We start from the raw sequence: 115343 nt of genomic DNA, 5'->3' as shown, positions 1-115343 counted from the left end.
GACTAAGGCAATCGTCTGAGGCATATAACTTAGCTCGCCGGATAGAATCTGATTGTAGGAAAGCGTAACCTCGTCAACAAGTGCTGTGAACCATTCAAGGCTAAAAGAATGTCCTAGAGGAAAATAGTTGTACAGCAAAATAATATAGCTGATCAGATAAAGTGGAAATGTGATCAGAAAATCTTTGAACAATAGTGTGATCAAGCAGATAACAGCCAGCATTCCAATAAACAGAGGACTGTTTCCAAGTTGATAAACCTCGAGAAATGGCGGACTGGCGATAGTCAGGATAAAGAAGGCCAAGATAGCGAAGAGCCAGTTTTTTTTCACTCGATCCCTCATTGTCCCACCTCCATTGTGTCGATGTAGATAACTTGGTCCTTGTAATGAAGGCAAAGACGACCAGCATTGGTTGTAACAAGCAGAATCTCATTGGTTCGTGCCAGCAGCTGCAATTGCTCTTGGAGCTTTTCGGTTTGCTCCGGTGCAAAAATGAGTAGTTTTTTATTGGTAGAGAACGGGATTTCCGGCTCTTCAGAGAACGGCTGGAGTGCAGCAAGTACGTATTCTTCCGGCGTGTCTGAAGAATAGTCAGCCAGCAGTTTTGTTCTGTAGGTCATCCGTCCATTCAAGTGCCGTGTTACAGAATAATAAATGGACAACAGCTCTTCAAAATACGTATGAGCCTGTCCGTAGAATAGAATACAGGTTTCCTGTTCTTGTTCCTGCTCATATTCCTTTACGATCAGTTCGCTTCTTTTGCTGGATTGCTTCCAGTCGATCATTCGTAATGGATCGCCTACCTGGTGCTCTCGAAAATCACGGATCATAAAGGTCCGATTGCCAAATGGGACATAAAAATTTGGCTGGACAGTCAAAACAGCTTGCAGTAATTTTTCTGCTAAGTCATTATTTACTTTCGGCAGGACTGGAAATGGACCTGTCAATAGTTGAACGGATTGCTTAGATATCAGTTTCAAGAAATCAGTGCTGTGAATGGACACAGGCAGCTCTGAAAAAAAACCTCTTTTTGTCGGTACCCAATGAAAGGTCAACACTTTTCTATTTCCTGTATACGCTAAGAAAAAATAGTTTTCTTTTTCTACGGAGGTCGACTGCGTGACTGTCACTCCATATAATGGTAATAACAGTGGGCGGTCCGTATATATTTCCACAGCCAGCTGACTGCTCTGATTGACAAGATAAGTACTACTTTCAATCATTGCCAATCGGAGCTTTTTATGTGAAGGAATCAGACTGATGAAGTTTGCAGCCAATAAAAAGGTAAGGAAAAAAAATAGCGCCCAACCACTTGAATTATTGAAAACGACAGCATAAAAGAAGAGAGCAAGATAAAAAAGCAGAACTGGAATCATTCGCAAGATGTTTCTCAGTAAATTATTTTTCATACTCATCTCCTAACTGGGACCGGTACTCGTTTGATGATCTGTTCCAGTATTCCCTGAACGGATTCAGCAGAAGAATTTCTATTTTTCAATAATAGGCGATGCCCGAATGTTGCAGGAAGGATTTGTTGTAGATCGTCAGGTGTAACAAAGGTTCGTCCGTTAACAAAGGCATAGGCTTTCGCAGCCTGTAAAAAGGAAACAGCTCCACGAGGGCTGACGCCTAAAGCAACACCGGCATGATTTCGAGTAGCGTGAACTAGCTGTAAGGCATAACGAGCAATCTGAGGATCAACATAAATCTCATTTACCAAGCGCTTCATTTCTGTAAGCTCCTGTGAAGTCAATAACTGGCGGACAGACGCCAGCTTGTTTTGCTGGTTGTTCAAAAGTAAATCCAGTTCGTCTGAAAATTCAGGATAACCAATGTGTAAACGGAAAAGAAAGCGATCCAGCTGTGCTTCCGGCAATGGATAGGTTCCTTCATATTCTATTGGATTCTGGGTCGCCAGAACAAAAAAGTGTTCGTCCAATGGATAGGTGTGATTGTCGATCGTTACATGATTTTCAGACATCGCTTCCAGTAAAGCAGCCTGTGTCCGTGGTGTTGTTCGATTGATCTCATCTGCAAGCAGTATGGTTGTAAAAACCGGTCCTGAATGGAATTCAAAAGTTTGTGATGCAGTATTATAAACAGAAATCCCTAGAATATCACTGGGTAATAAATCTGGTGTGAATTGTACACGACTGAAGGTGCCGTGAACGGCTTTTGCCAATGTTTTGACCATCATTGTTTTACCAACTCCGGGAATATCTTCAAAAAGTACATGTCCTCCTGCTAAAAAAGCAGTAACAGTTAGTTGAAGCACATCGCGTTTTCCGAGGATGACTTTTTCCATTTCATCGATCAGCTGATTTAATTTTTCTTGGGCTGATGTTAGCATATGATCTCCTCCTAGTTTCTAATAGATACTACCTACCATACCAAACTATTTTGGCAGACAGTTTATTTCTAGAGTTGCTATCCAATATCTTTATACGCTGAGGCGTTAAGAATACTACTGACCTCTATTGAAGAGTGTCTCTTTCATTCTATAGATATCGCTGAATGACTTCAAGTGTTTTTAGAGGTACTCTTATCATTGAATCAAATTTTAAATAAAACATCTTATAAAGGATAAACATTGTTGAAGCGTTTCAATTCTATCCTGTGCACAGGGTGGTTGAGTTATACTTATGAATCAACATAGATAATCTCAAGAGATTGACGAAAAGGATATTCTTAGCTATTATTTTAGAAACTACTGTTTTTTTAGACTATGCGTTTATAAGTGAGAAGAGGTGAAAAAGATGAAGAATGTACAAAACACAAGATTAGCTGATTGGTTGGCTATATCTCAATTGATAGCTGTTGTTGATAATGAACTGGAAGTACAGCTGAAGGAGGAAGCAAGTCTGGCATTAAATGAGTTTTATGTTCTATATTTTCTTTCCATTGAGGAATCAAAAAAAATGAGGCTGCAGCACCTTCAGGAAAAAGTGGGCTTGAGTCAAAGTGCCTTGTCTCGCTTGATCAGTCGGATGGAGGACAAACGCTGTGGAGTAATCAATCGTCATATCTGTACAGATGATAAGCGTGGAATCTACGTTAGTATTACTGATAAAGGTCTGGAAAAGGTTGAAAAAGCAGAAGATGTGGTGGATACGGTGTTGAAGCAGGCATTTAAAGAGCATATGTTGTTAGCAGGTTTTTATAAATCAAGCTGATAGAAGTCAAATGATTTGTAAAAGTCTAATTTATACGATAATATATGCATGTGCATACATATTAAGGGGGTCAAGGAATGAAGATATTTGTTGCAGGAGCAACTGGCAGAGTTGGACAAAAACTTGTTGCTGTTTTACAGGAGCAAGGTCATTTTGTTTATGCGGGAGCGAGAAAAGTAGATCAAATCAATGAGTCAGAAAATGTAAAAGCTGTATTTACAGACCTTCATGCTTCAGTAGAAACACTGGCTGAGAGCTTAGCAGATGCCGATGTGGTGATATTTGTTGCTGGTTCCAGAGGAAAAGATTTACTGCAAACAGATTTAAATGGTGCAGTCAAGCTGATACAGGCTGCTGAACAAAAAGGGATCAAGCGTTATATTCAATTGAGTTCGGTATTTTCTTTAGAGCCGGAACGTTGGCAGGATCGTTCGATGGCTAGTCTTCTCGATTATACGATTGCTAAGCATTATGCGGATTCTTGGTTGATCAATAATACAAAGCTTGATTATACAATTCTACAGCCTGGTATATTGAAGGAGTCAGAAGGAACAGGGAAAATCACGATTGGTTCAGGCGAAGCGGGTGAAAATTCAATTGCCAATGTAGCAGAAACGCTGGCACAAATTGTAACAGCACCAAAAACAATCAAAAAGGTTATTCCTATGCATGATGGGGAAACGCCAATCAAAAAAGCCTTAAATACAATTGACTAATACAGGGGGACAGCGACATATGAATAAACTGAATGAAACAATTACATTTAAAAGAGGATTGAAGCTGAAAAATCCAATTGTTATGGCACCGATGACAACGAAGATGAGTTTTTACGACGGTATCGTGACGCAAGATGAGCTAAATTATTACAGCTTAAGAACCGGCGAAGTTGGCGCAGTGATTACAGCTGCTGCGAATGTTCAAGAGGTAGGAAAAGGCTGGGAAGGGGAGCTAAGTGTTGCTTCAGACGAAATGATTCCCAGCCTAAGCCGGTTAGCTTCGACTATCAAACGAGATGGAACAAAAGCAATCCTGCAGATTTTTCATGGCGGTAGAATGACAAATTCTAAAATTCTTCGTGGGGAGCAGCCAGTAGCACCAAGTGCAGTTGCGGCTGAGCGAGAAGGAGCAGAGACACCAAGAGAATTGATGGAGGCAGAGATCCCGTTATTGATCGAAGATTATCGTCAAGCAGCAATTCGGGCTATCAAAGCCGGTTTTGATGGAGTAGAGCTGCACGGAGCCAATACGTACCTGATTCAGCAATTCTTTTCACCACATTCTAATAGACGTTCCGATCAATGGGGCGGTTCTGTGGAAAAGCGGGCACATTTTATTGATTTGCTTGTCGATCGTGTGACTTCAGCAGTAGATGAATTTGCTGAAAAAGAGTTTATTGTGGGTTATCGCTTTTCTCCGGAGGAATATGAAGAGCCAGGAATTAAAATGGCAGATACGATGTATCTAGTAGATCTGCTTGCAAATAAGCCTCTGGATTATCTGCATATTTCATTGAATGACTACCAAAGAATTTCAGTATCTAAGGAATTTCAAGAAAAATCAATGCTTGCCTATGTCCACGAGAAAATAGCTGGTCGCCTTCCGTTGATTGGTGTTGGGGATGTTCGGACTGGGAAACAGGCAGGAGAAGTATTGGAAAATGCTGAGCTTGTTGCAGTTGGTCGGGCATTGCTGATCGATCCTCACTGGACGAAAAAGGTTCTTGAAGGAAAAGAAGCAACGATTCGAACTACGCTTCCTTTTGAAAATCGAGATGAGCTGATCATTCAAAACGGCGTTTGGGGATTTCTACAGGGAATGATGCCTGACCGCTTGGTTTAAAAGAAAAAGAAACAGCAAAGGTGCTTTTGAAGAGATAAGATGTCTTTAGTCCATCTATCTTCCTCCATGTAAGCTGCCTTTGCTGCTTTTTCATTATTCTATTACGCTATAGAAGCGTTGTACCAAACCCTCAAGCGCTTCATTCAACTCATCGGTATGTTCCTCTTGGGTAAGACGCAGTGTTGGAGATGTTGCCATATCAAGGAGTTTGATAGGGACGATAACATTCTCTGCAGCATCAATCGTAATTTGTGGATGAACGGTTGTATCTCCACACGGCCCAGCTTCCAGAAAGGCCAGTTCATAGTGCATACTGCCGATATCTCTTAAACGATAATAACCATCTTTAAAAAACTTTTTATCATCGCTGAAATGCTTTTGAAGTGTTTCCAGATCTTTTCTGTTCAACGGTCAAACCTCCTGAATCATTTGCTTCTCTTCATTCGTGAGAATAGTTATAGTATTATAGCATATTTATAGGATTGCGTCAGAGCTGCTTTAGTCTGTCCTATTTGAATTTCTTCAACATGTAGACGAAGTTAAAATTGAAGACTGCTGCAAATTTTTGCTATACTGATAAATGAACAGGGCTAAGTGGATGTGCTTTCTTATAAGTTTTAGATGTAACAGACTTTTTGTGTCATTGGGTTGGTAAGAGATTCATATCACATGGAATGATGGAGGGAGGCTGGTGTATGATACCGGTTGTAGAAGTGTATGAACAATTAAAGAGGAATATGCCGGAAAGAATCTGGTGGCCGGCAGAATCAGAATGGGAGATTATTATTGGCTCCATACTTGTTCAAAATACGAATTGGGCGAATGTGGAATATTCCCTGCATAATTTGAGAGAAAAAACGCAGTTTCATCCGGAAAAGGTTGCAGCGCTTCCGTTGGAGGAGCTTCAGGACTTGATACGTCCTAGTGGTTTTTATATAAATAAAGGAAAAGCGATTCAAGAAATATTTTTCTGGCTGCAGGATTTTACATTTGATTTGGCTGTAATTGAAGATCATTATGGTACGAATCTTCGAAAACAGCTATTGAGCTTGCGAGGCATCGGTGAAGAGACAGCAGATGTCCTGCTTGTCTATATATTTGATGGTGTTGAATTTATTGCAGACCGCTACGCACAGCGATTATTCACACGCTTAGGTGTCGAAGGCATTGAAGGGTATAAGAAATTGAAGCATCGTGTGTATTTGCCGGAAGATTTTAGTACCGCAGAGGCAAAAGAATTTCATGGCTTGATTGTTGATTTTGGTAAAGAGTATCTGAAAAATGATACGACTTGGGCAGCCAGCTTTCTGGCAGATTTTTCTTTTGATCCATTGAATAGCTGAAATAAAAAAGTCGAAGCAAGAGCGTAAGCTCTACTTCGACTTTTTTCGTATCTCTTATTTATTCAATGCTTTTGAAACAACTTTTCTCAGCATATCAATTGGAATTGCAGCGACAGACAAGCCAAGAACGATTGCCCACTCGGTAACGTTCAATGGTGTGGTCCGTAGGATTGCTCCACCAACAAAGGTCATCAGGATTTGAACGACGATGATCAGACCCATGATGCGAATGAACATTTTGTTTCTATTCAGGTTGTCAAAGATGTTCAGTTTCTCTGTTCTCACGTTGAAACCATTGAATACAGCATACAGGATAAAGAATGAGAAGAATCCTGTGTAAAGAGCGATGTCGCCGGTTCCGCTAGTGAAGTATTGAGAAAGGAATGTTCCTTTCAGCATCCACAAACCGATTGCTGTGATCACGATCCCTTCAAAGAGAAACGCAGAGAACATTGGACGTGTCACGATACTTTCGTCACGACGTTTAGGTTTTTCTTTCATATAACGTTTCAAGGTTGGCTCAGCACCAAAGGCTAACGCAGCCAGTGTATCCATTACCAAGTTTACCCAAAGCATTTGAGTGATTGTCAATGGATGATCGATACCAACAAATGGTGCGATGAAGCTGATCAGTAACGCACCAACATTCAATGTCAGCTGGAAGACGATAAACTTCTGAATTGAGCGGTAGATCGTACGACCAAACAGAATAGATTGTGCAATAGATTTGAAGTTATCATCCAGAATAACGATATCCCCAGCTTCTTTTGCAACTTCGGTTCCGCTACCCATGGCAAACCCAACATCGGCACGTTTCAGGGCTGGACTATCATTAACACCATCACCAGTCATACCAACAACTAAGCCGATTTCCTGTGACAGACGAACCAAACGTGATTTATCTGTCGGTAAAGCACGAGCAATAACACGGATGTTTGGAAGGATCGATTTCACTTCTTCATCCGGCATTTCATTCAGTTCCTGAGAAGTAAGGACAACATCGTCGGAAGCTGTCAAAATCTTCGCGTCTTTTGCAATGGCAATCGCAGTTTCTTTACGGTCACCAGTGATCATTACAACCTGTACACCCGCTTGATGTACTTCTTCTATTGCTTCGATCGCTTCAGGACGAACATCATCGCGAATTGCTAGGATACCAATCAATGTATAGTCAGAAGGAAGTGTTTCTTCTGTTACTGTTTCATCCGTTGTAGCGAGGATCAATACACGGATCGATCTTGTTGCCAGTTCGTTGATTTCATTATCAAGCTCAGTAAGCTTTGTGAATGGTTGTTTGTTACCATCTGCATCATAATAAGTTGAACAGTTCGGTAAAATCTTTTCCGGTGCGCCCTTGATAAGAGTCGTGTTCCACTCACCGGCAACCTGGGTTGCTGAAAATTTTCTAGCAGAAGAGAAAGGAATTACAGAAACGTGTTCCAGTGTTCCATGCAAGTTTTCATTTTTCTCTGCAAAAGCAAGGACTGCTTTTTCTGTTGGGTTCCCCCCGATGATTAGAACGTTTCCGTTACTATCTTCAGAAATCACAGCATTTGTATTGTTTACGATAGCAGTACCAATGAGTTTCTGAAGTTTTCCAGGAACATCGCCAAGTGTATCAAAGCTATCATTTGCACCATTGATATAAGAAACAACATCTAATTTACCTTTTGTGATTGTTCCTGTTTTATCAGAGAACAGCATGTTCAAGCTTCCGCTTGTTTCGATCCCTTCCAGTTTACGAACAAGGATATTGCTGCGCAGCATCTTTTTCATGTTCTGAGAAAGAACCATAGCAATCATCATTGGCAGACCTTCCGGTACCGCAACAACGATAATAATAACTGCAAGGATAAAGGCTTCTACAACGTCATTTCCGACTACCCCAAGATTTGAGAAATATTCAGAAATCAGTGCGCCGTCAAAGTTGTTTTGTACTAAGATACGATTGACCATAAATGCAACGAAAATCAAAACACCGCCAGTATAACCGGCTTTTGAAATCATGTCAGCCAGACCAGCCAGCTTCAGCTTCAATGGAGATTCACGATCTTCGATAGAAAGCTCAGAAGCCATTTGTCCGAAGAATGAAGCATCTCCGACTTTCGTTACCTTCATCACTGCTTCGCCGGAGGTGATTACTGCGCCTCTGAACAATGCGTGCTCATCGAATGTATCGCCGTCTTCATAGGTACCACCCTTAGGAAGAGGTGTTTTTGTTGCCTCATCAGATTCTCCATTCAGAGAAGCTTGATCGACTTTTAAAATACCATCTAATAGAATACCGTCTGCAGGAATTTTATCCCCTGTTTGCAGAATGATTTCATCTCCTTGAACGATATCATCGATTTTGATTTCGACAACGTGTCCGTCTCGATAGACTTTGACAACGATTTTTGAAGCATCTTCCTGTAGCTTCTGGAAGGCATTTTCATTAGAGTATTCACTCCATGTACCAATCAGCGTCGCTAATAATACTGCGATGGCGATTCCCAATGCTTCATACCATTCAGCATAGCCAAGAAATGCAAAAATTAAATTAAGAACAAGTGCGACGATCAAGATTTTGATGATTGGATCATCAAAGTTTCCTTTTAATTTGTCAAAAAATGATTCCGATTGTTTTTCAGTTAGAGCATTGGTCCCATGTTCTCTTTTGGACTGCTCAACCTGTTCGGCTGTTAAACCGGTAAATGATTTATTCACTGATTCGTGTCTCCTTCTTATTGTGGATGAAACTGCACAGATAACTGCTCAGTTTCTTCATCTTGTAGGTCCGATAGCCAATTCCCTAGAATACTTGGAAAAAGGGAAATGGTTCTCCTTGTTATTGTGGATGAAACTGTGCAGGTAACTGTCCAGTTTCTTCATTTTGGTGGTCCGATAGCCAATTCCCTAGAATACTTGGAAAAAGGGAAGTGGTTCTCCTTGTTATTGTGGATCAAACTGCGCAGATAACTGTTCAGTTTCTTCATTTTGTAGGTTCGATGCCCTCTACTTCTAGGTTCTCGTTTGTAAAAGAGTAGAGGCTCTCCTTCTTATTGTGGATGAAACTGTGCAGGTAACTGTCCAGTTTCTTCATTTTGTAGGTCCGATATCTATTTCCCTAGAATACTTGGAAAAAGGGAAATAGTTCTCCTTTGTATTATTGAGGAAAGTAGTCAGGTAACTGTCAACTTTCTTCCTCGTGCTTGAGGTTCTTGTTTTTATCGCAACTTCTTCTTTTAGAATAGCTAAATGGCTGGGATGACTATTTCCCAGCCATTAGTCGTGCCATCAATTCTTATTGAACATCCAAGCCGTAAGCTTGTACTAATGATGCTAGTCCACCTTGATAACCGCTGCCGATTGCGTTGAATTTCCATTCGCCGTTATGACGATATAACTCACAGAATACTACAGCTGTTTCGACAGAGAAGTCTTCTCCTAGGTCAAAATTAAGGATCTCTTCGCCATTTTCTTCATTTAGAATATGAACAAAGGCGTTTGATACTTGACCGAAGTTTTGGTTTCTCGCAGTTGCATCATCGATAGTTACAGTGATTGCGATACGTTCTACTGCCGGAGAAACAGCAGCTAGATCGATTTTGATTTGTTCATCGTCGCCGTCTCCTTCGCCTGTACGGTTGTCACCAGTATGGATCACAGAGCCGTCTTCGGATTGAAGGTTATTATAGAAGATGAAGCTTTTTTCATTCAAGCATTTACCGTTTGCATCTAATAAGAATGCAGAGGCATCTAAGTCAAATGCTGCACCGCTGTCAAATTGGTTTGTATCCCAGCCAAGACCCACGATTGTTTTTGTCAATCCCGGATTTGTTTTAGTCAGGTCGACTTTTTGACCTTTTGATAAATTGATTGCCATATGTCGTCGTGCTCCTTTACTTTTTTTTGAAAAATCATCAGAGAACTTCTGGAATTTTCATTATGTTTTATTCGTCTAGCTATGATGACTATCCAATGTTTACTCCGAAGTCTCTGCCTAATGCAGCCAGTCCGCCTTGGTAGCCGCTGCCGATTGCTGTAAACTTCCACTCACCGTTATGACGATATAATTCGCCGACAACGATAGCTGTTTCAATAGAGAAGTCTTCCCCTAAATCATAACGAATCAATTCTTCTTCTGAATCAGCATTAACGATTCGGATGAATGCATTGGATACTTGACCGAAGTTTTGGTTGCGTTCTTCTGCACTGTCAATAGTTACAGTAAAACGAATTTTTTCAATAGAAGGGTTCACGCTGCCAAGTACGATTTCGATTGACTCATCATCGCCTTCTCCTTCACCGGTACGATTGTCGCCCATGTGCTGCACAGCGCCATCTTGACTGGTTGGCTGATTGTAGAAGATGAAATCAGCATCACTAGTCACTTTTTCATTTCCGCCAAGTAAGAATACTTCTGCATCTAAGTCAAAGTCACTTTGACCGTCATATTTGTTTGTGTCCCAGCCCAAACCGACGCGAACTTTTGTCAATCCGGGATTTGTTTTTGTTAAGTCAACTTTTTGACCTTTTGCCAATGAAACTGCCATAATAAAAAAACCTCCAGAATTTTATAGTTTATTTATATCTTTGAAGCATGTCTGATAGATTAGCTACGTCCATACCACTGCCGACCGCTGCGAATTTCCATTCATTGCCGTGGCGATATAGTTCTCCAGCAACCAAACCAGTCATACCTTGATAATTGTCTGTTAAGTTATAACGAGCGATTTCCATTCCAGAATCATCCATGATACGGATAAATGCATTACGAATCATGCCGAAATCCTGATTGCGTTTATGTGCCTGATAAATGTTTACAACAAAAACCATCTTGTTGTATTTCTGATTGACACCATTCAGCTGTACCTTGATTACTTCGTCGTCGCCATCTCCGGCACCTGTAAGGTTATCTCCTTGGTGAACGATTGCTCCGTCAGTACTCTTTAACTGACCAAAGTAAACCACATCTTTTTTGTCTACAAAACGATCATTTTGAAGCAAAATCACTGAAGCATCACAATCGATCGCTGCCGGCTTTGCACTGAATAATCCGCCTAAAAAACCGCCTCCGGATTGAGACGCCTCATCCCATCCAAGCCCAACGGTGATATTATTCAATGCCGGATTAGACTTGGTCAAATCGATTTTTTGACCTTTTGATAAGTTAATTGCCATTGGTTTGTATCTCCTTTTTCATTAAAATGTATATGCTGCCTGTTAAACAAACATAAGAAACAGTAAGGGTATTATTCATACTGCATCCATTGATTATTTTTTGTTAAATGAATGATTTAACGGTAGTCATATAGTGAAAAACAACCCATTGCTCAATCTAAATCGCCTCATTTTATGGTAATAATTTGTGTTGATTAGTTGGTATGGATTGGATATACTTTGATTATATCACAGAAGACTTTCAGCGTGACTGGTAGAAGAAAAAATATCAAAAAATCATGCTTAAGTTGTAGTGTTTCACAGTGGAACAAGGTATAAAATGTTTAAGTAGAAATGGAGTGAATGGTGTGTTGGAATTACATCCGATTCCGCAGGATCTGAACAAGATTGATTGGCAAGCAGAATTTATCACGCCTATATCACTGAGAACAGGGTTTCAAAAAACAGAAGAAACGTTGACATATCCTCAGATTTCCGGAATTATTTTAGGTGTTCCGTTAGATGAATTCAGTTATAGTGAGTGGCTTTATGATGTTGTTTATCATGACGCTTACAATATTCATCTGCTAGCCGGAAATTTGGAGAAACAGATCGATAATCAGATATTTCAGGGAATTCAAAAACTGTTTAATGCGCATAATGAGCAAAAAGGGCTTTCGCCAAACCGTTTTGTGGCATTCATGCAGGGAAACAATTTACTTCCGTTGCGTGAGCATCCGGAGTATTACCGCTATCTGACGTTAAAATTTATTGATCTGATCAATATTTTTGCAGAGAATCATGGAGACTTGCTTCATAAGGACTTCCGCAGAGTGATCGTAGATTGCATCAAATGGGGATTTAACTATATCGATCAATGGCTCAAGGAAGCTGATTTGGAAAGTGACGTACCACGAGTTATTTGGTACGGCAATATGACAAAGAGTGAACAGTATTTTCTGATCTTGCTGTATCTTCTTGGCTTTGATGTACTGATTTTCAACAGTGAGAAGGTCAATGAATTTAAAGATGTGAAGGGGATCACGCTTTCCGTTTATGAGTATCCAAATGAGATGGATATGGAGCCGTTCCCTACGGAAAAACCGATGAGAAAATCAACAACTGCACGAAAAGCGGCAATGGAGCTTAGTAATATCATGAATTCCGATGGCACATTGTTATTAAAGCCTTTTCAGTTGCGGGAATATCTGCCTGAAAGTCTGACGTTGCAGACAACCTACGATGAGATACGTATCATTGGCAAAGAGAAAGCATTTGTCAGACCGAATTTCAAAGTGGAAAAAGAGGTCGTTAAAATTCCAGTGATTTTTGCCAAGGTGCTTGGTGTATCTGCTGATCGAAAGAAATATTGGGATGATTTCTATGCAGTAAGAAGAAGTACTGAATTAGTAGAGGTTATTCGAGAGTTTCCTATCAAGCAGGAGATCAAAGGGAACCAGCAATTTCATTATCAGTTTGCCTTGAAAAGGGATGGTACGCTTTCGCCGGAAAAACTGATGGAATCTAACTGGTGGCAGCATCGAGCCGTCTCAAATGGAATGCAGCTGGCTTTGGCAAGTGCTATCAGCAGATATGTGAGGAAGGCGCATTTTCTCCCTCATGGAAGTGAATCAAAAGAGGATGTTCAGTTGTATCTGTTTTCTCAGGCAATGAATGTTCCGCCTTTTATAACGAAGATGCTTCAGCAATATGATTACGCACAGGATGTTCCTAAAATCATGATTTATAATAATGGCATGACGGGAACGATGACACGGGCAGATGCAGCACTTATACTGCTGTTGAACGAGTTGGGATTTGATATTGTTTTGTATAATCCGACAGGGCAAAATGATGTAGAGTTATACATTGACAGTAGTCAGTTTGATAGTCATTGGCTTGAAGAAGTCAACTTTGAAGAGACCTTCCAGACTAGTGGAATGGCAGCAAAAGGAAATAGTACCATAAAATCACTTTTCAACAAATTCAAGAAATAGAAAAGTATATCATTTGAGGTAGTTGACTGCCAGTATATTGGTTTAAAAGGAAACTGAAATCCGGTTTAGAACCAGATAGTTTCTGTCAATAAAAAGAAGGAGTACCGCAGCTTTTATCGTGAGAACGGTTTAGAGATGGGGATATCGGACCTAAAAGGAAAGGAAACTGAAAGGTAAATCAGAACCAGGCAGTTTCTATCAATAAAAAGAAGGAGTACCGCAGCTCTTATCGTGAGAACGATGTAGAGATGAGGATATCGGACCTAAAAGGAAAGGAAACTGAAGGGGAAATTAGAACCAGACAGTTTCTGTCAATAAAGAAAAGGAGTACCGCAGCTCTTATCGTGAGAACGATGTAGAGATGGGGATATCGGACCCAAAAGGAAAGGAAACTGAAGGGGTAAATTAGAACCAGACAGTTTCTATCAATAAAAAGAAGGAGTACCGCAGCTCTTATCGTGAGAACGATGTAGAGATGGGGATATCGGACCTAAAAGGAAAGGAAACTGAAGGGGTAAATTAGAACCAGTCAGTTTCTGTCAATAAAGAAAAGGAGTACCGCAGCTCTCTCTTATCGTGAGAACGATGTAGAGATGGGGATATCGGACCCAAAAGGAAAGGAAACTGAAAGGTAAATCAGAACCAGGCAGTTTCTATCAATAAAAAGAAGGAGTTTGGAAAAGTATGGATAATCAAACAGAAACAGGATTAGAGGAATTACAGGTAGTAAATGTAGAAAAACGTTTATCACAGGCTGAATTACAAAAGGAACAATTGAAATCTGAGCCTGAAGTAATCAATATCAGTAAAAATGTTGACTTGAGAGATCAAATCTCTATTTTGGAATTCGGTAAGGAACCAGCAGAACAGATTTCTCAGTTTTCTTCACGAATCCTCAACAACATGACTGTGGCAGAAACACAGAAATCAACAGTTATGTTAGACAAGCTTGGAAAAATCATGGATAAATTCGAGCCGGAAGATTTTGCGGAAGAGAAAAAGGGTCTGTTGAATAAAATTTTCGGTAAAGGGAAAGATATTGTCAGTCAAATCATGGCAAAATACCAGACAATGGGCGGCGAAATCGAAGTTGTTTATACTGAAATCAAGAAATATGAAGTGAAAATGAAACAGAATGTAGCGATGCTGAATCAGTTAGCTGATGAGAATATTCGTTACTATCTTGAATTAGAGAAATATATCGCAGCTGGTGAAGTAATCGCGGATGACTTAAGAAACAATAAAATCGCAGCTTTACAAGAACGAGTGAATAATGGCGATCAAATGGCTGGTATCGAGTTGAGTAAAATGACGGCTGCTTTGGAAATGGTCGAACAGCGTGTGTACGATCTTGAAATGGCGAAACAAGTTTCACTCCAAACTGGTCCACAGATCGATATGCTGCAAAAAGGAAATGTTCGTCTGATTGGTAAAATCAATTCCGCCTTTGTCATCACGATCCCTGTGTTCAAGAGCGCATTGATTCAGGCTGTAGCAGCGAAACAACAGAAGATGACAGCAGAAGCAATGAGTGAGTTGGATAACAGAACCAATGAAATGCTATTGAAAAATGCACAGAATATTTCTCAAAACAGTATCGAAATTGCGAAGCTGTCAGGTTCTCCAAGTATCAAGCTTGAAACAATGGAGCAAACGTGGAGCACGATCATGCAGGGAATGGAAGAAACAAGACAAATCGAAGCAGAAAATGTGGCGGAAAGAGAAGCTGGAAGAAAACGTCTCCTTGAACTGCAAAGTGAGTATGAAGCGAAGAAGAATAACATGTAATTTTATAGTATATACAGGTCGATTTTCCATGTTGAATGGTTGAGTAGAATTGTAGGAGCAGGAGGCGGCGCCTCCTGTTTTTTATACATAAACAAATGAAGGTATGAATAAGGGGAACACCTATAAAAGAATGACAAAGTTTTCTAGAGATAGTTGAAGTTGGTTCAATTTAAAAGGAAGAAAAGAGGTTTGACATGAAACATTTCAATTTTTTGTCACAAGAGGAAGAGACAGCGATTTTCCATCAGCTGCCGCAAACAATCAAAACAAAGCATGAAGGGATTTACCGGTTCTCATCAGATGAACGTCTACTGATAGGGAATGCACTGGGAGCCGCGCTGTATATGCCGGCAACCAGAGAGAACATTGCACAATTGGTAATCAATGCCCGCTATTCAGCAGCAGCCTATATTTTATGTTTAGAAGATAGTATAGGGGATGTCACATTAGAAACGGCTGAAGATAACCTGATCAGTCAGCTGAAAGAGATTCAAGCGTATACCGATTCGCTTTCAGAAGTGGAAAGAAATCAGCTGCCAATGTTATTTATTCGTGTTCGAACACCTGAGCATTTAGCTGCTTTCGGAGAGCGGTTAGGCACTTTAGCTAAGGTTATCGATGGTTTTGCTTTACCGAAGGCAGATACACATAATATGGTGGACTATTTAACAAATGTTATCGAGTTATCGGAAAAGAATGATACATGGCTTTGGGCAATGCCTATTTTGGAATCCAGAGCATTGATGATCAAACGGACTAGAGAAGAAGAAATGACCAAGATTTATGATATCCTGACACAGCCGAAATTTGAGGAACGAATCCTCAATATTCGTTTGGGAGCAACAGATATGTGTGGTTTATTTGGCTTGCGAAGAACCATTGATTCGACCATCTATGATGTTTCTGTCATGAGGGATTTCATGACAGATGTCCTCAATTACTTTTCTATTGATCGTCGCTTTGTCATCAGCGGCTGCGTTTGGGAATTCTTTGGAAAGCGTCCAAGAATATTGAAGCCATTATTAAGAGAGACACCGTTTAAAGCAAAGCTGGGGGAAGACGGCCAGCTGATCCGAAAAGAGCTGATAACAGAAGCGAACGACGGTTTGATACGGGAGGTTCTGTTTGATAAGGTCAATGGTATCAATGGGAAAACCTGTATTCATCCGACGCATATTGTTCCAATCAACAGCCAGCTAGTCGTACCAAAAGAAGAATACATGGATGCCAAGCATATTTTGGACAGTACAGATGGTCAAATTGGTGTGTTCAAAAGTGATGGAGGCAACAAAATGAATGAGGTCAAGCCGCACCTTTTGTGGGCGAAGCAGATCATTCGACGAGCAGAAATCTATGGTGTGTTCAATGATAAGAAAGAGTTTGTTGATTTATTGATTGCCGAATACTTAAGCGAGGAAAAAAAATGACAGAGGTAAAAGAGTATCCAGTTGCACAAGGATTGAAAGTAAAGATCACGATCGAGGATAATCCTTTTCGTATCGAGCCGGACAGCCTATTTAAAATGGCAGCAAGGATCAATAAAAAGCGCAGCTTCTTGTTCGTCAGTCCGGTATTGGGCAAACACTTGCCGGTAAATCCTTCTGTTTCATTGCTGATTGGTCGTGCATTAGCATTGGTTTATAGTGGTCAGATCGAGCAGTATCAAGAACAAATCAGAGAAGTCTTGAACGAGCCGACCATGCGAAAGAACTTCAATATAGAGCACATGAAGGACGCAGTGATCACACTGGATAGACCGATAACAGTTATCGGCTTTTGTGAAACAGCAACTGCGCTAGGACAGGCATTTTTTGAAAGCTTTGCTTCGCCAGCCAGATACATTCATACGACAAGGGAACTGATCGATAGAGAGGCGATCCTCTCCTTTGAAGAAGAACACAGTCATGCGACGGCACATCGTGTTTATGCGGAAGATCCTGATTTCTTTAAGGATGATACGGAAGTGGTTTTAGTAGACGATGAAGTAACGACAGGGAAAACGAACTTAAATATTATTCGAGACATCATTCGAATGTTCCCACAGAAAAAGAAATTTACGATCGTTTCGATTTTGGATTGGCGCAGTAGAGAAAATCAGCAGGCGTTCAGAGAATTGGAGCAGGAGCTGGGGATTCAGATAAATGAAGTCTCATTATTGAAAGGCACTGTGGAAGAAATCGGGCGTATTGAAGCATTGAAGGAAGATTCTCTAATAACAGATAAAGAATCAGCTGCTTTTATGCTGCAAAAGCCCTTTAAAAAGAAGCTGCCGAGACTTTCTTATTCTTTGGCACCAGTGGAAGTCGGAGAAAAAATTGAGATTCCCGCTTATCTGACAGCAACTGGCCGTTTTGGCTTGGCAGAAAGACAATATGAAGAAGAGCAGCTAATACAGATTGGTGCTCAGCTGAAAAGTCTGCGACAGGAGGGTTCGGCTCTTGTTCTTGGTACAGGTGAGTTTATGTATCTGCCAATGCGGATCGCCAGTTTGATGGGAGAGAACGTCCTATTTCATACAACGACGAGAAGTCCGATTTTGAGTAGGAATCAGTTGAATTATCCCATTTTCAACAAACGAGAATTTCCAAGTCCGGAACAATCGGGTGTGACGAACTATGTATATGGGATTCCGAGGGAAAAGGGCTACCAAGACATTTTCGTGCTGTTTGAGCGGATTGCGGATAGAGAGAGTTTGTCCGAATTGAATCGTACACTAAAAACAATTCAAGATGCAGAAATTTATTTTGTCGATCTTGCATCTAGAGCAGCCTATCGGTCTGTGATTGGAGGGATCAAATAATGAAACCATTTATCAAAGGTAGTTATTCAGATGAAGATGTGATTTTTTTACTTCAGGATATCAGTGGGTATGTGGATGAAATTGCTACGCCTGAAAGAGAAGTTCTGATTCAAAGCGGTGTCCATTATTCAGAAATGCTGCCGGTGGAATACCAGCCGACAGAGGAATATGTTGCCTTGTTTAAAGAAACCTTGAAGGATTCTGCTTCACGGATTGCCCTATCTACAGCTGTTGTCGCTGAGCAGATCATACTGGAGAAAAGGAAGAATCATCAAGACGATCTTGATGAAACCTTGAGAGATTTAGTTTTGGTGAGCTTAGCTAGAGCTGGAACGCCGATTGGTGTATTGATCAAACGATATTTGAAACAAGTCTATCAAGTAGATATTCCGCATTATTCTATTTCAATCATTCGAGGCAGAGGGATTGATGAAGTTGCATTGGATTATATTTATCAACAGTCTGAATCCGCGGACATTCAGTTTATTGATGGCTGGACGGGAAAAGGAGCAATCACGAAAGAACTGACAGAAGCCTGTGATGAGTACAATAAGGAAAGACGCTTGAAATATCCGTTGTCTCCAACTCTAGCTGTATTGGCAGATACAGGCTATTGCACAACCTTGTATGGGACAAGAGAAGATTTTCTGATCCCCAGTGCCTGTCTGAACTCTACTGTTTCCGGATTGGTCAGCCGAACAGTACTTAATGATCGCTACATCAAACCAGGAGAAGTCCATGGTGCAAAATATTATAAGGAATTCGAGGCAATGGATTTGTCTAATGTTTATATTGATACGGTGATGTCCGCTTATGATAAGCATAAGGAGCAGATTGCACGAGAGGTCAAGGAGACATTAGCTGTTTGGAATCCTGATGAAGTGCCTAGCTGGGCTGGGATGGCTGCAATCGAACAGATAAAAGAGGATTTTGGCTATGATAGTATCCACTTTATTAAACCGGGTGTAGGAGAGACGACTAGAGTTTTATTGCGTCGTGTACCTGAAAAGCTGTTGATCAACCCAGAGAAAACGAATGATTTAAGGCATATCTTGATGCTGGCAAAAGAGCTTCATGTACCAATCGAAGAATATACGAAGATGCCGTACTCCTGTTGCGGACTGATTCGTCAAAAGGTTGGAGAGAAAGAAATATGAGGACAGCACTTTTTACGGATCTAGACGGAACGATTCTTTTTTCTAAACGAACGCTGCCGGCAGAGCTGAAGGAAGAGAATTGTTTCAAAGCAGAAACCTATGGAAATGGCGGTCATGGTTACATGGAGAGTGAGTTGGTTGATTTTTTCATTGATTGGCAGAGAGACAACCTTTTGATTCCGGTGACCACACGTTCAATGGAGCAGTATGAACGATTGTCGGAGATTTGGCAGAAGCTTCCTATTCCATTTGCGTTGACCAGTAATGGCGGCAATCTTTATCGTGATGGTGTGCTTGATGAACGTTGGAATAAAGAAGTGAGAGAATATCTGGCGATGGAATTGCAGCATAAAGAGGCTGTTTTGGCGATCCTCAATGTGATTCTTCCACAAGAAAGTGTTCGAAAATTAAAGGATATTGACGGGCTTTATTATTGTGTACTTGTTATAGAAAGAAAATGGGATGAGGGCTTCATTCAGGAGGTAAACTCTGCGCTAGCTGTTTATGATTGGATTGGCTATTTTCAGCACAAAAAGCTGTATTTCCTACCGAAAAACCTATCAAAAGAACAAGCAGTGAATAGGTTGAAGCAAGAGTTCGGCAGTCAGTTGACCTATAAAGGGTTGGGGGATACTGATATGGATCAGGAGATGCTGCTGCAATGTGACGAACATCTTTTCTTTGGAGAGATGGATGCACCGGTTGAAGGACTGGTGCAGCGGCCATACTCATTACAAGCTGTTAGAAACTTATTAGATGCGTAAATCCAGAAAAAGAGAGTGGGACAATAATCTGTTCCCACTCTTTTTCATACCTTAAATCCGAATAAACGACGAGTCAGAAGTAGCTCCTGAAAAGTACCTATCTGGTGCTTGTAGCTAAACACTTCTGTCTCGGGCTCTTTTTTAGTGTTCTTGTTAATCAGCAGTCTGAATGGTTCATTTTTGTTTGAATTCTAATTTTGTGTTGTTTGTAAACTCTGCTTCAAATTCAAATTCTTTATAATTATCCTTCAAGTTTAATTCTTTTAAAACGACTTGAAGGATCTGATTTTTATCCATGTTTTGAAAATCAATTTTTTTGAGTAGACTTTCAATCTTAGCCTGAGCCTTAGTACCGCTCATCTCTGTATTTGTCAGCTCGTTTTCATATTCCGCTTTGATTTTTCCGTTTGACTTGACCTCATAAGAAAGCTCGACATCTCCTTGTTTATATTCAATTGAGATATCTAATTCTTCCAGTGTTCCTTGAACCTCAGAAGGAGTCGAAGGCTCTGGCGTTTGATTATTGCTGTCGTTGTAGCCTTGAATGTCAAAGGCAGCGCTAATTGAGGCTTTGTTTAAAACGACGATTTTCATATAGAGCGCATTGTTTTTTACTAGTTTTTTTAGTAAGCTGTCAGCTTTTGATTGATTGCGCGTGAAATCCAGTGCAATTGCTTTAGCTTCTTTTGCTGAATAGTCAGCTGTTTCCCAAGTGCTGGCTGTAGCCAACTTGTTATAGAAAGAAGTGATTGATTCACTCGTAAGTGTTTCGCCGGTGAATGTTTCCAGTTCTTCAACGGAAAATAGTGTAACCGATTTGTAAGCAGAGGATTCTACCGTAATTGCTGCATGTGCAGTTGTTACTGGAAGGATTGCTGCTGAAAGAGTTACTGCTGTTACTAAAGCTGTTACGCCCAATGCTAATTTTTTCATGTTTGTTCCTCCAAAATACGTTTTAATTGTTCTAGCTATTTTGTTTGCTGATAAAGATAAACACAAAGTGTTCTTTAAGTAAATTATACGTTATAATGAATTTTCTTAGCTATCCATATTTTGACTGGATAAGGTCAAAAATTGACTTTTTGTTTATTGATAGAAATTAAAGAAATATTCGTTTTATAAAATAAAATATGATTTTCTTAGTACAGTTTAAAATTAGAAGAAAATTTTTAGGTCAAAAAATGACTGTTTTCACAAGGTGATTAGAACTTGCTGAGTACCCTTGGTCGCAGAAAGAACAGGAATGATTTGAAAGAGAGGAGAGCCGGAATGAAGCTGAAGCATTTCAACCCAATACCTGAAAAGGATGTGCGGATACCGATTCATTTGTTTACGCTAAAAAAGAATCACATTCATCAAGTGATTGCGAAACATTGGCATGAAGGTGCAGAGCTTGTCTATTGTCATAAAGGGGAAAATAATGTTTGGATTGAAGGCAAAACATACCGGATCAAGGAAGGGGATTGTCTGTTTATTGATCCATATACATTGCATGAGACGATACAGGTTGGCGATTCTGAACTGTATATTTTGCAAATCCCTAGATTATTTCTGGAAGAATGCCGTATCTGTCTCGATTATGAAATAAGCTGCAATAGCCTTTTAGACAAGGAGAAGGATTATGGCTTCATTCAGCAAATAATACCGAAGATGCAGGCGTTACAGCTGTCAGAGGATGCATTTTCGTATCTGAAGATCAACGGATTGTTTAGTGACTTAATGTATCAGCTGCTCCATGAATTCTCGACTCCGATCAGCAATCAAGAATATGAATTTATCAAAAAAGAACACCATATACTTTTTGAAATCCTTGTTTATATTCGTGAGAATTATCGTGAATCGCTAAGTCAGCAGGATACTGCTGAACACTTTGGGTATAATGCACAATACTTCGCTCGGTTTTTCAAGGCACAGACAGGAAGTACTTTTTTAGAGTATGTCAACAGCCTGCAAGTAGAAGCGGCCCAGAAGCTGTTGCTGACAACAGACTTAAAAATCATTGACATCAGTGAGCAGTGCGGCTTCAAATCAGTGAAGGCGCTCAATCGTTCTTTTTTTCGCTGCTTTGGTATGACACCGGGGAAATATCGGAGGTTGGAGAACGAAGTGACTCATGAGATAATAGAAAGTCAGGAATAAGAAATAAGCGGGATAACAGAAAGGCAAAGGGGTTAGTATGAAAAAAAGAAGCTGCTGGATTATATTTTTAGCAGGTATAATGATTATCTTGTGCATCAGCGGATGCTCAGTAAAAGAAACTCAGATGAAAGAAATACAAAATCCTATCTCAGATTTCGAAAAATTGTATGAGCACACATTGACTGTTTCAGAGACTAGTCAGCCTACTGAAAATATAGGGAAAATTTATTTCTATGAAATTGAAGACTTATTGAACAAGGATGTTTTAGCAATAGATTTGCAAAATGGTGCCGCGCAGTTGAATCCTGGCTTTGAACATAGATATGGCGATGTAGACTTTGAAATAGATCTATCCGCCGAAGACATTGCTGAAGTATATGAACTATTAGAAGATAGCCATGTAGAAAGCTGGGAGGAGTACTACTCCTATGGGGATAAAAGCATGTTGGATGAGATGGGCGGAGAAGGCTATAATTGGACACTGCTTATTCAGTACAAAGATGGAACCATGGAGGATAAACGGGGAAAAGGAATTCGCAAGAAAGAAATCCAACCAGAAGGTTATGATACATTCGTCAATGGATTAACTGCGTTTATTGCTTCTAAAAATCAATGAGGAAACTGTATGTATCTGTAAAACTCAGGATACACCATAGATTTCAGACGAATTCTAGAAAATCGAACAAATGAAAAAGGAGCCATTCTCAATTGGAGAGGACTCCTTTTTCATGTTGAATATTAGTCATAAATAGAATGGAGCTTCAGTTGTCGGATATTCAAAAAGTTTTGGCAGCACAAGGCAATACCTCCGTACAAAGTGGCTTCATTGCCTAATGAACTGCTTTGTACATGAAGGTTTTGGGCAAAACGGCTGGATAGATGTTCTTGGATCATTGCCAGAAGTGCTGGTATTCTACGATAAACGGAGCTGTTGATGATCACGACCTCTGGATCATAAAGGGTGGCAATATTGTTGATACCTACGCTAAGAAGAAAGGCATTGTTTTCCAGTTCTGCTCGGACAACTGGATCGTCCTTCAAGGTCTCTATGACCGAGCTGTCGACAAAATCCAACTCTTTTTTTTCAGCAACTGTTTGATATAAAACAGTATTAGAGGCATATTGCTCTAAACAGCCATCGTTTCCACATGGACAAGTTTTTCCAGCTGGATAAAGGATAGAATGACCGATTTCTCCGGCAGTTCCATGCTTGCCTTTTTGAACCACACCAGCATCAACGATTCCTGCGCCGATTCCACTGTGAATGCTTAAGCTAACAAGACTTTCTGAATCCTTAGAAAAAGTATATTCACCTAACGCTGCCAGGTTTGCTTCATTTTCCAGGAAAATTGGAAAATCAAACCGTTGTGAAAGCTCAGCATAAAGATCGATCGTATCCAGATCATAGTATGGCGTAAAGATGATTTTGTGATTATGTACAACGCCATGGATACCAACGGTCATTCCAATGATTGTGTTGCAAAGATCCGGATGTTTCTCATGAATGGCTCGAATTGTTTCTTCCAATAAATCCAAAGCAGTTTCTGCTGAAACAGTGATTCGTTTCTTTTCAACATAAAGGACTGTTTCTCCATTCAGATAGGATAAGGTTCCTTTTAAATAATTCACACCTAGATCAAAGGATAGGGTAACCGCAGCCTTAGGATTGAATTGAAGCATGATTGGCTTTCTGCCGCCTTGTGTACTGGCTGCTCCGATGCCTGTTTCAAAAATCAGTCCGTCATCAAGAAGACCTTTAGTGATGGAAGAGACAGAAGCTTTGTTTAAACCAGTTAGGGAAGAGAGCTCTGCTCTGGAAATATTCTTATGGTCAATGATCCCTCTCAAGACTTGTGCTTCATTGTGTTCGCGTATTTTATATTTATTTGTAATCATATCGATTCACCTCTCTGTTTATATTAAAATTTTTGAAAGCGCTTGACAACTTCTTTTTAATGGATTAATATTCTTCTTGTAAGTTAGTTTAACTTACTAACTAACTATAATCAAGTCATTTATAGGAGGAATCTAATAATGAGTTACTTTCCACAGGTAGAAAAAGTTCGCTATGAAGGACCCGAGACAAAAAATATGTTTGCTTTTCGTCATTATGATCCAGCAGAGATGGTCATGGGGAAAACAATGAAAGAGCATTTGCGCTTTGCAATAGCTTATTGGCATACAATGACTCAGGATGGTTCAGATCCATTCGGAAAACCGACGAATCAGCGTGATTGGGAAGCAGCAGCACCGATGGAAACAGCCAGAAACAGAGTAGAGGCATTTTTTGAAATTTTAACGAAATTAGATGTTGAATATTTTTGTTTCCATGATGTAGACATTGCCCCAGAGGGTGACTCTTTAGAGGAATTCTTTAAAAATATCGATGAAATCACTGATTTGATCAAAGAAAAAATGGATCAGACAGGTATCAAGCTTTTGTGGAATACAGCGAACATGTTTTCACATCCGCGCTTTGTCAATGGAGCTGCCTCTTCTAATAATGCGGAGGTGTTTGCCTATTCTGCCGCACAGGTCAAAAAAGGCTTGGATATCAGTAAAAAATTAGGCGGCGAAAACTATGTATTCTGGGGCGGTCGTGAAGGCTATGAATCTCTATTGAATACAGATATGAAGTTTGAACAGGACAACATTGCCAGATTATTCAAGATGGCCGTTGCTTACGCAGAATCGATTGGACATAAGGTTCAATTCTTGATCGAGCCGAAGCCAAAAGAACCGACAAAACATCAATATGATTTTGATGCAGCAACAACAATGGCGTTTATTCAAAAATACGATCTGGAAAATGATTTTAAATTAAATCTGGAAGCCAACCATGCGACCTTGGCAGGCCACACATTTGAACATGAACTGAATGTTGCCCGTTGTTATGATGCGCTGGGATCGATCGATGCCAATCAGGGCGACATGCTTTTAGGCTGGGATACAGATGAGTTCCCAACAAATATTTACGATACAGCATTGGCAATGTATGAGATTCTTGAGAATGGTGGTATTGCACCAGGAGGAATAAATTTTGACTCGAAGGTTCGTCGTTCTTCTTTTGAAATGGATGATTTACTATTAGCACATATTGCTGGAATGGACACATTTGCCAGAGGGTTGAAAGCGGCTGCAAAGCTGAAGGAAGATCGGTTCTTTGACGAACTGAAAGAGGAGCGCTATCGCTCTTATACAGAAGGGATCGGCAGTAAGATCGTTGCTGGTGAAGAGAACTTGGAAACATTGACAGCTTATGCACTTGAACACGATGAAATTGTTATGACGTCTAGCCACTTGGAGTATGTGAAGTCACGTTTCAATGACTATTTAGTATAAGCAAAGGAGAGAAAAAGAATGAAACGAGGAAGAATGCTTTTTTCAACAGTTGTTTTAGCTGCAGCAGGATTGATGTTAGGTGCTTGTGGATCTGGTGGTTCCGGTTCGAGTGCGGATACTACCGTTGATGTATTCAATATTAAGGTAGAAACAAAGGATCAGTTGGAAGATTTGGCAAAGAAATATGAAGAGAGCCATGAAGGAGTCAAGATCAATGTAACAACTGTCGGCGGCGGACAAGATGCCAATGCAGCACTGCAATCTAAGTTTTCTTCAGGGGACGAGCCAAGTGTTTTCCTTCTTGGCGGACTGGCTGATGTGGATAAGTGGGGCGACAGCTTGGCAGACCTGAGTGATACAAAGCTTGCTTCTACAGCAATCGAAGGAACACTAGATGGTGCAACCTCTGATGGAAAAGTCTACGGGCTGCCAATGAATATTGAAGGGTACGGTTTCTTGATCAATAAAGAGTTGTTTGAAAAGGCTGGAGTCGATGTCGATGCTATTGCATCTTACAGTGACTTCGAAAAGGCTGTAAAAACATTGGACAGTAAAAAAGATGAGTTGGATATGAAGGCTGTATTCGGCTTCAGTGCAAAAGAATTTTGGGTAGTCAGTCAGTACAGCTCACATTTCACTTCTCCTGAATTTGATAACAATTTACAGGAGGTCTATGACGCACCGACAATCGACTTTACTTATGGTGATCAATTTAAAGAGTATACGGATTTGATCAATAAATACAACGTTCAGCCAATCCTATCTCTTGACTATAGTACGTCTGTTGAAGAAGACTTCGCGAATGATCAAGTAGCGATCATTCATCAGGGAAACTGGATTATTCCAACATTGAACAGCTTAGATCCGGATTTTGTTGAAAATAAACTGGGTATTCTTCCTCTTTATGTAACATCTGAAACAGATGGGAAAATTGCTGCCGGTGCACCGTGGTACTGGGGTGTGAACAAGAACAAAGATGAAGAGGTTGTTGAAGCAAGTAAGGATTTTCTGGAATGGATGTATACAGATGAAGAAGCGATGAAGGTTATCACGGATGAGATGGAATTTATACCTGCGTATACGAACTTCTCAGCAGAGAGCTTACAGGATTCAACATCAGAAGCAATCTTTGACTATGTTTCAGATGGAAAAGCCGTTCCTTGGGTACACAATCAATATCCGGATGGGTACTCACAAACACAATTTTACCCTGAATTCCAGAAATACCTGAATGGTGATATTTCTTGGGATGATCTGATGAAGATCGGTAAAGAAGAGTGGGAAAAGGATCGTAAATAGTTTTCATACTAAAAATAATTTTTGATAGAAACAGTTGAGAACAAAGGTTGGCTTCATGGATAAGTGCAGGCAGCTGGATGATAGAGAGCGAGAAAAAGGAAAATAGGTCTCGCTCTTTCCCAATTGCTTTGTCAAAAAATGGGAATTGTGATAATCGAGAGGGGGATACATCAATGAATAACCGGTCAAAAAGTTTTTGGCTTTTTCTAGCACCTAGTTTGCTTGGAATGATAGTTGTATTATTCATACCATTGCTCACAGGTGCTTATTATTCGCTGACCGACTGGAATGGGATCAAGGTCGATCAGTTTTTAGGCTTGGAAAATTATCTTCGGGCGTTTCAAGATGAGCGCTTTTTAAACAGTATTTGGTTTACGACGAAGTTCTCTGTTGTAGCTATCATTCTTGTAAATATTATTGGTCTGGGATTGGCGCTTCTGGTCACTCAGAAGGCAGATAAGCTGAACAATGTTTTCCGAACGGTCTTCTTCATGCCGAATCTGATCGGCGGGATCATTCTTGGGTTTATCTGGCAGTTTATCTTTATCAAAGCTTTTGCTGCAATCGGTGATGCAACAGGGATCGAGTTTTTCAAAGGCTGGCTTTCGACGACGGGTACGGGCTTTTGGGGATTGATCATTCTCTTTGTTTGGCAGATGAGCGGGTATATCATGATCATCTACATCTCTTTCATCAACAATATCCCGGATGAAATGATAGAAGCAGCTGAGATCGATGGTGCCACAGCTTGGCAGACGTTTTGGAAAATCAAGTTCCCGATGCTGGCACCTGCATTTACCGTCAGCCTGTTTCTGACATTATCTAATGCTTTTAAAATCTATGATCAGAATCTGGCTTTGACTGCCGGAGGACCATTTGACTCTACGCAGATGGTGGCAATGAATATCGTTAATGAGGCCTTTGCAGTTCGGAATATGGGCTATGCGCAGGCGAAAGCAGTGATTTTCCTAGTTATTATTGCGGTTATTTCAGTGGTTCAGATCAGCATTACCAGAAAACGGGAGGTCGACCTATGAATAAGCAGAAGAAAAGAAAAGCATTGGGAATCAAGATTGTGGGCCTGCTTCTGGTGCTGGTCTGGCTATATCCGTTTTATTTGATTGTTATCAACTCATTCAAAACAAAATCAGAGATTTTTAAAAATACCTTGAACATTCCGGAGCAGTTTACATTGGAGAATTATCCAGTTGCATTTGAAAAGCTGGATTTCTTCAAAAGTGCGATGAACTCCGTACTTATTACAGCAGTATCACTATTTGTGATCGTGATTTGTACCTCAATGGCTGCTTACGCTCTTTCAAGAAATAAGAGCAAGCTTAGCGACCGCTTGTATTTTGTCATAGCGATTGGTCTTCTGATTCCATTTCAGGCGATCATGATTCCATTGGTTTCCTCCTTCGGAAAGGCGAATATGCTGAATCGTCCGGGGCTGGTCATCATGTACTTAGGCTTGGCAAGCAGTATGGCTATTTTCCTCTATTTCGGTGCATTACGGGGGATTCCGCAATCGCTTGATGAGGCCGCGACAATTGATGGTGCATCAAGATTTCAAATTTACTGGCATATTATTCTGCCTTTACTGAAGCCGACAACTGTGACAGTGATCGTGCTGAACTCAATCTGGTTCTGGAATGACTACTTACTGCCGTCTCTGGTTATTAATAAAGAAGGTATGTACACGATTCCACTGAAGATGTTCTATTTCTTCGGTCAGTACTCCAAGCAATGGCATTTGGCTTTGGCAGCATTATTCATTGCTATCATTCCAATCATTATTCTCTACGTGTTCTTACAAAAGTACATTATCAAAGGCATTTCAGACGGTGCCGTAAAATAGGAGGTCAACATGAGATTTACAGATGGATATTGGATGACAAAAGAAGGCTATACGATTCAGTCGCCCAAGGAAGTTTTTACCAGTCAGGAAACCAAAGACAGTGTCACTTTATATGCGCCTTACAAAGCTGTTAAGCAGCGCGGTGACACACTGAATATGGGGATGAGTACAATCACATTGACCAGCCCTCAAGAAGACATGATTTCTGTAAAAATTGTTCATCATGAAAAAAATAATCCGGGTCCGAATTTTCAGTTGGAAACGAGTGAAAATACTCCAACGATTGAAAAGAATGCAGAAAGGGTATCGATCCAGTCAGGTGCCTTACGAGCAGAGGCTATTCTTAATGATAAGTTTCGGCTTCGTTTTCTAGGCGATGACAAGCTGCTGACTGAATCCAAGTTGGGTGCACAAGGAGAAATCGTTCGTGCTGATGGTGCTCATTACATGAGAGAACAGCTGTCTTTAGGCATCGACGAGCTGATTTATGGTTTGGGGGAACGCTTTACACCATTCATCAAAAACGGCCAAAGTGTTGATATTTGGAATGAAGATGGCGGTACCGGTAGTGAGCAGGCGTATAAGAATATTCCGTTTTATATGAGTAGCAACGGTTATGGTATTTTTGTCAATCATCCTGAAAGAGTCTCCTTTGAGGTTGCTTCTGAAAATGTATCGAGAGTGCAGTTTAGCGTTGAAGGAGAAGCGCTTGAGTATATCATTATTTATGGACCATCACCAAAAGAGATTCTGGAAAAATATACGAATCTGACAGGGAAGCCTTCTTTACCGCCTGCGTGGTCATTTGGCTTATGGCTGTCTACTTCGTTTACAACAGATTACAGTGAAAAAACTGTGATGAGCTTTATCGACGGCATGCTGGAACGTGATATTCCTCTAGAGGTCTTCCATTTTGACTGCTTCTGGATGAAGGCATTTGAATGGTGCAGCTTTAAGTGGGATGATGATTTATTCCCAGATCCGAAAGGCATGATTCAGCGTATCCATGATAAAGGGATCAAGGTTTGTGTGTGGATTAATCCGTATATCGGTCAGAAATCACCCTTATTTGAAGAGGCAAAACAAAAGGGGTATTTCTTGAAACAAGCGGACGGGAACGTCTGGCAGTGGGATATGTGGCAAGCAGGTCAGGGAATCGTTGATTTCACGAATCCGGAAGCTGTGAAATGGTACCAAGGTCATCTATCTGATCTTTTAGACATAGGTGTAGACAGCTTTAAAACAGATTTTGGTGAGCGGATTCCAACAGATGCGGTGTATTTCGACGGCTCTGATCCCCAAAAAGCCCATAACTATTACAGCTACTTGTACAATGAAGCCGTCTTCTCTCTGTTAGAAGAGAAGAAAGGGAAAAATGAAGCCGTTTTGTTTGCTCGTTCCGGAACAGTTGGCTCACAGAAATTCCCAGTTCATTGGGGTGGAGATAATCTTTCTGAATATGTTTCTATGACAGAAACATTGCGGGGCGGCTTATCCTTCCTGTTGTCGGGCTTCGGCTTCTGGAGTCATGACATTGGCGGCTTCGAAGAAAATGCTTCGGCAGATATCTACAAGCGCTGGACACAGTTCGGTTTACTTTCTACTCACAGCCGATACCATGGGAATATCCAATATCGTGTGCCGTGGTTGTACGATGAAGAGGCTGTTGATGTAACAAAAACATTCACGCAATTGAAGCTTCGATTGATGCCGTACCTGTATCAGCAGGCTGTTTATACAGCGAAAAGCGGTGTGCCGATGATGCGGCCATTGTTTATGGAGTATACACAGGATCGAAATGCTTATTATGTAGATAAGCAGTATTTCTTAGGCGATTCATTGATGGTCGCCCCTGTATTTACAGAAACCGGTGAGGTGGACTATTATCTTCCGGAAGGAAATTGGACACAGCTGTTGACCAATGATTACCGCCAAGTTTCTGAAAATGGACAATGGATAAATGAAACACATGACTATTTACATTTGCCTGTCTGGGTAAAAGAGAATACAATTTTAGTGACAGGTCATAATACACAGATGAGTGTGGTTTACGATTATGCCGATTCAGCAGCGATTCACTGTTATCAATTATCTGAAGGAACACACCGTCAGGAAATTGTGAACAGTAATGGAGAAGCTGTAGGGAGCTTTATCGTCGAACGTCAAGGAAGCCAGCTTCAGATACACGCGGAGGGCTTGACTGGAAACACACAGATGTATTTCCACGAGAAGAATCAAGTGAAAGAAGTAGAGCTGACTGCGGCGAAAATGACCATTGACCTGATCTCAGAATAAATTGGAGGACAAGCAAGTGGAGCATAAACAATTGGATCAATTTCCAAAGGATTTTTTATGGGGTTCAGCCTCAGCTGCCTATCAAGTAGAGGGCGGCTGGAATGAAGATGGGAAAGGTGTTTCAGTCTGGGATGAGTTCGTTCGAATCCCGGGAAAAACCTTTAAAGGAACAAATGGCGACACAGCAGTCGATCATTACCATCGTTATAAAGAAGATGTTGCTCTGATGAAGGAGCAGGGATTGAAAGCTTATCGATTTTCTGTGGCTTGGACTAGAGTTTTTCCAAATGGTCGGGGCGAAGTCAATCAAGCGGGTCTTCAATTTTATATCGATCTTGTCGACGAGCTGTTGAGAAATGAGATCGAACCAGTATTGACGTTGTACCATTGGGACTTGCCTCAGGCACTTCAAGAGGAATACCAAGGGTGGGAATCCAGAAAAATCGTTGAAGATTTCACCAATTATGCGACGGTTCTATTTGAAACTTTCAAAGGAAAGGTCAAGTATTGGGTCAGCTTGAACGAACAAAATATTTTTGTTTCTCACGGCTATTTGATGGCCAGCCATCCACCAGCTGTTCAAGATCCGAAAAGAATGTATCAGGCAAACCATTATGCGAATCTGGCAAATGCTGCGGTGATTAAGAAGTTCCACGACATGAATATCCCCGGAATGATTGGACCAAGCTTTGCTTACGGACCGAACTATTCCTTTAATAGTGATCCGAAAAATGTACTGGCATCAGAGGATGCAGAGGATTTGAATGCGCATCTCTGGTTGGATGTTTATGTCTTTGGGGAGTACCCGATTGCTGCACTTAAATATCTTAAAGAACAAGGCTTGGCACCAACGATCGAAGCTGGCGATATTGAGCTGCTGAAAGCGGGGAAACCTGATTTTATCGGTATTAATTATTATCAAACCAATACAGTTGCTTTCAATCCGCTTGATGGTGTTGGGCTAGGAAAAATGAATACGACAGGAGAAAAGGGATCAACAGAAGAATCCGGTACTCCTGGAGTATTCAAGCGTGTGGAGAATCCATTTGTTGAGCGGACGAACTGGGATTGGGAAATCGATCCGGAAGGTCTGCGCATCGGTCTGAGACGCCTGACTAGCCGTTATCGTATGCCGATACTGATTACTGAAAACGGCTTAGGAGAGTATGATCAGCTGACAGACGAGAAGGAAATCCATGACGGTTATCGGATCGACTATCTGAAGCAGCATATTCATGCGATTCAAGAAGCTATCACAGATGGAGTCACTGTTTTAGGCTATTGCACATGGTCTTATACAGACCTGCTTAGCTGGCTGAACGGCTATCAAAAGCGTTATGGTTTTGTGTATGTAGATCAAGATGAAACTCAAAACGGCTCTTTAGCCCGGTATAAAAAAGACAGCTTCTATTGGTACCAAGAAGTTATTCGAACAAATGGAGAAAAAAGATAAGAACCGGCAGGGGAAATGGAGCTGTTTTGCTCTTCACGGGATGTGTGAGTGTTGAATTATGCCTCACACTTTACGGAACGCATATGCCGCAGAATGATTACAGGTAGTCCATCATCAATCTGACCCATCACTCAGATAGCTGCTTGTCGGCTATTTCCCCTCCTTTTGTAAATAAGTGAAAGATTGGAACAAAAAGGATGAGGCAGAAGTATCAAGCCTTCAATGATAAGACGAAATTTCGGTTTATTGTTGGAGAAGCTGCTTCCGTCTCATTGTTTATTCTCAAGTGAAAAGCGTTAATGACGGGAATTTTTTTGCGTCTTTGACCTTGGAAAAAACGAAATAAACGGTATTCCATCTTTTGTGATGATAAGAATAAAAAGCAGACAGGAGAGAAAAAATGAGTTATGTAATTGGGATCGATCTTGGAACTGGATCAGTGAAGGGGATTGTCTTGGATAAGAGCGGGACGGTAATTGAGCAGGCAACGGAAAATTATCCATTGTTTCATCCTCATAAAGGATATAGTGAGCAGAAGCCGTCCGACTGGATCGAAGGAACGAAAAAGGTATTGGCGACGCTGATCAACAAACTGCCGCAACTAAAAACTGAGCTTGCAGGGATCAGTATCTCCGGACAAATGCATAGTCTGGTTTTATTAGATGAAGACGGACAGCCATTGCGGAATGCAATTCTGTGGAATGATGTGCGGACAACAGCACAATGTCGAGAAATTACTGAGACTCTTGGCGCGAAGCTGTTAGCAAAAACAAAGAACCTTGCATTAGAAGGATTTACTTTGCCTAAGCTGCTCTGGGTAAAGGAGCATGAGCCGGAAAATTGGAGCAAATCAGCTCGTTTCTTATTACCGAAGGACTACCTAGCCTATTGGCTGACAGGAAATCAACAGATGGAGCTGTCTGATGCTGCCGGAACTTTACTGCTGAATGTAACAGATGAGAAATGGGATATGGAAATCGCAGAGAGCTTTGGTATCTCAGAAGAAATGCTGCCGCCGTTGGTTCAGTCGATGGATCACGTGGGAAATATCCAACCGATTATTTGTGAAGAGCTGGGGATCGAAGGAATCGTTCAAATCTTCGCTGGCGGTGCAGATAATGCTTGTGCGGCTCTGGGTGCAGGGATTGTTGAAGAAGATCGTGCAATGTGCAGTATCGGGACATCAGGTGTATTTCTATCCTATGAAGGTCAGAAGGAACAACAGTATCATGGAAAACTGCATTATTTTAATCATGTGATCAAGGATAGTTATTATTCGATGGGTGTGACGCTGGCAGCCGGACAAAGCCTGACTTGGTATAAAGAAACATTTGCTTCAGATGAAACATTTGATCAGCTGATCGTTGAAGCGCAGGGGAGTAAAACAGGAAGTAATGGCCTCTTGTTTACTCCGTATATCATGGGGGAACGAACACCTCATGTTGACAGTCAAATTCGCGGCAGTTTTATTGGTATGGATGCCGGACAGACACGAGCTGATTTCACCCGAGCTATATTAGAGGGAATCACGTTTTCTTTGAAGGACAGTCAGGAATTGATGCAGGAGATTGCCGGAAAAGAATTTACAGAAGTGATTTCAGTTGGAGGTGGAGCGAAAAGCGCCCTTTGGCTGCAAATCCAAGCAGATATCTTCAATACAAAAATTCGTACGCTGAAAACAGAGCAGGGACCAGGACTTGGGGCGGCAATGATTGCAGCGATGGGACTGGACTGGTTTGATTCTATTGAACAGTGTGTCGAAGCCTTTGTAGACTATGAGAAAGAATACCTGCCGATTCTTGAGAATGTGCAGGCGTATCGGGAAATTTATGGGATTTACAAGCAGGTTTATGGTCAGACGAAGGAGCTTTGTCATCAGCTTTTAGCAGTCAACAGGAGATAGCGGGAGGTACGTTTATGGGGATTTTAGCTTTTGATATTGGTGGAAGTGCGATAAAGTATGGGTTATGGGAAGCAGATCGTTTGATTGGACAATGTGCTGTTGCACTTCCGAAAAGCTGGAAGTGCATGAAGCAGGCTCTAGATGATGTGTTTAAAGAGTTTAGTAAGACATATGAAATAACAGGGATAGCCTTGAGTGCACCGGGACTGGTCAATGAAAAAATCGGACAGATCCAAGGCGTCAGTGCCGTTCCTTATATTCATCATTTTCCAATTCAACAGGAGCTGGAGGCATTGTTTTCTGTGCCTGTTACAATGGAAAATGATGCGAATTGTGCAGCATTGGCAGAGGTTTGGCAAGGAACAGCCAAGGATGTTGAGCATTGCTTGTTCTTTGTGATTGGAACAGGGGTCGGCGGTTCCGTAATCATCAATCGTAAGCTGTTTAAGGGGCAGAATCTTTTCGGCGGTGAATTCGGCTATATGTTTTTGAATGATTCAGCTTCCCTAAGTGATTTAGGCAGCTCTGTTAAAGCAGTCAGAAAATACAATCAGTTAACGAAGAAAAGTATTCACGGAAAGGAACTGTTCGAACTGGCTGAAGCAGGAGATCCTCTAGCAGAAGAAATTACGGGGCAGTTCTATCGGGCAGTAGCAACAGGGATTTATAACTTGCTTGTCTGCTTTGACCCGGGGCTCGTGGTATTAGGCGGCGGTATTTCTGCCAATCAATCAGTGGTGGAACAAATCAAAAAACAGCTGAACAGAGTACTTCTGGAAAGAAGTGTGACAGATATGGATTACAGGATCGAAGCATGTACTTTTGGTAATGATGCGAATTTGGTTGGTGCCGTGTATCATCATATAGAATCAATTAAAAGCTGAAGGAGCGGTTAATTGGTATGAATCTGAGAGAGCTGATAATATGAAGCTATCTTAGACAAAGGAGCTGTAACGAATGGCACAATCAAAAATCATTCCCTTCCTAACCTTTCCGGAAAAAGCAGAAGAAGCAATGAAATTCTATGAAGCAAGTTTTCCAAACGCAAAAATCACACGCTTGGTACGCTATGATGAGAATGTTCCTAATGCATCACCGGAGCTGATTGGTAAGGTCTTAAATGGCAGCCTTGATCTTCAGGGACAGGAAATATTATTTATGGATATGGATACTGCGAATGCACCGGCATTTAGCTGGGCAATGTCGATTTATGTAAATTGTGAAGATGAATCGGAATTTGATGCTGTTTTTGGCAGTCTCTCTACAGAAGGAACCGTCATGATGGGGCCGGAGCCTGTTATGAATTTACGGAAAGTAGCTTGGGTCACAGATAAATATGGCGTGACCTGGCAATTGATTTGGGAATAAGTAATCAAAAGATAAGAGTTAGCAGAACACCTAGTTGGAGGTCTGTTGACTCTTTTTTTAGATTCCACAATTTCCAGAAGTGAAATTGCGTTAGTCAGAATCAGAAACAGTGATGGGGATTGAGATACGTGACAACAAAGTAGTGAGTGCCGAAGAATGATCGTTTTATCCATCAAAAAAGACCTCCCGCCGAAGCAAGAAGGTCTAGGGGACCCGTTGATTAAGGTAATGTGATAACTAATTCTGAATCTTTGTCGAAGAAATGACTCTTATTCAGGTTGAATGCTAAATTGATTGTTTCACCTGGTGTATGCAATTCACGTGCATCGACTTTAGAAACAAATTCATGATTGCCTACCTTCGTATAAAGCATTGTTTCTGCTCCAAGTAATTCAGATACAACGATTTCAGCACGAACAACTGTTTCAGGTGCTGCTTCAAGAGCAATCGGCTCGCTGTGGATATCTTCCGGACGAATCCCGAATACCACTTCTTTGCCTTCGTAGCCTTTTTGAACCAGCATTTTATTTTGACCTTCAGGAAGTCTTAAGTTCAAGTCTTTTCCATCGGTAATCACACCATTGTTCAATGTTACATTGAAGAAGTTCATTGCAGGAGAGCCGATAAAGCCTGCTACAAAGATGTTTTTCGGTGTGTCGTATACTTCTTTAGGAGAACCGATTTGTTGAACGATTCCGTCCTTCATGATAACGATTCTATCTGCCATAGTCATTGCTTCTGTTTGGTCATGGGTAACGTAGATTGTTGTTGTTTCTAAACGGCGGTGCAATTTAGCGATTTCAGCACGCATGGCAACACGCAATTTTGCATCCAAGTTAGATAAAGGCTCATCCATCAAGAAGACCTTTGCATCACGTACGATGGCACGTCCCAAGGCAACCCGCTGACGCTGACCACCGGAAAGTGCTGCCGGTTTGCGACTTAAGTATTCTGTCAGGCCAAGAATATCAGCAGCATTTTCTACACGTTTTTTGATTTCAGCCTTGTCGTATTTACGAAGCTTTAATCCGAAAGCCATATTGTCGAATACAGTCATATGCGGATATAATGCGTAGTTCTGGAATACCATTGCAATGTCACGGTCTTTAGGTGCTACATCATTCATCACTTTGTCGCCGATGATCAATTCGCCTTCTGAAATATCTTCCAGACCTGCGATCATACGAAGTGTTGTTGATTTACCACATCCAGATGGTCCTACGAATACGATGAATTCACGATCCGCGATATCTAAATTAAAGTCTGTTACTGAATATCTTTCTGCATTATCATATTTTTTATGGACGTTTTTTAAAGCGATTTCTACCATGAGTGTCTTCCTCTTTTCTCTTGTTTTGATAAATTTAGTATATCTGAAAGCGGTATCTTTCAACAATGGTATTTTGCCCAAGAAACACTTTGAAATTTCGTCAAAGTGCCGAAAGAGTAAAAATACTTGTGCAATAAGCCGAATATTCAAGAGGAAAATGGGCAAAGTGCTGATACAGTGTCCCTTTATCCCCTTCACTTAAACGTACAATGTTTTATCCTTTCTACCTGAGAAGGAAACAAGGCAGCGGTATTTTTTGAGATATTAATAGAGAATGGACAGAACACCCTCGCTAGGGGGCGCTCTGTCCATTCTCTATTTTAATGATTCAACAGCAGATAGCACAGGATAAGATCATCCGTGTTTTTCAGCTGCATACCAGTATTTTCCTGAAATTTCTCCAATCGATACTGCAACGTGTTTCGATGCATGAACAATTCCTTCGCAGTAGAGCTCAGGTTTCCCTGATTGGTCCACAGGGCTTGAATGATTTCTCTCATTTCATCGTCGATTCGCCAAGCATTCTTCATTGAGCGGGTTAAGCTGCTTTTAGCAAGGGCATCCTTGGTGAAATAGTGGAGCGCCACATCTGCAATGCCGAATACTGTCTTACGTTTGATTTGTTTCCCTTCTTCTTTAAAGATCGCCTGCTCCTCTTCAAAAAGCACAGCCAATGCTTCCGAGCTGTCATGGAACCCGCCGACAAATACGCGGCTGACAGTTTCAAAATCATCGTCAAGGGTCAGAAAGATTCCTTCCAGTTCATCTTTGTTTAGAGAATGTTTTGCGTGTTTCTCTACAAGAATCGCCAGCTGAGGTGTTAGAAAAAAGAAATCTACCGTGTTTGAGAAAATACCTTCGATATGTTCCTTCCATGCATCGACTAAGAAATTTTTCGATGTTTGAAGCATGATTTGAATGATACGAAACCGCCCTTTTTCTTCGATCTGTTTTTGATGGAACAGGATTTGATACCAAAGGTGCTCCTCGTTTAATTCAAAGGGGGATGCTTCAACAGTAAAAAAAGTAAATAAAGCGATTTCTTTTTCTGATAGAGAATTTTTGGTGATCCAAAGATACCCATCTGAGTCTGGGACAGATAGATAGGCTTGATCTGTAGATGGATAGCTGTGATGTTCAGCATCGGGATAAATCATTTGCAAGTCGGTTCTATTCAAAGTCAAACACCTCATTTATTGTTTAGCTAAACCTTCGATTTTTTTACAGAATTTCCATTGTTTGATGAATCGATGATTTTAGTCATGATATTCAGAAAATAATTGTTGGAATAAAAACAGTCTATCACAGACGCTTCAAAAAGGTAAGTGTTCTTGAAGGCGCTTCTATTTTTGGAATTAGAAAACGGCACGTAAAAAAGAGCACAGGTAGTTTAAATGAGCTTTTCCGAGATGCTTCATTTTAGTAATGACTTGGGTTAAACAATAGAAGGATGAACAGAAAGTATTTTTCTAAAAGGCTTCTTTTTTCACTGATTATTGATTTGATTATGTAGTGAAAATATAGAGAAGCTAACGGTATAATGAAGAGGACTGTAAAAGAGAGCAAAGGTGAGGAAGATGCAGAAAAAATTATTGATTATTGATGATGAAAAAGACTTGCTTGAGACACTGAAGACCTATTTTGAGCTGTCTGATTATTGTGTATATACTGCAGAGAATGGAACAGAGGGACTGCAGCTTTTAAATAAAAAACCAGATCTGATCCTTCTGGATGTTACGATGCCGGAAATGGACGGTATCAGCTTTTGCAAAGAAATCAGAGAAGTCGTTCATGTTCCGATTATTTTTCTTTCGGCAAAGGTGGATCAAACCAGTCGGATGGAAGGTTTAGTTGCAGGTGGGGATGATTATTTGTTGAAGCCCTTTAGCTTGGAGGAATTGGCATTGCGTGTAGCGATCCATCTTCGTAGAGAGAATCGCATTCAGATGGAGGAGTCTGTTGCGTACTTTGGCGAGCTGGGCTTTTTCTATCAGCGCAAAGAGATTCGCTGCAGCGGAGAAGCGATTCCTTTGACGAAGACAGAGTATGAAATTGCAGCTTACTTGTCAATGAGAAAGGGGAAGGTTTACGGTAAGGAACAGATCTATGAACATCTATGGGGATTTGATAAAGAAGGCAACAGTGAAATCATCACTGAGCATATCAGAAGAATACGAACCAAAATAAAAAAGGTCTATGGAAAAGAAGTAATTCAGACTGTTTGGGGGATGGGGTACAAATGGATTGGCTAGATGAACAACTTCAGAGTATCCGGTTAACTAATAAGGGCTTGTGGAGCAGTCTTCTTCTTTATCTTTTCGGTGGTCTGCTGCTGGCTGTCTTTGCATATGGTCTGACTGTCAGCTTTTGTGTGGGGTGGGAGCGTCTGCTATTGGATGAGTCACAACCAATGGAGCGTTTTACTGATATCTTCCTTCGCTCATATACGTTACCTGTTCCGCGAAATGTAGAAATGCCAGTTGCGGTTCTTCGGACGGTTCGCCAGTTCAACTTTATTGTCTACATTCTGTTGGCTGTTACTTGGAGCAGCCGCAGATTCTATAAGGATAAAATCTGTCAGCCTCTTCTTATCATGTCGGAAACGATCAAAGGGATTCAGCAGAAAGACCTGTCTGTTTCCAGTTATTATAAAAGTGGTGATGAATTTGAGGAGATTTGTTCGGGGATGGAAGAAATGCGCAGGCAACTGATTGAGGATCAACATCAGATTGTGGAGCTTCATGAAGAGCAGCGGCAGGTCAATGCAGCGTTTGCCCATGATATTCGAACGCCGTTGGCAGTGATACAGAATAACGTGGAACTGATCCGAGCTTTCTATCCCTCTGGAAAAATGACGGAGGAAAGAATGGCGGATTCGTTAGAGAAAATCGATAGACACCTTCAACGATTAAAGGATTTCACCTTTACGATGCAGGAAATTCAAAAAATTGATGAAATCGATTTGGTTAGAGAGTATCAGAAAACAGCTGTATTGGCGCAAACGGTTCATGAAATTGGTAAGGCGCTTATTGATAAGGAGTTCAGTGTTCAACTAGTGGAGCCGATGCCGGATTGGATAACAATCGATTTACAGATCATTTCTCAGGTGGTGGAAAACCTCTTGGCGAACGCAAATCGTTTTGCAGAAAGGGAAGTACGAGTGATTCTGCAGGTGGATAGCGGATTCTTGTTCTTGTTTGTTCATGATGATGGAAAAGGTTTTTCAAAAGAGGAAATCAGTAAAGCGACCACGCCGTATTATTCTCAAGATAAATCAGATCACTTTGGTATGGGCTTGACGATTTGTCAGGCTTTGACGAAAAAGCATGGAGGAGTATTACGGTTGTCGAATGCAGTGAACGGCGGGGCAGTGACTTCCGCAACTTTTATTATCACATAGAGAAATTATAGATAATTATTGTATATGATGGGTGCAGAAATAAGAAAAGGAGTGAAACGATGAGTATCGAAATAGAGAAATTCAATCAATACTATGGGAAAAAACAAATCCTGCATTCCATCGATCTTAAAATAGAAAAGGGGATGTACGGTTTACTTGGTCGAAACGGTGCCGGAAAATCAACGCTGATGAAAACATTGGCAACGCTTCTTCCATGTAAAGAAGGCGAGATCGTGATGGAGGGGATTCCAGTACAGCATCAAAAGGAGATTCGTTCAATCATCGGTTACCTGCCTCAGGATTTTTCCATGTATGGGAATATGAGTGTTTATGATGTGCTGGATTATCTGGGGATTTTATCAGATATGAAGACAACCGTAAGGAAGGAAAGAATCAAGCTCGTATTGGAACAGGTCAATTTGACTGTTCATAAAAAAACAAAGGTCAAGGCGATGTCAGGCGGGATGCGTCGACGTCTGGGGATCGCGCAGGCATTGCTGCATGATCCTAAAATCCTGATTGTTGATGAGCCGACAGCGGGGCTGGACCCGGAAGAACGCCTTCGCTTCAGAAATCTGTTGGCCGAAATCGCTGACCAGAGGATTGTTCTCCTTTCTACTCATATTGCCGGAGACATCGAGGCGGTTGCTGAAAATCTGGCGATTCTTGATCAAGGAAAAATCATTTATTCGGGAACCGTTGCACAGCTGCTGCATTTGGCGGAGGGCCATGTTTTCACAGTGCGGATTCCAAGAACGGAGTTGGCTGCAGTGAAGGAACAGGTTCAGGTTATTGCTTTGTACCAAGAAGGCTCTCATATCGATGTGCGGTTCATTGGTAAGAAGATGAGGAAAATCATGGAGCATCCTTTACTTTTAGAGGCAGCACCAACACTGGAGGATGCGTACCTTTATATCCTGCAGCAAAAGGCAGGTGTTGACCGATGACTCTTCGTTTATTAGGAAAAGAGATGAGGCTGACTGCCGGCAGTCTTACCTATTGGCTGATTGTTGGAATCATTGGCCTATTCATCGTGACACAGCTGGGAATGGATCTGACGATGATTCGTGAACCGAAAAAAACTGACGAATCCTACGGTGTGACTCGAACAAATGATAAACAGCTGATTCAACAGCAGACTTATGGAACGCTGTATCTGGAAGCTCATTCTGAGAGCTACAGTACGTATCCGTTAGGATTTTTCAAAGGAGTACAGCTTAATGAAGAGGAGCAGGAAAAAATACAAGCGATTCTTGAAGCTGCCTCAGGCTTATCTATGGCAGAGTTGGAAAAGGAATATAGCGAGCAAATGACGCAGAAAATGGCTGAGTCATCAGAGAATAGTATGAATACTGCCGACTATGAGTTTCCTTTAAAGGAGACAGCTTCATATCAACTATTTGAACAGGACATGGTTCAGGTGGTAAAGCTGTTGGGCCAAGGGTCCTCTTATGAAAAAGAGAGTTATTTGCGTGCAGCCACGGAGCCGAAAACATATGAACAAGCGATAAAAGAATATCGACAGATTGCTGAAAAGGATCGAGTGACTGGTGCCTATGCTCGTATCGTGTGTGATTATTTTGGTATCATTTTAGGAATTGTTCCAGTTTTTCTTGGTGCAACGGTCATTTTAAGAGATAGGAGGGGACAGGCAGAGCAAGTTATCTATTCCAGATCGATTGCCTCTTTGCGTCTGATCGCCAGCCGTTTTATCAGTACAGCTCTATTGCTTTTGATCCCGGTTCTGTTGATCAGTCTGCTGCCGGGGATACAGTCATTGGTGATTGCAGGGAAGCTAGGTATCAACGGTGACCTGATTCTCTTTTATCAGTACATTTTAGCTTGGTTGCTGCCTACTATTCTTTTTGTTACTGGGATGAGTTTTTTCATCACAGAGCTTTTTGGAGGAATTGCAGCAATCGCTGTTCAGATTCTTTTCTGGCTGCTGTCTATTTTTTCCGGCTCTTCTAGCGGAAATCTGACTGGTGAAGTAGGATGGAATCTAATTCCACGGTTCAATAAAGTGGGAGAACGTGCTGTTTTTGATGGAATTTTTGAAGAATTGGTTAGGAACAGGCTGTTCTTTGCCGGCATGGGTATCTTGCTGTTTCTTTTGACCGTCATTGTCTATGATTACAAGAGAAAAGGAGGACGATTGTTTGGTAAAGGTGCGTAGTGTAGCTGAGACATTTATTCGCTGTCACTATTTACGTTACATGCTTGGCGGGGTTCTTTTTCTGCTTCTGCTGCCAAGCATTGTCAGCTTGGAAAATTTGGATATGTTTCAAAGCGCCAAGGTACTGGAGTACTGGTATTCTCTGATTGGGCTATTGCTCCTATTTCCCCTCTATCTGCCGGATAATGAGGAAGAAGCGTTGGCAATCATCAGATCGAAGCGAACTTCATACAGTTGGATCGTCTGTGTTCGATTGATAATCGAAAGTGTATATGCTGTCTTTTTGTTGATACTTCTATTAATTATGATGAAACATGGTCATTCTACTTTTTCCGTGGCTTATTTTTTGATAAGAGGTAGTGGAGCTGCGTTCTTTCTTGGTGGCCTATCTGCCTTGGTTTTCGCTGTAGTTAGGCATCCTGTTCCGAGTCTGCTGGTACCGTTTTTCTACTATTTAGTCAATATGATGAATAAAGAAGAGTACTTTGGGTACGTTGATTTGTTCTCTGTCGCTCAAAACAGCTGGCTGTCCGGTCTCACTCAATTATTGACTGGCTGTTTATTGTTTTGGATAAGTATTTCACTTACAAAGAAAGCGAAATTATAAAAATAAAAAGAAAAAGTGAAAAAAATTATTCTGCCTACTTTTTTTGTTATATAAATATCGGTGTTACCGCTGAAATGGATAACCTTTCTGTTGAATAAACAGTGAGATTATCCATTTTTTTATTTTCAATTGTTAAGCAACTCCAAAAGGTAAATGTGAATATTATTTGATATTTTAATAGTTTTAGTGAAATTAGTTTTAGTATTCTTGTAAAAAACGCTATATAAATATAGAATATAATAAATTAAAAAAAGTGGATTGTTTAAAAATATTTATTGATGACTGTTGATTCCATAAGGGCACCTACAGCAGTCAGTTGGGTCAAAGGTCATAACGAAATTTTACACAGTATCTCAATCATCTATTTCATTTGTTGTTTTGCTCTTGATGCTGTTTAGTGAATACTTTTCACTGAGCTTTATCTTTAACAAGAATGATGATGCAAAGCTTTTCAAACATTTAGTGATGGGTTCATGCTGTTTAAATGATACGACAGCATTCTCCCTGTATCTTTTAACTGTGTCGGAAAGTAAAATATTTTAAGGCATCATTTGAGCCGAAAATATAAGTTGTAAGGAGAGAACGTTTGTGGCACGAAGAGGAGAAAATATTTATAAGCGTAAAGACGGCCGTTGGGAAGGTAGATATGTCAAATCAAGAGACACAAAAGGGAAAATTATTTTTGGGTATGTGTATGCAAAAAAATATACAGATCTGCGAAAGAAACTCTCTTTGAAAAAGGCCGAATACTCCAATAAGGTCGATGAACAGGATTTATATGATGGCACCGTAGCGGAGTGGATGAACTATTGGCTGGATTATTTGATGGCGAAAAAGATCAAGGATTCCACCTATTCGAATTATCATGGTAGATTGGAGAAGCATATCAATCCCTATTTTCAAGCTGTTCGTCTAACCGATTTGACCACTGCGAAGGTGGAAGACTTTATTCATCATTTGATAGCACTTGGCTTATCTGCAAAAACGATACATTGTATTATTAATATCTTGAAATCAGGTGTCCGTAAAGCAGTTCTGGAAGGGCTGTTGGTCAAAGACCCTTGCGTAAGTGTTATTTTGCCTAGATTGAAAAAGACGTCGGTGTCGGCATTGACGAGGATCGAACAGGAATGCTTGGAAAGAGTTGCGTGGCAGGATGCAGAATGTTCACCGGTCATTCTTTCTCTGTATACAGGAATGCGTATTGGAGAAATCAGTGCGTTACGTTGGCAGGATATCGACTTCACGGCAAACGTTATTTCAATCAAGCATACCCTGCAGCGTATCTCGGTATCAGATGGGGGAAAACAGCGAACTAAGGTGATCATCAGTCAGCCTAAGACCGGAAGCTCTCAACGAGCCATTCCTCTTGCCAAAAATCTGAAGAGCTACCTTTTAGACAAAAAAAGAGGATCTGTTTCAGAATTTGTGATTTCTCGCGGTCAAGGGTATGCCGAGCCGAGACTGATCAACTATAGATTCAAAAAATTAATAAAAGCGGCAAATATCGAAGCGGTAAATTTTCATTCTCTGAGACATACCTTTGCTACACGTTGTGTCGAGGAAGGAGTGGATATTGCCACTCTCAGTAAATTGCTTGGGCACACCTCAATCAAGCTGACATTGGATACTTATACGGACTCAATGTGGGAAAACCGCCAAAAAGCTGTTTCACTGCTTGATCGGAAAATCAAAAAGAGTAGTGCCGCATAATTTACATGGTAAGTATCAGGTTGTACATGATATAGTCAATTTCTTCAAGTTCCATTATTTTTTTAGCACAAGTTATTTTGGGTATCAAAAAACAGGTTGGGATGAATAATGGCAGAAATCCTTGGAATTTACGTTATTCTTATTTTATAAGAATGAAATGAATCGAAATTTCAGGGAGGGGTATGGATGCGAATTGGGATAGGAAATGATCACTCGGGTTATTATTTAAAGAAAACTATCAGCTATTATTTGAAAGAGCGAATGTACGACTATATTGATTTAGGGACAAAAAATGGATTTGAGGCAGTCGAGTACTCGAACTGTGTAGAAAGTATCTGTCAAAGGATTCAACAAAAGGAAATCGACAGAGGAATCCTAATTGGCGGTACTGGGATCGGTATGTGTATTTTAGCAAACAAGCATCAGAATATTCGAGCTGTATTGGTGCAGGATGTTTTTTCAGCCAAAGCAGCCAGAGAGAAGTATGATGCGAATGTCCTCTGCTTGGGAGAGCAGATTTGCGGAGAGGGGAAGGCGCTGCTGCTCCTTGAGACATGGCTGCAGGCAGAAGTACAAAAAGATCGCGATGGCTGGCGGTCGTCTATTTATCAGTTTGAACAGCCAAAACAGCCGCAATTTTTCAGTTAGATATGATAAATAACTGAAAAATTTGTTGTGGCAACTCGTTGCAGAAAAACAGATCAAGTCAGAGCATGGATTGAATCAGTTAGTAATTTTGTTATAGATAAGAGCTCAACAATATGTACAGATGGAAACCATAAAAAAATGGACTGTCTGTACTTTTTCATTTTGACAGATTATTAAATGATATGATAGAAGAAAACAGAGCAGCGAACCATTCATTACGAGATGGAAGGAACGCAGATAGAGGAGGATCAGATGATTACACCGGCATACCCCAATCAACGAAGACATGAAGGGATTTTAGAGGAACTAAAAAGACAAATAATTGAGTATCCCCATTACATCTATTTGGAAGAGAAAGAAATTTTTTCTGCGGAACAGCCGAGAATCGCCAACCCCTTAGATTGCTATGAAGTGTTCGCAGCATCGCCGAATACAGTACTTTTTTGGAGCTCAAAGACTTGTTTACACTCAACAAAAGCTATATATAGAATGCAGGATCGAACGGTTTCATTTGATCTGGTGATCGACATGGCCCAGGAGGATTTCAATTGGGTATTCAGAAATTTATGTCTGGCTGCTTTTGGTGTTCGTTTTGGCTTAAAGCAAAAGGTTGAGTGGGTCAAGCTACCGAAATGCTTTGCAGAACCGCTTCATCCAAAGATGATCGTTGAAGGAGAATTCGTTCGAATGAAGCTTGAAGATATGTAAATAGATGAATCCATTAAACGAATGCCGGTAGTGCTTACGTCCTTTGTTGTATACTTGGATCAAAGGTCACTTATCGTGTGATGAGCAGTTAATAGGAGTTATATAAAAAAAATTTTTCAACAGATCTTACAGCATTTTTTCACTTAAAACCAACGTTAAATACTGAACAAAATGATAAAATACTTACTCCTTCTTTTTGATAATCACTCTAAGAAAAGATAGAGAACAGAATAGGGTAATTGAGAATGTGGGTTGCTTAGTGAGAAAGATAATCTTTTCACAAACTCGTTGTTTAACAGGTTTAGATATTCTTAATTAGAATGATTACAATTTTTTAACAATTATAATTTCTCCTTGACTTTCTTTCCAACAACAGTGATAATTCTAATTGTAATTTCATTTTATCTTTGTTGGAAAATGGGATTCAACTGAAGATGTTACTAATTAACAATTATTATATTATCGGGAGGAATTTTATTATGTCATTAATTGGAAAAGAAGTAGAAGAGTTTGCAGCGAAGGCGTACCACAACGGAGAGTTTATCGATGTATCATCAGAAGATTTCAAAGGGAAATGGAACATTGTTTGTTTCTACCCTGCTGACTTCACATTTGTATGTCCAACGGAATTAGAAGATCTGCAAGAACAATATGCAACACTAAAAGATTTAGGTGTAGAAGTTTATTCTGTTTCTACTGATACTCACTTCACACATAAAGCATGGCATGACCATTCAGATGCAATCGGTAAAATCGAATACATCATGATCGGCGATCCTAGCCATAAAATTTCTCAAATTTTTGATGTATTGGATGAAGAAGGTTTGGCACAGCGTGGAACATTCATCATTGATCCTGATGGAATCGTACAAACAGTAGAAATCAATGCAGACGGAATCGGCCGTGACGCAAGTGTTTTGATCGACAAAATCAGAGCTGGTCAATACGTGCGTAAAAATCCAGGTGAAGTTTGCCCTGCGAAATGGAAAGAAACTGGTGAAACACTGAAGCCTAGTCTTGATCTTGTAGGTAAAATCTAAGTAAGCTCGCTATAAAGAATAACAGTCAAAACAGCTGCTGCAGCGAGAAAATCAATGTCAGCGGCTGTTTTTTATAAGAAAAAAGAATTTATCAAAGAAAAGGAGCACACACATGGCTTTAGATACAGAAATCAAAGAACAGTTAGCTCAATACCTTGAGCTTTTAGAAAATAATATTGTGTTGAAGGCAAGCGTAGGCGAAGATGAGAATTCTCAGAAGGTCTTGGAGCTTGTAGAAGAAATTACATCGATGTCCTCAAAGATCTCAATGGAGAAGGTTCAGCTGGAAAAAACACCTAGCTTTGCGGTGGATCGTCCTGATGGTGTAAGTGGTGTTGTATTTGCCGGCTTACCTCTAGGTCATGAATTCACTTCATTGGTATTGGCATTATTACAGGTCAGTGGTCGCGCGCCGAAGGTAGACGACAAAGTGATCAAACAGATTCAAAGTATTAACAAGGACCTGCATTTTGAAACATACGTTAGTTTGACTTGTCACAACTGCCCGGACGTTGTTCAAGCATTGAACATCATGAGTGTTGTGAATCCAAGAATTTCACATACAATGATCGAAGGCGGCATGTTCAAAGAAGAAGTTGAAGCAAAAGGGATCATGGCTGTGCCGACTGTAATGTTGAATGGCGAGGAATTTTCAAGTGGTCGTATGACGATTGAACAAATCCTTGAGAAAGCTGCCGGTCCGGCAGATGCTTCTGAATTTGAAGACAAAGACCCGTATGATGTACTGGTTATCGGCGGTGGACCTGCAGGTGCCAGTGCAGCGATTTATGCAGCTCGTAAGGGAATTCGCACGGGATTGGTTGCTGAGACATTTGGCGGACAAGTTCTGGAAACATTGGGTATCGAAAATGTTATTGGAACGCCTTATACTGAAGGACCTAAGTTGATGGCGCAGGTAGAAGCGCATGTGAATGAATATCCTGTGGATATCATGAAGTCACAGCGTACAGCCAAGCTGGAGAAGAAGGAACTGGTTGAAGTCACACTTGAAAACGGCGCTGTACTGAAAAGTAAAACAGCGATTCTTGCAACTGGTGCACGTTGGCGTAATGTAGGCGTCCCTGGTGAAAAAGAGTTCAAGAATAAAGGGGTAGCTTACTGTCCGCATTGTGATGGTCCGCTATTTGAAGGAAAAGATGTTGCAGTCATCGGTGGCGGAAACTCCGGAATCGAAGCTGCGATCGACCTTGCAGGAATAGTTAAGCATGTTACTGTATTGGAATTCATGCCTGAATTGAAGGCAGACCAAGTGCTGCAAGAACGTCTATATTCCTTACCAAACGTAACCGTGAAAAAGAATGTTCAAACAAAAGAAATCACTGGGACAGATAAGGTAAATGGGATCACTTACGCAGATCGTGAAACTGGCGAAGAGGTCCATGTGGAAGTTCAGGGTGTATTTGTCCTGATCGGTCTGGTGCCAAACACTGACTGGTTGGGTGATACACTTGACCGTACGAAGATGGGTGAAATCATCGTTGACAAGCATGGTGCAACAAGTGTTCCCGGTGTATTTGCTGCAGGCGATTGTACAGATAGTGCCTATAAGCAAATCATTATTTCAATGGGATCTGGTGCAACTGCAGCTTTAGGAGCATTCGACTACATGATCCGTCATACGTAATAAGAGCTAAAAAAAGGGTGAGCCAAAAGTGGAATGCTCCGAGAATTAAGAAGGAGTAACTTTTGGTTCACCGTTTGTTCGTATTTAGAGTGCAAGACGATTTCAATTTTGATTATTGTCTTACACTCTTTTTTTCTATTCTTTTTTTTCAGTTGGCAGCCAAAATTCCATGTATGAGCCTTCTGGTGAACTGTCATAATAGATTTCAGGTGAGTAGGTATTCATTGTCAGCTCATGTTTTTCCAACCAAAGAGCAGTGTATTTGAGGGCTTTGTTCAACGCTATAGTGACCAGCTCCTGAAAAGTTTCAGCCTCAAAGCCGCAGACAATATAATCTCTTGCTGGCAGAGACCACTTTTTAAATCGCTTGTCCTCAGTGCCTAGAGCTACTTCAGCCCCGGCGAAATAAGTAAAGCTTCCTTTTGGCGCATCTCCTAAATAGGCAACACCGATTTCTCTGCTGTTTTTTATCCGAGGAATATCCTGTTTATTTTCATGAAACATCCCCCAAACTTCGCCTGGGATATCAATACCTGTTGCTTCCCCATTCGGCATTTGCCCCTCAATTGGAACATGTCTCTCAAAGCCAAGGAAAGAAATTGGTTCTTCCAAGGTTTTTCGATTGAATTCTAAGATAAGTCCATCACTGATCAGCGGTACCCCCTCATCGATCATTACATAGTTCAAGGAAAGATCAGGCTTATCAAACTGGTTTAGCATAACGGGACTCTCTCGATAATACTCCGGTGTCATACCATAGGCTTTTTTGAATGCTCGAGTAAAGGTTTCATGGCTATTGAAGCCGCTCTCTATTGCGATATCAAGAATACGTAATTTCTTATTTGGAAGTAGTGCACAGGCGTGAGCTAACCGCCGAAACTTGATGTATTCTCTGACAGGTTTTTTGACCAATCGTGAAAAAAGTCGTTGATAGTAAAACGGCGACAGCATTGCCAACTCTGCGAGATGTTCAATTTCTATTTCTTCCTCTAAGTGTTCTTCAATAAAGTTTACTGTAACTTGAATTGCTTCCCATGCATACATTGTCAGCACCTCCTTGAACTCAGAATAGCACAATAGATTAGTAGTGATTTGATGCTGTCTGCTTTTTTGGAAAAAACAATTACGTAATAAGGGCTGGCTCAGTTAAGCATATATTTTCCATAATATAAAGAGCATCATCAAGTCAAGTTCCTATATTGCTTAGAAGTTGATCAGTCTGTTCCGCTTTTCTGATGTCTAGCGTCACAAGCTAGCTCCTTTCGATCATAAGTCAAAACATGTCTTGTGACAAAGAGCGTCACATGCCAGTTTCTCCTTATGACTCGGAAGCTAATCGAGCTTGCTCCGCTTTTCTGTTTGTCTAGCTTCACAGACTAACTTCTTCGACAATAAGATAACTTTCCTTCGATGATAAAGAGCATCATCAAGTCAAGTTCCTATATTGCTTAGAAGTTAATCAGTCTGTTCAGCTTTTCTATCTCAATATTCAAATTCTATTGTTTCTAGCTTGAATAGTTTTGTTAGTAGTTCGTTGACTTTCTCTGTCAGTTCTTTTGTATCCTTGATGCGATTCTTTGTCTGCAGTTCGTTGTCTGTGCTTCGGTAGGTCAGCTGGTCGTAATCTTCAAATAGTTTTACTTCATAGCCGGATTTTGTGAATGAGAGATAGTCATCCAGCATATCCATTTTCATTTCTTGTTTAAAGCCGTTCTTCAATGCGATCGTCATGACCAATGAAGCGACTGTCAGCTCCTCCAAAGGAATTTCACGTTCATTTATGGTCAACGTATAAGAGACACATTCTACAATACCACAGGCATTACAGCCTCCTTCTGTGAGGTCTACTACACTGCTGATGATTGCTTTTGTCATGGTTTATCCATCCTTTTCTATTTTTCCTGTATTACTATTATAGGAAAAATCCAGTTGATATAGTTGATTATAATAAAAAAAGCAGCTATGAACCAGACTTCTTTTACATTAGCTTATCATCGTTGCGATGATAAAGGGCACTGATGTGAGATCTGCTAGATGAACACTAGGGAGCTTTATCTAAACAGTGAAGGAATGGTTTATAATAAAAATTTCCAATTTTTTTGATAGGCAAATAGAAAAGCAATGAAACAAATGAGCCTTTAAGACCATTTGTTTCATTGCTTTTTATGCTATAGTGCTCGATTTCCCCAAATTTCCTTCAGTTTGGAGAAGGTTAAGTGCGCAGTATCTCCAAAGACATAGTCTGCGTCTTTCAGCATGTGCTTATCCCCGATTCCAACGGAGTAAAGCTTTGCTGCATTGATTGCTTGAATACCTGAGTAGGCATCTTCAACACCAATTGCTTCTTCTGGTTGAACTTGCAGTTGTTCACAGGCTTTAATGAAGATTTCCGGATCTGGTTTTCCTTGCTGTAGAGCGGCAGGATCAACGATAGTTGAGAAGCTGTGAGCTAATCCTAATAGACGTAAAATTTTCGGCGCATTTTTACTAGCTGAAGCCAAGCCTACTTTGATATGCTGAGCATCTAAATCGTGAAGCAGTTGTTCAATACCCGGTAAAATATCGGCAGGAGAAATTTCATTGATCAATGTGACATAAAAATCATTTTTTTCTTGTGCCAATACCTCTTTCTCTTCTTTAGAAAATCGATTTTCCATAGAACCAAGTGCTAAAATCTTGTTTAAAGAAGCCATTCTATCAATGCCCTTTAATTCTTCATTGAATGTCTCTGTGACTTCAATACCTAAGCTCCTTCCCAATTTTCTCCAAGCGATAAAGTGAAACGCAGCAGTATCAGTAATGACACCATCTAAATCAAACACGACAGCTTTAAACATATTTCTCCTCCTAAAACGTTTTAGAAAATCCTGTTTCAAATTATAGAACATTTAAAAAAATAATGCAAACTTTGTTTGAAAACGCTTGAAAAATGAAAAACAGTCTGTTATTATCTGATTGTACCGAAAAGGTTTTCGTTAAGTTGCAACTTGAAGGGAGCGGATTGTCATAAAGGGAAAACTGTTCTTAAGGTCATTAGCTGGATTAATTGATGGCATGGTTGTTTTATTACCTGCATACATGCTGTTAAGTGTGATGGAGATAGGCAATATCTTGTACCAGTTATTACCTCAGCTGTTGTTTGTTGTATATAATGCTGTATCCATCACATCTTTCGGCGGAAAGACGATAGGGAAATACTTTGCTGGATTGTCTGTCTATACAGAAGAAAACGGGTTGTTGAACCTTGGAGCAAGAGAAATGGGGAAAATGCTCTATTTTTTGCCGAATGTCGGGGTTGTGTTTGTATGCATTAGCCTGTTGATGTTGGGAAGTACAAAGCAGTCACTGCATGACCGAATAGGTAGAAGCAAAGTGTTGTTGGATAGGGAACGAAAAGAAATAGAAAGAGTGGATGAATATGGGCACCGAGTCTCTCGATGAAGTTCTTGCAGAAAATGCGTTAAGCAAAATTGACAGTGGTGCATTACTTTTACTGTTTCTGTTAACAGTAGCAGTCAGCTGGTTATTGGCTTGGTATTTTAGAGATCAATACGGCACACGCAGCTTGATCAGAGCATATCTGGTGTATGGCATCATTCAATTGTTTTTAGGTCTGATTATTTGGCAGTTGCCGTTTGTTCTTGTGATAGGTATTTACTTACTAGGTGCACTACTGACGGCATTTCGATCCAATACGTACTTTTATGAATAATTTTTTTGGTAAAAATCTAAAACGTTTTCTAGGAGGAAATAGTATAAATGAGAACTGGAATGAACTATTTTGAGTCGAATCCATGGTTGATTGGAGAGAACGAGTTTCAGACGGATTGGTTAGGAAAAGCCGAGACAGTCATGTGCCTTGGAAATGGCTATATGGGTATTCGCTCTGCGACAGAAGAATCCTACATTGGAGAAAAAAGAGATACTTTTGTTGCAGGTACATTCAATAAATTTGACGACAACGAAGTAACGGAACTACCTAATGTTCCAGACTTGATTGGGATGGATATCCGATTAAACAATAAGCGCTTGGATTTAACCAATGGAGAGGTTCAAGGATACCAGCGAACACTTAACTTAAAGACCGGGGAACTGATTCGTTCCTTTGTATGGGAATACAAAGAAGTGAAGGCTGCATTTACGTTTAAACGATTTGTCTCTTTTTCTGAAAAACATCTACTTGGACAGTCTGTTGAGATAAAAAATCTGAGTAATGGGTTAGATTTGGAAATCAATTCAGGTATCGATGGACAAGTAACGAATAATGGCTCACAGCATTTTACTGAAGGGGACAAGGCATTAGCAGAAGGAAAGTACATGCAGATGATGCCGTATACCGGTACTTCAAATATTTTCTTTGTATTGTCGACGGTCCATCAACTAGTCAAAAAGCAGGATATCTACGAAGAAACAAAGAAACGTATTGAAATGGGGCGTAGAAAGATATACAACCGTTACTGGCTTTCATTGGAAAAAAATGAGGCTGTGACTATTGAAAAAATATCTTCTATCCATACTAGTATGGATAAGGAAACTGCTGGACAAACATTGAATGAAGTCAAAGACCTTGCGTTGGAAGGATTAAAGAGTGCGCGTGAAAAAGGGTATCAAGTATTGCTTGCATCTTCTGCTAAAGCTTGGGAAAAACAGGTTTGGTCTGTGTTGCCAATCACCATTGCGTCAAATAATTTTAAAGATCAACTGGCAATCAATTTTGCAAAATATCATTTACATGTGATGACGCCAGCGCATGATGAACGGATGAATATTGGTGCGAAGGGCCTGTCGGGAGAAGGATATAAAGGGCATACTTTCTGGGATACAGAGATTTTCATGTTGCCGTATTTTACCTTCACTCATCCAAAAATTGCTGAAAGCTTAGTCACTTACCGCTATCTAGGCTTGGAGGGTGCGCATAAGAAGGCCTTGTCTAATGGTTTTGAAGGAGCTCAGTTCCCGTGGGAAGCGGCGTGGCCGGATGATGGCGAAACGACACCAGTTTGGGGGGCAGCGGATATTATCACTGGAAAGCCCACAAAAATTTGGTCTGGGTTTATCGAGCAGCATATTACAAGCGATGTCACATTTGGCATCAAGCAATTTATTGATGTTACCAACAATCAGCAATTTGCTCGTGAAAAGGGATATGAAGTCATTCTTGATACAGCGAAATTCTGGGCCAGTCGTCTGGAATGGCAGGAAGATCGTCAGCGTTATGAGATTCTCCATGTTGTTGGTCCTGATGAATACAAAGAACAGATAGACAATAATGCATTTACTAATTATACCGCCCACTGGAATATCTCTTTAGCAATGAAACTGTATCAAACCTTGAAAACGGAAGAAACAGTCATTTTTGAAAAATTGAATGAAAAGCTTGAGCTTGATCGAGTATATGAAGAATGGCAGGAGAAAATCAACAAGCTGTATCTTCCTCAACCGAACAAAGAGGGTGTGATTCCTCAGGATGATACGTATTTGTCGAAGGATATCCTTGACTTAACAACATATAAGAATAGTTCTCATGTTGGTACTTTATTCCACGACTATAATTTGGAGCAAGTCAATGACATGCAGGTAACAAAGCAGGCTGACGTTTTATTACTGCTGTTCCTGTTTGAAGATTTATTTCCTAAAAAAGAGAAATTGATCAATTGGAACTACTATGAGCCTAAAACGTTACATGATTCTTCATTATCACTATCCACACATGCTATTCTGGCAGCTGATTTAGGGAAGCTGGATCTTTCTTATGACTTATTCAATCAGGCGATGAATATCGATATGGGGGAAAACATGGCTTCCTCGAATGAAGGGATTCATGCGGCATCGCTTGGCGGTATATGGCAAATGACTGTATTCGGCTATGGAGGGGTTCGCTGTCTGAATGGCAAACTGAGAATCGAACCGCATTTGCCGGAAGCGTGGCATCGCTTGGCTTTTGGAATCATCTGGCAGGGAAATCCATTGGATGTGACCGTAACCAAGGAGCAGATGATAATTGTGAACCAAGGAACAAAGGACGTCGAAGTAGAAGCATTTGGAACGTTGCATTCTGTCAGTAATGAATTAATTATTAATTTATAGGGGGAACAAACATGAAAATGTGGAAAAAATTTTTGAATGTCGGTGTAGCGTTGGGCACGGTGTCTTTATTAACAGCATGCGGAGGAAGCTCTGATAGCTCTGATGGTGATAAAACAGACTTTACAGGCGATACTTTGACGCTTGGTGTTTGGGGAGGAAATGAATCGGAAGAAAAAGCTCTGGATCAAATCATCAAGGATTTTGAAGCAGAGGTTGGGGCTAAGGTGGAGAAGAAGGTCTATACAGATTACAACACACAAATTCAAGCTGATATGGCAGGGAAAACAGCACCGGATGCGTTTTATGTAGATATTTCAATGTATCCATGGTTCTCTCAAAATGGTGTATTGGCAGAGTTGGATTCTGACAAGTTTGAAATCGACAAGTTTTATAGTACCTTGACAGATGGCTTCACAACAGATGGTAAACTCTATGCTGTTCCCAAGGATATGTCCACTCTGTCACTGTATTTGAATACAGAAGTTTTTGAGAAAACAGAAGTATCTATTGAAGAGATACCGACTTCGTATGAAGAATATGTGGATTGGCTGCCGCAATTTCAAGAGAAAATCGATAAAGTATATGGTAAAGGAAAAGTCTTTGCTATGAGCTATAACTTGGAAATGTCGAGAAACTATCACTTAGCGATTCGTGATGGTGGGAAACCAATCAATGAAGATGGAACAGCAAATTTAGCAAGTGATAAAGTTGTCGATAATCTGTCTATTTTGAAGGATTTAACAGATACAAAAGCAGTTGTAACACCAAAAGATATCGGAACAGGCTGGAACGGAGAAGCCTTTGGCTCCGGAAAAATTGCAATTATGGATGAAGGGAACTGGGTATATGAGACATTGAAAACAGAATTCCCTTCTATTCCATTCACAGTTAGAAAAATGCCTACGTATAAGGGAACAGAAGGATCAATGATGTTTTCTGTAGGCTGGGGGAAATATGTAGGAACGAAACAATCTGATTTAGCGGATAAATGGATTCAATTTGCGACGAATAAAGAAAATATGACAGCATGGTCTGTGGGAACTGGTACGCTCCCAAGTCGTGAAGATGCTGCTGAAGAAGCAAAAATAACAGAAAATGAAGATTTGAAAGTTCATTTAGATGCATGGGACTATGCAACGATCTGGCAGGATGGAGTAACCTTGGATACTGTGGATAAAGCATATCAAAACTTTTTGCCAAAAGCATTGGATGGTAGTGAAACATTTTCTGAAGCGATGAAACAAGCAGATGAACAGGCAAATGCGGATATACAGGCTAATTGATAAATAAATTGGGAATAGTCATTCACTCTGAAGAAAGGTTATGACAAAAGCAGCCAGCTTCGAGAACTCGTATTCCATCTAAGCACTTCAACGTTTAGATGGAATACTGGTAGACATGCAATCTACTTATGTCATAACCCCACTTCAGCTTGGGTGGATAAAAAGAAGGAGTTTGCCTTATGGAAATTTCAAAAAGCAAAAAAACAAAAGCGCAGCGTCAGGAAATCAGTCAAGCGTGGATATTTTTAGCCCCTGCAATCATTGTTGTCAGCATCTTTTTTGTTTTAGCCGTTTTGTTTGCTGTGTATCTATCTTTCAACGATGTCAATTTATTTACTAACACATATACATTTAAAGGGATAGATAACTATCTACGAATTTTTCAAGATAAAAAAGCACTTATAGCAATGAAAAATACAGCAACCTTTGCCTTTATAGTTGTTCCATTGCAGACGATTTTTGCTCTAGTGATTGCGTATATATTGAGTAATAAAGGAATCAAGGGCAAGAAACTGTTTCGCATGATTTACTTTTTACCTACGCTGACTTCAAGCTCAGCATTAACAATTATTTTCATGTTCATTTTTAATATCTACGGACCGGTCAATGATTTTTTTATGAGCTTAGGCTTGTATAGTGAACCAATCAATTTCTTACAGGAACCGGCCTATGCATTGAAGGTGATCATGGTAATGAATATCTGGTCCACAGTACCGTACTACATGACCATTTACTTGGCATCATTGGTAGATCTTCCCGAAACGCTTTATGAAGCTGCTGCGATCGACGGGGCAACTGCAGTTGATAAGCTAAGATACATAACAATTCCTTATCTGCGCCCGATAACTACCTATGTGCTGCTGACTGGAATTATCGGTACATTCCAAATGTTCGATCAAGCATATATCTTTTCTAATGGATCGGGAGGACCCAATAACTCGACCTTAACGATTTCTCTCATGATTTATCAATATGCATTTGGTCAAATGAACACGATGGGCTATGCAGCAGCATTGGCGATTGTTTTAGCGGTGATTATTTTTGTTGCTTCTCGTTTTGCTGAGAAGCTGAACAGTGAAAGGTAGGGAAATCAATATGAATGTTTCTAAAAAAGGTCATGTATTAAAAGGGCTTCTTTATACGATATTGATTTTCTACGCTCTTTTAACATTTTATCCGTTTATTTGGGCGATTGCAGCTTCGTTCAAACCCTATGCAGAAATCATTTCCGGTGATATGAGCTTGATTCCCAAGGCATTCACATTGGAAAACTTCCAATACGTGTTAGGACGCTCTTCTTTGTTTGGTCAATGGTTTTTGAATTCTGTGATTGTTTCTCTTGTTGGGACGATTATTAATATTTTTTTGAATACAATGGCAGGCTATGCGTTAGCACGTTTGAATTTTCCTGGACGGCAGCGAGTCTATTACGGTTTTCTGGCCTTGATGATGGTTCCGACACAAGTATTGATGATTCCAAATTACTTGATTCTGATGAATTTAGGCATGCTGGATAGTTTTTCTGCATTGATCCTGCCGGCAGCAATCAATATAGGGAACATTTTTATGATGCGTCAATTTTTCCTTTCGTTTCCTAAAGATGTAGAGGAAGCTGCCTCTATTGACGGCTTAGGCCGTTTTCAAATATTTTTCCGAATCGTGATGCCGTTGGCTAAACCTTCAATTGCAACACAGGCGATTTTTGTATTTATGGGATTTTGGAATGAATTTATGAAACCGATGCTATATTTAACAACACCAAGCAAATATACACTGACCTTGGGGCTGCAGACGTTTCAAAGCAGAAATGGTGGTGTTCGCTGGGATCAGACGATGGCAGCCAGTGTGATAACGATCATTCCGATCATTGTCTTATATCTGATTTTTAATAAATACTTTTTACAGGGTGTACGTATGGATGGAGAGAAATGACCATTCTCTGTGTGCTTGCTGCTAGGGAGTAGCGATAGCAGAAATAGCCCATTATATACAGTTGCTCTGTTGAAACAATTTGTAGTATGCGCTAAGGTGTGCAATGCGTTATAATCTTTATGAAGAGGCTGTAGGATACAAATGGATGGATAGCTGTCTTTTGGATAGAATCATGGAAAAGAAGAGGTATCGACTGCTGAAGGAGTAAGTGGTATCTCTTTCATGTCTTTCTATTTGGAGAAATACGTCTTAAATGGCTGAGTATGAAAGAACGCGGTTGGCGGGTTGGTGATCCAACGATGAGCTGAGGGGAAAATAGACAGGAAATATGAGTAAAATAGGAGCTGAAGAATATGCGTGCAACGATAAGAGATGTGGCAAAGCAGGCGGGTGTCTCTATTGCGACAGTCTCAAAAGTATTTAATGGCTATACAGATATCAATCTAGAAACCAAAGACAAAATTTTGAAGATTGCAAAAGAGCTGGATTATGCGCCGAATATGGCAGCACGCACACTATCCTCAAAAAAACAGCAAACCATTGCATTGATTTTGAATGAGTTGAATTTTACACGGAAATCTACCATGCCAATGGAGGTTTTAGATGGTGTCTATAAATATACTGAGAAATCTGATTATGAGTTTGTATTTTACGCAACAAGCACAGAGAAACAGTTGAGTAAGACTTTTCGCCAATTTTGTAACGAGCATAACATTACCGGTGCGGTGATTCAGGGATTGAAGATGACGGACCCCTACTATCAGGAAATTGAGGAAACTTCTTTGCCGACAGTGCTGGTGGATATGTCTGTAAAGAATCCAAAGGTTGGAACTGTATCGATTGATAACCAAAAGGCTGCTTTTGAGGCGGTAAACTACCTGATTGAACAGGGCCATGAGAGTATTGGGATGATTAACGGAAGCAGAGATGCTGATGTGAGCATATTACGTGAGACAGGGTATTGTCAAGCCTTGAAAGAGAATGCTATTCCCTTGAAAGAATCCTATATACAATATGCAAATTTTGAAGAAGACATCTCATATTTTATTACAAAGAACCTTCTCACTACGAATAAAGAAATCACTGCGCTATTTTGTGCCAGCGATGTTATGGCGATCGGCGCAATGAGGGCTGTCAAAGATATGGGTATAAAGGTGCCGGAGGATCTATCGATCATCGGTTTCGATGATATTATCCTTGCGTCTTATGTCACACCGGAACTGACCTCAGTTTCCCAGGATATGAGGGAAATTGGTTTTGAAGCAGCTAAGCTACTTACAGAAATCATCGATGGAGATGATCAAAATAATAACCGACGAATTGCTCATGAAATAAAGCATCGCCAAAGCGTCGCACCGAAAAAGTGAACCTAAGAATGAAACAAGTGCTGTGCAGATTTTTCAGATTATAGGAAAGCTGAGTAGGAAGAGCGTACCAGAGATGCGTGTTAAATAGAGAACTATTGAAGCGTTATAGTCGGCAATATCTTTGTTAGCAGTTATGAGAAAAACAACCAAGGACAGTACGTAAGGCTGCCTTCTAGGTTGTTTTTTTGTTAGAAATTGTTAGGAAAGGACTGAAAAATATTTGACTCCTTAAAAAAGAACCAAGAATTCCACTGTAAGGGCAAGTCTCAGTTGGTATAATGGAGGAGAGAAGAGCTGTGAACACATCTAATAAAAAGAAGAAAAAGGGAGTATCCAGGATGAGTAGTGAATCAATAGATACATATTGGAAAGATTTTGATTTTGAAGGCTTTTGGAAAGTTTCGGATTATGCGAAGGCAAACTATGAAGGGGGAAGATTTGGCTCCTCTGATGTAGCTCGTATTGAAAAAGAGCTTGGTTACAAGCTGCCGTTGTCCTATCTTTCTTTTATGAAAAAACAGAATGGTGGAATACCGCTGAAAGATGGGTGCAGAACTGAGACACCGACAAGCTGGTCAGAAAACAGTGTGGCAATCGAAGGGTTTCTTAATATCGGGATCACAGGGTCGAATGCGCTGCTCGGCAATTTTGGCAGTCGGTTCTGGATAGAGGAGTGGGGATATCCTGATATCGGGATTGCCATTTGTGATTGTCCATCAGCCGGTCATGATATGATTTTCTTAGACTACAAAGTATACGGTTCTAAGGATGTACCAGCTGTTGTGCATGTGGATCAAGAGATGGATTATAAGATAACGTTTTTAGCAAAGGATTTCGAAAGCTTCGTTCGTATGTTGGAGGAAGAAGAGTGAGGGAACGGCTAATAAATAAATTTTCCTAAAATAAGAGGCAGACCTTAACAGGAGAAATGAAGAGAGATATATCATAGGACATGTACTCTCCAATAAGCTTGGACTTCAGCGAAAGCTTTGTAGTTTTTGATTGTAGAAACTTAAGGAATAAAGCTGTTTATTATGTGTCAGCAGGCATTTTATATTGGGCAATAAGTGTACCTTATCACTTTAAGTTTAAAGGAATTTTTTCGACAAAAACAGGTTAGGAGACTAGGAGACATCTATGAATAGAGAAGAGGCAAAACGGAAATTATCTTTTCATTCGTCAAGAAATGAGGACATCGAGGATCCATTTTGGGAGAATGGGTTCGTTCGCTTATTGAGACCGTTCAAAGGGAAGCAGCTTTTGGAAGAGGCTTTTCACGAGGTGGTTCAACTTACGTACCTGTTGGCGGATTGCATTCAGGAGGAACAAGTGAACAAAGAAATGATTGCAGATTTTTGGACAATCGTTCATTTAGGGAAAAGCTGGGGAAGTAGCGACGAAGTATTTACAGATTCGGAGCTGCAGAAAATCGCTTATTTTACAGAACAAATTTCTTATCCTGTTTTTTGTTTGTTGGATGGAACGGATAAGGAAACAGCGTTTGAGATGTACGCTCACGATTATCCAGAGAAAATGGTTCAGCTGGAGAACTCAATAATATAGAAATGCGTGATCATTGAAGCAGCTACAATACTACAACTTCAAAAGAGGCTTATCACTTAGGTGGTATGTCCTGAACAAAAATAAAAAAATTATCTGTTGACTCATACCTTACGTAATAGTTTATATTTTAGATATAGCTTAATGACATGATTGCAAAATAATCGAATGAAAGAGGAGATGTTTAAAATGGCTAGACCGACGACGAAAGAAGATCTTATTGAAACGGCGAGTACAAACTATGACAAATTGATTGAGCTGCTTGATTCAATGACTGCGGAACAACTGACGGGCACATTTTCTTTTGATTTAGAGAAAGAAAAGGGCGAGCATTGGAAACGAGATCGGAACATTCATGATGTACTGATCCATTTATATGAGTGGCAGCAAATGCTGTTAGACTGGGTAGATTCAAATCTGAATGGAGAGAGCAGACAATTTCTTAAAGAGGGATATAATTGGAGAACGTATGGAGCCATGAATGTAGAATTTGTAGAAAAACACAAGGATAGCTCCTACGATGAGGCCCTGTCTTTGCTTAAAGAAAGTCATGTGAAGGTAATGAAGCTGGCAGAACAGTTTTCAAATGATGAGTTATTTGCCAAAAAAGTCTTTCCATGGGTAGGCAGCTCAGCGTTAGGCAGCTATTTTGTTTCTGCAACAACCAGTCATTATGAATGGGCGTTAAAGAAAATCAGAAAATATAAAAAAATGACGACTTAAGAACAGTTGTTAAAGCGGGTGCAGCATTTACATGTTATATCCGCTTTATTTGTTTATACTCTGAGAAGCGAGTAGACAATCAATCTAGGCTTTTCTATAGATTTTAACTTGAATAGTCAAAGGCGCAACGGTTAAGTTCCGTTAGAAAAAACTGCAGCGTTTATAAATGGACGGTGTAGACAAAATGCCGTCAGAAAATGTATGCTATTAATAGTCAATTACACTGGGGAAGAAAGAGTGTAAGGAAAATCAGCCTAATGTTAAGGAGAACGTCATGCCTAAATTATTGATCGTTGAGGATAATCGACAGATCGTTGAAGTACTAAAAAAATATTTGATTCATGCAGATTATGAAGTAAATGCAGTTTATGACGGCAAGGAAGCCTTGGCATCCTTCGAACGCCAACGTTATGACTTGATTTTGTTGGATATCATGTTGCCTGAGCTGGACGGCTATGCAGTTTGTCGGAAAATAAGAGAAACATCAACAGTTCCGATCATCATGATCACGGCAAAATCAGAGGATGCGGACCGCATTCTCGGTCTGGAAATCGGTGCAGATGATTATATTGTTAAGCCATTTTCTACCAAAGAAGTTGTTGCTCGTGTGAATGCATTGCTTCGAAGAGTTCAATTTGAGAAAGCCGGTACAGACCGGCGGATTTCATATGAGGATATCAGGATCGACATAGAAACAAAGGAGGTTGCGGCTGCGGGAAGTAAGCTGGCACTAACGAAAAAAGAATTCGACTTGCTGCTGCTGTTTGTCCAGTTTCCTAAAAAAGTATTTACACGTGAAAATCTTCTGGACAGTGTTTGGGGTGTTGATTATTTTGGCGACGCGAGAACGGTTGATAGTCATATCAAACGTTTACGAGCGAAATTAAAGAATAGTGATTCTGTCTGCCATATACAAACAATCTGGGGAGCTGGCTATGCCTTTGAGGTGACGACATGAAAAAACATATATCCGGTCGTCTGATTCGCCTGTTTTCTATTTTGTTAGTTACCATGACAGTGATAATTGGTTTGCTGTTTAGTGTGATTTTTACAAGACAGACAGAGGATTTACATGTGGAAGAGATGACGCATCGAGGGCAGGTCATTCAAGAGACCTTGACAGACTATTTCTCTACAGATACTCGCACACAGCGGGGGGCATCAGGCAATCATAGCGGTATGATGGGGTATGGTGCATATTTGAATTTCATCAATCAAATCGCCGGGGATAGCGTTTGGGTTGTTGACAAGGAGCAAAATACTCTTTTGAAAGGACATCATAACTCAACAGACACAGATATTCCGATACCATCAACTGCGGAGAAGCTAGTTGCAGAGGTTTATCAAACAAAGCAGTCTGTGGTAGAAAAAGAGGGGAGTTTGCTTCAGCTGAATGCAGTGACCAGCGCTCTGCCAATCATTATTGATAACGAAGTTGTAGGCGTGATTGTCATGTATTCTGAGGTGGCTGCGATCCATCAAAATCAGGCGAACGGTTATCTAATTCTCTTGGTCAGCTTGTTGATTGCATTAGCTATCAGTATTTTAGTTTCAGTTAGATTGGCAAAAGGTTTTACAGCACCGATCAAAGAAATGGAGAGTTACACGAATGCCTTGATTGCAGAAAAATATCCGGCTCCGCTGGCTATTCACACTGAGGACGAGCTGAATGAGTTGGCCGATCGTTTATCGATTTTGAGGGATCGTCTTGAAAAAGCCGAAAAGGCACGAATAAGCAAAGAGCAGAATGAAAAGGAGTTTCTGTCTCAAATATCTCATGAACTACGAACACCGGTCATGGTTATGAAAAGCTCTTTAGAAGCGTTGACGGATGGTTTGGTCGACTCGCCGGAAGAGCAAAAAAACTACCATGAGCAATTGCTGAAAGAGGCGGGATACTTAGAGCGCTTGGTCAATGACTTATTGGAGCTGAGCCGATTACAGGCTGTTGGGTTTTCTTTAGTCAAGGAAGAGGTAGATCCTTTAATAATCATTGAGGATGCAGTTCGTTCTTATCGTTTGAAGTTGGCTGAAAAACAGCAGGAATTCATTTTCGATAATTGGCTGACTGCCCCTGTTTATATCGAGGGAGATCAAGGACGTCTGACACAGCTGATAAAAAATCTACTGGAAAATGCACATAAATATAGTGAGAAAAATGCGAAGATCGAGCTTTTACTTGAATCAGCAGAGGATCAGCTCCATATCCAACTGAGTAATCCAAGCAGTTATCCTGTAAGCCTTGATAAAGCAGAGCTGTTCCAGGCTTTTCATCGAGGAGATAGATCTGCAATAGAAGAGGGGACCGGTCTGGGCTTGGCTATTTGCCAGCAAATCGTTCAGCGTCATTCAGGGACCATTGTCCTTGAAAACACAGACGACAAGCATGTGATTGTTGATATCTATTTACCTATAAAAAAATGATGCCTGAGTTTTCTATCAGACTGCCATAGTTTTGTCACACTTTCCTTTTACACTTGGCAGTGAAGAGGAAAGCGAGGTGAGGAAATGAAAAAGATATTGGGTGTACTGCTGACAGTAGTGACTGTTGGAGTGATAGGAATCAGTCTGGGAAGTACCACTGCCGATAGTAGAGCTTCGGAGCGTAGGAATGAGACACATGTCCCATCAGCTGGTTATCGATCAGGTATTCAGGTGACAGAAGTGTGCAAAAAGGCAACTAGTCTAACCAATACACTGAAGAAAAACAGGGCTGAAAAGAGAACTTTTGAAAATCAGCAGAAGACAATAGAGACGACGCCAGTTGTTCAGGAACAACCCATACAGGAACAGCTAACGCAAGAAGCACCTGTAGTGGAAACGGTTGTTGAAGAAGCATCGGGAACACAGGTTAATCAAACTGTTGGTGCATGCGATGGTCGCTTTCATGCAACGGGTGTTTGTGACAACACTTGTGTGAACAACAGTGGTTCGACGAATACTGGACATCACATGGGTAGCGGTATGGGTATCTGTGATGGTACTGGGCATTATAATGGCGTTTGTGACGGCCGCTGTGTGAATAACAGCAGTCAAGGAACAGGTCAGACTACTGGTCAGGGAACAGGTAATCACGGCTATTCATCGACTCATGGTACTGGACACGGAAATGGACATCGCGGTAGGCAGTAATAATTAAAAAAGATGGCTGACACCAGTTGTGTGTCGCCATCTTTTTTTTAATTTTGTCCGTGTGTTCTCAGCTGTCCGTAGGTACCGAATTTTTCGACCACCTCATCGATTTGTTCCTCAGATAATAAGACTGGCGTGCCAATTGCACGAGCACGGTAGTAAAGTTTTGCGATAAATTCAATATCTTTGGCAACAGAAAAGGCATCCGCCAGGCTTTCGCCGATAGCAATCGTGCCATGATTGCCCAAAAGCAGCCCTTTATCATCACCGATCGTTCGGTAAATTTCCTCAGCGAGTGCGTAGGTACCGAAGGTTTCGTACTTGCAGCATCTGATTTTTTTACCAACAGAACCGATGATATAGTGAAGAGGAAGAATATCTTCCTGTAGGCAGGCAAAGACTGTTGCAAATTCAGAATGGGTATGAACAACGGCATTGATCGTATCTGTTTTTTGATAAAAAATGCGATGCATGTCATATTCACTTGAAGGTTTTCGAGTACCTTCTACTACATTTCCGTTCAAGTCCAGTGCAACAATATCCTCCGGAGTTGTCTCATTGTAGGGAATACCGCTTGGTGTGATCAGCATGATCTGATCCTCTCGGATGAAAATACTGAGATTGCCTCCTGTACCAGTTGTTAGGCTTTCCTCAAGCATCTTTTTCCCGTAATCAACGAGCTGTTTTCTTTCCTTCATATATTTCATGGGTAATTACTCCTCTTTCTTTAAGGATGTCTAGAATATCAGTAACGGAACTGCGGGAGTTCCGTCTGAGGCTATAGATGCACCCTTAATAATAACGTATCAGTGTTGCTGAATCGTTTGTGCAATCAATAAAAACGAGTTTCTTCTTTTGTAAAATAGGTGGCCAAATCATACGGAGAATAGATGCCCTTATCTGTGACCACGCCATTGATCCTGTTAGGCGGTGTGATATCAAAAGAGGGATAAATGGCTTTCACATTTGGCAGCGTGTTGGGGATACCCCGGTATTCCAAGACCTGCTTAGGATCACGTTCTTCGATGATGATATCCTGTTTGCCGAATTTATCACTATCAGGAATCCCTGTAACAAAATAGGGGATCTCGTAGTGCTGTGCCAAAAGAGCAATTTGGTTTGTGCCGATTTTGTTGGCGATATGTCCATCTCGAGCAATCGTATCAGCAGCAGAAGTGAATACATCAATACCTTTGTTCTCCATTGCATAGGCAACCATATTGTCTGTAATGACTGTCGTATCAAAGCCCAGATCTGCAGCGCAACTAGCCGTTAATCGAGCCCCTTGAAGATAAGGACGGGTTTCGGCACAATAAATCTTCAGGTCGTAATTCTTTTTTCTTGCTGCTCGGAGAAAGGTACCTACGATTGTTTCACCGAAGCATTGGGTAAGGACACTGCTATTTGGCGAAACCTGAGTCATCAGGTGTTCTGCCACTTGATCCATGACTGTGTATCTTCTGTTCAATGATTCCAATGTTGTAAAAAAAATGGCTTCAACTGGATCATTTCCGGCAGCCAGTGCTGCTTTGCCGACTTCGGCACAATTCATCGTGATCTGTGTCATTCTGTTGGCGGTTGTTGGTCGGGCATGCCCGATTGTCTGAGCCGCTTGAAGCAGATGCGCCAGCTGTTCAGCTTCTGATTTTCCTTTTGCCTCATAGGCCGCTAGAGCCATGCCCATTCCGGCTGCTGTGTAAGGTCCGGCACTTTGAGTGACCATATCTGTGATTGCTTGGGCAACCTCTGTGTGGGTAGTACATTCAACAAATGAAATTTCTGTCGGATAAATACGTCTATCGAGGATTCGAACTTTTCCATTCTCATACCAAGCAACATTTTCATAAGTCAGTAAAAAGGGCATATCGTTATCGGCTCGTTTCATCACTAATGATCATCCTCCATTCTGCTGCGCAAGGGGGGCACTCACGCGATATAGTTCCAGTAGTTCCTTACCCGTAGTGATTTCGCTGCGATTCAGGATTAATGCTTCTGCAAATTTCAATAAATGACGTTCCATCAGCACACGCTGCGTACCGTCTGGTGCTTCTGAGATTTCAGCTACTTTTGAATCGCCAATGATACGACGAATGATTTCTGTTCCTGCGTAGCCTAAAGAATCAGCCATGATTTCTTTGATGTAGTGAGCCTTGAAGGCTTCATTTTGGTAAAGCGACAGCGTAACTTTTTGATCATATGCCAGAGTCAATTTCGATTCTACCAGATCATAAATGGTCTCGATCGTATCAGTCAGCCATTGGGAAAATGCTTCGTTTGCTGAATAATTAGCTGCTCTTGCCAGTGGGAAAAATAAGTTGCCGATGACATTCCCGATGTCATAGCCCATTGGCCCATAGAAGGCAAATTCAGGATCAATGACCTTCATCGCCGATTGGCTGACGAAGATAGAGCCGGAATGCAGGTCCCCATGAAGAAGAGCTTGTGCATTGTTCATGAAGTTGCTTCTCAGCTGAGCAACCTCTCCAATCAGGGCTTGATTATTATATATATGTGTTTCAACAAATTCTTGATTGTCCTCAATAATCACATTGCGATTTTTATAATTGTTGTATGGTTCAGTGAAAACCAAATCTTCACTGATGTCACACATATCGATATTGGTAAATGCTTTGACCATTTGTTTCTTCTCTTTTTTATCCCAACATAAATCTGTCGTTGACAGCAAGGTAGTGACAAGGAAAGTACTGATGTCTTCAGCAAAAGTAGGAAATGTCTGTTCGACCATCAATTCGTGTCGCAGATTTTTACAGGCTGAAATATCTTCCATAACAATCAATGCCAGCTTTTCATCATAAGCATAGACCTCAGGCACATAAGTGGGGACCAACTGATGATACAGCTTCAGGATGTCTGCTTCGATTTTATTTCGTGAAATATCCAGTGGACGACCGGAAGAACGCAATAATGTATCGCTCTGTTTAACAATGATACTTTTTTCTGCGGCACTATCCGTTGCTTTAAATACATAATTGATATTCCCATCACCGATTTCTTCGATGATCAGGGGTGTGTTTTCTTCAAATAGCTGTAAGGTATCAATCAAATAGTTCTTTACCTCACTGTGAGAAAGCAGTGTATGAGCTGCGAATTTTTCCATTCAAAAGCCTCCAGATCCTAAGGTTTTTATCCTTTACCACCATACCATAAATTTCTACTGATTTTACAGATATTTAGCTTGAAATGATAATTCCATGAAAAGAAACGAGGACGAAGGTGTACCTGATGGTATAACCTATAACTGTATTAAGAAAAAAACAGAGGTTGCGACAATCATTCTGTCACAACCTCTGTTGCATTATTTATCCATCGGCAGCAGCATACGCAATCCGTTTAAGATAACGAGCAAAGTACTTCCTTCATGAGCAATCACGCCAATAGCGATATCCATTTTTCCAAATAGGTTCAAGATGACCAATAGAGCGACGATGAACATAGAGAAGGCGATATTCTGCCAAACGATTTTGTTCAATCGTTTAGATACTTTATGGGCATAGCTGAATTTCTTCAAGTCGTTTTTCATCAAGACAGCATCTGCAACGTCAATGGCAATATCTGTTCCATCACCCATGGCGAAGCCGATATCTGCTGCTACTAAAGCTGGTGCATCATTGACACCATCACCAAGCATCGCTGTCATACCGTATTTCTTTTGTTGCTCCTGGATGATTTGAGATTTGTTTTCAGGCAGAACATTTCCAGCAACTTCATCGATCCCTAAAAGCTCAGCAACTGCCTGACCTGTGGCAACTGCATCACCAGTGATCATTGTAGTGTGGATATTCTGCTGCTTCAAATAGCTGATCACTTGTTTTGCTTCAGGATTCGGCACATCCATCATGGCAATCAAGCCAACGACTGCTTCATCTTCACTGAAGTAAATCACTGTTTTGCCTTCAAGAGCATACTGCTCCTTTTTTCTATGAATAATTGGAGGTACTTGTTCAAACAGATCGGGTTTACCAATTTGATAAGAATGACCGGCTACTGTTGCTGAGAGCCCTTTTCCGATGTCATTGGTTACATCCAGCTCCAATGTGCTTTTTGCAGGGAATTTTTCCAGTATCGCTTTTGCTAAAGGATGATTTGCTGTTTTTTCCATAGAGGAAAGAATCGTCAACCATTCTTTTTCCGTTTCTTTGTTTTCTGTTTGGAAGTAGTAATCTGTTACTTTGGGTTTTCCTTCTGTCAGTGTACCGGTCTTATCAAAGGCAACGGCCTTGATATCAGCCAGATTAGAAAGGAAGGCACCGCCTTTAAATAGAACACCGCGTTTGGCAAGATTAGAAATTCCAGATAAGGTTGCCGGAACAGCACTGGCTGCCAACGCACAAGGTGAAGCTGAGATCAACAGAACCATGCCTCGATAAAAACTTATTTGCCAGCTCCAGCCAAGTAGGAATGGAGCAATCAGGATGAATAACGGTACAATGATCAATACCGCAGTCACATAGGTTGGTTCGATTTGTTTGATTTTTGTTGCTGTTTTAGACAGGTTGGATTGTGACTGCTCCACAAGCTGAATGATTTTAGCAAAGACAGTATCCTTACTGTCCTTTGTCACTTCCATAGTAAATGCACTGTTGCCATTGATTGTGCTGCCGAAAACGACATCACCGATCGTTTTTTCTTTTGGCATACTTTCGCCATTGATTGAAGATTCGTCGATCACAGCAGTTCCCTTTACAATCATTCCATCTGTAGGGATTTGATCGCCATTCAATACTTGCAAGGTGTCCCCAATTTGCAATGAAGATACGGGAACTAATTTTGTTGTCCCATCATCTTGTAATAAACGAGCTTCTGTAGGGTTCATCTTCAATAGGTTGGTGATTTCACGTTTACTTTTTCCCTCAGCGTAATCTTCAAGAAAGTGAGCGCCGGCAAAAATAAGAATCAGAAGCGCTCCTTCATCAAAATCACCAATGATCGATGCACCAATTGCTGCTAATGTCATTAAAATGTGTACGTTTGGTGTGAATTTTTTCTTTTCGATCGTGTCGCTAAAAGTTTCACCAAAGCCTTCAATGATTACATGATGACCTGCTGCCAGCATGGAACCAATATAGAAAATAGTTCGGATCAGGCTGTCTTCTGGTAAAAGGAATGCTGCAAAATACAACAGGACTCCTGTGAAAAACAGGATGACCGGCATTTTTCCATGACCATGTTCATGTGAACAGCCGGCATGATCATGACTGTGAGTTGTTTCTTCGTGTGTATGTTCCATCTTATTCGACCTTCTTTCCTTGCTGCTTATTTAGTCCTACTCTAATAAATAGGAATCGTTTTGATTTATATATGAATAGTTGTTCATGTTTACACGTTTATTATATATGAACGAACAGTCATGTGTCAAGCGATGATTATGAAAAATGGCATTGTTTTTTAGGCGAGACTATAGCGGAAAGGGAATTGGATATTCTATAAAGTAGAAGGGAATTGAAAAAAATCAAAATCATCTGTTATATTGAAGCCGTTTTTTTATTTAGGTGTCAAAAAAATGAAAAAGAAAAAAAGTTTTCTTTGCTTATTGAAAACTTTTTTATGTTAGAAATATTGACAACATATTATTTTTATAATAGTCTGGAAAAAATGAGAAGGAGATTAGAAAATGAGAAAGTTAAATGATGAAGCAAAGGCGTTACAGGGTGAATTAGTTGAAATGCGTAGAACACTGCATCGGTCACCGGAAATTGGGTTGAGTTTGCCTAAGACGACTGCATTAGTAAAAGAAAAGCTTGAAGGTCTTGGATTAGAGCCGAAGCTTGTAGGAGAGTCGGGCTTATCTGTAACGATTGGGAAGCAAGGCAAGTGCTTCTTGATACGTGGGGATATGGATGCCTTACCTATTAAAGAAGAAGCAGAAGTGGACTTTCAATCGGAGAATGAAAATATGCACGCCTGCGGGCACGATTTCCATACAACGATGCTTTATGGCGCAGCAAAATTATTAAAAGAGCATGAAGACGAACTGGAAGGAACGGTAAAATTAATGTTTCAGCCGGGGGAGGAAATTTTGCAAGGAGCAAAAGTCATGGTTGAAGAAGGGATTTTAGAAAATCCCAAGGTGGATGCGGCAGCAATGATCCATGTGTTCCCAGGACTGCCATTGAAAAGCGGCATGGTGTTAGTTCCGGAAGCCGGACCTTTTGCCTCTACGTCTGATTGGTTTGAAATAAAAATACAAGGAAAAGGCGGTCATGCGGCCATGCCTGAGCTGAGCATCAATCCCTTGACTGTGATGAGTCACATCCATCTTGCCCTGCATGCATTGGAAGCACGAGAAATATCGATGTATGACAGCGCAGTGATTTCAACAACGATCATGGAAGGCGGTGTGGTTGACAACGCAATTCCTGACACGGCTTACATGAGAGGAACGATTCGAACCTTTGATGATAAAGTGCGAAAGTTCATTTTTAAACGTATTCCTGAAATAGCTGAAGGGATCGCTCAAAGCTTTGGCGCAACGGTTGAAGCAACGATCATTGAAGGTTGTCCGACTGTAGAGGTTGACGGTTCTGTTTCTGCTGATATCAAAGAAGCACTGGAAAAAGTCTTTCCGGATGATATTGCGTCACCGGATATCGTTGGTATGAATAAGCTTGGCGGATCTGAGGATTTCTCCTATGTGACACAGGAAGTACCATCAACGATGCTGCTGCTGTCTTCAGGGCATAGCGAAGAAGGATATCCTTATTTTGTTCATCATCCGAAGGTAGTGTTTGATGAAGAAGTATTAGCAAAAGGGGCGGCAGTTTATGCGATTTCTGCGATGGAATGGCTAAAGAAAAATAAATAAATCATTCAGATAAATCGAAGGGTACATCAGCAATGGCTCGTGGGGAAAGTCGACGCAGTATTGTTGAGTAGTCTGCTAAAAAAAGACAAGAGACGCATCCGTCCATCAGCTGCTTGTTTTGAGGTAGTTGGATAATACAAACAAGGGGGTTGGCTTCAACTATCGGAATATAGAGCAGGGGGGAGCGGGTGCAATATTGAAGGGAGAACATAAATGGAGTTTTTAAAAGTGGCAAATGGGGTACCGATGTTCATTATTTGTACATTGATCATTGTGCTGGTGTTGTTTCAGCCGATCATTATGAGTGTGATGGCTCGTAAGCGTGCGGTGGAAATTGGTTTGACAGATGCGGAAATCAAGAAAGCGGTGAAAAGTACGGCAATCTTTTCATTCATACCATCTATTCCGGCGATCGTCGGGTATCTGGTACTGATTCCGGCATTGGGAAAATATATTCCGTGGATGCGTTTGAGTGTCGTTGGATCAGTTGCTTATGAAGGGATGGTTGCCGATCAGGCAGCAACAGCCTTCGGCTATGATTTGACTAAAGGGGATTTTCCAATCGATGTATTTTTGGCAATTTTCTTTATCATGAACATTGGTATTATTGGGGGGAATCTATTCAATCTATTCTTCCTTAAAAGCTATGATTCAGGTGTGAAAAAAATCATGAGTCGAAATGCGGCTTTGGTTCCGATCATTACAGGTGCTGTTTTCGTTACGTTATATGGGGTGTTCTCCGCACGATACATCACAAATATTGAGAATCCAGTGTCGTTGATCACCTTTTTAGGTGCAGCTGGTGTCGCATTGGGTGTGAATGCTGCGGCGAAGAAGCACCCAAAGTTGAAGGAACATGCGTTTTCAATCAGCTTGATCGCCGGTATGGTCATTGCCTGTATCGCAAGCCCGTTTTTTAGCTAAGGAGGATGGAAAAAATGGATAATTTTACAAATAGGATTCATAGAGTTGGACGAATCACCGTATTTTTCTGTCTGACTGCTTTTGTTTTGTCAGCTGTTGTTTTGTCTTGGATTTATGGAACTGCGCTGGATTTTCCGGTGATTTTTAAAAATGCTTGGCCAATCATTCTTACCTTTACGATTGCCGGTTTCAGTGAGAATCTATCGTATGCACCGATTATTGGACCAGGTGCTTTATATATTTCCTGTATCACTGGAAATTTATCAAATATAAAAGTACCTGCGGCAATCAATGGTCAGAAATTATTGGATCTTGAACCGGGAAGTGAGAAATCAGACGTACTTTCGATCATCATTGTTTCTGTTTGTACGATTGTAACGACTGTTCTGATGTTCTTCGGTATGCTGTTTTTAGCACCACTGATTGAACCCGTTTATAATAATCCAATCATAAAACCAGCATTTGATAATCTGCTTCCAGCGTTGTTTGGCGCATTGATTGCACCGCAAATCATGAGTAATATCAAAGTCAACCTGCCGATCTTCTTGGTACCTTCTGGTCTGCTTCTGTTGACCGATCCGGTATTTTTCCAGAATAACCAAGGATTGATCCTGCTGGGCTGTGCATTGATTGCTATTGCCTACAGCTATTTGATGATGCCGAAAAACGATGAGATACCAGAAATGGAAGAGTAAGTATGTTTGAGCAGTAACTACACTAAAGCAGCGAGTAAGGGAGCTAATCAAATTCCTTACCTGCTGCTTTTATCTTTGTATTGGATGCAGCTGAATATCTGATCAAGTATTCTGTATTTGCAATAGCTGCTACTTTTAATAAAAAAGTTTCCAGTTAAAATGCTGGTTTGCCGTACTATTAATAGTGCTTATTTATTTTGCTGCGTAGTTTGACCTCTCCATGTCTCTTAATGTAAAATAAGTAGAGTTGCTCTTAATGACAGTTACTAAAAAATAGACAATTTTTATGAATAGTATTGCATATGATTTTATAGCATCAGTGACTATAGACGGAGGTATTAGCTTGTCCGGTTTAAATGTTTTACTTATTGGGAAAATGCTGTTGTTTTATCTGGCGATGACGGGTTCTGTCTACATGACAGGTTCGGGTATCAGTAAGTTGATAGGCATCCCTACAGCAAAAATAGAGCGACTAAGCATTGGTTTCATTTTTCAACTAGCGATGATTCAATTGTTTGGCTGGGTTTTCATGGCATTCCGCTGGAGTGTCACTGCTTTTTCTGTTCAAGTCCTGCTTATTTTAGCGGCAGGCGTTTTACTCGGCTTTTATAAACAAGCCTATAAATCTGAAAAGCAGCCTTTTGATCGAACGTATCTGTTGGTTGGAGGAATGCTCTTTCTTCAAATTGTTTTGACATTTTTGATGTATCGTTCCGACGCGGATGATTCATTTTATGTAAGCAATGTTACGTTGTTTCAAAATAGTCAACTCCTCAATTCCTATGATGCCAGCTTTGGCATCACTAGCTTAGGTACTGTACCGATGTATGATTTTGAAACATGGGAAGCCTTGGCAGCTGTTCTGGGAAATTTCTTCCAGATAGAGGGCGTTACGTTGATGCATTTTGTCTTGGTTCCCTGGCTGCTTTTGATTTCTGCATCTGCTTATCTTCTTTTAGGGAGAACACTCTTTAACGGAGAGCGCACGAAAGGCAATTACTTTTACCTGCTCGTATCGGTTTTTCACCTTATGGGAGGGAATGCTGTATTTTCTCAGGGGAGCTTCTTGTTTTCTAGGATTTGGCAAGGGAAATCGATTTATTTACACGTTGTTTTACCAATCATGATGGCCATATTGCTGGGCTGTATCACAGATAAGAAGAATGATGAGGCGAAAGAAAGTCCTTTAGAGCGCTATCTTTTTGGCCCTTTGCTTGTTTGTATACTGGCTGGAGCAGCGTTGAATCCTACCAGTTTATATGTGCTGGGTTTTCAACTAGCCGCAATGCTGTTAGTCGTTGCCATTTATAAGAAAAAGATGAAGCTGTTCCTACATGCCCTGCCTGCTATTTTGACGGTTGCTTTATTCACTTTACTGATCTATTTTAGAGCCAGTCAGTTCAGTGGTCAGATTGAAGCGGCTTCAGGCACAGGCGATAATTTTGTTTTTACTGTATTCAAAAACTTTTTTGGCAGTGGTATGTTATACTTTATTTTGTATATTCTTGCTGTACTGATTATTCTTGTTTTAGGGAATGCCCGAGCAAAGATCAGTTTTGTCTTTACGCCGCTTGTCCTGCTAGTCGGCATTTGGAACCCAATCACAGGAAAAATCGTTGCTGAGACGCTAACAAAGGCTCCATCTTACTGGCGTGTTTTTTGGCTGATACCCGTCGGTTTTGCAATCAGTTATGTACTTATCCTGCTATCTTCTCGCTTTAAATATAGTGCTATTGGTATTTTATTGAGTTGTATAGTGATTGCTGTTCCGGGAACATGGATGTTTTCAGAGGAAAACAATTTTGTGAGAGCCGTTAATGTTGAACGCCTTCCAGAAGAGGTCATGACATTTGGCAGCAAAGTGCTGGAAGAAAATCAGCAGCCGGTTGTATTGGCTTCAGAAGAATTATCAACAACCCTACGACAGAAATACAGTCAAATAGAGCTTATTTATTCAAGGTATCAATATTTACTGGATTTATTTGCCTATAGAGGTAAAGTTGAAGAGGCCACGGAGCGTGCTGAATTGATGGACTTCACCAATGGTCGGATCGATGATGAAGAACGAATAATCGAACTGATCGGTAAGTACCCGATCGATTATATTATTCTGAAAAAGGAATACACAAATAGTAATCAGCTAGTGGAACGACTCGGCTGGATTGTACTCGATGAAAGTGATGAATATAGGATGTACAAATTTATAAAATAGATGGACGAACCATTTATAAAAAGATGTCTAGAAAATACCTGATGTTCAAAAGAATCTTTCTTTGAGCATCGAGAAAGGTGCACAGAATGATTTCAAAAGATTATGTTGGAATAATCATCCCGTCATTGGACCCGGATAATAAGTTTCTTCATTTACTGAAGGACTTAAAGGATTCAGGATTCAAGCATATTTTCGTTATCAATGATGGAAGTGACGATAGCTACAATGAATATTATCAAAAGGCGATATCAGAATACGGCTGTGTACTTTTAACACATCAAGTGAATTGGGGCAAAGGTCGAGCGTTGAAAACAGCTTTTAATCATATCTTGACAGAATATCCGGAAATCAAGAGTGTGGTTACGGTTGATTCTGATGGACAGCACCGAATCGAAGACATTGAAAAATGTTATCAGGCTTCGATTGAAAATGATGAAGCCTTGATTATGGGGTGCCGTGATTTTTCTAAGGAAACAAGCGATATTCCTTTTAGGAGCAGGTTTGGGAATGTCATGACCTGCAAGGTCCTCAAAATGTTTTGCGGAATCACATTGTCGGATACTCAGACTGGTCTTCGTGGGATTTCGAGAAGCCTGATGAGGAAATTTCTGACGGTGAATGGTGAGCGTTTCGAATATGAAATGAACATGATTCTTGAGACGAAGGAACTGGGGATAACAATCGTTGAGGTGCCGATCCAGACAATTTATATTGAAGATAATGAGACGTCGCATTTTAACCCATTGAAGGATTCCCTAAGAATTTATTCTCTATTTGCGAAGTTTATCTTCTCGTCTATTTGCTCATTTTTGATAGATATTATTTTGTTTGCAATTTTTGTCAGACTTCTGACAGGTGCCAGTGAGCATTATATTCTCTTCTCTGCTTATTTAGCGAGAGCGATTTCTTCCTTGTTCAATTACCAAATGAATAAAACGCAGGTGTTCAAAGCAGATGGAAACAATCGATCAACATTGATCAAATATGTCCTCCTATGCATTGTTCAGATATTGATTTCTTCTTTTGCAACAGAATGGCTATTTGATTTACTGAGCTTTAATGTTACTGGGATAAAAATCATCGTGGATGTACTGTTGTTCTTCATCAGCTTCCAAATACAGAGAAACTGGGTATTTCGGAACAAAGAATAGGCAGCGTATATAATTGAAGGATGATATAACTCAAGTGTTTGCTCCGGCAGCCTTGAGTTTTTTTGTTGATTTTTTCTGGGGAGCAGGGGCTTCAATTGTAAAAGTTTTGTGAACAAAAAGGTTATTTTGTGTAAAAGCCCGCAAAAGGCTTATTTTTTTTGGTTAAATAGAGGGGAGAGAATAACTGGAGGTATTTAAAATGAGGGTCTTGATTGTTGAAGATAATCGTGAGCTGGCATTGTCAGTCAGAAAAGGATTGATGAAGGAAAACATTTCTGTCGATATCGCTTTTACTGGTGAGGAAGGGGAAGAAAAAGCCTATATTACTGAGTATGATGCGATTTTATTGGATTTGAATCTGCCGGGAAAAGACGGTTTGTCGATTTTAACCTTTTTAAGAGAGTCAGGGATCGAGACACCAATCATTATCGTTACTGCTCGGCATGAAATCGAAGAGCGGGCAAAGGGCTTGGATTACGGAGCGGATGATTATCTGGTCAAGCCCTTTGATTTTGTTGAACTGATGGCACGAATCAGAGCGGTAGTCCGCCGATTTCATGGACGAACATCACCCAATATTTCAATAGGCCCGCTGCTTGTCAATACGGTAAAGCGAGAGGCTTCCATTGCTGGGAATGTTGTGTCACTGAAGCCGAAGGAATTTGATATCCTGCTGTACATTGCACAGAAATCTCCAGCTGTTGTTTCTACTGAGGAAATTGTAGAGCATATTTATGATGAATCCTTCGATCCATTTTCCTCTGTTCTTCGTGTGCATATGGCGCGTTTGAAAAAACAGTTGGCCTCTTCTGCAGGCAAAGAAGTACTGAAAACAATCCGAGCGAAGGGGTATCAGCTATGCGAATGAATATGAAAATAGGAATCGTTATCAGCGTATTTTCGTTGATGATCAGTGCAGTGATCGTTGGAGGCTTCCATATGTTCCAGCAGTCTTTGCGTACAGTAGATGCAGGTTCGGTGCTGGGTTCCAGTGTCTATGTCATGAGTAATCAGGAGGAAATCAATGCGCTTGAAACGGCACAAATTGAGGTCAATACGAACTCGATCGTCAGCACCTCTGAATTGAATGACTTTTATATTCATTCCTTTTCCCAGAATATACCTTTGATCATTGGTGTAATTTGTGGTATTTTGCTTATTTCAACCTTGGTTCTTTGGTTGATATTAAAGCGTATTCAAATGAAGCAGACAATCTCGATCATTGAAGAGTTGAAGCGCTTAGACAAGGAAGCGTCTCTTCAAAGTTTAGATAAGGGCGTTCAGAAAGCTCTTTCCGCACTGCGTCAGGATTATGCAGTTAGTCTGGAGGACTATAAACGCTTAAGTAGTTATATGACACATGAACAAAAAAATACAATTGCAGTATTGAAAAGTAATCTGGAACAAAAAACCGGAACTGCAGATGATCTTCGTTTGCTGGGGCGATTGACAGATAGTGTGGATGATATTTTGACGTTGGCCGGAAATAAGGAAGAAGACTTGGTTCCTGTGGATGTTTCGTTGATTTGTGCAGAGGTTTGTGACACCTATCGAAAAATTTATCCAAATCTGATCTTTTCGTTTTCTGAGGATAAGGATCTTGAGATTTTAGCGAAGGAACGCTGGATTTACCGAGCGGTTTCCAACTTATTAGACAATGCAGTGAAATATGGTCAAGATCGGGAGATTCATTTATCTGTAGCTGCACAAAGAAACAGTGTGATCATCATAGTAGAGGATCAAGGCTATGGATTAGATAAGGAAAAACAGGAGCAGATTTTTGAACATAGGTACCGTGTGAATGGATTGAAACAGGATGGTTACGGCATTGGTTTGTCAGTAGTCAAGCATGTGTGCAACTTATGTAAAGGCTCTGTCTATGTTGAAAGCCTGAAGAATCAGGGGTCAGCGTTCTATTTAAGTTTCCCGGCTGTTGAGAGTAGTGGTTTGGATTATTAGAGAGGATATAAGCAAAAGCTGGACTTATTTTTTGTGGGGCTGTTCCAGAAAAGGATGCCCCTATTTTGTTGTCGGGTCGGCATCAAGGTATATAAATTATTTCAGTTAACATTCAGTTAACAATCAATTTGCTAGAGTAAAGGCAGAAAGGAGCTCCCCAGATTATGCAACTCTTCAAGCATGCATATTTTAGCCTGAAACATAATAAAATCCAATGGTTGATCAAGTTTCTTTTTCTCTTCACTTATTTAAGTCTTGTATTCGGTCTTGTTGACAGTATCAGCAATTTTAAAAGAGAAATCGATCGCAGTAAAAACAAGTACGCAACACAGGTCCAAATATTTCCAAATTCAGAAGGTGCCGGAGAGCTGACCTATAAAGAATTAGAAAATTACGGTTTGTCAGATTATATTGATCGCATCGAGTATGATGGTTACCTCTACTTGCAACCTGTAAAGAATTCTGAGCAGCTGCTGGCTGGACAGAGAACAACTGCTTCTGCTTTGACGTCAATGATCGGCGTTTTACCAACGAAGGAACTGACGAGAATCATGAAGGAGATTTCCTTCGATATGCCTGAGCTTAAAGCAGGTGAATGTTTGATCAGTCAGTCTTATGCAGATACAGAGAATATCCGTGTAGGAGATGTTGTTTCTTATTATAACGACCAGTCTCAAGTAGATTTCACGGTAAAAGGGATTTATAAGCCGAAGGTCGAAGTGATTTATCTGGCACATATCTATCTGACTTCCGAGTCGCTGGAAGCTGTTGAACCAGAGCTTTATCAGCAAACACTATGGCATTCTGTTTATCACTTAGCAGACAGCGAAGCGTTCGATGATTTTTCTTCGGAAGTGAGAGAAAAAGGCTTGTCTGAACAGTATCAGATCGTTTCGAATGAATCACTTTATCATGAAGAAACTGTTTTTTTGAATGAAGCATTGAAGCGAGCCGGCTATTGCTTGAGCGGTACTTTATTGATAGGACTCATTCCTCTGTACTTAGTGGCTTCTTTGTTCAAAAGAAAACAGACTGCTGAAATTGGTTTCTTGTACAGTAATGGAATCAGTAAGAGAAAAATATCGCTGATGTACTGTAGTAATGATTTACTGTTATTGATTGCTGCAAGTTTCCTTGCTTTTGTATTGATGAAGGGCTGTATCTCTTCTCTTACCGAATTTCTACTGAATGGTACGATAGAATCAGTTACCTCGCAAACGGTCAGCTTTTTTTCAACAAACAACTTTAGTGTGACCACATCGATTGCGGAGCCAATAAAGACAGTGGCTTCCAGTACAACATTAGCACCTACAAAGTTCGGATTATTGTTTTTGTTGTGGCTTATTCTTTCGGCAGGGAAAATCAATGAAGTCCGCCGTTTTCAGTTTGGCACTCGATTGACGGAGGAGATGGAGTAATGGAAACAATACGATTTGAAGAAGCCAGCTACGTGAAAGAGACTTTGATTTTGGACCGAGCAACTGCGGCATTTGAAACAGGAAAATCTTATTTGATTCTCAATGACGACCGAAGGGAGTTAGGTTTATTAACTGCTGTTATGACCGGATTGGAAACTCTGACCTCAGGAAAGCTTTTATACAATAGTCAGGACATTTCCAAAAATGTACATACAACTCTGCTGACAGCGGAGATCGGTACTGTTTTTCAAAAGTATAACTATATACCGGAATTATCAGCAGTAGAAAATCTTTATTATTATCTTCAGGTCAGTAAAAAGCCGAGAAAAAAAGCAGATTGTTTAAAATATCTGGCAAGCTTTGGCATCAATGGACCTTCAGCAAAGCAGCCGCTTGGTCAGTTGGATTTATTCACTCAGAAAAAATATTCTTTAGCCAAAGCAGTGATTTTCTCACCAAGGCTTTTGATATTGGATCATCTACTATCATCAATGGACTTCCATAGTCAAGAACAGGTCATGGGCTATTTGAAAACCCTAACAGATGAAGGAACATGTGTGATCCTATTGGAATGTGAACAGTATTTAGGCAGGTATACGGATGAAGTTTGGGGCATGAATCGGGGGAAGCTTTCTTTTATCAAAGGTATATGAAAACAGCTGAATAATCGATAGTTAAAATGATTCTGATGATTGATGAGAGCGTCGATGACTATTAATTATTTAGTGGGATTCATCTAGCTAAAAAGGAGAAGCGACTATGAACTATTTACAGCGTGGTATTCGAAGCGTGACTCGCAGAAAAGGAAAATCCTTTATTTTATTTGCAGTTATCTTTATTTTAGGAAATGTTATTGCAGGAGCAATCGCGATTCAGCAATCGACAGAAAATGTTGAAAAAAAGGTGAAAAAAGAACTAGGTGCAACAGCAACGGTTGATTTGGACTATGAAAAACTGATGGAAGAAAACCCTTCAGGGGGGCAAGTACCTAATGGCCTCTCAGATGAAGAAATCGAAAAAATCGGCAGCTCGCCTTATGTAAAGGAATATGATTACAGCACTAGAGGAGCTATTCAGGTAAAAGATACCAAAGTCTATGAGATGGATACTGAAGATAGTGCATTTTCAGTATCTATGGGACAGTATCTGCAATTAAAGGGAACAAATTTGACCAGCCCACCTGATTTTTCGGAAAAGAAGGTCGAGCTGACAGACGGGCGAATGTTTACCCAAGAAGAGCTCGATGGTGATAAGCCGGTGGCAATCATTTCAGAAGAGTTGGCGGAACGAAACGGTGTGGGTGTTGGTGATCAGCTTGTATTGGATAGCAATCATCAATCCTACAGCAGTGATGGGACCTCGTCAGAATCATTTAAAGGCGACGATCATCCGGTAGAAATCATTGGTTTATTCAAGCCTAAGACTATTGAGCAAAAAAAGGATGACAATGCACAAAATGAGATGAATAATCAAGTGTTTCAGACAGAACAATTCAATACATTGTACATGCCGAATAATGCAATCAAGGCAATCAATAAGATTGAATATGAAACTGGTAAGCGTCTGACACCGGATATGTATACAGAAGATTTTACTGAAGAAAGCATGAATCAGGCAACACCTACTTACATCTTGAAAAGCCCGGATGATGTGGATGCCTTCAAAGAAGAGACAGAGCCTCTTATTCCAGAATTTTTCAAATTGACAGCATCGACTGATCAATATGAACAGGTCGGCGGCAGTATGAAGAAGCTGTCAAAAATTGCCGGATATGTGGTGTTGATTGCGGTAGCAGCAGCCTTAGTGATCATTTCTCTGATTGTTGTTCTGTTCTTAAGAGATAGAAAGCATGAGTTTGGTATTTATCTGTCTTTAGGGGAAAAACGCAATCGCGTACTGGCACAGGTCGTTATTGAACTCTTAATGATCAGCCTTTTAGCGATGGGGATTTCATTGATCAGCGGGAACTTGTTAGGAGATATCGTTTCAAATTCTCTTCTTTCAGGAGATGCGCTGGCTGAAACAGCGAATAATGGAATGAACAATGGGATGAGCTTTGTTTCAGGCAGCATCAATTTGTCGACCCTCAGTGCCGAAGACATAAACAATGCTTATGCAGTGAACTTCTCCTTGAGCTACATCATCACATTTTTAGCAGCAGGGATGGCAACGATACTGGCTTCAGCAATTCTTCCGCTTCTCTATATCCTGCGGTTGAATCCGAAGAAAATCATGATGTAGGAGGAAGAATACGATGGCAATTTTAGAAACGAATGCATTGACTTATTATTATCAGGACGGTGACCGCCGTCGAAAAATATTAGAAGAAACGACGATTTCCTTTGAACAGGGACAGTTCTACACGATTCTTGGCCAGTCGGGATCTGGAAAGACAACTTTTCTTTCGCTGATCAGCGCATTAGATGAACCGAAAGCCGGAGAAATTCTCTACAAAGGAAAGAATATCAAAGATATCGGGTATGAAGAATATCGACGAGATGATATCAGTATCATTTTCCAAAGCTATAATCTGGTTCCATATCTGACTGCCGTTGAAAATGTGATGGTGGCGATGTCGGTAACTGATAATCAGCTGCCGGATTCTCCTAAAGATGTCGCCTACAATCTTTTGGATTATATTGGGATCACTCGCTCAAAAGCTGATCGGATGGTCAATCAGCTTTCAGGTGGAGAACAGCAGCGTGTGGCGATCGCACGTGCCTTGTCTACAAATGTAGATATCATTCTGGCGGATGAGCCAACAGGAAACTTGGACGAGGGGATGGAAAAGGAGATCATTGACATTTTTAAGGATCTCGCAAAGGTCCACAATAAGTGTGTGATCGTTGTGACCCACTCCAATGAAATCGCTAAGCATTCTGATCATACCTATTACCTGAAGCAAGGTGAGTTGATGCTGAATGAGTGATTTTCTGTCAAAGTTCAATAAAGGCAATTATGATCAGAAAGAGGAAGTGAAAAAACAGCTGCGCCAAGATGAGAAGACTGAGCAGCTGCCTGTGAGTCAAAGAAAAGAACAGACAGAACGTCGTCCTTCCTCTGGTCCTTATATTACTCCAGAACCGGAAGTCAGCATGAGCCGTCGTCGTAAGGAAGAGGAAACAGAATTCGACCCTACCTATAAAGGGAAACAGAAAAGAAAAAAACTGATGATTCTTGGCGGGATCGTAGTTAGCTGTATTGTCGGATTCTTCTTATACTATCAGATGACTCATGTAAGCGTTCCTGATTTTACAAATAAAGACGTTGCGGATGCCCGAAGCTGGGCAAATGAGAATAATTTGAAGGTTGAGCTTGAACAGAAGTATGATGCGAAGCTGGCAGCGAATAAAGTCATTGCACAAAAGCAAAAAGCAAAATCAACAATAAAAAAGGGCTCAACGCTGAATCTAACTGCTAGCCTAGGTGCCGATCCGGAAGAACAGCTGCAGCTGCCTGATTTTATGACGATGCCTAAAACAGAAGCTGAGAAGTGGATAAAAGAGCAGCAGGCAGAGAATATTTCGATCATTGAAGAATTTCATGAGACAGAAGAAGCTGGAAAAGCGCTGAAAATGGAATTTACAAATGCTGAGGTCAATAAAGAAAATTATCGCCGAAAAGATAAGCTCAAGCTGTACTACTCTAAAGGAAAAGAAACCTATAGTAAGAACATCACGGTTCCTGATTTCTCGAAGAAGACAAGAACCGAGGTTGAAACATGGGCAAAGAATAATGAAATCGATGTTGTTTTTGAGGAAGTTACTTCTGCGGATGTAGAGGCCGGAATCGTTATGTCTCAAGGAGTTGCCAAAGATGAAAAGTTGGCAAAAAAAGAGCAGATGACCGTTACCGTTTCTCTTGGTAAAGGGATTCTTGTGCCGGATTTCTCTGAATACAGCATGGAGGATGCGGCAACAGCTGTCGAAGGCTTGAACATTCAAGTCAAAACAATCTTTACTGAAAATATAGGCTACGGACAATTAGTGTCCCAAAGTGTTACTGCAGGGACTGAGCTGACTAGTAAGGATGACCTGACACTCAAGGTGGTTTATTCTGCCGGACAGCCTTATATCAAGGATTTGAGAGGAACGACAGTTGAAGGAGACTTGCAGAAGCTCTTTTATGATGAGTTTCAGTCCAAGGGAGCCAACATCAATTATCAAATCCGCTATGTCGATTCAGCAGAAGCAAAAGGAACTGTAGTGGCGATGAACATTCACGGTCAGTACCTGCCATTAAATTATACTGTGTACCTGGATATCAGTTTAGGGAATCTCAGCGGCGAGCAAAAATATGGAGAGCCGCAAAGTCAGGGAGAAGATGGTTCTGAAAGTGAATAAGCAGAGCTCGTTTCGATGAGGTGAAGAAATGATGTGAAAAGCAGAAACTTAGCAAAAGGAGTCAAAGCAGCATCATAGATAAGACATACTAGACTAGACAAATGAAAGACAATCGAAAAACCGTTCTTCTTATGAAAGAGGAACGGTTTTTTGATCGTTTTGTTTCATTAGGCTTTGACTGGTGATTTTGGTTCACGACCAAGAATCGCTTGTAAGACAGTCAATACGCCGAAAGATGCTAAGATCGCATAGATAAGGCTTGAGTATGTTGTGATATCGAAATCCCAAGTTTTATAAATAACTAATACAATAGCTAACACAATACCAGCAATGACATTGAATAGAGCGAACGCCCAAAGGTTTCCATTTTCCTTGCGTGATAAGTAGAAGACTGAAAAACCAATACTTAGAACTCCCCATGCAACACATACTAAAATAGCTGCCCAGTAAATAATAAATGCTACCACATTTTTTCACCTCACTTTGTTCAGTAGTATTTTATCATGTTCTCTATTTTTTGTCATGAAAAGGTGATGAAAAACTGAGTAAGATAGATGCATTGGTCAAGCAGCAAGCAGTACGGTTTGAGTAAAGGAAGAAACAGGGTGAATGCTTGAAAAAATCCTATAGATAAGATTTTTTATGACATCCATACTCTCGTGCTAGATTTTCTGTGTTTTTCGTTTATCTTTCTTTATTTCTTCGATAGCCTCTGTAGCAACTATAATATCAGGTAATTGGATTCTTGGATGGATAAATATAGTTTTGGTGCTCAAATTATCATTTTTTTGAGGGAGAAGGCTTGATGAAATAATTAAATCAATACTATCCTCTTTTGAAGCTTCTGCTGGAGAAAGAATGGAAATATTGTAAAAAGGTAAAAGAATAGAAGTCAATTGATGAGTAAAAACTTTTTCCATCACAAAAGGTAAGTCTGTTTCCAACTTGATTAGAATGATGGGATCAAAATCTGTCAATTTACCAATCAATGCATAAGCTTCAGAAAAACGAACAGTCAAAAACGAATCATTGTCTAATAAGGAAGAAGAAGAGTGGTTGCGCATTTCTTTTATACCAGACTCTATCTTTTCTTTCAAAGATACATAGTGGTCATCGAGGTAATCAAGATAAGCATACCCGGAAATTGTAGTGGAAAAATTTGGAAAAAGTAAAACAGTCATAAATGTAGTCAAAATCAAGCTTCTATAATTTTTTTGATTCGAAGGAGGAACTGAATCAAAATTAGGTTGAAATACAGAAAAATAAAGCTGGAACAGTTGGTATACCTCTGTATTTTTTGTTTGATGAAAGGCTAGGCATCGTTCAAAAGAATCTTCAATTGTATAAAATCTAACTGTTGTTTGGAGGAGGAGAACAATATAATTTATTTCAGCACTAGGAAAAGATAGCGAAGTTTCCAAAGATTTTATTATGGAATAGTGACCGGAAAGGATGAATGTATTCAGTTCTTTTGTGAATGGCGGTAAATCACTTTGATGGATCGATTTTCCTTGAGTAAATCTGCAAACATTAAGCGCTAAAATGTAACTCCAATGCATGACGGCAGCATGTTTCAAAGGAAAATAATGAAAAAACTCTTTATCAATAAATGAACGAATACTTTCTTCAGAAATAGCTGGAAAAGGCCAAATCACTCCTTTATATAGTTCCCAGAAAAAAATATATCCATAGTATCTTATCTGAAGTTCATCCCCAGATAAGAAGATCTGGCGATTAGAGCTTTTGAGAGAAAAAGAATATTTTTTTAATGAAGTATTGAGCTGCCTCATTTTTTTACGAATATTACTTTCACTTACATAGTGCTGAGAAGAAAATTGATCTAATGATATTTGAGGATGAAGTAATACATCCCTGAGTAAAGAGACGCCGATAGAACGATTAACAAGCTGAAAAACAAATGCTTCATAAGCGACTCTATCACCTGAAAAATATAATCCCCGAGGCTTTGAGTACTCTATAGAAAGAGGAAGCCCATCTGCAGCTAAATCGCTGGCATCATCTCTAAGAAGTTTTACATACTTAAATACAGTGTTTCGGTCAAACGAACTGTCGAAAATGAGGTCATCCATTAAGTACCATGCGTGTTTTGTATAAAGTAAATACAAAAGGGTCAATTTCGTGTTGGTCTCTTGATCCAATAAGGTGTTGTTTAACATCAGTCATCACTCCCTTGGTTATCACTTCTAGAATACTGTAATTAAGGGGAAAACACTAATTTTTTCTATTAATTTTTATTAAAATATACGATATAAATGTAATTAATGATAAAATGTACGAAAAAATATTTACTGTAGATATTTACGAATATCCTTGATTTTTAAACGATCCTATCATGAGTAGCATATAATTGTTGATAAAATATTAGTGTATTCACTGGTTTTTTATAAATAAAAACTATTTTTATGTTTTAAAAATTGTAAATATTTAGTATTTAATCCCCTATTTTTTGAGCGCATATTGATAAAAAGTCGTGATAAACTTGAAAAAAATGATTAAAAGGGATGATGAAATGAAAAAAATTGCGTATATTTCAATGACAGATGAGGAAGCTTCATTTCAAATAAAAAATGATAAGCAAGATGCTGTTCATTTTGAAAAAGTTGTAACTGATAATGATCAAGTGGATCTAAATGATTATGCAGGTGTAGTGCTTCAAGACAGTGGAACGGAAGATATCTACTATATATGTGAGATGATCATGAAACTAAAAAAAAGAAAAAGCTCGTTTGTCTGGATAATGACAGATGATCCGCTAAAGAGCAGCAGCTTGGTGTATCTCAAGCTAGGTGCTGATGGAATTCTTGATTCTAATTGTGAAAGTGAACACATTAAATGGCAAATTAACAATTCCATAGTCAGATACCAAGACTATGCCAGCGCTGCTTCTAGTAAGACAGAAGATGAAAAAAGTACGAGACAAAGCAGTATCCAACTTTTTCCTCAGAACCTCAGCATAGTTTTAGGTGGGGAGACTGAAATTGAACTGACTAAATCAGAATATAAACTCATCGAGCTATTGAACACTAAGCCAAATCAAGCTTATTCATATGAAGAAATTTCTATGCATGTCTGGGGAGAAGTTGTAGAAGCACCTAAAAGCAGGCTGGGCAACCTGATATGTCGCTTAAGAAGTAAGCTTGCTAGAAAGAGCACATCCTCGAAAGTACAGCTGGGTCTAAAAACTGTTCGTAATAAGGGGTATATGTTATGTTTGGAAATAAAAGACTGAGCTTCTAGGAAATGAGCAATCCATTTCAAATGAAAAAGAATAGGAGAATGAATGGCGTTTATTGGATGCTTTGTAAGTTTGAAGAGGAAAAAAGCGTGCAATGTGATTATTTTTGAGGCAGTACATTGGTTTCTCTATCTAACATTCTATCATCCCAATGGATTGAGCCAGTCGTCTTATACAGTAGTTTTAAGCGAAGCGTCAGTTTAATAAAGAGAAAAGAACGAGGTCTTTCAATTTATTGGAAGGCTTTGTTTTTTGTTACATTAAATAACGTGCTAGTGCTCAAAAAAATAAGTATTTACAAACAAATGCTCATTGCTTACATTAATAAAATAATAGGATACCGTTTTTTTCCCGTAAGTTATTTAGAAGATCGATTTTTTTTTATTTTTCTTTAGAAAAACAAGCTCATCCCAATCAGAAAAAGAGAGCGGTTTCAAATTGGGATGAAACCGAAAAAGAAGTGCATTATTTTACGTTAAGATAAATATAGAAAGAGGTGACATCGATGGATTGTTTGGAAATGGCTTTGATTCAAGACTTTTTTCAAAAAGACAACATAGTGATAGATAAGATTATAGCGTCAAAGCTTTTATCACAGGTAGACTTGGCAACCCACTTAAAGGAAATCAACCATACTCTTAATTCCAAACTGGCTGTTGAAGATGAGCAGATTTATCTGTCAGAAAAGGATCGGGAGAAATGCTATCGTTACTTGAAAAAAAAGAAAGTAACAATATTTACTTACTATGAAGGTGAATATCGGCGAGCGTTACTTCTTTTGCATCTATTACTCAGTAAAGAAGATATGAATCTTGCGGAGCTGACGGATCAGCTGCTGGTCAGTAAAAACACAGCACTGGCAGAAATCAAGCGTTTGAAACAGGAATTGGAAGTGAAAGGAATCTTTTTAAAGTATTCCAGGAAAACAGGCTATACACTTTTGGGGTCAGAGTTTGTTATTAGAAATGAGCTGGTCAATACTTTGAAGAATATGCTGAAGCAGCCTTCTGGAAGGTATTTTCTACTAGAAACAGGATTTGTCGAAGAGCATGAGCTGCTCTTGTTGAAGAATCGGCTGACGAATCTTCAAAAAAAGGCGCAGCTGACTTTTACGGAAGAAAGCCTGGAGGAGCTTCCAATCATATTGGCATTTTTGATTCAACGCTCACAGCATCATCGCAGCGCTTGGCATTTCAAAGTTGAAAAATACGATATCAAGAACACCAAAGAATTTCCCATGTATGCAGAGCTGTTTCGCCATGTGACAGATTTAAATGAAAACGATTTATTGTATCTGGTTTTACAAGTATTATCTGCGACAATCGTTAAAACAAAGCTGGATTTGTCTGACAGCGAAGATATTGTGAAAGCAACAGACCGCTTCATTACATTTCTTGAAGAGGAATGTGTCATGCAATTTTCCAATCGGGAAAGTCTGAAAGAAAAGCTGATTCTGCATTTAAGACCGGCTATCTATCGCTGCTTGCTTTGTGTGAATATCAAAAATCCTCTAACGGATGTATTTATAGAAGAGTATCGTCCGCTTTACGAAAAAATCAAAGTTGGTGTTGGGATTTTTGAGGAACTGATTGGTCGGAGCTTTCCGAAAGAGGAAGATGTTTTTATTGCGATGATTGTTATCAGCTCCATGATCCATACGAAAAAAGCAGCAGAAGAGCAGGTATTTAAAGCGATGGTCTTATGTCGAAGTGGGATGTCTATTTCAAAGCTTTTATTGGAAAATCTTCGCTCCATGTTCCCGAAGATTGAATTTGTCGGTGCATATGCCATCCATGAGGTGTCTCAAACCGGATTTGAACCAGATTTCATTTTCACCACAATTCCTATTCATACAGATATCACTACATTCCTGGTTCCTCCTGTGTTGGATAAGGAAGCCAGAGAGAAAATCAAAAATCAGGTAGAAGTGGCGATCAATGAAGATGTAACAAAGAAAACAAAGGAATTATTTAGTTATTTAAGTGATTTATTTCCAGAATTTTGTAAAGAGGACGCCTTCATGCGTATTGAAAGTTTCTACATGAAAGACGAACAACCGAAGGTAGCTGTAAAAGAAGATCATTTTCTATTAACAGAAGATCATCTAACCGTTATTCAATCTGCTGATTTGGACGACGCGTTGACACAGGCGTTTCAACCTTTGATTGATCGAGAAAGTATTACTGAAAGCTATGTAGAGATGTGCAGCCTGATCTTTCGTCAGGATTATCCCTATATGATGATTGCTTATGAATGCTATCTTCCACATGCTAAACCGGAATACGGTGTATTAAAGCCGGATTATCAGATTCTGCTGATCAAGGATAAGGTACAGCTTCCGAACAAGGATTCAATGCAACTAATGGTAGCATTGGCGCCATCAGTGGAAAATCAGCATGTGGAATGGCTGCTTAAGCTGAATCAGATTCTTTTAGAGACTGACCTTCAGAGAATGCTGAACACTGTTGAATCGAAGAAAGAGCTGTTTTCGCTGATTGAACAGGAGCTTAATGAGCTGATTGGCTGAGGGGATGCTCAAAGCGGAGAAAAAACTTTTAAAGAGGTGAAAGTATGGTAGGGACAGAATTATTTAGTGAAAACTTGGTATTTATTGAGCAAGAGCTAAGTGATCGAGCAGAGCTGTTTAAATGGTTCAATAATCGAATGATCGACCAAGGGTTTGTGAATGAGAGCTATTATGAAAGTATTTTGAGGAGAGAACAGCAATTTCCGACGGGAATCCAGACATCAACAGTTGGTGTGGCGATTCCTCATGCAGATCCGGAGAACTTGAAGAAGCCTTTCATTGCAGTGGTCAGGCCAAAGCATGGAATTGAATTTGAGCCGATGGGGATTGCAGAAGGTAAGATCCAAGCAGAGCTGATTTTTATGCTCGGTGTACTCAAAAACGGTGATCAGGTCATTGCGCTTCAAAAGTTAATGAACTTGCTGACCAATGATGATGCAGTGAAGAAACTGCTGCAGGTAGAAAGCTGTGAAGAGGTCATGGAGATCATCAGGATAAATTTCGATCAAGGAGAATGAGAGCAAGCAGAATATATATTTTAGGAGGAGAAATGATGAAACGAATTATTGTAGCATGCGGTAGTGGAGTGGCAACGTCTCAGACTGTAGCGAGCAAAGTTAGCAGATTATTGAAAGAGCGTAGTGTAAATGCGTATGTAGAAGCGGTGGATTTAAAGTCTGTCGATCGCCATATGGATTCCAGTGTTGCCTATATCACAATCACGAAAACAAAGAAAGAATATCCAATTCCGGTTATTAACGGCATCGCCTTTCTAACTGGCATGGGACAAGAAGCAGAATTACAGAAATTGATCGATATTTGTAATAAGTAACGACAAATAGAAGGAGGTAAAAAGATGGAAATTTTGAGTAATGTAGTAAATTACCTGTTGAGTCTTGGTGCTGCCATTTTTGTTCCGATCATTATTATTGTTGCAGGGCTGGTTGTAGGCATGAAGGTAAAGGATGCAATCAGTTCAGGTATCACACTGGGGGTTGCATTTACCGGTATGACGATGCTGATCAGCTTTATGACAGGTGCAATCAGTCCGGCGGCAGAAGCGATGCTGGAGACTGTTGGGATATCGCTGCCGATCGTTGATGGCGGTTGGACGACCATGTCGACAATTTCTTGGTCATGGCCGTATGCCTTTCTGATGTTTCCATTGATGATTGGTATTAATGTGATCATGCTGGTCCTCAATAAGACCAACACATTCAATGCAGATTTATGGAATGTTTGGGGGAAAATCTTTACAGCGGTCGCTGTTGTCGGTATCACAGGAAGTGTTCCATTGGCTTTTGGCGTTGCGGCTGTACAAATTGTATTTGAACTGAAAAGTGCAGATGCTCACCAGCATCGAATTGAAACATTATCTGGAATTCCCGGTGTGACTTGTACTCATAAAATGGTTTTCCTGACAGCTATTTTTTATCCAATTGACAAGTTATTGCGGAAAATTCCGGCATTGGATAAGGACTTTGATGCCGAATCATTGAAGGATAAAGTGGGGATTTTTGCAGAGAACCATGTGTTGGGTTTCATTTTGGGGTGTGTATTTGGTGTTCTTGCCCGCTACAATGTTGCTGAAACATTGACGTTGGCTATTCAGGCAGCTACGGCATTGACACTATTTCCAGTCATCACAAAATACTTTATGCAGGCATTATCTCCAATTTCAGAAGCAGTCAGTGATTTCATGAATAAGAAATTCGAAGGTCGAACATTGTTGGTCGGTTTGGATTGGCCATTCATGGGCGGATCGAATGAAATCTGGTTGGCAGTTATTTATTCCGTGCCTGTCACATTGATCTTTTCTATGTTTCTTCCGGGAAATGAAATCCTGCCGTTTGCAGGAATCATTAATATCGCACTAGCTGTCCCGGCATTCCTTGTTACCGGAGGCAATTTGTTACGTATGATCATTCTTTGTACGATTGGTTCGCCAATTTTCTTATGGGTGGGAACTGCGTTTGCACCGTTTATGACTGATTTGGCAAATACAACCGGAGCCGTTCAACTGGAAGCTGGGAAACTGATTTCCAACAGCTCGATTGATGGTCCTGTATTTACCTATGCCTTTTCACATGTCTTCAAATTTTTAGAAGGAAACTTCATTCCATTGATCATCTTGATTGTTTGGGTTGTCAGTTTTGTCTTCTATTATCGTGAGCTGATGCGTGAAGCTAAAGCAGCGCAGCAGGAAGAGACGGAAGAGGTATTGGAAGCGGCTGGTCTGGAGGAAGGGTAGATAGGATGATTTATACAATCACATTGAATCCGGCAATTGACCGCCTATTGTTTTTAGAGAAGGAACTGACAAAGAGGAAGACGAATCGTACCTCGAAGGTAACCTATGACATTGGCGGAAAAGGAACGCATGGCTCCTATGCTATGACACGATTAGGCGTCTCAAACCTGGCGTTGGGCTTTGCAGGTGAAAGGAATTTTGCTGCATTTGAAGAGATATTAATGCAAAAGGAGATTTCACATCGCTTTATTCAAATTCCAAAAGGTCTGACACGAGAATCCATAGTTGTTATTGAACCGGATAATCAGGGCTCCACCATGCTGACAGAACCAAGTTTTTCTGTTGGGGAAGCAGAAAAGCAGCAATTACTTTTATTTTTGAAGAAGTATCTGACAGAGGAGGATATCGTATTGATTGCAGGATCTCTGCCGGAAAACTTCCAAATAAATGATTTAGCAGAGCTGATACAAGCTGCTAAAGAGAAACAGGCCTTTGTCGCCTGTGATTTATCTGGCGAAGCCTTGCTTCTGGCAGCACAGCTCGGCGTGGATTTCATCAAGCCGAATGAATTTGAACTGACCGAGCTGTTGTCTGAGAAGACGGGCACAGTGGAAGAGGCACTGGAACAATTGTCACGAGAAATCACTTGTATTGCGGCTTCTAAAGGAGAGAAAGGCAGTATTTGCTATTACGAAGGCAAGCAGTATCAAGTCCTTGCGCCAAAAGTAAAGGAAATCAATGATACCGGAGCAGGAGATTGTTTTGTCGGAGCATTTTTAGCTGAGTTTTCCAAGTGTAAGGATATCAAAGAAGCACTTAAAACAGGAAGTGCCTGTGCTGCCAGTAAGGTACAGTATGAAGACAGCTCCTATTTTGACCCAAAGGAAGCAGACATTTTGAAGCAACAAGTAAAAATCATTGAGCTATAGACTGGAGATAGTTAATCCAAAATTTGGGAGGAAGAATATGTTATATCAATCAGAAAGAGAAGATTTATGCAGGATCACAAAAAATATCTACCAACGCTATGGGACGAATGCCGCAGGAGGGAATATTAGTGTGCGATTGAATGATGACCATATCATCATGACACCAACATTGATGTCTCAAAATCATCTATGCGATCTTTCCCCGTATCAAATCTTGGTTGTTGATATGGATGAAAATATTGTGGAGGGATATGGCAGACTGACAAGGGAAATCAACATGCACATGGCTTGCTATCAAGAAAATCGTAAAATCGGTTGTGTGTTGCATGGACACGCCAGAGAGTCCATGGTGTTTGCCTCGCAGGGAATGGATATGCCGAATCTGACAGAAGCTACACAGAAATTTGGTAAAATTCCTTGCTTACCATTTGCACCAGCCTGTTCGCCGGAATTGGCCGAGATCGTGACCGAGCACGTAAATAGCTTAGGCGAGGATGTTTTATCGAAGGTCATGCTGTTGAATAAGCATGGTGTCTTAGTCCTTGAGGAGACGCTGCATAAAGCAAATGACATGTTGGAACGTTTGGAATATAACGCCTATATTGCATATAAAGCACTGCTCTTTGATAAGCTGGGTATTCAACCAATTGAAGCTGAAGAATATGCTTATAATGTAGAGGAATAGGTAAGTGGAAGAAGTCCACAATGATTTCGGAGCAGAAACATTGAAGGTATGGCAGTTACTGCCTTCCCCGCAAGTACTGAAAACTTGGAGGGAACGAAAAAGGACGTAGAAAACATCCCCTAGGTGGGGGCTATATAAATAATGTGAAAAAAGACCAGAAGCCTTGAATAGTAGGGCTTCTGGTCTTTTTTTTCTGGACAGCTACTTGAATTTCAACTTTCTTCGTTTATTCTAGATGCTTGCCATTCTAACAAAATGGGGAAAAAACTCTCGTATGATATGACATTGCAATCCCTAGTTGCTTTTGTTTGAAAGGTTATTGCCTAAATATATCTTAGTGTAAGGAGCTCATCTGTCTAGTTACTGTCAAACAAATTAATTATCTAATGTGATTCAAATCCACTCGCTTATCCAAGCTATGAGCAAACGGCCAATTCATGATTATTGTGTCAACTTCGAAAATAGTATTATTTAATTTCTATGATCTGCTTGTTTTTTTGAATTATTTCCCTTGAAAGTTTGTTGGATTAATGTAATGAAGAAGCAAGATCCTTTTTTAGAAGCTGTTGGAAGACTCATGAGCGATTATTTAGGCAAGAGAGAATGGCTTTGCCTTACCTTGGGTAAGATAACGATGTACGCATTTTAAAGGATTTTCCTTTATTTTCCAGTAAATAATGGTACTTTGATGCAGATATCGTCTATAATAGAAAATGTCAGGAGTTGAAATCTAATTATGAATACACTTACGATAGAAGCTGGAATTGAATGGATAAATGAAGCGCAATCGATTACTTTTTTGACTGGGGCAGGTGTGTCTACTGCATCAGGAATTCCTGATTATCGTTCTTTATCGGGTGTCTATCATGGCCTCGAAGCACCTGAGTATTTGCTCAGTCGAACTTGTATGCTTCAAGAACCGGAGAAATTCTATGGATTTGTGAAAAATCTATACCATCCTGAAGCAAAACCGAATATAATCCATCAAGCGATAGCAGACATGGAAAAAAGGAAACAGGTTTGGGTTGTTTCTCAAAATATAGATAGTCTTCATGAGCAGGCAGGAAGCAAACGAAGAATCGATTTTCATGGCAGCCTGTATCAGTGTTATTGTCAGAAATGTTCCCAGAGTGTATCTACTGAGGAGTATTTAAGAAACGATAGACATGAACAGTGCGGCGGACAACTACGTCCTGGGATTGTTTTGTATGAAGAAGGATTTGAGGAGGAGACGATTTCAAATGCTGTACAGGCGGTTGCTGAATCAGAACTGATTGTCATCGTTGGCACCAGCTTTCAGGTGCACCCTTTCTGTGATCTGATTTTCTATGCTAAGCCAGACGCGAAGATATTGGTGATCAATCAGACGCCAGTCGTTACTCAAAAAGAATCGTTTTATGTAGAAACTGATGCGGTTCGGTTATTCAGTCGGCTCTAAAAAAGCAAATTGACTTAGAATGTTAGTAAAAAAGCGAGAACTCTATAAGCAAAGGTATCGGAACGTTTTCTATAAAAATAGAAGGAGCACTTTAAATGGAAACTTTTAAATCTGAAAAACAAAAAATGATCGATGGAGAGCTGTATTTTGCTTCTGATCCGGAGCTTTCGGCAGGCCGACAGCATGCGAGAGAACAAATGAAGCTGATTAATAATGAGATGGATAAACAAACCAGAAAAGAATTGATTGAAGAGACTTTTGGAACGGCAGGCTCGAACGTGTATATCGAGCCGAACCTGAAGTTCGATTACGGCTTCAACATTCATGTTGGTAAAAACTTCTATGCCAATTTTGATAATATTTTCTTGGACATTTGCCCAATCAGGATCGGAGATAATTGTATGTTTGGACCGAATGTTCAACTGTATACAGCCTCTCATCCATTAAATCCGGGTAAAAGAAACAGCGGCTTGGAATTTGGCAAGCCGATCACGATTGGCGATAATGTCTGGATCGGCGGCGGAGCAGTCGTTGTTCCGGGTGTGACATTAGGCAACAATGTGGTTGTTGCAGCAGGAGCGGTGGTCACTAAATCTGTTCCTGATGATTGTGTTGTTGGCGGCAATCCGGCAGCAATCATCAAGACGATCGATGAGACAGCACCGGCGGCAGAAACATTAGATGGCCCAAGAAAGAAAATCGATGCACTTGATCGAGAAATCACCTCTCTTTTAGAACAGCGGATGGATGCTGTGTTGGAGATTGCTGAGATCAAAAAGAAACAAGGAACAGAAATTTTTGATCCTTCAAGGGAGCAGAAGGTGTTGGAGAAAATTGCATCTTATGCTAAAAAGGATGAGTACAAAATTGTTTTACAGGAAACATATGAGGGAATCATGGCAGCCTCAAGAGCGTTTCAAAAAGAACAAATCGATAAAGCATAATGGCATAAATGGAGGGAAAGGATATGGATGGAGCACAACGACGTTCAGAAATTTTAAGTGTATTGGAAGTTGCTGAAGCGCCTGTCAGTGCTGGAAAGTTAGCGGGGAAATTTGTAGTTAGTCGTCAAATTATTGTAGGGGATGTTGCTTTGCTGCGGGCAGCGGGACATGAAATCGTGGCAACAGCTAGAGGGTATCTATTGGAGCGAAAAGAGCCAACTGATTTCATTAGAAAAATTGCCTGTCAGCACCAGCCCAATCAAACCGAAGATGAGCTGTCTTGTATTGTGGCGCTTGGCGGAGAAATCCTTGATGTGATTGTGGAGCATCCAATCTATGGTGAGTTGACAGGGAATTTAAGGATTCGAACACAAGAGGATGTTAAACGATTTATTAACTCTTATAAAAAGAGTAATGCCTCCTTATTGTCTGAACTGACAGGCGGCATTCATCTTCATACGATTCGCTGTGAAAATGAAGAAGTCTTGAAAAAAATCAAACAAGCTTTACTTGAAAAAGGAATTTTATATCAGGATTAGAATAGGCTTATACTTAAACAATAAGAAATTGGAATGAATATCAATGGGAGCTGCGGCTGTCTTTGATGCTTATTCCAACTTTTTTATTTTTTAGAAATAGTCAGTTCTTGATCTTTTCTCGTGATACTTCTATTTTTCAGAAGTTCTACATATTTTCAAAATAGTCAGTTTTTGAGCAGAGGTCGTCAAACAGCATAGAATTCTTCATGGTATAGTCAAATCATTCATAAAGGATTTTGGAGGAAGAAGCCCATGACTAGAATTTCAACAATAAGAGTAAAGCAGACGCAAGAAAAACAGCTGTTGATCGTTCGTCGTACCATCGATTTTTTTGCAGAATATGCAGAGTTGATGACCGAAGCGTTGAAAAGGATTGACGCAGTTCTTGAGGAGAATCATCTGTTGCCTGCAAGTGGTCCCGTGGTGTGTTTTCATAATGTTGAACTGGAAGTATTAGATGTGGAAATTGGCTTGGAGGTTGCGGTCTCTGTGCATTCGAAGGATTCAGCCGTTCAATGTGTGAAGGTGCCGTCTCGTGTAATTGCTTTAACGATCGATCGGGGACCTTATGAAGAACAAGACCCGACGCTTGAGGATTTGCTTGCTTGGATTGAGGAGCAAGGCTATACTGCACAGGGCGGAATCTACTATCATTATTTAAATGATGAAGAACAGCTTCCGAAAGATTACCTGACAGAGATGTTCATTCCTGTAAAGAAAAAGTAGAAGAACAGCTAATAGGTAAAAACATACGTTTTGGATTTCCTTTTTGGAAGTCCAAAACGTATGTTTATTATTGTTTAAATGGATAGTTTATTTTTCTTCTGCTTCAAATTTTTCAAAGGCAGATTTGATAACTTCTTTCAATGCAGAAGCGGAAGCGTTCATACGATCCTTTTCTGAATCTGTCAAAGGAATTTCAATGACTTTTTGGATTCCTTGACGGTTGATAACTGCCGGCGCACCGATATATATATCGTTTTGACCGTATTCCCCATCTAAGTAAACAGATAGTGGGAAGACAGAGTTTTCGTCATCCAAAATTGCTTTAGTGATACGAGCTAAGGCAACGGCGATACCATAGAAGGTTGCACCTTTTTTATCAATGATGGAGTAAGCTGCGTCACGAACATTGAAGAACAGATTGACCATTGCTTCTTCATCGACTTCAGGATTATTTTTGACCCATTCATAAATTTGCAGACCAGCGACATTGGCGTGAGACCATACTGGAAACTCAGTATCTCCATGTTCACCAAGGATATAAGCATGGACGTTACGTGCATCAACATCTACTAATTCAGCAATTGCTTGACGGAAACGGGCAGAGTCCAGAGAAGTTCCTGAACCGATAACGCGTTCTTTTGGAAAACCTGAGAATTTCCATGTAGAATAAGTTAAGATATCTACTGGATTTGCGGCAACAAGGAAAATACCATTGAAGCCGGAATCAACGATCTGAGTAACGATTTCTTTGTTGATTTTTAAGTTTTTATGAACAAGATCGATTCTTGTTTCTCCCGGTTTTTGTGGTGCTCCTGCTGTCAGTACAACAAGATCTGCGTCGTGGCAGTCAGCGTAAGAAGCAGCATAGATTTTTTTAGGAGAAGTGAAGGCTAATGCGTGGGAAAGATCCATTGCATCTCCCTCAGTTTTCTTCGTATTGATATCGATGATCCCAACTTCTTGGGCGATATTTTGAGTGACAAGAGCGAAAGCGTAGCTGGAACCGACAGCACCGTCTCCTACTAAAATAACTTTTTGATGATCTTTTCTATCTGCAGCTGCAGTCATGTGTACCATTCCTTTCATTGGTTTCTTTGCTACAAAAATAGTACCACCATCAAAGAGTTTTGTCACGTGATTTAGCTCGAAAGTAGTACAGTTTTTCGGGCTGTTTCAAATGCAAACTCTTACATGTGCGATTCTTCACGATTCTTACTTCTTAAGAAATTCAAAAGGTTTTCGCTTTTTCGGTAAGAGCTTATTCAATTTTTAAATTTTAAAGGATTTGAAACAGCTGAAATTGTGTTATACTGTTAAGACAGAATCAGGCAGCAAGGGTTTGTTTCTAAAAATGGAAAATGTGGCAGCAGCCTCTTCTAAATAGCTGTTGTCATTTAAATTTGAGTTTTATGAGGAAGTGACTGAGATTATAAACCATCTTAGTCGCGTATTTTGTGTTGTATAGAATCATTAGATGAAGAGATTGGATCATACTGAAAATATGCAGCCAATGAAAAACTGTTGGCAAACGGAGATAATCAAACAAGCAAGGGGAGAACAAAATGAAAATGATCGTAGGATTGGGCAATCCTGGCAGCAAGTATCAGGAAACCAAGCATAATATAGGATTTATTACAGTGGACGAGATCGCTCATCGTTACAATGCTGTATTCAAAAAAAATCAATTCGAAGCAGATATTGCTGAGTTTTTTATAGGAACAGAAAAAATCATGTTGGTCAAGCCGTTGACCTTCATGAATGAATCGGGTCGCGCAGTCGGACCGCTGATGACATATTATGGAATCGAGGATCATGAGCTGATTGTGATTTATGATGATCTGGATCTTGAAATCGGGAAAATCCGTTTAAGAGAAAAGGGCGGTGCCGGTGGTCATAATGGCATCAAGAGTTTGATTTCACACTTAGGAACAAATGTGTTTCCGCGAATCAAAGTAGGGATCGGTCGCCCGGTGGGGAATGAACCGGTTGTTCAGCATGTATTGAGCAAGTTCCCTAAGGCTGTTCATGAGGAAATTCTTATTGCAGTCAAAAATGCAGCCGACGCAGCGATTTATGCCAGTGAAGGGCATACCTTCGTCGATACAATGAATCAATTTAATGGAAAATAAGAAGGAGGTGGCCAACAACAAATGAATATCATTGAACGAATAAGCGACAGTGCAGTGGTTCAAGAGTGGTTTCAAAAGCTGACAGGGAACCATCGTCAGCTGATCACTGGATTGGCCGGCTCAGCGAAAACGCTAGTCATGACTAGCGGCTATCACCATAAAAAGAAAAAGATGATCGTCGCCGTACCAAATCTCTATTATGCGAACCAACTAGTAGAAGATTTTAGAAATTTAGTACCAGATGAAGAAGTTTATTTATTTCCAGTTGATGAAGTACTATCTGCGGAAATGGCATTTTCTTCACCAGAGGCTCGCGCAGATCGAATCCATACATTGAATTTTTTGCTTTCGCGAAAAAAAGGAATCGTTGTCGTTCCGGCAGCAGGTTTGAGAAAGTTCCTCCCAAGTAAGGAAACTTGGAAAAAGGCACAGCTCCATTGGGAAATAGGTACGGAAGTCGAACTGGACAAGCTGGCTCAAAAGCTGGTTCTGATGGGGTATGAACGTCAATCGCTAGTTGGTAAGCCTGGAGAGTTCAGTATTCGAGGAAGCATCATCGATGTGTATCCATTAAATACACAGTATCCGGTAAGAGCGGAGCTGTTTGATATTGAGATTGACTCACTTCGCTACTTTGAGGCAGATACGCAACGTTCTGCAGAAACAATTGAGTCTGTGACTATCGCTCCTGTAACGGATACTATTTTTTCAGATGAAGATCTGTCATCCGGCATCATAAGACTTCAGGAAGCGTTGGAAAAAAGACTATCCGTTACTGCTGAAAAAACAGATAAAGTTTTTCTTGAAGAATATTTTGGTCAGATACTTTCTTCTTGGGAGGATGGGATTCCGACTGAAAATGCTCGTTATTATGCGGATTTACTTTACAAAGAGCAGACAACGATTTTGGATTATTTGCCTGAAGACAGCATGCTTATTGTCGATGATTATGCTCGTATCTTAGATACTGAACGGGAAATTGTTCGTGAAGAGGGCGAGTGGCATACATTGAAGCTGGAAGAGAAACGTGTTTTCTCAGAACAGACCTTTGGTGCGAATGTACATGATCAATTGAGGAAGCAGCGTTTTGCAGCGACCTTTTTCTCATTGTTCCAAAAAGGGATGGGAAATCTTCGTTTTCAAGCAATCCATAATTTTCAATACCGTTCTATGCAGCAGTTCTTTGGCCAAATGCCTTTATTAAAGGCTGAGATGGATCGTTGGCAGAAGCAGGAACAGACCGTTCTGGTATTTGTACCAACTAAAGAGCGGGCGCAGAAAGTGGAAAATCTGTTTCGTGATTTTGATATTTCAAGCGTTTCTGTATCGAAGAATCGCTTGTTGGAAGGAAAAATTCAGCTTGTTCAAGGAAATTTACAAACAGGCTTTGAATTGCCGGCGGATAAAATCGTAGCAATTACTGAAAAAGAGATATTCCACACAGTCACGAAGAAGAGGGCACGACGTCAGACGGTTTCAAATGCAGAGCGTCTGAAAAGCTACAGTGACTTGAAAAAGGGCGATTATGTTGTTCATGTCAATCACGGGATTGGTAAATATATAGGGATGGAAACGTTGGAAGTTGACGGTGTCCATCAAGATTACATCACGATCCTTTACCAGAACGACGATAAGCTGTTCATACCAGTCACTCAACTGAATCTGATTCAGAAATTTGTTGCGGCAGAATCAAAAACGCCGAAAATCAACAAGCTGGGCGGCAGTGAGTGGACGAAAACGAAAAGCAAAGTCTCAGCGAGAATTGAAGATATCGCAGATGATTTGATTCAACTATATGCTGCCAGAGAGTCGGAAAAGGGGTTTGCTTTTCCACCGGATGATAGTTACCAAAAGGAATTCGAAGATGCGTTTCCTTATTCTGAAACAGAGGATCAACTGCGTAGTACAGCGGAGATCAAGCGGGATATGGAGAAAAGCCGTCCAATGGATCGACTGCTGGTTGGTGATGTGGGCTTTGGGAAAACAGAAGTTGCCTTGAGAGCGGCTTTTAAAGCGATATCGGCTGGTAAACAGGTGGCATTTTTAGTACCTACAACGATTTTGGCACAGCAGCACTATGAAACAATCATCGATCGTTTTGAAGGCTTTCCAATCGAAGTTGGATTGCTCAGTCGTTTTAGAACGAAAAAACAGCAGAATGAAACAATCGAAAAGGCAAAAAAAGGACAGGTAGATATTATTGTCGGAACACATCGATTGCTTTCTAAAGACGTCGTATTCAATGATATAGGACTATTAGTCATTGACGAGGAACAGCGTTTTGGTGTGAAACATAAGGAGCGGTTGAAACAACTACGTTCACAAGTGGATGTCTTGACGTTGACTGCAACACCGATTCCGCGAACGCTGCATATGTCTATGTTAGGCGTAAGAGACCTATCAGTTATTGAGACACCTCCGGAAAATCGATACCCAATCCAGACGTATGTAATGGAGATGAATCCTGGAGCGATTCGTGAGGCGATTGAACGGGAGCTGGCAAGAGATGGTCAGGTGTTCTATCTTTATAACCGGGTTGATACGATTGAGCAGAAAGTGGAGGAGCTTCAGGCGTTAGTGCCGCAAGCAAGGATTGCCTATGCTCATGGACAGATGACTGAAATTCAGCTGGAAAACACACTGTTTGATTTTATTGAACGTCAATTCGATGTGTTAGTAACAACGACAATCATTGAAACGGGTGTGGATATTCCAAATGCCAATACCCTATTTGTAGAGAATGCCGATTACATGGGTCTGTCAACGCTGTATCAGCTGCGTGGACGTGTTGGTCGAAGTAACCGTGTTGCATATGCCTACTTTATGTATGAGCAGCAGAAAATATTGAATGAGGTTAGTGAAAAACGGTTGGAAGCAATCAAAGACTTCACCGAGCTTGGCTCAGGCTTTAAGATTGCGATGCGGGATTTGTCGATTCGTGGTGCCGGAAATCTTCTTGGGGCACAACAGCATGGCTTTATCGACTCAGTTGGTTTTGATATGTATTCTCAAATGCTGGAAGAGGCTGTTGCTCGTAAGCAAGGGAAGAAGGTCGTTGATCAGAAAACATCTGTTGAGATCGACCTTGGGATCGATGCATACCTGCCGAATGAATACATTTCAGATGAACGTCAGAAAATCGAAATTTATAAACGGATTCGTCAGTTGGAGAATATGGATATGTATGAAGAGCTGGAAGCAGATTTGCTGGATCGCTTTGGCGAATACCCCGACGAGGTTGCTTATCTTCTGACCACCGGACTCATAAAAATGGACGGAGACAGAGCACTGCTTGAATCCGTTAAGAAACAGCAGCAAGAAATCACATTCACATTGAGTAAGATAGGAACGAAGACATATACAGTAGAACAGATTTTTGAAGCTTTATCAGCAACATCCTTGAAGGCAGATCTGGCTGTCAACAATGAAAAAATGAGTATTCGTCTGAAGCTGTATAAAGGGATGAAGGAGGCTGCTTGGCTTCAAGAAGTTTCCGCATTTGTCTCTTCATTACGTGAAGAAAAATATAAATTGAAACCAGAGAAGGAATAAACAGGAGGAATCAATATGGCGCAAAAAGAGCTTCGAACGATGCTTCAAGGGGCACTTGTACTTACAGTGGCTTCATTTATAGCGAAACTTTTGAGCGCTGTTTATAGGGTTCCTTTTCAGAACTTGGTTGGTGACGAAGGCTTCTATGTGTATCAGCAGGTCTATCCTATTTATGGGATTGCGATGACGCTGGCATTGTCTGGTCTTCCTCAGTTTATTTCGAAAATCGTTGCTGAGCAGGAATCAGTCAGCGGGAAAAAACAGGTGATGCAGCGCTTATTCCCCTTTATAGCACTGATGGGAATATCCGGTTTTGTCTTTTTCTTCTTAGGGAGTGACTGGCTGGCAGGTTTGATGGGGGATAGTAATCTATCTCCGTTGATCAAAGTTGTGTCGTTCACATTTTTGCTTGTTCCAATTTTATCCTGTTATCGCGGGAATTTTCAGGGACATTTGTTAATGACTCCTAGTGCAGTTTCTCAGGTACTGGAGCAGCTGATCCGCGTGGGTGTGATTTTAGCAGCCGCTGCTTGTTACCAGGTATTCCATTGGAATGCGTACAAAACCGGAACGGCTGCGATGGGCGGTGCTGTTTTAGGTGGTTTGTCGGCAGTTGCGATTTTGTGGTACTATGATCGGAAAATCCAGCCGGGCAGCTCCGCTTATTTTCTTCAATGGCAGATAGACAAAGAAGGACGAACACTTTTCTATCGCTTATTTATAGAAGGCGGCTTGGTATCGCTCTATAGCGCATTCCTGATTATTTTCCAGTTAGTTGATTCCTTCTTCGTCAAGAATTCTCTGGTTCTTTCAGGTTTGACAGATCATGCGGCGAAGGTGGACAAAGGTGTGTATGATCGCGGCCAGCCGTTGGTTCAATTAGGACTGGTTGTTGCATTGGCGCTAAGCTCGACGTTCCTACCTGCTTTGACGAAGTACTTTGTCAGCAAACAGAAACAACAGTTTATTACAGCTTCAAGAATGTTTTTACGTCTGACAACAACGGTTGCCGCAGCAGCCTCTGTAGGGTTACTCTTGTTGCTTCCTTATATAAATTTTGCGTTGTTCAAAGATTATCAGGGAAACGGCGTGCTGGGTATCTATGTTTTTGCAATTGCTCTGATGGCAATCATTCAGGCTTATCAAAGTATCTTGCAAAGTCAAAATAATTTTAAGACGGCATTTATTGCTGCCGGACTTGGTTTGCTTGGGAAGGTACTGTTGACCAGCCCGATGACGCAAAGCTTGGGAACGGCTGGGGCAAGTCTGTCGACAATCATTTCTCTAATCATCACGTTGATTGGATTGATCGTAACGGCAGAGAAAGAACTGAATCGGTTTTGGATTGAACAAGGATTTTTAAAAAAATTATTGGCAAGTTTAGGAATAATGATCGTTGCCCTATTGATTTATCAAGGGTTTCTGTCTATGATAGTTGGAGTAGTGAATCATCGTGGACAAGCCTTGCTATTTGCCATAGCAGGTGTTGCCATTGGAATGACAGTATTTCTTTTCGCCATTGTTCAACTGCGGCTGTTTACTGTCAGAGAATGGCTGATGGTTCCATTTGGAAAGAGAATTTTACGAATGAAGAAGAGGTGAAACCATGCGTTTAGATAAATTTTTAAAAGTATCACGCATCATAAAAAGAAGAGCTGTAGCTAAAGAAGTCGCTGATAAAGGGCGGATTCAAATCAACGGTGTCCTGGCAAAATCTTCCAGTACTGTAAAAATTGGAGATCAAGTCAAGATCCGTTTCGGTAATAAGATTTTGGAAATAGAAGTAAAAGAGCTGCATGATTCAACGAAAAAAGAAGATGCAGAAAAAATGTATCAAATCATATCTGAAACAAGAGTTGACAATTCCGACGATTAAGATTAGACAACCTTTGCAGATGTTGGTATAATAAAGCGGACATATGAAAGCGAGTGAAGCGAAAGAGATGGGAAAAAAGAATAAGATCGCTGCGCTGAATAACGAGTATACCAAAGAGCAGTATGCTGAGTATCAAAAACAGCAGAAGCAGCTGATTTTCAAACGTCGTCGATTAGCAGTCATTTTTTTAATAGGCATTGTCATATTTTCGATTTCAGCTTTTGAGCTTATGAAGGACTACAATGAGTTGAATTCCTTTAAGGAGCAAAAGGCGGAAGTTGTCGCTGAGTCAGCTGAGATGGATAAGAAGCTGGAAAAGCTGGAACAGGATGTTGCCTTACTTAAAGACAACAATTACGTAGCAAAACTGGCAAGAGCCCGTTACTATGTTTCTAAAGAAGGCGAGCAGATTTACCCTGTACCTGATTTAGGATCGGCCATTAGTGGAAATAGAGAAACAACACAGACTACAACAGAAGAGAGTCAATCACAGTCTGAAACATCTGGTGAATGATCAGATATCAGCTGTATATAATAATTTTAGGGTGAAAATAGGAGGATCACATTTTTTATGTCAATCGAAGTAGGAGCAAAACTGCCGGGAAAAGTGTCAGGAATTACTAATTTTGGGGCCTTTATCGATCTAGGAGGAGGAAAAACAGGATTAGTCCATATCAGTGAAGTATCAAATGGTTTCGTAAAAGATATCAACGAGATACTAACTGTAGGAGACGAGGTTACTGTTAAAGTCACTTCTGTAGGCGATGATGGGAAAGTTGGTTTATCTATCCGCAAGGCACAGGATAATCCGGAAGCACCTAAGAATAATTTCCAACGCCGCACAAACAATCAACAAGACAATCGCGACAATCGTGGTTCACAGGACAACCGTGACAGAGGATATCACGCTGCACCTAAAAAACAGTTCAACAAACCAACGAACAATAATAATGCGCACGGCGGGCAGGATTTTGATTCATTGATGAGCTCATTTTTAAAAGATAGTGATGACCGCTTATCTTCATTACGAAGAAACACCGAAGGTAAACGAGGCGGACGAGGCGGACGCCGTAACTAAAGAAAATGATTCAAGGCTGGGAATTCAAACTCCCGGCCTTTTGAGTATTCTCAAAAGTGTAAGAAAAAAAGAAGCTGTGTACGCTTGATAAGTGCGGAACGTAAGTGGGCAAACCGAAAAGCCGTATGCTGCCAATTTAGGAGTGAGTAAAATTGCTGGATAAGCTTTATCGAATCGGACAACAAAAAGAATATTGGCATAAAGGTGACCGCATCCTTTTAGCTGTTTCAGGCGGGATCGACTCGATGGTTCTGCTTTCTTTGATGCGTGCTGTAGCTGATAAAGCAGAATGTACACTTGGTGTTGTTCATGTTAACCATCAGCTGCGTCCGGAGTCAGAAGAGGAGGAACGCTATCTTGAAGCGTTTTGCAAAGAAAATGATCTGTTCTTCTATTCTGAACGCTGGCTGGAAAACCAAACCTCCGGTAATCTCGAAGTTCGTGCAAGAAAGTTTAGGTATTCTTTTTTTACAAGAATCATGGAGGAATATTCATATGACACCTTGATGACTGCACACCATATGGATGATCAGGCTGAGACGATTCTTATGCGGCTGACTAGAGGCAGTGTGTTGCGAAGTCTGTCGGGAATAAGAGCAAAACGATCATTTGGGGCCGGCAGGTTGATTCGACCTTTATTGATTTTTTCTAAAGATGAGCTGAAAGCATTCGCCAAACAACAGAATATTGTGTATTTTGAAGATAGCTCGAATCATTCAGACACGTATTTTAGAAATCGTATCCGGCATCATGTCGTTCCTTATCTAAAAGAAGAAAACAGTAATTTTCTTGAGCATGTGTCGTCCTTTAGCCGGCAAATAACCTTGGCTGACGAACTGATACAGGAAATGACGACTGCTAAATACAGAGAATGGGTAACGAAAATCGATACTGGCTGGCAGCTTGACCTAAGAGCGTTTCAAAAAGAGAGCCGGAGCTTTCAATACTTCTTTTTACAGCTGTTTTTATACGAAACACTAGTTGAAAAAGGGGTAGCGTTTAATCAGGAGCAGTTTGATAATCTTTATGCTGTCCTTAGACGCTCCGCTCCCCAGAAAACAGTCACTCTTGAAAAGGGCTGGCGCTTCATAAAGGAATACGACACAGTACTTTTGATACAGCCGCAGCTTGTGCAGGCTGATAGCTATACGCTAAATGTCGGAGAAGGGGTATTTCTTTCTGAGAAAGAGTGGATCAGTCTGAGTCGATGGGATGAACCAGTTGCAGAGCCAGAAGTCGTTCAAGCCTGGGAGCAGGAGGAACGTTTAGTTTCTGGTGAAAGTAGTCTGCCGTTAAAAATCAGGCATAGGAATGATGGTGACAGAATTGCATTGACACCAGTGTTGACCAAACGACTTAACCGACTTTTTATCGATAAAAAAATACCGAATTCTTCAAGGGAAAAAGCATGGGTCATTTTGACTGATCGAAACGAGATTCTATGGGTCCCTCAATTTGCAAATTCCTATTTGAGTATTCCCGCAGAAACTGATAAAATACACTACAGACTCCTTTATAAAACAGGGGAGTAAACTTGAGAGGAGAGCATCATGCTAGAGAAAGATATTAAAGACATTTTGATTACAAAAGAACAGATCGCTGAAAAAACTGCGGAGCTTGGAAAACAATTAACAGAAGACTATAAGGACAACAGTCCTCTGGTTATTGGGATTTTGAAGGGTGCCGTTCCTTTTCTTGCGGATATTGTGCGTGAAATGGATACGCATTTGGAAATGGATTTCATGGCCGTATCAAGCTATGGGAATGCAACCGTTTCTTCAGGAGAAGTGAAGATCGTCAAAGATTTGGATACAAATGTAGAAGGCCGTCATATTTTGATCGTTGAAGATATCATCGACAGCGGACGAACTTTGGCGTATCTTGTTGACCTGTTTAAATACAGAAAAGCAGCATCTGTAAAAATCGTTACATTTTTGGATAAGCCTGAGGGACGTGTAGTAGATATCGATGCAGACTATGTAGGATTCAACATTCCTAATGAGTTTGTCGTAGGCTATGGATTGGACTACGCAGAGTCTTATCGAAACCTTCCATATGTAGGTGTATTGAAGCCGGAAGTGTACGAATCAAAATAATATCTCTCTTTGAAATAGTTATGTTACAATATAAAGGTCAGAATTGATAAGACAAAAAAATGTGAATAGTTTAAACAAGCTAGGAGGACAGACATGAATAAAAAAGGTGGCGGCATGAGAAATGGCCTATATTATGTATTAGTCATTTTAGCGATGATCATGGTTGGAAGCTTCATCTTCGGAAACAACAGCTCCCAATCGCCTGATATCGAGTACTCTACTTTTAAACAGCAGCTTGATAGTGGAGAAATCAAGGAAATGACGATTCAGCCGACAAATGGTGTATTCAAGATTGTCGGGGAATACAAAAAAGAACAAAAGATTGAAAATGAAACGGGATTGTCTCTATGGGGAAGCTCAGAGGTGACAACGACGAAATTTTCTACGATTGTTCTGCCAAGTGATACAACACTAACTGAGATACAAAATACAGCACAGAAGAATGAAGTGAAAGTATCCGTTAAGGAACAATCTACAAGCGGAACATGGATTTCATTGATCTTCAGCTTCCTGCCAATTGTCTTACTATTCTTCATGTTCTACATGATGATGGGGCAACAAGGCGGCGGAGGCAGCGGCGGCGGTCGTGTGATGAACTTTGGTAAATCCAAAGCAAAAGAGGCCGACAAAACAGCCAGCAAAGTCCGCTTTACAGATGTAGCGGGTGCAGAAGAAGAGAAACAAGAGCTTGTAGAAGTTGTTGAGTTCTTGAAAGATCCTCGTCGCTTCGTTGAGCTAGGTGCTCGTATTCCAGCCGGTGTACTTTTAGAAGGACCTCCGGGAACTGGTAAAACATTGCTTGCTAAAGCAGTGGCTGGTGAAGCAGGCGTACCATTCTACTCTATTTCAGGTTCTGAATTCGTAGAAATGTTCGTCGGTGTTGGTGCCAGCCGTGTTCGTGATTTATTTGAAACAGCTAAGAAAAATGCACCATCTATCATCTTTATTGATGAAATCGATGCCGTTGGTCGTCAACGTGGCGCTGGAATGGGCGGCGGACATGATGAACGCGAACAAACATTGAACCAATTATTGGTTGAAATGGATGGGTTCGATGGTAATGAGGGTGTTATCGTTATTGCCGCAACAAACCGTTCAGATGTTTTGGATGCAGCGTTACTTCGCCCAGGACGTTTTGACCGTCAGATTTTAGTTGGACGTCCAGATGTTAAGGGCCGTGAAGCGATTCTGAAAGTTCATGCTCGTAACAAGCCTTTGGCTGATGACGTTGATTTGAAAGTCGTTGCTCAACAAACACCTGGTTTTGCCGGTGCCGATCTTGAGAACGTCTTGAATGAGGCAGCACTTGTTGCCGCTAGAAGAAACAAGAAGAAGATTGATGCTTCCGATATTGATGAAGCAGAAGATCGCGTGATTGCAGGTCCTGCTAAGAAAGACCGCGTGATCAATAAGAAAGAACGTGAAATGGTTGCTTACCATGAAGCTGGACATACAATCGTTGGTTTAGTACTAAGCCGCGCACGTGTCGTTCATAAAGTAACAATCATCCCTCGTGGTCGTGCCGGAGGATATATGATCGCCTTACCGAAGGAAGATCAATTCCTGATGACCAAAGAAGACATGTTCGAACAATTGGTTGGCCTACTGGGCGGACGTACTGCTGAAGAAATCGTCTTCGGTGTTCAGTCTACTGGAGCTTCTAATGACTTTGAACAGGCTACTGGATTAGCCCGCAGCATGGTCACTGAATATGGAATGAGCGATAAGCTTGGACCAGTTCAATATGAAGGAAACCACCAAGTCTTTGTCGGTCGTGATTATGGACAGACAAAAGCTTACTCAGAGCAAGTAGCATTTGAAATCGATCAGGAGGTTCGTAACTTACTGATGGAAGCACATGAGAAAGCTCGTGAAATCATTGAAACGCATCGTGATAAACATAAACTGATTGCTGAAATGCTTTTAGAATATGAAACACTGGATGCAAAAGCAATCAAATCTCTGTTTGAAACTGGGGAAATGCCTGCTGGCAGCGCTAGCGAGTTCCCAAGTGAGAAAGCACAGACATTTGAAGAGGCTAAACGTGCATTAGAAGAAAAAGACGCACAAAAACAAGCCGAAGAAAAACAAAATTTTGACGAAGTCAAACAAGAACTTGAATCAGAAGCAGAAGAAGTAAAAACTGAAGCTGATGATACTGAAAAGAAAGTTCAGCTTGATAAGAAGGACGAAGAGGACTCTTCTGAGAAATCTGACAACGAACGTGAAAATTTTGACGATCGTTACAAATAAGAACAATAAACAGTTGCGAAATGAACGTTTCGCAACTGTTTTTCTATCATTAAATAGAAGTTTAAGCATTTACATAGCATAAAAGGGATACTGTCTATTGAAACAGGAACTTACTCAGTTGGAATTATTTAGTTGAAAAAACGACCGATTCCTAGTATTATCTAATGAGTGAAAAAGCACGGAAGAAGAGGAAATGAAAACAATGGAAGATTATTTAGTAAAAGCACTTTGTTATAAAGGATCAATAAGGGCATACGCTCTTTGTGCAACAAATACAATTGCTGAAGCACAGCAAAGACATGATACATGGAGCTCATCAACAGCTGCCTTAGGTAGAACTATGGTGGGAGGGCTATTACTTGGAGCAACCCTGAAGGGTGAAGACAAGCTGACAGTCAAGGTTCAGGGAAATGGACCAGCTGGAGCGATCATCGTTGACAGCAACGGCAAAGGAGATGTCAAAGGCTACATCAAGAATCCCCATGTGAGTTTGAAGTTGAATGACAGCGGCAAAATCGACGTTCGAGGTGCTGTAGGTGATGTCGGTGTGTTCACTGTTATCAAAGATCTTGGCTTGAAAGAAACTTTTTCTGGTCAAACACCAATTGTTTCCGGAGAAATAGGCGAAGACTTTACATACTTTATGGCTGTGTCAGAACAAACGCCATCAGCCATTGGGTTGAGTGTGCTTGTAGATACAGATGACACTGTCAAAGCTGCTGGAGGATTCATGATTCAAGTGATGCCAGGAGCAGATGAGCAGACGATCGACTTTATCGAAAAGCGTTTATTGGAAGTGCCGATGGTTTCACGCTTGTTGGAAGAAGGCGAAGCGCCTGAACAGATTTTAGAACGTTTATTGGGCGAAGGAGAAGTAGAAATCCTTGAAAAAATGCCTGTTCAATTCAAATGCGATTGCTCTAAGGAAAAATTTGGTACAGCAATCATTGCTGTTGGGTTAGATGAAATCAATGCGATGATCGAAGAAGATCATGGGGCGGAAGCAGTCTGCCAATTCTGCGGCAATAAGTACCAGTATAGTGAAGAAGATCTGATTGAGCTGAGAGAAGAAGCACTACAAAATACATTAAAAGGTCGTGAGGAATAACGATGTGGAAAATAGGTAATGTAGAGATCCCGAATCGCGTAGTCGTTGCACCCATGGCTGGGATTACCAACGCTGCGTTTCGTGTGACTGTGAAAGAATTTGGAGCCGGTCTGGTTGTTTGTGAGATGATCAGCGACAAAGGCATCCATTTTAGAAATAAGAAAACGTTGGAAATGCTGTATATCGATGAAAGAGAGCATCCATTGAGCCTTCAGATTTTTGGCGGCGATAAGGATACCTTGGTTGAAGCGGCTCAATTTGTACAAGAACATACAGAAGCAGATATCATTGACATCAATATGGGCTGTCCTGTAAATAAAGTAATCAAAGCGGAAGCCGGAGCAAAATGGCTGCTTGATCCAAATAAGGTTCATGAGATGGTCCAGGCGGTAACCTCTGCAGTGGATATGCCGGTAACTGTCAAAATGCGTATTGGTTGGGATGATGAACACGTATTTGCTGTTGAAAATGCATTAGCCGCAGAAAAAGGCGGTGCAGCTGCAATTGCAATGCACGGTCGTACGCGTGTACAGATGTATGAAGGAAAAGCGAACTGGGATATCCTGAAAGAAGTAAAAAGTCATTTGACCATTCCGTTTATGGGAAATGGGGATGTCCGTACGCCAGAGGACGCGAAAAGAATGCTGGACTATGTTGGAGCTGATGGTGTGATGATCGGTCGAGCAGCATTAGGGAATCCATGGATGATCCATCGAACACAACATTATTTGGAAACCGGTGAGCTAATTCCCGAGCCAACACCGTTTGATAAAGTAGAAACAGCGAAAGTTCATTTACAGCGCTTAGTAGACCTTAAGGGGGAATCGGTTGCCGCAAGAGAATTTCGTCAGCATGCTTCCTACTATTTAAAAGGGATTCCGAGAGCAGCAAAAGTCAAAGTAGCAATCAATCAGGCAGATACTCAAAAGGAGATTGTTGATTTGATGGATAGCTTCGTAGGAAAAGTATCCTCTAAAGAAATCGAAGAAGTGATTTAGAGAATCCCATCAAATGAAGATGCGCATAGTAGCATCCCTTTGTTCATCTTGTTGATAAAAAAGGCTCTTTGTATAGAAGGAATAATCTAACTGGATATATAGAATCAATTAATTCAAGCCGAATTTCATATTCGGCTTGCTTTTTTTAGAATCACTATGGCATTATTAAGTATATGTTTATTTAAGAATGGAGGAAAAAGAGTGGCTGAAGAACAACAATCCCAAGTCGCAGATTTAAATGACCAAATGTTGGTGCGGCGTGAAAAGATGGAAAAACTACGCGAAGAAGGAATTGATCCATTCGGTAAACGTTTTGACCGCACACATAATTCTGCAGAATTGCACGAAACATTTGATGCTCAAACAAAAGAAGAATTGAATGAAAAAGAATTGTCAGCCAGTGTAGCTGGCCGTATGATGACAAAACGTGGGAAAGGGAAGGCAGGTTTTGCCCACCTACAAGACCGTGACGGTCAAATTCAAATATATGTGAGGAAAGATCAAGTAGGTGATGAAGCCTATGAGCTTTTTAAACACGCAGATTTAGGAGACTTTTTTGGTGTAACTGGCCAAATAATGAAGACAGACACAGGGGAAGTAACTGTAAAAGCGAAAACAATCGTACTTCTAACAAAAGCATTGCGTCCTCTTCCTGATAAATATCACGGTTTGACGAATATCGAACAGCGCTACCGTCAGCGTTATTTGGATTTGATTAGTAATAAAGAGAGCTTTGACCGCTTCATGAAGCGCAGTCAAATCATCAGTGAGATCCGCAGATACTTAGACGGTCAAGGATATGTCGAGGTAGAAACACCGGTTCTTCATAATGAAGCTGGCGGTGCAGCCGCACGTCCGTTTATTACTCATCACAATGCATTGGATATAGATTTGTATCTACGTATTGCATTGGAACTGCATCTGAAACGATTAGTTGTCGGCGGTATGGAAAAGGTTTATGAGATTGGCCGCGTATTCCGTAATGAGGGAATCGATACAACACATAACCCTGAATTTACGATGCTTGAGGCGTATACTGCGTACACTGATTATAAAGATGTAATGGATCTGACTGAAGGAATCATCCGAAATGCTGCTGAAAAAGTACTGAAAACAACAACTATCAGTTATGATGGAAAAGAAGTTGATTTAGGTAGTGAATTCAAACGCGTTCACATGGTTGATGCAATCAAAGCTCAAACCGGTGTAGACTTCTGGAAAGAAATGACGATTGAAGAAGCAAGAGCTTTTGCAAAAGAGCATAATGTGGAAATCAATGAAAATATGTCTGTTGGGCATATCTTGAATGAGTTCTTTGAAACGCATGTAGAGGAAACACTACAGCAGCCGACATTCATCTATGGTCATCCCGTAGAAGTTTCGCCACTAGCAAAGAAAAATCCGGAAGACTCTCGTTTCACAGATCGTTTTGAATTATTCATCGTTGGGAAAGAATTTGCCAATGCCTTTACGGAATTGAATGATCCAATCGATCAAAGAGAACGTTTTGAAGATCAAGAGAAAGAACGTGCACAAGGAAATGATGAAGCACATGGTGTAGATGAAGACTTTATTGAAGCGTTGGAATATGGTTTGCCGCCAACCGGAGGACTTGGTATCGGTATCGATCGTCTGGTTATGCTGCTAACTGATGCGCAGTCAATCAGAGATGTTCTTTTATTCCCAACAATGCGTTGATAATCAAAATAAAAGAGGATGGACCCTTAAATTATCGAGGAGTTCATCCTCTTTCTTTTTAAAAGATAATGAAGTAGTACCAGCTATCGAACAAAGATATGATAAACATGCGTTGAAACCGATGGAAATACGAACAATAAAATCACAAAACTGATAAACAATCGGTAATGAAAAAAAGTTGATAAAAAAGCTATTTTTCGATTGACCTGCGGACCGAAAATTGGTATATTATTACATGTCGCTAAGACATGGCGACAAGCGTATAGAATAACAACTGAAAGAAACAAAAAAACTTTCAGAATCAACAATAAAGTTGTTGACAAATAACAAAAAAGTTGATAAACTGAAACAGTTGTTATGAAATAGATACGACAACAGCCAAGCAGAAAAAAACTTCAACTTCTTCAAAAAAAGAGTTGACATCAAATCAGAACTCTGGTATGATATAAAAGTTGCTGCAAGGCAAATAAGTAGACCTTTGAAAACTGAACAAAGTAAGACAAACCAAATGTGTAGGATGTTTTGAATTCGTTCAAAACAACAAACATTTAACAAGCAAGCAATATGCTAGCAAACAACTATGAGCGTAACAGTCGCAAGACTGTCAAGTTTAAACTTTTTATGAGAGTTTGATCCTGGCTCAGGACGAACGCTGGCGGCGTGCCTAATACATGCAAGTCGAACGCTTCTTTCTCACCGAGTGCTTGCACTCACCGAGAAAGAG

The 115343-nt window shown here is 40.5% G+C and carries 101 protein-coding genes and 1 rRNA gene (1 of these 102 running past the window's edge); 80 read left to right on the top strand and 22 right to left on the bottom strand.

The genetic code is table 11. From position 1 onward, the window contains the following. The 3 genes in view from I6N96_RS07035 to I6N96_RS07025 are tightly spaced (at most 2 nt apart) and all read right to left on the bottom strand, a layout consistent with a single transcriptional unit that may run on beyond the window. Window positions 1–342, bottom strand: partial view of a transglutaminaseTgpA domain-containing protein gene (locus I6N96_RS07035; RefSeq protein ID WP_209556857.1) — the 5' portion only. 1851 nt of this gene lie to the left of the window's left edge; only the first 342 of its 2193 coding nucleotides appear in the window; it begins with the start codon at window positions 340–342; the stop codon falls past the left edge of the window. Beyond that, window positions 339–1409 carry a DUF58 domain-containing protein gene (locus tag I6N96_RS07030; RefSeq protein WP_209556856.1) on the bottom strand — a complete coding sequence of 357 codons (1071 nt, stop codon included), beginning with the start codon at window positions 1407–1409 and terminating at the stop codon, window positions 339–341. Before I6N96_RS07030 ends, I6N96_RS07035 begins: the two co-directional genes overlap by 4 nt. 2 nt (window positions 1410–1411) lie before the next feature. Continuing rightward, the gene (locus I6N96_RS07025) at window positions 1412–2350 is read right to left on the bottom strand and encodes an AAA family ATPase (protein WP_209556855.1); all 939 of its coding nucleotides are present in this window, start codon (window positions 2348–2350) and stop codon (window positions 1412–1414) included. 406 nt (window positions 2351–2756) lie between these two features. On the opposite strand from I6N96_RS07025, the gene I6N96_RS07020 reads away from it, so the two are divergent. From I6N96_RS07020 to I6N96_RS07010, 3 genes are all read left to right on the top strand, one after another. After that, on the top strand, window positions 2757–3173 hold the full coding sequence (locus I6N96_RS07020; protein ID WP_209556854.1) for a MarR family winged helix-turn-helix transcriptional regulator: 417 nt from the start codon (window positions 2757–2759) through the stop codon (window positions 3171–3173). Between the two features lie 77 nt (window positions 3174–3250). Further along, entirely contained in the window at window positions 3251–3889 is a 639-nt protein-coding gene (locus tag I6N96_RS07015; RefSeq protein WP_209556853.1) for an SDR family oxidoreductase, read from the top strand. 19 nt (window positions 3890–3908) lie between these two features. After that, complete coding sequence (locus I6N96_RS07010) at window positions 3909–5012, top strand: NADH-dependent flavin oxidoreductase (RefSeq protein WP_209556852.1); 1104 nt, start codon at window positions 3909–3911, stop codon at window positions 5010–5012. A gap of 93 nt (window positions 5013–5105) precedes the next feature. Here the strand turns inward: I6N96_RS07010 and I6N96_RS07005 are convergent, their stop codons facing one another. Next, a complete protein-coding gene (locus I6N96_RS07005) occupies window positions 5106–5420 on the bottom strand; it encodes a hypothetical protein (RefSeq protein WP_209556851.1) in 315 nt (104 codons plus the stop codon). Window positions 5421–5707: 287 nt separating this feature from the next. Here I6N96_RS07005 and I6N96_RS07000 point away from each other — a divergent pair, with 287 nt between their 5' ends. Beyond that, window positions 5708–6355 carry an endonuclease III domain-containing protein gene (locus I6N96_RS07000; RefSeq protein ID WP_209556850.1) on the top strand — a complete coding sequence of 216 codons (648 nt, stop codon included), beginning with the start codon at window positions 5708–5710 and terminating at the stop codon, window positions 6353–6355. A 54-nt stretch (window positions 6356–6409) separates the two neighbouring features. On the opposite strand, the gene I6N96_RS06995 is transcribed toward I6N96_RS07000, so the two are convergent. The 4 genes from I6N96_RS06995 to I6N96_RS06980 form a co-directional block, all read right to left on the bottom strand. After that, window positions 6410–9061, bottom strand: a complete 2652-nt coding sequence (locus I6N96_RS06995; RefSeq protein WP_209556849.1) for a calcium-translocating P-type ATPase, PMCA-type — start codon at window positions 9059–9061, stop codon at window positions 6410–6412. Between the two features lie 577 nt (window positions 9062–9638). Continuing rightward, entirely contained in the window at window positions 9639–10220 is a 582-nt protein-coding gene (locus I6N96_RS06990; RefSeq protein ID WP_209556848.1) for a TerD family protein, read from the bottom strand. Between the two features lie 88 nt (window positions 10221–10308). After that, complete coding sequence (locus I6N96_RS06985) at window positions 10309–10890, bottom strand: TerD family protein (protein WP_209556847.1); 582 nt, start codon at window positions 10888–10890, stop codon at window positions 10309–10311. A 28-nt stretch (window positions 10891–10918) separates the two neighbouring features. Next, complete coding sequence (locus I6N96_RS06980; protein WP_209556846.1) at window positions 10919–11518, bottom strand: TerD family protein; 600 nt, start codon at window positions 11516–11518, stop codon at window positions 10919–10921. Window positions 11519–11865: 347 nt separating this feature from the next. On the opposite strand from I6N96_RS06980, the gene I6N96_RS06975 reads away from it, so the two are divergent. From I6N96_RS06975 to I6N96_RS06950, 6 genes are all read left to right on the top strand, one after another. After that, entirely contained in the window at window positions 11866–13494 is a 1629-nt protein-coding gene (locus tag I6N96_RS06975) for a YceG family protein (RefSeq protein ID WP_209556845.1), read from the top strand. A 684-nt stretch (window positions 13495–14178) separates the two neighbouring features. Further along, entirely contained in the window at window positions 14179–15282 is a 1104-nt protein-coding gene (locus tag I6N96_RS06970) for a toxic anion resistance protein (protein WP_209556844.1), read from the top strand. Window positions 15283–15476: 194 nt separating this feature from the next. Next, entirely contained in the window at window positions 15477–16709 is a 1233-nt protein-coding gene (locus I6N96_RS06965) for an HpcH/HpaI aldolase/citrate lyase family protein (protein ID WP_209556843.1), read from the top strand. Further along, window positions 16706–18082: a phosphoribosyltransferase family protein gene (locus tag I6N96_RS06960; protein ID WP_209556842.1), complete on the top strand. Its 1377-nt coding sequence runs from the start codon at window positions 16706–16708 to the stop codon at window positions 18080–18082. The genes I6N96_RS06965 and I6N96_RS06960 overlap by 4 nt, the downstream gene beginning before the upstream one ends. Continuing rightward, window positions 18082–19239, top strand: coding sequence for a cysteine protease StiP family protein (locus I6N96_RS06955; protein ID WP_209556841.1), 1158 nt, complete (start codon window positions 18082–18084; stop codon window positions 19237–19239). The genes I6N96_RS06960 and I6N96_RS06955 overlap by 1 nt, the downstream gene beginning before the upstream one ends. Beyond that, window positions 19236–20003, top strand: a complete 768-nt coding sequence (locus I6N96_RS06950; RefSeq protein WP_209556840.1) for an HAD family hydrolase — start codon at window positions 19236–19238, stop codon at window positions 20001–20003. Before I6N96_RS06955 ends, I6N96_RS06950 begins: the two co-directional genes overlap by 4 nt. A gap of 174 nt (window positions 20004–20177) precedes the next feature. On the opposite strand, the gene I6N96_RS06945 is transcribed toward I6N96_RS06950, so the two are convergent. Continuing rightward, window positions 20178–20936 (bottom strand): YusW family protein, encoded by a 759-nt coding sequence (locus tag I6N96_RS06945; protein WP_209556839.1) that lies wholly within the window; start codon window positions 20934–20936, stop codon window positions 20178–20180. Window positions 20937–21272: 336 nt separating this feature from the next. Between I6N96_RS06945 and I6N96_RS06940 the strand changes: the two genes are divergently transcribed. Together I6N96_RS06940 and I6N96_RS06935 are read left to right on the top strand one after the other, a co-directional pair. Next, window positions 21273–22142, top strand: coding sequence for an AraC family transcriptional regulator (locus tag I6N96_RS06940; protein ID WP_209556838.1), 870 nt, complete (start codon window positions 21273–21275; stop codon window positions 22140–22142). A 124-nt stretch (window positions 22143–22266) separates the two neighbouring features. Next, window positions 22267–22758 carry a hypothetical protein gene (locus I6N96_RS06935; protein WP_209556837.1) on the top strand — a complete coding sequence of 164 codons (492 nt, stop codon included), beginning with the start codon at window positions 22267–22269 and terminating at the stop codon, window positions 22756–22758. Window positions 22759–22880: 122 nt separating this feature from the next. Here I6N96_RS06935 and I6N96_RS06930 read toward each other — a convergent pair whose 3' ends face one another. Continuing rightward, window positions 22881–24038 (bottom strand): ROK family transcriptional regulator, encoded by a 1158-nt coding sequence (locus tag I6N96_RS06930; protein ID WP_209556836.1) that lies wholly within the window; start codon window positions 24036–24038, stop codon window positions 22881–22883. Window positions 24039–24176: 138 nt separating this feature from the next. On the opposite strand from I6N96_RS06930, the gene xylA reads away from it, so the two are divergent. The 9 genes from xylA (at window position 24177) to I6N96_RS06885 (ending at window position 35660) form a co-directional block, all read left to right on the top strand. Further along, the gene (gene xylA / locus I6N96_RS06925) at window positions 24177–25484 is read left to right on the top strand and encodes a xylose isomerase (RefSeq protein WP_209556835.1); all 1308 of its coding nucleotides are present in this window, start codon (window positions 24177–24179) and stop codon (window positions 25482–25484) included. A gap of 18 nt (window positions 25485–25502) precedes the next feature. Beyond that, window positions 25503–26783 (top strand): ABC transporter substrate-binding protein, encoded by a 1281-nt coding sequence (locus tag I6N96_RS06920; RefSeq protein ID WP_209556834.1) that lies wholly within the window; start codon window positions 25503–25505, stop codon window positions 26781–26783. A 173-nt stretch (window positions 26784–26956) separates the two neighbouring features. Then, window positions 26957–27820, top strand: coding sequence for a carbohydrate ABC transporter permease (locus I6N96_RS06915; protein WP_202061403.1), 864 nt, complete (start codon window positions 26957–26959; stop codon window positions 27818–27820). Continuing rightward, window positions 27817–28641 (top strand): carbohydrate ABC transporter permease, encoded by an 825-nt coding sequence (locus tag I6N96_RS06910; protein ID WP_209556833.1) that lies wholly within the window; start codon window positions 27817–27819, stop codon window positions 28639–28641. The genes I6N96_RS06915 and I6N96_RS06910 overlap by 4 nt, the downstream gene beginning before the upstream one ends. A gap of 9 nt (window positions 28642–28650) precedes the next feature. Beyond that, window positions 28651–30936: an alpha-xylosidase gene (gene yicI, locus I6N96_RS06905; protein ID WP_209556832.1), complete on the top strand. Its 2286-nt coding sequence runs from the start codon at window positions 28651–28653 to the stop codon at window positions 30934–30936. 16 nt (window positions 30937–30952) lie between these two features. Further along, the gene (locus I6N96_RS06900) at window positions 30953–32389 is read left to right on the top strand and encodes a glycoside hydrolase family 1 protein (protein ID WP_209556831.1); all 1437 of its coding nucleotides are present in this window, start codon (window positions 30953–30955) and stop codon (window positions 32387–32389) included. Between the two features lie 400 nt (window positions 32390–32789). Then, window positions 32790–34292, top strand: a complete 1503-nt coding sequence (gene xylB / locus I6N96_RS06895; protein ID WP_209556830.1) for a xylulokinase — start codon at window positions 32790–32792, stop codon at window positions 34290–34292. Between the two features lie 14 nt (window positions 34293–34306). Beyond that, window positions 34307–35176, top strand: coding sequence for an ROK family protein (locus I6N96_RS06890; protein WP_209556829.1), 870 nt, complete (start codon window positions 34307–34309; stop codon window positions 35174–35176). Between the two features lie 73 nt (window positions 35177–35249). After that, on the top strand, window positions 35250–35660 hold the full coding sequence (locus tag I6N96_RS06885; protein WP_209556828.1) for a VOC family protein: 411 nt from the start codon (window positions 35250–35252) through the stop codon (window positions 35658–35660). Between the two features lie 220 nt (window positions 35661–35880). On the opposite strand, the gene I6N96_RS06880 is transcribed toward I6N96_RS06885, so the two are convergent. Together I6N96_RS06880 and I6N96_RS06875 are read right to left on the bottom strand one after the other, a co-directional pair. Further along, window positions 35881–36990 (bottom strand): ABC transporter ATP-binding protein, encoded by a 1110-nt coding sequence (locus I6N96_RS06880; protein WP_209556827.1) that lies wholly within the window; start codon window positions 36988–36990, stop codon window positions 35881–35883. A gap of 320 nt (window positions 36991–37310) precedes the next feature. Further along, complete coding sequence (locus I6N96_RS06875; protein ID WP_209556826.1) at window positions 37311–38168, bottom strand: helix-turn-helix domain-containing protein; 858 nt, start codon at window positions 38166–38168, stop codon at window positions 37311–37313. A gap of 399 nt (window positions 38169–38567) precedes the next feature. Here I6N96_RS06875 and I6N96_RS06870 point away from each other — a divergent pair, with 399 nt between their 5' ends. The 10 genes from I6N96_RS06870 (at window position 38568) to ahpF (ending at window position 48927) form a co-directional block, all read left to right on the top strand. Then, window positions 38568–39242 carry a response regulator transcription factor gene (locus I6N96_RS06870; RefSeq protein WP_209556825.1) on the top strand — a complete coding sequence of 225 codons (675 nt, stop codon included), beginning with the start codon at window positions 38568–38570 and terminating at the stop codon, window positions 39240–39242. After that, entirely contained in the window at window positions 39230–40390 is a 1161-nt protein-coding gene (locus I6N96_RS06865; protein ID WP_209556824.1) for a sensor histidine kinase, read from the top strand. The genes I6N96_RS06870 and I6N96_RS06865 overlap by 13 nt, the downstream gene beginning before the upstream one ends. A 71-nt stretch (window positions 40391–40461) precedes the next feature. Beyond that, complete coding sequence (locus I6N96_RS06860) at window positions 40462–41337, top strand: ABC transporter ATP-binding protein (RefSeq protein ID WP_430650134.1); 876 nt, start codon at window positions 40462–40464, stop codon at window positions 41335–41337. After that, a complete protein-coding gene (locus I6N96_RS06855) occupies window positions 41334–42566 on the top strand; it encodes an ABC transporter permease subunit (protein ID WP_209556822.1) in 1233 nt (410 codons plus the stop codon). The genes I6N96_RS06860 and I6N96_RS06855 overlap by 4 nt, the downstream gene beginning before the upstream one ends. Further along, entirely contained in the window at window positions 42550–43173 is a 624-nt protein-coding gene (locus tag I6N96_RS06850) for a hypothetical protein (RefSeq protein ID WP_209556821.1), read from the top strand. Before I6N96_RS06855 ends, I6N96_RS06850 begins: the two co-directional genes overlap by 17 nt. Window positions 43174–43761: 588 nt before the next feature. After that, window positions 43762–44886, top strand: a complete 1125-nt coding sequence (locus I6N96_RS06845) for a tyrosine-type recombinase/integrase (RefSeq protein ID WP_209556820.1) — start codon at window positions 43762–43764, stop codon at window positions 44884–44886. 186 nt (window positions 44887–45072) lie between these two features. Continuing rightward, a complete protein-coding gene (locus I6N96_RS06840; RefSeq protein WP_209556819.1) occupies window positions 45073–45534 on the top strand; it encodes an RpiB/LacA/LacB family sugar-phosphate isomerase in 462 nt (153 codons plus the stop codon). Window positions 45535–45786: 252 nt separating this feature from the next. Beyond that, window positions 45787–46242, top strand: a complete 456-nt coding sequence (locus I6N96_RS06835) for a hypothetical protein (protein ID WP_209556818.1) — start codon at window positions 45787–45789, stop codon at window positions 46240–46242. A gap of 479 nt (window positions 46243–46721) precedes the next feature. Then, the gene (gene ahpC, locus I6N96_RS06830; protein ID WP_202061443.1) at window positions 46722–47282 is read left to right on the top strand and encodes an alkyl hydroperoxide reductase subunit C; all 561 of its coding nucleotides are present in this window, start codon (window positions 46722–46724) and stop codon (window positions 47280–47282) included. A 112-nt stretch (window positions 47283–47394) separates the two neighbouring features. Further along, complete coding sequence (gene ahpF, locus I6N96_RS06825) at window positions 47395–48927, top strand: alkyl hydroperoxide reductase subunit F (protein WP_209556817.1); 1533 nt, start codon at window positions 47395–47397, stop codon at window positions 48925–48927. A gap of 135 nt (window positions 48928–49062) precedes the next feature. Here the strand turns inward: ahpF and I6N96_RS06820 are convergent, their stop codons facing one another. From I6N96_RS06820 to pgmB, 3 genes are all read right to left on the bottom strand, one after another. Further along, a complete protein-coding gene (locus I6N96_RS06820; protein ID WP_209556816.1) occupies window positions 49063–49971 on the bottom strand; it encodes an AraC family transcriptional regulator in 909 nt (302 codons plus the stop codon). 438 nt (window positions 49972–50409) lie between these two features. Beyond that, window positions 50410–50802: a DUF4809 family protein gene (locus I6N96_RS06815; RefSeq protein ID WP_209556815.1), complete on the bottom strand. Its 393-nt coding sequence runs from the start codon at window positions 50800–50802 to the stop codon at window positions 50410–50412. A 293-nt stretch (window positions 50803–51095) separates the two neighbouring features. Further along, window positions 51096–51764: a beta-phosphoglucomutase gene (gene pgmB / locus I6N96_RS06810; RefSeq protein WP_209556814.1), complete on the bottom strand. Its 669-nt coding sequence runs from the start codon at window positions 51762–51764 to the stop codon at window positions 51096–51098. Window positions 51765–51927: 163 nt separating this feature from the next. Between pgmB and I6N96_RS06805 the strand changes: the two genes are divergently transcribed. The 13 genes from I6N96_RS06805 to I6N96_RS06745 all read left to right on the top strand — a co-directional run bounded on the left by I6N96_RS06805 (window position 51928) and on the right by I6N96_RS06745 (window position 65011). After that, entirely contained in the window at window positions 51928–52368 is a 441-nt protein-coding gene (locus I6N96_RS06805) for an RDD family protein (RefSeq protein ID WP_347339071.1), read from the top strand. Beyond that, complete coding sequence (locus tag I6N96_RS06800; protein ID WP_209556813.1) at window positions 52346–52639, top strand: hypothetical protein; 294 nt, start codon at window positions 52346–52348, stop codon at window positions 52637–52639. The genes I6N96_RS06805 and I6N96_RS06800 overlap by 23 nt, the downstream gene beginning before the upstream one ends. A 47-nt stretch (window positions 52640–52686) precedes the next feature. Next, on the top strand, window positions 52687–55014 hold the full coding sequence (locus I6N96_RS06795; protein WP_209556812.1) for a glycoside hydrolase family 65 protein: 2328 nt from the start codon (window positions 52687–52689) through the stop codon (window positions 55012–55014). Between the two features lie 11 nt (window positions 55015–55025). Further along, window positions 55026–56297: a sugar ABC transporter substrate-binding protein gene (locus I6N96_RS06790; protein WP_209556811.1), complete on the top strand. Its 1272-nt coding sequence runs from the start codon at window positions 55026–55028 to the stop codon at window positions 56295–56297. A 179-nt stretch (window positions 56298–56476) separates the two neighbouring features. Next, window positions 56477–57382, top strand: coding sequence for a carbohydrate ABC transporter permease (locus tag I6N96_RS06785; RefSeq protein WP_209556810.1), 906 nt, complete (start codon window positions 56477–56479; stop codon window positions 57380–57382). Between the two features lie 10 nt (window positions 57383–57392). Beyond that, window positions 57393–58229 carry a carbohydrate ABC transporter permease gene (locus I6N96_RS06780; protein ID WP_209557142.1) on the top strand — a complete coding sequence of 279 codons (837 nt, stop codon included), beginning with the start codon at window positions 57393–57395 and terminating at the stop codon, window positions 58227–58229. Between the two features lie 353 nt (window positions 58230–58582). Then, entirely contained in the window at window positions 58583–59596 is a 1014-nt protein-coding gene (locus I6N96_RS06775) for a LacI family DNA-binding transcriptional regulator (RefSeq protein WP_209556809.1), read from the top strand. Window positions 59597–59934: 338 nt separating this feature from the next. Beyond that, window positions 59935–60468, top strand: coding sequence for an SMI1/KNR4 family protein (locus I6N96_RS06770; RefSeq protein ID WP_245186875.1), 534 nt, complete (start codon window positions 59935–59937; stop codon window positions 60466–60468). A gap of 265 nt (window positions 60469–60733) precedes the next feature. After that, a complete protein-coding gene (locus I6N96_RS06765; RefSeq protein WP_209556808.1) occupies window positions 60734–61159 on the top strand; it encodes a hypothetical protein in 426 nt (141 codons plus the stop codon). A gap of 186 nt (window positions 61160–61345) precedes the next feature. Then, a complete protein-coding gene (locus tag I6N96_RS06760) occupies window positions 61346–61879 on the top strand; it encodes a ClbS/DfsB family four-helix bundle protein (RefSeq protein WP_209556807.1) in 534 nt (177 codons plus the stop codon). Between the two features lie 274 nt (window positions 61880–62153). Further along, on the top strand, window positions 62154–62837 hold the full coding sequence (locus tag I6N96_RS06755; protein WP_209556806.1) for a response regulator transcription factor: 684 nt from the start codon (window positions 62154–62156) through the stop codon (window positions 62835–62837). Continuing rightward, window positions 62834–64303: a sensor histidine kinase gene (locus I6N96_RS06750; RefSeq protein ID WP_209556805.1), complete on the top strand. Its 1470-nt coding sequence runs from the start codon at window positions 62834–62836 to the stop codon at window positions 64301–64303. The genes I6N96_RS06755 and I6N96_RS06750 overlap by 4 nt, the downstream gene beginning before the upstream one ends. Before the next feature lie 84 nt (window positions 64304–64387). Continuing rightward, complete coding sequence (locus tag I6N96_RS06745; protein WP_209556804.1) at window positions 64388–65011, top strand: hypothetical protein; 624 nt, start codon at window positions 64388–64390, stop codon at window positions 65009–65011. 47 nt (window positions 65012–65058) lie between these two features. On the opposite strand, the gene I6N96_RS06740 is transcribed toward I6N96_RS06745, so the two are convergent. The 4 genes from I6N96_RS06740 to I6N96_RS06725 all read right to left on the bottom strand — a co-directional run bounded on the left by I6N96_RS06740 (window position 65059) and on the right by I6N96_RS06725 (window position 70259). Continuing rightward, window positions 65059–65718 (bottom strand): L-fuculose-phosphate aldolase, encoded by a 660-nt coding sequence (locus I6N96_RS06740; protein ID WP_209556803.1) that lies wholly within the window; start codon window positions 65716–65718, stop codon window positions 65059–65061. A gap of 125 nt (window positions 65719–65843) precedes the next feature. Then, on the bottom strand, window positions 65844–66896 hold the full coding sequence (locus I6N96_RS06735) for a s-methyl-5-thioribose-1-phosphate isomerase (RefSeq protein ID WP_209557140.1): 1053 nt from the start codon (window positions 66894–66896) through the stop codon (window positions 65844–65846). A 9-nt stretch (window positions 66897–66905) separates the two neighbouring features. After that, window positions 66906–68129, bottom strand: a complete 1224-nt coding sequence (gene mtnK / locus I6N96_RS06730; RefSeq protein ID WP_209556802.1) for an S-methyl-5-thioribose kinase — start codon at window positions 68127–68129, stop codon at window positions 66906–66908. 198 nt (window positions 68130–68327) lie between these two features. Beyond that, entirely contained in the window at window positions 68328–70259 is a 1932-nt protein-coding gene (locus I6N96_RS06725; RefSeq protein WP_209556801.1) for a heavy metal translocating P-type ATPase, read from the bottom strand. A gap of 384 nt (window positions 70260–70643) precedes the next feature. Here I6N96_RS06725 and I6N96_RS06720 point away from each other — a divergent pair, with 384 nt between their 5' ends. The 12 genes from I6N96_RS06720 to I6N96_RS06665 all read left to right on the top strand — a co-directional run bounded on the left by I6N96_RS06720 (window position 70644) and on the right by I6N96_RS06665 (window position 84536). Next, complete coding sequence (locus tag I6N96_RS06720) at window positions 70644–71834, top strand: M20 metallopeptidase family protein (protein ID WP_209556800.1); 1191 nt, start codon at window positions 70644–70646, stop codon at window positions 71832–71834. Window positions 71835–72047: 213 nt separating this feature from the next. Next, on the top strand, window positions 72048–72758 hold the full coding sequence (locus I6N96_RS06715; RefSeq protein WP_209556799.1) for a DUF5058 family protein: 711 nt from the start codon (window positions 72048–72050) through the stop codon (window positions 72756–72758). A 14-nt stretch (window positions 72759–72772) separates the two neighbouring features. Then, the gene (locus tag I6N96_RS06710; protein WP_209556798.1) at window positions 72773–73453 is read left to right on the top strand and encodes a hypothetical protein; all 681 of its coding nucleotides are present in this window, start codon (window positions 72773–72775) and stop codon (window positions 73451–73453) included. A gap of 343 nt (window positions 73454–73796) precedes the next feature. Continuing rightward, the gene (locus tag I6N96_RS06705; protein ID WP_209556797.1) at window positions 73797–75665 is read left to right on the top strand and encodes a DUF6077 domain-containing protein; all 1869 of its coding nucleotides are present in this window, start codon (window positions 73797–73799) and stop codon (window positions 75663–75665) included. Window positions 75666–75751: 86 nt separating this feature from the next. Then, on the top strand, window positions 75752–76816 hold the full coding sequence (locus I6N96_RS06700) for a bifunctional glycosyltransferase family 2/GtrA family protein (RefSeq protein WP_209556796.1): 1065 nt from the start codon (window positions 75752–75754) through the stop codon (window positions 76814–76816). Window positions 76817–77015: 199 nt separating this feature from the next. Continuing rightward, entirely contained in the window at window positions 77016–77684 is a 669-nt protein-coding gene (locus tag I6N96_RS06695) for a response regulator transcription factor (protein ID WP_209556795.1), read from the top strand. Beyond that, window positions 77675–78775, top strand: a complete 1101-nt coding sequence (locus I6N96_RS06690) for a sensor histidine kinase (RefSeq protein ID WP_209556794.1) — start codon at window positions 77675–77677, stop codon at window positions 78773–78775. The genes I6N96_RS06695 and I6N96_RS06690 overlap by 10 nt, the downstream gene beginning before the upstream one ends. A gap of 164 nt (window positions 78776–78939) precedes the next feature. After that, window positions 78940–80193, top strand: coding sequence for an ABC transporter permease family protein (locus I6N96_RS06685; RefSeq protein WP_209556793.1), 1254 nt, complete (start codon window positions 78940–78942; stop codon window positions 80191–80193). Further along, complete coding sequence (locus I6N96_RS06680; RefSeq protein ID WP_209556792.1) at window positions 80193–80846, top strand: ATP-binding cassette domain-containing protein; 654 nt, start codon at window positions 80193–80195, stop codon at window positions 80844–80846. The genes I6N96_RS06685 and I6N96_RS06680 overlap by 1 nt, the downstream gene beginning before the upstream one ends. Before the next feature lie 106 nt (window positions 80847–80952). Further along, the gene (locus tag I6N96_RS06675; protein WP_209556791.1) at window positions 80953–82434 is read left to right on the top strand and encodes an ABC transporter permease; all 1482 of its coding nucleotides are present in this window, start codon (window positions 80953–80955) and stop codon (window positions 82432–82434) included. A 13-nt stretch (window positions 82435–82447) separates the two neighbouring features. After that, complete coding sequence (locus tag I6N96_RS06670) at window positions 82448–83122, top strand: ABC transporter ATP-binding protein (protein ID WP_209556790.1); 675 nt, start codon at window positions 82448–82450, stop codon at window positions 83120–83122. Beyond that, entirely contained in the window at window positions 83115–84536 is a 1422-nt protein-coding gene (locus I6N96_RS06665; RefSeq protein ID WP_209556789.1) for a PASTA domain-containing protein, read from the top strand. The genes I6N96_RS06670 and I6N96_RS06665 overlap by 8 nt, the downstream gene beginning before the upstream one ends. A gap of 167 nt (window positions 84537–84703) precedes the next feature. Here I6N96_RS06665 and I6N96_RS06660 read toward each other — a convergent pair whose 3' ends face one another. Continuing rightward, entirely contained in the window at window positions 84704–85003 is a 300-nt protein-coding gene (locus tag I6N96_RS06660; RefSeq protein WP_209556788.1) for a hypothetical protein, read from the bottom strand. Between the two features lie 195 nt (window positions 85004–85198). Continuing rightward, window positions 85199–86713, bottom strand: coding sequence for a helix-turn-helix domain-containing protein (locus tag I6N96_RS06655; protein ID WP_209556787.1), 1515 nt, complete (start codon window positions 86711–86713; stop codon window positions 85199–85201). A gap of 353 nt (window positions 86714–87066) precedes the next feature. On the opposite strand from I6N96_RS06655, the gene I6N96_RS06650 reads away from it, so the two are divergent. The 11 genes from I6N96_RS06650 to I6N96_RS06600 all read left to right on the top strand — a co-directional run bounded on the left by I6N96_RS06650 (window position 87067) and on the right by I6N96_RS06600 (window position 97831). After that, window positions 87067–87786 carry a helix-turn-helix domain-containing protein gene (locus tag I6N96_RS06650; RefSeq protein WP_209556786.1) on the top strand — a complete coding sequence of 240 codons (720 nt, stop codon included), beginning with the start codon at window positions 87067–87069 and terminating at the stop codon, window positions 87784–87786. A gap of 511 nt (window positions 87787–88297) precedes the next feature. Continuing rightward, on the top strand, window positions 88298–90319 hold the full coding sequence (locus I6N96_RS06645) for a BglG family transcription antiterminator (protein ID WP_209556785.1): 2022 nt from the start codon (window positions 88298–88300) through the stop codon (window positions 90317–90319). A 44-nt stretch (window positions 90320–90363) separates the two neighbouring features. Beyond that, window positions 90364–90837 (top strand): PTS sugar transporter subunit IIA, encoded by a 474-nt coding sequence (locus tag I6N96_RS06640; RefSeq protein ID WP_209556784.1) that lies wholly within the window; start codon window positions 90364–90366, stop codon window positions 90835–90837. 35 nt (window positions 90838–90872) lie between these two features. Further along, a complete protein-coding gene (locus tag I6N96_RS06635; RefSeq protein ID WP_209556783.1) occupies window positions 90873–91151 on the top strand; it encodes a PTS sugar transporter subunit IIB in 279 nt (92 codons plus the stop codon). Between the two features lie 24 nt (window positions 91152–91175). Then, the gene (locus tag I6N96_RS06630; RefSeq protein WP_209556782.1) at window positions 91176–92570 is read left to right on the top strand and encodes a PTS galactitol transporter subunit IIC; all 1395 of its coding nucleotides are present in this window, start codon (window positions 91176–91178) and stop codon (window positions 92568–92570) included. A gap of 5 nt (window positions 92571–92575) precedes the next feature. Beyond that, on the top strand, window positions 92576–93499 hold the full coding sequence (locus tag I6N96_RS06625) for a 1-phosphofructokinase family hexose kinase (RefSeq protein WP_209556781.1): 924 nt from the start codon (window positions 92576–92578) through the stop codon (window positions 93497–93499). Between the two features lie 37 nt (window positions 93500–93536). Continuing rightward, entirely contained in the window at window positions 93537–94184 is a 648-nt protein-coding gene (locus tag I6N96_RS06620) for a class II aldolase/adducin family protein (protein WP_209556780.1), read from the top strand. A 736-nt stretch (window positions 94185–94920) separates the two neighbouring features. Next, complete coding sequence (locus I6N96_RS06615; protein ID WP_209556779.1) at window positions 94921–95622, top strand: NAD-dependent protein deacylase; 702 nt, start codon at window positions 94921–94923, stop codon at window positions 95620–95622. Between the two features lie 95 nt (window positions 95623–95717). Beyond that, window positions 95718–96566, top strand: coding sequence for a chorismate mutase (locus tag I6N96_RS06610; RefSeq protein ID WP_209556778.1), 849 nt, complete (start codon window positions 95718–95720; stop codon window positions 96564–96566). 23 nt (window positions 96567–96589) lie between these two features. Next, window positions 96590–97105, top strand: coding sequence for a transcription repressor NadR (locus I6N96_RS06605; protein ID WP_209556777.1), 516 nt, complete (start codon window positions 96590–96592; stop codon window positions 97103–97105). Window positions 97106–97357: 252 nt separating this feature from the next. Beyond that, window positions 97358–97831, top strand: coding sequence for a GyrI-like domain-containing protein (locus tag I6N96_RS06600; RefSeq protein WP_209556776.1), 474 nt, complete (start codon window positions 97358–97360; stop codon window positions 97829–97831). A gap of 87 nt (window positions 97832–97918) precedes the next feature. On the opposite strand, the gene I6N96_RS06595 is transcribed toward I6N96_RS06600, so the two are convergent. Then, window positions 97919–98899, bottom strand: a complete 981-nt coding sequence (locus I6N96_RS06595) for an L-lactate dehydrogenase (protein ID WP_209557139.1) — start codon at window positions 98897–98899, stop codon at window positions 97919–97921. 494 nt (window positions 98900–99393) lie between these two features. On the opposite strand from I6N96_RS06595, the gene pth reads away from it, so the two are divergent. The 13 genes from pth to I6N96_RS06530 all read left to right on the top strand — a co-directional run. Next, the gene (gene pth, locus I6N96_RS06590; protein WP_209556775.1) at window positions 99394–99960 is read left to right on the top strand and encodes an aminoacyl-tRNA hydrolase; all 567 of its coding nucleotides are present in this window, start codon (window positions 99394–99396) and stop codon (window positions 99958–99960) included. Between the two features lie 21 nt (window positions 99961–99981). After that, complete coding sequence (gene mfd / locus I6N96_RS06585; RefSeq protein WP_209556774.1) at window positions 99982–103512, top strand: transcription-repair coupling factor; 3531 nt, start codon at window positions 99982–99984, stop codon at window positions 103510–103512. Window positions 103513–103527: 15 nt separating this feature from the next. Next, the gene (locus I6N96_RS06580) at window positions 103528–105114 is read left to right on the top strand and encodes a putative polysaccharide biosynthesis protein (RefSeq protein WP_209556773.1); all 1587 of its coding nucleotides are present in this window, start codon (window positions 103528–103530) and stop codon (window positions 105112–105114) included. Window positions 105115–105118: 4 nt separating this feature from the next. After that, window positions 105119–105388: an RNA-binding S4 domain-containing protein gene (locus I6N96_RS06575; protein ID WP_209556772.1), complete on the top strand. Its 270-nt coding sequence runs from the start codon at window positions 105119–105121 to the stop codon at window positions 105386–105388. A gap of 67 nt (window positions 105389–105455) precedes the next feature. Continuing rightward, window positions 105456–105902 carry an FtsB family cell division protein gene (locus I6N96_RS06570; protein WP_209556771.1) on the top strand — a complete coding sequence of 149 codons (447 nt, stop codon included), beginning with the start codon at window positions 105456–105458 and terminating at the stop codon, window positions 105900–105902. Window positions 105903–105959: 57 nt separating this feature from the next. Then, window positions 105960–106466: a S1 domain-containing RNA-binding protein gene (locus I6N96_RS06565; protein ID WP_209556770.1), complete on the top strand. Its 507-nt coding sequence runs from the start codon at window positions 105960–105962 to the stop codon at window positions 106464–106466. Between the two features lie 152 nt (window positions 106467–106618). After that, window positions 106619–107998 carry a tRNA lysidine(34) synthetase TilS gene (tilS, locus tag I6N96_RS06560; protein WP_245186874.1) on the top strand — a complete coding sequence of 460 codons (1380 nt, stop codon included), beginning with the start codon at window positions 106619–106621 and terminating at the stop codon, window positions 107996–107998. A gap of 18 nt (window positions 107999–108016) precedes the next feature. Further along, on the top strand, window positions 108017–108562 hold the full coding sequence (gene hpt / locus I6N96_RS06555) for a hypoxanthine phosphoribosyltransferase (RefSeq protein ID WP_209556769.1): 546 nt from the start codon (window positions 108017–108019) through the stop codon (window positions 108560–108562). 93 nt (window positions 108563–108655) lie between these two features. Continuing rightward, complete coding sequence (gene ftsH / locus I6N96_RS06550) at window positions 108656–110815, top strand: ATP-dependent zinc metalloprotease FtsH (protein WP_209556768.1); 2160 nt, start codon at window positions 108656–108658, stop codon at window positions 110813–110815. A gap of 202 nt (window positions 110816–111017) precedes the next feature. Continuing rightward, window positions 111018–111923: an Hsp33 family molecular chaperone HslO gene (gene hslO / locus I6N96_RS06545; RefSeq protein WP_209557137.1), complete on the top strand. Its 906-nt coding sequence runs from the start codon at window positions 111018–111020 to the stop codon at window positions 111921–111923. A gap of 2 nt (window positions 111924–111925) precedes the next feature. Next, window positions 111926–112921, top strand: a complete 996-nt coding sequence (dusB, locus tag I6N96_RS06540) for a tRNA dihydrouridine synthase DusB (RefSeq protein ID WP_209556767.1) — start codon at window positions 111926–111928, stop codon at window positions 112919–112921. A gap of 201 nt (window positions 112922–113122) precedes the next feature. Next, window positions 113123–114619 carry a lysine--tRNA ligase gene (gene lysS / locus I6N96_RS06535; RefSeq protein WP_209556766.1) on the top strand — a complete coding sequence of 499 codons (1497 nt, stop codon included), beginning with the start codon at window positions 113123–113125 and terminating at the stop codon, window positions 114617–114619. A 617-nt stretch (window positions 114620–115236) separates the two neighbouring features. Beyond that, window positions 115237–115343 (top strand): 16S ribosomal RNA (locus I6N96_RS06530); the annotation flags it as partial.

Source organism: Enterococcus larvae (genome assembly GCF_017830045.1).
In the GTDB taxonomy this organism is placed as follows: Bacteria; Bacillota; Bacilli; order Lactobacillales; family Enterococcaceae; genus Enterococcus_L; species Enterococcus_L larvae.
This window is presented reverse-complemented; position numbering and strand designations above follow the sequence as displayed.

Excerpts from the sequence above, each read along its gene's own strand:
- I6N96_RS06890 (WP_209556829.1), top strand. The coding sequence starts at position 34,307 with ATGGGGATTTTAGCTTTTGATATTGGTGGAAGTGCGATAAAGTATGGG.
- I6N96_RS06945 (WP_209556839.1), bottom strand. The coding sequence starts at position 20,936 with ATGAAAAAATTAGCATTGGGCGTAACAGCTTTAGTAACAGCAGTAACT.
- I6N96_RS06920 (WP_209556834.1), top strand. The coding sequence starts at position 25,503 with ATGAAACGAGGAAGAATGCTTTTTTCAACAGTTGTTTTAGCTGCAGCA.
- I6N96_RS06760 (WP_209556807.1), top strand. The coding sequence starts at position 61,346 with ATGGCTAGACCGACGACGAAAGAAGATCTTATTGAAACGGCGAGTACA.
- I6N96_RS07010 (WP_209556852.1), top strand. The coding sequence starts at position 3,909 with ATGAATAAACTGAATGAAACAATTACATTTAAAAGAGGATTGAAGCTG.
- I6N96_RS06880 (WP_209556827.1), bottom strand. The coding sequence starts at position 36,990 with ATGGTAGAAATCGCTTTAAAAAACGTCCATAAAAAATATGATAATGCA.
- I6N96_RS06685 (WP_209556793.1), top strand. The coding sequence starts at position 78,940 with ATGCAACTCTTCAAGCATGCATATTTTAGCCTGAAACATAATAAAATC.
- I6N96_RS06985 (WP_209556847.1), bottom strand. The coding sequence starts at position 10,890 with ATGGCAGTTTCATTGGCAAAAGGTCAAAAAGTTGACTTAACAAAAACA.
- I6N96_RS06620 (WP_209556780.1), top strand. The coding sequence starts at position 93,537 with ATGTTATATCAATCAGAAAGAGAAGATTTATGCAGGATCACAAAAAAT.
- I6N96_RS06600 (WP_209556776.1), top strand. The coding sequence starts at position 97,358 with ATGACTAGAATTTCAACAATAAGAGTAAAGCAGACGCAAGAAAAACAG.
- I6N96_RS06840 (WP_209556819.1), top strand. The coding sequence starts at position 45,073 with ATGCGAATTGGGATAGGAAATGATCACTCGGGTTATTATTTAAAGAAA.
- pgmB (WP_209556814.1), bottom strand. The coding sequence starts at position 51,764 with ATGTTTAAAGCTGTCGTGTTTGATTTAGATGGTGTCATTACTGATACT.
- I6N96_RS06910 (WP_209556833.1), top strand. The coding sequence starts at position 27,817 with ATGAATAAGCAGAAGAAAAGAAAAGCATTGGGAATCAAGATTGTGGGC.
- I6N96_RS06700 (WP_209556796.1), top strand. The coding sequence starts at position 75,752 with ATGATTTCAAAAGATTATGTTGGAATAATCATCCCGTCATTGGACCCG.
- I6N96_RS07020 (WP_209556854.1), top strand. The coding sequence starts at position 2,757 with ATGAAGAATGTACAAAACACAAGATTAGCTGATTGGTTGGCTATATCT.
- I6N96_RS06870 (WP_209556825.1), top strand. The coding sequence starts at position 38,568 with ATGCAGAAAAAATTATTGATTATTGATGATGAAAAAGACTTGCTTGAG.
- I6N96_RS07000 (WP_209556850.1), top strand. The coding sequence starts at position 5,708 with ATGATACCGGTTGTAGAAGTGTATGAACAATTAAAGAGGAATATGCCG.
- pth (WP_209556775.1), top strand. The coding sequence starts at position 99,394 with ATGAAAATGATCGTAGGATTGGGCAATCCTGGCAGCAAGTATCAGGAA.
- ahpC (WP_202061443.1), top strand. The coding sequence starts at position 46,722 with ATGTCATTAATTGGAAAAGAAGTAGAAGAGTTTGCAGCGAAGGCGTAC.
- yicI (WP_209556832.1), top strand. The coding sequence starts at position 28,651 with ATGAGATTTACAGATGGATATTGGATGACAAAAGAAGGCTATACGATT.
- I6N96_RS06630 (WP_209556782.1), top strand. The coding sequence starts at position 91,176 with ATGGAAATTTTGAGTAATGTAGTAAATTACCTGTTGAGTCTTGGTGCT.
- I6N96_RS06575 (WP_209556772.1), top strand. The coding sequence starts at position 105,119 with ATGCGTTTAGATAAATTTTTAAAAGTATCACGCATCATAAAAAGAAGA.
- dusB (WP_209556767.1), top strand. The coding sequence starts at position 111,926 with ATGTGGAAAATAGGTAATGTAGAGATCCCGAATCGCGTAGTCGTTGCA.
- mtnK (WP_209556802.1), bottom strand. The coding sequence starts at position 68,129 with ATGGAAAAATTCGCAGCTCATACACTGCTTTCTCACAGTGAGGTAAAG.
- I6N96_RS07025 (WP_209556855.1), bottom strand. The coding sequence starts at position 2,350 with ATGCTAACATCAGCCCAAGAAAAATTAAATCAGCTGATCGATGAAATG.
- I6N96_RS06855 (WP_209556822.1), top strand. The coding sequence starts at position 41,334 with ATGACTCTTCGTTTATTAGGAAAAGAGATGAGGCTGACTGCCGGCAGT.
- I6N96_RS06720 (WP_209556800.1), top strand. The coding sequence starts at position 70,644 with ATGAGAAAGTTAAATGATGAAGCAAAGGCGTTACAGGGTGAATTAGTT.
- I6N96_RS06780 (WP_209557142.1), top strand. The coding sequence starts at position 57,393 with ATGAATGTTTCTAAAAAAGGTCATGTATTAAAAGGGCTTCTTTATACG.
- I6N96_RS06625 (WP_209556781.1), top strand. The coding sequence starts at position 92,576 with ATGATTTATACAATCACATTGAATCCGGCAATTGACCGCCTATTGTTT.
- I6N96_RS06765 (WP_209556808.1), top strand. The coding sequence starts at position 60,734 with ATGAATAGAGAAGAGGCAAAACGGAAATTATCTTTTCATTCGTCAAGA.
- I6N96_RS06815 (WP_209556815.1), bottom strand. The coding sequence starts at position 50,802 with ATGACAAAAGCAATCATCAGCAGTGTAGTAGACCTCACAGAAGGAGGC.
- I6N96_RS06960 (WP_209556842.1), top strand. The coding sequence starts at position 16,706 with ATGACAGAGGTAAAAGAGTATCCAGTTGCACAAGGATTGAAAGTAAAG.
- I6N96_RS06940 (WP_209556838.1), top strand. The coding sequence starts at position 21,273 with ATGAAGCTGAAGCATTTCAACCCAATACCTGAAAAGGATGTGCGGATA.
- I6N96_RS06665 (WP_209556789.1), top strand. The coding sequence starts at position 83,115 with ATGAGTGATTTTCTGTCAAAGTTCAATAAAGGCAATTATGATCAGAAA.
- I6N96_RS06645 (WP_209556785.1), top strand. The coding sequence starts at position 88,298 with ATGGATTGTTTGGAAATGGCTTTGATTCAAGACTTTTTTCAAAAAGAC.
- I6N96_RS06980 (WP_209556846.1), bottom strand. The coding sequence starts at position 11,518 with ATGGCAATTAACTTATCAAAAGGTCAAAAAATCGATTTGACCAAGTCT.
- I6N96_RS06930 (WP_209556836.1), bottom strand. The coding sequence starts at position 24,038 with ATGATTACAAATAAATATAAAATACGCGAACACAATGAAGCACAAGTC.
- I6N96_RS06655 (WP_209556787.1), bottom strand. The coding sequence starts at position 86,713 with ATGTTAAACAACACCTTATTGGATCAAGAGACCAACACGAAATTGACC.
- I6N96_RS06635 (WP_209556783.1), top strand. The coding sequence starts at position 90,873 with ATGAAACGAATTATTGTAGCATGCGGTAGTGGAGTGGCAACGTCTCAG.
- I6N96_RS06680 (WP_209556792.1), top strand. The coding sequence starts at position 80,193 with ATGGAAACAATACGATTTGAAGAAGCCAGCTACGTGAAAGAGACTTTG.
- I6N96_RS06570 (WP_209556771.1), top strand. The coding sequence starts at position 105,456 with ATGGGAAAAAAGAATAAGATCGCTGCGCTGAATAACGAGTATACCAAA.
- ftsH (WP_209556768.1), top strand. The coding sequence starts at position 108,656 with ATGAATAAAAAAGGTGGCGGCATGAGAAATGGCCTATATTATGTATTA.
- I6N96_RS06800 (WP_209556813.1), top strand. The coding sequence starts at position 52,346 with ATGGGCACCGAGTCTCTCGATGAAGTTCTTGCAGAAAATGCGTTAAGC.
- I6N96_RS06785 (WP_209556810.1), top strand. The coding sequence starts at position 56,477 with ATGGAAATTTCAAAAAGCAAAAAAACAAAAGCGCAGCGTCAGGAAATC.
- I6N96_RS06790 (WP_209556811.1), top strand. The coding sequence starts at position 55,026 with ATGAAAATGTGGAAAAAATTTTTGAATGTCGGTGTAGCGTTGGGCACG.
- I6N96_RS06915 (WP_202061403.1), top strand. The coding sequence starts at position 26,957 with ATGAATAACCGGTCAAAAAGTTTTTGGCTTTTTCTAGCACCTAGTTTG.
- I6N96_RS06715 (WP_209556799.1), top strand. The coding sequence starts at position 72,048 with ATGGAGTTTTTAAAAGTGGCAAATGGGGTACCGATGTTCATTATTTGT.
- I6N96_RS06735 (WP_209557140.1), bottom strand. The coding sequence starts at position 66,896 with ATGAAACGAGCCGATAACGATATGCCCTTTTTACTGACTTATGAAAAT.
- I6N96_RS06745 (WP_209556804.1), top strand. The coding sequence starts at position 64,388 with ATGAAAAAGATATTGGGTGTACTGCTGACAGTAGTGACTGTTGGAGTG.
- I6N96_RS06690 (WP_209556794.1), top strand. The coding sequence starts at position 77,675 with ATGCGAATGAATATGAAAATAGGAATCGTTATCAGCGTATTTTCGTTG.
- hslO (WP_209557137.1), top strand. The coding sequence starts at position 111,018 with ATGGAAGATTATTTAGTAAAAGCACTTTGTTATAAAGGATCAATAAGG.
- I6N96_RS06565 (WP_209556770.1), top strand. The coding sequence starts at position 105,960 with ATGTCAATCGAAGTAGGAGCAAAACTGCCGGGAAAAGTGTCAGGAATT.
- I6N96_RS06885 (WP_209556828.1), top strand. The coding sequence starts at position 35,250 with ATGGCACAATCAAAAATCATTCCCTTCCTAACCTTTCCGGAAAAAGCA.
- I6N96_RS06605 (WP_209556777.1), top strand. The coding sequence starts at position 96,590 with ATGGATGGAGCACAACGACGTTCAGAAATTTTAAGTGTATTGGAAGTT.
- I6N96_RS06595 (WP_209557139.1), bottom strand. The coding sequence starts at position 98,899 with ATGACTGCAGCTGCAGATAGAAAAGATCATCAAAAAGTTATTTTAGTA.
- I6N96_RS06935 (WP_209556837.1), top strand. The coding sequence starts at position 22,267 with ATGAAAGAAATACAAAATCCTATCTCAGATTTCGAAAAATTGTATGAG.
- I6N96_RS06990 (WP_209556848.1), bottom strand. The coding sequence starts at position 10,220 with ATGGCAATCAATTTATCAAAAGGTCAAAAAGTCGACCTGACTAAAACA.
- I6N96_RS06950 (WP_209556840.1), top strand. The coding sequence starts at position 19,236 with ATGAGGACAGCACTTTTTACGGATCTAGACGGAACGATTCTTTTTTCT.
- I6N96_RS06770 (WP_245186875.1), top strand. The coding sequence starts at position 59,935 with ATGAGTAGTGAATCAATAGATACATATTGGAAAGATTTTGATTTTGAA.
- I6N96_RS06835 (WP_209556818.1), top strand. The coding sequence starts at position 45,787 with ATGATTACACCGGCATACCCCAATCAACGAAGACATGAAGGGATTTTA.
- I6N96_RS06795 (WP_209556812.1), top strand. The coding sequence starts at position 52,687 with ATGAGAACTGGAATGAACTATTTTGAGTCGAATCCATGGTTGATTGGA.
- I6N96_RS06820 (WP_209556816.1), bottom strand. The coding sequence starts at position 49,971 with ATGTATGCATGGGAAGCAATTCAAGTTACAGTAAACTTTATTGAAGAA.
- I6N96_RS06615 (WP_209556779.1), top strand. The coding sequence starts at position 94,921 with ATGAATACACTTACGATAGAAGCTGGAATTGAATGGATAAATGAAGCG.
- I6N96_RS06740 (WP_209556803.1), bottom strand. The coding sequence starts at position 65,718 with ATGAAATATATGAAGGAAAGAAAACAGCTCGTTGATTACGGGAAAAAG.
- I6N96_RS06710 (WP_209556798.1), top strand. The coding sequence starts at position 72,773 with ATGGATAATTTTACAAATAGGATTCATAGAGTTGGACGAATCACCGTA.
- I6N96_RS06675 (WP_209556791.1), top strand. The coding sequence starts at position 80,953 with ATGAACTATTTACAGCGTGGTATTCGAAGCGTGACTCGCAGAAAAGGA.
- I6N96_RS06970 (WP_209556844.1), top strand. The coding sequence starts at position 14,179 with ATGGATAATCAAACAGAAACAGGATTAGAGGAATTACAGGTAGTAAAT.
- I6N96_RS07015 (WP_209556853.1), top strand. The coding sequence starts at position 3,251 with ATGAAGATATTTGTTGCAGGAGCAACTGGCAGAGTTGGACAAAAACTT.
- xylA (WP_209556835.1), top strand. The coding sequence starts at position 24,177 with ATGAGTTACTTTCCACAGGTAGAAAAAGTTCGCTATGAAGGACCCGAG.
- I6N96_RS06695 (WP_209556795.1), top strand. The coding sequence starts at position 77,016 with ATGAGGGTCTTGATTGTTGAAGATAATCGTGAGCTGGCATTGTCAGTC.
- I6N96_RS06670 (WP_209556790.1), top strand. The coding sequence starts at position 82,448 with ATGGCAATTTTAGAAACGAATGCATTGACTTATTATTATCAGGACGGT.
- ahpF (WP_209556817.1), top strand. The coding sequence starts at position 47,395 with ATGGCTTTAGATACAGAAATCAAAGAACAGTTAGCTCAATACCTTGAG.
- I6N96_RS06610 (WP_209556778.1), top strand. The coding sequence starts at position 95,718 with ATGGAAACTTTTAAATCTGAAAAACAAAAAATGATCGATGGAGAGCTG.
- I6N96_RS06755 (WP_209556806.1), top strand. The coding sequence starts at position 62,154 with ATGCCTAAATTATTGATCGTTGAGGATAATCGACAGATCGTTGAAGTA.
- xylB (WP_209556830.1), top strand. The coding sequence starts at position 32,790 with ATGAGTTATGTAATTGGGATCGATCTTGGAACTGGATCAGTGAAGGGG.
- I6N96_RS06750 (WP_209556805.1), top strand. The coding sequence starts at position 62,834 with ATGAAAAAACATATATCCGGTCGTCTGATTCGCCTGTTTTCTATTTTG.
- hpt (WP_209556769.1), top strand. The coding sequence starts at position 108,017 with ATGCTAGAGAAAGATATTAAAGACATTTTGATTACAAAAGAACAGATC.
- I6N96_RS07030 (WP_209556856.1), bottom strand. The coding sequence starts at position 1,409 with ATGAAAAATAATTTACTGAGAAACATCTTGCGAATGATTCCAGTTCTG.
- I6N96_RS06955 (WP_209556841.1), top strand. The coding sequence starts at position 18,082 with ATGAAACCATTTATCAAAGGTAGTTATTCAGATGAAGATGTGATTTTT.
- I6N96_RS06580 (WP_209556773.1), top strand. The coding sequence starts at position 103,528 with ATGGCGCAAAAAGAGCTTCGAACGATGCTTCAAGGGGCACTTGTACTT.
- I6N96_RS06775 (WP_209556809.1), top strand. The coding sequence starts at position 58,583 with ATGCGTGCAACGATAAGAGATGTGGCAAAGCAGGCGGGTGTCTCTATT.
- mfd (WP_209556774.1), top strand. The coding sequence starts at position 99,982 with ATGAATATCATTGAACGAATAAGCGACAGTGCAGTGGTTCAAGAGTGG.
- I6N96_RS06865 (WP_209556824.1), top strand. The coding sequence starts at position 39,230 with ATGGATTGGCTAGATGAACAACTTCAGAGTATCCGGTTAACTAATAAG.
- I6N96_RS06965 (WP_209556843.1), top strand. The coding sequence starts at position 15,477 with ATGAAACATTTCAATTTTTTGTCACAAGAGGAAGAGACAGCGATTTTC.
- I6N96_RS06725 (WP_209556801.1), bottom strand. The coding sequence starts at position 70,259 with ATGGAACATACACACGAAGAAACAACTCACAGTCATGATCATGCCGGC.
- I6N96_RS06650 (WP_209556786.1), top strand. The coding sequence starts at position 87,067 with ATGAAAAAAATTGCGTATATTTCAATGACAGATGAGGAAGCTTCATTT.
- I6N96_RS06640 (WP_209556784.1), top strand. The coding sequence starts at position 90,364 with ATGGTAGGGACAGAATTATTTAGTGAAAACTTGGTATTTATTGAGCAA.